This is a genomic window from Ensifer sp. Root31, assembly GCF_001424825.1.
Classification (GTDB): domain Bacteria; phylum Pseudomonadota; class Alphaproteobacteria; order Rhizobiales; family Rhizobiaceae; genus Ensifer; species Ensifer canadensis.
Window position 1 is genome coordinate 57236 of the sequence record NZ_LMCO01000023.1, and the last position, 114727, is coordinate 171962.

Consider the following 114727-nt stretch of genomic DNA (forward strand, 5'->3'; position numbering starts at 1 on the left):
TATCGTAGAACTCTTCGGGCAGATTGCCGCCCTTCCAGCGGATCTCGATTGGGCCGGAAGAGACCTTCTCGCCGTGAATGTCATAGGTCTTCTGGTAGTCGCCCTTGATGATCTCCAGCTCCCAACCCGGTTTCGGCTGCGGCTTGGCGAAGACGAAGCCTTCCGGCAGCTTCATCTGCACCTCGGTCGTTGCCTTGCCATCGCAACCGTGCGGAACCTGCAGCACCGCCTTGAAGCTCTTTTCGGATTGCGCGCTGTCGGTTTCGAACGTCGCATGGGCGTGGGCGACGCCAGCGGTTGAAAGCGCCAGGCCGAGGGAAAATATAGTCAGTGCGGTCTTGTTCATGTCGTACACTCCTGACCACGTGCTGGTCAGAGCCCGGTTCTGTCGTGGTCGATGCCGCCATCGCGGCGCATTGAAATTGAATGCGTGGGGAAGCGTTACGACTGGTGGGGAGGTCCGCGCGGCGGCGGCAGAAGGCGCAGATGCCGGACGGTAATTTCGTCTTGCGCGCGGTGCAAATCGGCAAGCCAGTTGCCGGTCTCGGCGCGTTCGCTATGTTGCGGCGGCGTCGGCAGCAGGGCAGCCACCGCAAGCCGGCAGGCCTCGCAGACCGGCGCCATCGATGGCGATTTGCCGTTGTCGATGCCATCCATGCCGAAGCAGATATCGGCGATGGTGCCATCGGGTAGCTGATAGGCTGCGATCTCTGCAGGCGTCAGGCTTTTTGCCATCGCCGGCTTGTGGGCGAAGGACAGGAAAACAAGCGCGAAAGCGGCGACGATGCGCACAGCGATCCGCAAATGTCCCTTACACCTAGTCATTGTCGTCCCCGGTATCGATCCTGAGTTATCCTCAAGCGGAGGAGAATGCAAAGACAGAATTGACGCACCCCCAGTCCGGCGATGGGAAGTGCTGCGACAAAAATGTGTTTGACCGCGACACCGCCCCCTTGCCAAGTTCACAGGTTCGCCGTTATTTGGAGGCGATCTTGTTGGGAGAAACCGGTTCGTTCCGGTGCCGAAGGAGCAACCGCCCCGGAAACTCTCAGGCCAAAGGACCAGCAAGGTGCCGGTAGGACTCTGGAGAGAAGCGTTTTTTTGCGCTCGCCGAAGGGATAACAATCTCAGGCAAAGGGACAGAGGGGGCTCGAATTTGACGGCGTTTGACGCCGGAAGTGTGAGCCGGCGCGCGTGCGCGCCAGACCTGGAGGCCGGAGTTGGAAGAGATTTCCCATTTGAAACATACGCCGCTGCATGCGTTGCATCTGTCGCTGGGTGCCCGCATGGTGCCCTTTGCCGGCTACGACATGCCGGTCCAGTACCCTGACGGCGTGATGAAGGAGCACCTGCATACGCGCACCGCGGCAGGTCTGTTCGACGTTTCTCACATGGGCCAGGTCATCGTTCGGCCAAAGTCCGGCAAGATTGAGGACGCAGCGCTGGCGCTGGAAAAGCTGGTGCCCGTCGATGTGCTCGGCCTTGGTGAAGGCCGGCAGCGCTATGCGATCTTCACCAATGCCGAAGGCGGCATTCTCGACGACCTGATGATCGCCAACCGCGGCGACCACCTCTTCCTGGTGGTCAACGCCGCTTGCAAGGATGCCGATTTCGAGCACCTGAAGAAGGGCCTCGCCGACACCTGTGAAGTCACGATGCTCGACGACCGTGCGTTGATCGCGCTGCAGGGCCCCCACGCAGAAGCAGTTCTTGGCGAATTGTGGGCCGATGTTTCGGCCATGCGCTTCATGGATGTCGCCGAAGCCGACCTGCACGATGTAGCCTGCATCATCTCCCGGTCCGGCTATACCGGCGAAGACGGTTTCGAGATTTCCATTCCCTCGGTATCGGCCGCCGACGTCACGCAGCGGTTGCTCGAACACCCTGATGTCAAGCCGATTGGCCTTGGCGCGCGCGATTCGCTGCGTCTCGAAGCCGGACTTTGTCTCTATGGCAACGATATCGATACTTCGACCACACCGGTCGAGGGCGCGATCGAGTGGGCGATGCAGAAGGCGCGGCGCGCCGGCGGTGCCCGCGAGGGCGGCTTTCCCGGTGCGGACCGGATTCTTGGCCAGTTCGCAGACGGCGCCAAGCGCCGTCGCGTCGGCCTGAAGCCAGAGGGCCGCGCGCCCGTGCGCGGTGGTGCCAATCTTTTTGCCGACACCGAGGGCAAGACGCTCGTCGGCAAGGTGACTTCGGGCGGCTTCGGCCCCACCGTCGATGGCCCGATTGCCATGGGCTATGTCGACGCCACCCATACCGACAACGGCACGACGGTTTATGCGGAGGTGCGCGGCAAATATCTGCCGGTCGTCGTCGCCGCCCTGCCCTTTGTCAAACAAACCTACAAACGCTGATCAGGAGAGAGCGCAAATGTTGAAGTTCACCGACGAACACGAGTGGCTGAAGGTCGAAGCTGGCGTAGCAACGGTCGGCATCACCGAACACGCGGCCGGCCAGCTCGGCGACCTCGTTTTTGTGGAACTGCCGGAAACTGGCTCCACCTTTGCCAAGGGCGACACGGCGGCAACGGTTGAATCCGTCAAGGCGGCATCCGACGTCTATTGTCCACTTGATGGCGAAATCGTCGAAGTCAACCAGGCGATCGTCGACGACCCGTCGCTGGTCAACAGCGATCCGCAGGGCGCTGCCTGGTTCTTCAAGCTGAAACTCGCCGATCCGAACGCAGCCGACGCCCTTCTCGACGAAGCGGCCTACAAGGAGCTCGTCGCCTGATGAGCATGCCCAAGGACTTCACCTTTACCGACTACAAGCCGTATGACTTTGCCAACCGGCGTCATATCGGCCCGTCGCCGGCGGAAATGGATGAGATGCTGAAGGTCGTCGGTTATCCGTCGCTCGACGCGCTCATCGATGACACCGTGCCGCCGTCGATCCGTCAGAAGACGCCTTTGGCCTGGGGCGCGCCGATGACCGAGCGTGAAGCGCTCGACAAGATGCGCGAAACGGCCAACCGCAACCAGAAGCTCGTGTCGCTGATCGGCCAGGGCTATTACGGCACGATCACGCCGCCGGTCATCCAGCGCAACATCCTGGAAAATCCGGCCTGGTACACGGCCTATACGCCCTATCAGCCGGAAATCAGCCAGGGTCGTCTCGAGGCGCTGCTCAACTACCAGACGATGGTCTGCGACCTGACCGGCCTCGACGTTGCCAACGCTTCGCTGCTTGACGAAGCGACGGCTGCCGCCGAAGCCATGGCGATGGCCGAACGTGTGTCGAAGTCCAAGGCGAAGGCCTTCTTCGTCGACGAGAGCTGCCACCCGCAGACGATTGCTCTGTTGAAGACCCGTGCCGAGCCGCTCGGCTGGCAGATCGTCATCGGCAATCCGTTCACCGATCTCGATCCGGTCGACGTCTTCGGCGCCATCTTCCAGTATCCGGGCACCTACGGCCACGTGCATGACTTTACCGGCCTGATCGCCCGCCTGCACCAGGCCGGCGCGATCGCGACGGTCGCGGCCGACCCGCTGGCGCTTGCCCTCTTGAAGTCGCCCGGCGAAATGGGTGCCGATATCGCCATCGGCTGCACCCAGCGCTTTGGCGTTCCGGTCGGCTACGGTGGTCCGCACGCTGCCTACATGGCCGTCAAGGACGCGCACAAGCGCTCGATGCCCGGCCGTCTCGTCGGCGTCTCGGTCGATGCACGCGGCAACCGCGCCTATCGCCTTTCGCTGCAGACCCGCGAACAGCATATCCGCCGCGAAAAGGCGACGTCGAACATCTGCACCGCGCAGGTGCTGCTGGCCGTCATGGCCTCGATGTACGCTGTTTTCCATGGACCGAAGGGCATCAAGGCGATCGCTCAGAGCGTTCACCAGAAGACCGTTCGCCTCGCCATGGGCCTCGAAAAGCTTGGCTACACTGTCGAACCGGACGTGTTTTTCGACACGATCACCGTCGATGTCGGCAAGCTGCAGGGCATCATCCTCAAGACTGCCGTCGCCGAGGAAGTGAACTTGCGTAAGATCGGCGAAACCAAGATCGGCATCAGCCTCGACGAGCGCTCGCGCCCCGTCACGCTCGAAGCCGTCTGGCGCGCCTTTGGTGGTGACTTCAAGGTAGAAGAGTTCGAGCCGGGCTATCGCCTGCCGCAGCCGCTGCTGCGCACCAGCGAATACCTGACGCATCCGATCTTCCACATGAACCGCGCCGAAAGCGAAATGACGCGTTACATCCGCCGTCTTTCGGACCGCGACCTGGCGCTCGACCGGGCGATGATTCCGCTCGGTTCCTGCACGATGAAGCTCAACGCTACGGCGGAAATGCTGCCGATCACCTGGCCCGAATTCGCCGAAATCCATCCTTTCGTTCCGAAGGATCAGGCGGCCGGCTACCAGCACATGATCGAAGACCTGTCGGATAAGCTCTGCGCCGTCACTGGCTATGACGCGATTTCCATGCAGCCGAACTCCGGCGCACAGGGCGAATATGCCGGTCTGTTGACGATCCGCGCATACCACCTGGCACAGGGCAACGACCATCGCGACGTCTGCCTGATCCCGACTTCGGCGCACGGCACGAACCCGGCGTCCGCCCAGATGGCCGGCATGAAGGTCGTCGTCATCAAGGTGAGCGACAACGGCGACATCGATATGGATGATTTCCGTGCAAAAGCCGAGCAGTACGCGGAAAACCTCTCGTGCTGCATGATCACCTATCCCTCGACGCACGGCGTGTTCGAAGAGAACGTCCGTGAGGTCTGCGAGATCGTGCACAAGCACGGCGGCCAGGTCTACATGGACGGTGCAAACATGAACGCCATGGTCGGCCTTGCCCGCCCCGGCGACATCGGCTCCGACGTCAGCCACCTGAACCTGCACAAGACCTTCTGCATCCCGCATGGCGGCGGCGGTCCTGGCATGGGCCCGATCGGCGTCAAGGCGCATCTGGCACCCTACCTGCCGGGTCACCCGGAAACGGATGGCAATGACGGTGCGGTTTCGGCTGCTCCTTTCGGCTCGGCCTCGATCCTGCCGATCTCCTGGAGCTACTGCCTGATGATGGGCGGAGAAGGCCTGACCCAGGCGACGAAGGTGGCGATCCTCAGCGCCAACTACATCGCTGCTCGGCTGAAGGGCGCCTACGAAGTGCTCTACAAGTCGTCCAAGGGTCGTGTCGCGCATGAGTGCATCATCGACACCCGCCCGCTGGTCGAAAGCGCCGGCGTGACCGTCGACGACGTGGCCAAGCGCCTGATCGACTGCGGTTTCCACGCTCCGACCATGAGCTGGCCGGTTGCCGGCACGCTGATGATCGAGCCGACGGAATCGGAGACCAAGGCTGAGATCGACCGCTTCTGCGAGGCAATGCTGGCAATCCGCGAGGAAGCCCGCGCCATCGAGGAAGGCCGGATGGACAAGGTCAACAACCCGCTGAAGAACGCTCCGCACACGGTCGAAGACCTGGTCGGCGATTGGGATCGTCCCTACTCGCGCGAACAGGCCTGCTACCCGCCAGGCGCTTTCCGGGTCGACAAGTACTGGTCGCCGGTCAACCGGGTCGACAACGTCTTCGGTGACCGAAACCTGGTCTGCACCTGCCCGCCGCTGGAAAGCTACGCGGAAGCAGCGGAATAAACCGATGACAAGCGGGGCGCGCCCGATGGTGCGCCCCGATCTTACCCTACTGATCAAGCACGACGCCGCGCGGCGGCAGGGTGTTTTCTATCCAGAAGCGGACGAAGGCCTCGGCGAATTGCCTGTAGCCCGAAAGCGACGACGGCTTGGCCGCATAGGCGTTTGCACCGGCCTTGTAGGACCGGAAAACGTCGCTCGGATTGGTGGACGACGTCAGCACGATGACCGGCACCACCGATGTGCCCTCATTGCTGCGAATGCGCTCCAAGAGTTCCATCCCGTCGACACCGGGCATCTTGATATCCAGAAGCACATAGTCGAAGTGCTCGTGCCCGAGGCGCGCCACGGCCTCGTCGGCGTGGGTGACATGGACGATGTCGAGCGTGTCGTCGGTCTGTGAAAGGGCACGCGTGACGAAACGCGCGTCGTGCACGTTGTCCTCCACCACAAGCAATCGCTTCGGTGACTTGGCCAATCTTGTCGCCTTACTTGGTCTTCCGCATGCGCTTGGGAAGCGTCACCACAAATCGTGCGCCTTCGGTGAAGCCCGTGTCAAGATGGATCGATCCGTTGTGGCTTTCGGCGATCCGCTTGGCAAGCGCAAGGCCGATGCCCGTGCCGCCATAGGTGCTTTCGTCGTGGTGCAAGCGCTGGAACACTTCGAAGATGCGCGTGGCGAATCGCGGGTCGATGCCGATGCCATTGTCCTCGACCGCAAGCTCCACCTGCTGGCCGACGGCGCGGCCGTTGACGCGCACGATAGGCCCGCGATCCGGATGTCGATACTTGATGGCATTGCCAACAAGGTTTTGCACCAGCCGGCGCAACAGTTCCGGATCGCCCTGGACCTTCGGCAGCGGACCGATCTCGAAGGCCACATTCGCCTCGCGCGCGTGACCGCCGAGAACGCCCAGAGTATCGGCGACGATGTCGCCGAGGTCGACATCGGACCATGTGCTGATCTGATAGGCAATCTGCGAATAATCGAGCAGGCTGTCGATCACCCGGTTCATCCGCCTTGCGCTGTCGCGCAGATGGCGGGCGCTGGCCGAAACCTCATCCTGATTGCCGGCGGCCAATTCATCCTCGATCATCTCGGAGAACATCGAAATGTGCCGCAAGGGTGCCTTCAGGTCATGGGAGACCGTTGCCGTGAACTGATCGAGGGCCTCGTTCTTGTGCTCGAGCTCCTGTCGCTGGCGCTCGAGCGTCAGTTCCGCGCGCTTCAGTTCGGTCACATCGACGCGCAGGACGACGGTGTTTCCGTCCTTGGTCTTGATATTTTCAACCCTCAGCCAGCGGTCGCCGGCGTAGCGGTAGATCTTCGCCCTGTTGTCCGGTTGACGAAAGTCCTGCAGCCGATGCGCCACCCAGGCGGGCCAATCCGGGTTACCGGGCAAGGCTTCGGGATAGTGCCCCTCCTTCTGCGCAAGCAGAAGGATCTCTTCGGCGGTCATGCCAGGGTGAAGCAAGGGGCCGGCTGGGCCGCAGATCGTCACATAGGCGCGATTGTAGACCAGCAACCTTTCCTCGGCATCGAAGATTGCGAAACCTTCCGGCATAACGTCGAATGCTGCGTCGAGCATGTCGGACGCCCGCTGTCTCTCAAGCACGGCCTTGGCGAGATCTGAGACGTCGCGGATGATGCCGATCAGGGCCAGTTCCCGTCCGGCGGCATCGATCAGCGGCGTGGTGCGCAGATGGCCCGAGAATGTCGAGCCGTCGCGCCGGATATAGCTGTAGGTCGAGGTGCGCGCGATCGTCTCGTCGACCCTTGCCGCGCGATTGCGCAGCCGCCTCAAGTATTCGTCGTCGTCAGCATAGATAAGGCGCGCCGGTTGGCCGATGAACGCGTCGGCCGCATAGCCGAATTGCGTGAGTGCAGCTGGGTTGGCGGAGCGAATGATGCGCTCAGCGTCGAGGATGATCACCGGATCCGGAAAGGTCTCATAGAGCGCATTGAAGACAAGTTCCTCGTCGAACGCCGTCACGCCCATCTCCCCCAGTTACGCGACCGCATATCAGCAGAAAAAAGGCCCGGCGAAAACCCGGGCCTGCCATCTCTCGAAACACAAGGAGCGTATCAGTTCGCGCGCACCACGGCGTCGCCGCGCTCCGCAAGCGCTGCCAGATCGGCCGGCTTCAGCTCGACCGATTCGCCGCATCCGCAAGCTGACGTCTGGTTGGGGTTGTGGAAGGTGAAGCCGGAGCGAAGCGTCGTCACCTCGAAATCCATCTGGGTGCCGAGCAGGTAAAGCACCGCCTCCGGCGCAACCCAGACCTTGGCACCAGCGTGCTCGATCAGATCGTCCTTTGGATTGGGCTCGGTGACGAGATCCACGGCATACTCCATGCCGGCACAGCCGCCCTTCTTGATGCCGACGCGGATGCCCAGGGCATCGCCACCTGCATTTTCAACGATCGACTTGACGCGCCCGGCGGCTGCATCGGTCAAGCTCATCACGGCAAAGCCCATCGGCCTTTTCTCCTTGTCGTCACCGGGGTAAAGGCCCGGCGCCTTCCAGAATCAAATGTAGTGTCCGCAGCTTAACGGATCAATATGGCGCCTTGCGGTCAGTACCAACCGATGGCCACCTGTGCCTCTTCCGACATGCGGTCAGGCGTCCACGGCGGATCGAAGGTCATAGAGACCTCGACTCCCGACACGCCTTCGACGGCGCCCACCGCATTTTCGACCCAGCCGGGCATCTCGCCGGCGACGGGGCAGCCCGGCGCGGTCAACGTCATGTCGATCTTGACCATGCGGTCATCTTCGATGTCGATCTTGTAGATCAGGCCGAGCTCGAAGATGTCGGCGGGGATTTCCGGGTCGTAGACGGTCTTCAGCGCGCTGATGATATCGTCGCTCAGACGTGCCAGTTCTTCGGACGGGATTTCCGAATGCACGATGCCCTCGCGCACGTCGATCTTGTCTTCCGTTGCATCCAGGCTCATGTCGGCCTCCTAGACTTTCTCTTTCAGTTCAGATGCTTGAGTTGAAACTCTGAACCATTTTCCAAACCCGATCAGGCGAAGAACTTGCGCGCGTACTCAAGCGCGTCAGCCAATGCGTCCACTTCAGCCCGCGTATTGTAGAGGCCGAAGGATGCGCGGCATGTGGAGGTGACGCCGAAGCGTTTCAAGAGCGGCTGCGCACAATGGGTGCCCGCGCGAACTGCGACGCCGGCGCGGTCGATCACCGTCGAGATGTCATGGGCGTGAACGCCTGCGATCTCGAAGGAAAAGATGCTGCCCTTATCAGGCGCATTGCCGAACACTTTCAGCGAGTTGATCCTCGACAGGCGCTCGCGCGCATAGGCGGTCAGGTCGGCTTCGTGCCTGGTGATCGCCGCCCGGCCGATCTTTTCCATGTAGTCGAGCGCGTAGCCAAGCCCGATCGCCTGGACGATCGGCGGCGTTCCGGCTTCGAAACGATGCGGCGGATCGTTGTAGGTGACGCGGTCTTCGGTCACTTCCTCGATCATTTCACCGCCACCCATGAACGGGCGCATTTCCTTCAGGCGGTCCATCTTGCCGTAAAGCACGCCGATCCCCGAGGGACCGTAGAGCTTGTGGCCGGTCATCACGTACCAGTCGCAGTCGATGTCCTGCACGTCGACAGGCATGTGGACTGCGCCCTGGCTGCCGTCGACCAGCACCGGAATGCCGCGCTCGCGGGCAATCCGGCAGATCTCCTTGACCGGTACAACGGTGCCCAGAGCATTCGACATGTGGGTAATGGCGATGAGCTTGGTGCGCTCCGTCAGGCACTTGACGAAATCTTCGATGTGGAACACGCCATCGTCGTCGATCGGCGCCCAGACCAGCTTGGCGCCCTGGCGTTCGCGGATGAAATGCCAAGGCACGATGTTAGAGTGGTGCTCCATGATCGACAGCACGATCTCGTCGCCCTCGCTAAGCTTCGGCATACCGTAGCCATAGGCGACTGTATTGATCGCCTCGGTGGAGGATTTTGTGAAGATGATGTTGTCGGCCGATGGCGCGTTCAGGAAGCGGCGCACTTTCTCGCGCGACGCTTCATAGGCCTCGGTGGCGGCATTCGAGAGGAAATGCAGGCCCCGATGCACGTTGGCGTATTCGTTGGCGTAGGCATGGCTCACCGCGTCGATGACTGACTGCGGCTTCTGCGCCGATGCGCCGTTGTCGAGATAGACAAGCGGTTTGCCATAGACAGTCCGGGACAGGATCGGAAAATCCTTGCGGATCGCTTCGACGTCATAGGCTGGCACCGGCACAGTGTGTTCCATGTCTTTCAATCCAATCAGTCGCGCCTGTCAGGCATGCTTCACGAGCCAGGCCGAGATTACGCCTTCCAGCGCCTCGACCAGCGGCTCGTCGTCGAGTTCCTCGACGATTTCGGCGACGAAGGCGTTGACGAGCATCGCCCGCGCCTTGTTTTCCGGAATACCGCGCGCAAGCAGATAGAAGAGCTGCGTGTGGTCGATGTCAGTAACCGTCGCGCCGTGACCGCACTGCACGTCGTCCGCAAAGATCTCCAACTCGGGCTTGGACGAAAGGTCGGCATCGTCCGAAAGAAGCAGCGTGTTGCACGCCATCCGCGCGTCAGTCTTCTGCGCGTCCTTGGCAACCAGGATCTTGCCCTGGAAGACGCCTTTGGCGCGATCGAAGACCACGTTGCGGATGATTTCCGTCGATGTGGTGTGCGGCACGTTATGGCCAAGCGTGAAGGTGACGTCCGTGTGGCTTTCGCCGCCGAGCAGGTTGATGCCGCGTAGCTTGAAATCAGCGCCTTCGCCGCTCGTCTTGCCGTGGATCTCCTGTCGCACCAGCTTGCCGCCGGCATTGATGACGAAAAGATACAGCTTGGCGTCCTTGGCGAGATCGAAGCGCATCTGCCCGAGATGGGTGTCTGCGGCTCCCTGCTGCTGCAGGATGATCCAGATGATGTCGGCACCCTCGCCAACCGCAACGTCGCTGACCGTTGAGACCAGGCTCTCGCCGGCATCGGTTGACAGGTGACGTTCGATCACAGTCGCCTTGGTGTTCGCACCGAAGGAAACCGGGAAGCGCGTGTGCGACTGGCCGATGCTCTGCACCAACTGAATTTCAAGCGGGTCTTCCAGCTCGGTTCCGTCTGCGATCGCAAGCTCGATACCACCGCGCACGAGGCCGCCGTTGATGCGGCCGATTGCGTCGTCCGAGCCGAGCACCGCAAGGCCGGCAGCAGCCGACCCGTCGAGCAGGCTGTCGGTGTAGGAGCGCATCGTCACGCCCTCGGGCGCATTGCCCTTGAGGTCGGCATGGCCGTTGCGCACCGCAAGTACTGTCGAGCCGGCGACAAGCGCCTCGACGCGATCAGCAAAAGCCGTCGGGTCGGCGGCAGGTACCGCACGCAGCAGCGTGCGAAGATCGGTATAGTGCCAGGACTCGACGCGGCGCGTCGGCAGGCCTGATGTCCGCAGTTCGTGCACCAAGGTGTCACGAACCGACAGCACCGAGCCGTCGCCGGGTAGATCGCCGATCTGCGCGGTATAGGCATCGACGAGCGCCGTTTCGGCTGCCGTCATCTTGATTGCCTGTTGCATATTCATTCGAACACTCCTTCAACAGGCCCTAGGCTGCAGCCTCGATGATATCAGCGTAGCCGTTGGCTTCGAGTTCGTGTGCAAGCGCCTTGTCGCCCGACTTGATGACCTGGCCCTTGTAGAGCACGTGCACCGTGTCCGGAACGATGTAGTCGAGCAGGCGCTGGTAGTGGGTGATGACGATGACGGCGCGGTCGGGCGAACGCAGTGCGTTGACGCCGTCGGCGACGATCTTCAGCGCATCGATGTCGAGGCCGGAGTCGGTTTCATCAAGCACGCACAGCTTCGGCTCGAGCAACGCCATCTGCAGGATCTCGGCGCGCTTCTTCTCACCGCCGGAGAAGCCGACGTTGAGCGGGCGACGCAGCATTTCCGGAGCGATCTTGAGCTCGGCAGCGGCTTCCTTGACACGGCGCATGAATTCCGGTGTCGTCAGCTCGTCTTCGCCGCGATACTTGCGCTGCTCGTTCATCGCCACCTTCAGGAACTGCATGGTGGCAACACCCGGGATTTCGACCGGGTACTGGAAGGCAAGGAAGATGCCCTTGGCGGCGCGCTCGGAAGCCTCCAGCTCAAGGATGTTCTCGCCGTTGTAAAGGATCTCGCCTTCGGTCACTTCGTAGTCTTCGCGGCCCGACAGGATGTAGGACAGCGTCGACTTGCCGGAGCCGTTCGGCCCCATGATGGCGGCGACTTCGCCGGCCTTCACCGTCAGGTTCAGGCCACGGATGATTTCAGTGCCGTCTTCGGCGATGCGGGCGTGCAGGTTCTTGATTTCAAGCATTATATCGTCCTCTTGGGAAACGAACGTCTGTTTGCGCGCAAAGCGGATGCGCGCCATTCAATAATCAGTTCAAGGCCTCAGCCGACCGAGCCTTCGAGCGAGATGCCGATCAGCTTCTGCGCTTCGACGGCAAACTCCATCGGCAGTTCCTGGATCACTTCCTTGACGAAGCCGTTGACGATCAGCGCGATCGCCGCTTCAGTCGGGATGCCGCGCTGCAGGCAGTAGAACAACTGGTCCTCGGAGATCTTCGAGGTCGTCGCTTCGTGCTCGAACTGTGCCGTCGAGTTCTTTGCCTCGATGTAGGGCACGGTGTGCGCGCCGCATTTGTCGCCGATCAAAAGCGAATCGCACTGGGTGAAGTTGCGGGCGTTCTCGGCCTTGCGGTGGGCCGAAACCTGGCCGCGATAGGTGTTTTCCGAAACGCCGGCAGCGATGCCCTTGGAGACGATGCGGCTCGACGTGTTCTTGCCGAGGTGGATCATCTTGGTGCCACTGTCGATCTGCTGATGGCCGTTCGATACGGCGATCGAATAGAACTCGCCGCGCGAACCGTCGCCGCGCAGGATGCAGGATGGATACTTCCAGGTGATCGCTGAGCCGGTTTCCACCTGGGTCCAGGAGATCTTGGAGTTCTTGCCGCGGCAATCGCCACGCTTGGTGACGAAGTTGTAGATACCGCCCTTGCCGTGCTTGTCGCCAGGGTACCAGTTCTGGACCGTCGAATACTTGATCTCGGCTTCATCGAGGGCCACGAGTTCGACGACAGCTGCGTGCAGCTGGTTTTCGTCGCGCTGCGGCGCCGTGCAGCCTTCGAGGTAGGAAACGTAGGCGCTTTCTTCGGCGATGATCAGCGTGCGCTCGAACTGGCCGGTGTTCTTCTCGTTGATGCGGAAGTAGGTCGACAGCTCCATCGGGCAGCGAACGCCCTTCGGCACGTAGACGAACGAACCATCGGTGAAGACGGCGGAGTTGAGCGTCGCATAGTAGTTGTCGGTCGGCGGAACGACAGTTCCGAGATACTTCTTGATCAGATCGGGATGCTCGCGGATCGCCTCGGAGATCGACATGAAGATCACGCCGGCCTTCTTCAGCTCTTCCTTGAAGGTCGTCACCACCGAAACGCTGTCAAAGACGGCGTCGACGGCGATCTTGGACTTCTGCACGCCGGCGAGGATTTCCTGTTCCTTCAGCGGGATGCCGAGCTTTTCGTAAACCTTCAGAATTTCCGGGTCGACTTCGTCGAGCGACTTCGGACCCGTCGTGCCCTTCGGCGCGGCGTAGTAATAGATGTCGTTGAAGTCGATTGTCGGATAGTTGACGCGCGCCCAAGTCGGCTCGTCCATCGTCAGCCAACGGCGATAGGCCTCAAGACGCCATTCCAGCATCCATTCCGGCTCGCTCTTCTTGGCAGAGATGAAACGGATGATATCTTCGGAAAGGCCCTTCGGCGCCTTTTCGACTTCGATGGTGGTTTCAAACCCGTATTTGTACTGGTCCACGTCGATCTGACGGACCTGATCAATGGTCTCCTGCACGGCAGGCATGTCGTTCTCCAATCTTGCCGGATCCAAGGTCCGGTAGCTTGTCAACACGATGCGAACTTGGCGCACCGCTTATGTAATGGCTAAAAGGCGCTTTTCACCCCGTTTGCCAAGCGGAAAATTGCTTTTCCGCAATTTCGTTCAACCGCGCGTTCTCACGCGGCCTGACCTGTCGTTCGGCGCCTTGCGGCGACCTTGGCGAACACCGCCGCGCAACGCTCGATCTCGGCCTCCGTGGTGGCCGGGCCGATCGAGATGCGCAGTGCCCCCTGACGGGGGTCGTAACCCATTGCAGTCAGCACGTGGCTCTGACCGACCTTGCCGGATGAGCAGGCGGAACCCGCCGAAAGTGCGACACCCTCGAGGTCGAAGGCGATCTGTCCGGTTTCCGCTTTCATGCCAGGAAGCGTGAAGAAGATGGTGTTGCCAACGCGCGAAACGTCGCGGCCATGGATCACCACATCCGGCGCCGAGGTCTGCATATCCTGTTCCAGCCGATCGCGAAGCGCTGCGACCGATGCCATGCGATCATCGAGGTTGTCGGCAGCCTTGCGCGCCGCTGCAGCAAAGCCTGCGATCGCAACCGCGTTCTCGGTACCTGAGCGATGGCCCTTTTCCTGGCCGCCGCCCCGGATCAACGGTGCCGGCATCATGATCTCACCCCGGGCGACAAGCGCGCCAGCGCCCTTGGGGCCGCCGATCTTGTGCGAGGAGATGATGAGAAAATCCGCACCCAGTTCTTCGATAGATAGCGGCAGCCGACCGGCCGCCTGTACGGCGTCGACGAGGAGAATACCGCCATGGGTGCGAACGATCGCGGCAATCTCGGAGATCGGCTGAATGATGCCGGTTTCGTTGTTGACCAGCATCACCGCGACCATCGGCAGGCCGCTTTCGCGGTCGTGGGTGTCGAGAAGCGCACGCAGGGCCTCGAGATCGACGACACCGGCGGTCGTCACCGGGATTTCCGAAACGTTCTCGCGCGCAAACCGCCCGCCTTCGCGCAATGCAGGATGCTCGATCGCCGAGGCATAGAGTCGGCCAATCTTCAGCGGCGTGCGGCCCATGCGGAAATCGGGCGTCAGCACCATGTTGGCCGCTTCGGTCGCGCCGCTGGTGAAGATCACGCTTGCCGCCTTGGCGCCGCAAAGCGCGCCCACGTCGCGGCGGGCATTTTCGATCAGCGTGCGGATCGTCCGGCCCTCGCCATGGACGGAGGAAGGATTGCCGACCAGATCGAGCGCAGACAGGCACGCGTCGCGCGCTTCGGCAAGAAGCGGCGCCGTGGCGTTCCAGTCCATATAGATGCGCGAGGTCGACATAATTTCCTTCGCTAGAACAATAGGCTCACCGCCGACAACCACCGACGATGCATTTTCCTTGAATTTTCCGCACCGCTTGCCTTATGAGACGAAGCACACGGCGGAATGCCCGCACAGAAGTTTTGAACGGTTCTAAACTAGGTTTTAGAAAAGCTGAGTGCTTTCGTCAAGACTCATCGCGATCCGAAACCAAGATTCGAACCAGGAACACCCCCGGAGAGCCAATGCCCGAAATTATCTTCAACGGACCTGCCGGCCGCCTCGAAGGCCGCTATCAGCCTTCGAAGCAGAAGAGCGCCCCGATCGCCATCATCCTGCACCCGCACCCACAGTTCGGCGGCACGATGAACAACCAGATCGTCTACCAGCTTTTCTACATGTTCCAGAAGCGCGGCTTTACGACGCTGCGTTTCAACTTCCGGGGCATCGGCCGTAGCCAGGGCGAGTTCGACCATGGCGCCGGCGAGCTTTCGGATGCCGCATCTGCGCTCGACTGGGTGCAGAGCCTGCATCCCGATTCGAAGAGCTGTTGGGTTGCCGGTTATTCCTTCGGCGCCTGGATCGGCATGCAGCTCCTGATGCGCCGTCCGGAAATCGAAGGCTTCATGGCCGTCGCCCCGCAGCCGAACACCTATGACTTCTCGTTCCTGGCGCCCTGCCCGTCCTCCGGCCTCATCATCAATGGTGATTCGGACAAGGTGGCACCCGAGAAGGACGTGAACGGACTTGTCGAAAAGCTGAAGGCGCAGAAGGGTATTCTCATCACCCACAAGACCGTGCCGGGAGCCAACCACTTCTTCAACGGCCAGGTCGAAGGCCTGATGGCGGAATGCGAGGATTATCTCGACCGCCGCCTCAACGGCGAACTGACGCCGGAGCCGGCTGCCAAGCGCATCCGCTGATACCGATGCGGGCGGCTCTTAAGGCCGCCCGATCCATTGTGGGGGCAATGGGTTGACCACATTTTGTAGCGCCTCGGCGCATTCCACACGATTGCGCCCGTTTTCTTTTGCCGCATAGAGAGCCTTGTCGGCCCGCTGCATCGCCTGTTCGAGCGGTTCACCCTTGGCAATCGCCGCAACGCCGAAGCTTGACGTCACTCTCGCCTGCTCCGCAAGACCGTCGATCTTTTGCGACATCATCGCAGCGCGCATTCCGTGCGCCACCACCCGCGCCTCCTCCAGATCTGTGGAGGGCAGGAAAACCACAAACTCCTCGCCGCCAAGACGACCGGCAACTGCGCGGTTGGGCATGACATCTTTCAGGACGCGCGCAAACTGGCGGATCACCTCGTCACCTGTGTGGTGTCCGTAGCTGTCATTCACCAGTTTGAAACGGTCGAGGTCGGCCAGAATCAAGGTGCCCGGCTGACGGCCCTCGCGCAGCTGGAGCATAGGGATGACGCGTTCGGTGAAGCCACGCCTGTTATAGAGCCCGGACAAGAGGTCTATTTCCGAGCGTGCGCGGGCATCATCGACGATCTCCTTGACCATGACGCCGAGCATCGCAAGACCGGTGCTGACGATCAGCACGGCGCCAAGCGCCTGGGAAATCAGCGCGAACGGGCTCGATACATAATCCTGCGCGGTTGCCCCGGAACCGGCCGCGACGGCCGCGTAGATTTTCAGGAGATAGTAGCCAGAGGTCAGTACCAGCAGCGAGAGCAGGATCCAGTCCGCCGCCGAGCGCCGTTTGGAGCGGATGACGACGGAGGCCGACCACGCCTGGATGACAAAGAATGGCAACTGGTAGGGGGCGGCATGCTGCAGCGTTCCCCTAGGAAGATCATAGATCGCGAGGTCGAGCGTCACCGAGGCCAGGAAGAAGGCGACAAGCACCTGCCAGTTGGCTGGCACGCGATAGAACAGACCAAGGCCGAAGCGCAGCAGACAGAAACCGGCAAGCACGCTCGCAAATGCACCGATGGCAAAAAAACGGGGAAAGGATGTGAAGGGCACGACGGTTTCGAATACCGCCGCGAGCGAGGCAACGGCAAAGCCGCCGGCGCAAAAGAGCGCGGCCCTTCTGGACCGGCTCTTGGCGGCAATGACAAGAAATGCTGCAGTGAATATCTGGGCGATAACGAAGTTCACAGCCAGCAGAGAAATCGCACCACCCATCGACGAACCCGAATTGTCTGTTGCCACGGCAGGGCCGCTTTGTGCCACCTCATGTGGCAGCACCGGACGATACTATCGGTGGCAGGCGAAAATTTGATTAATCGGGCAAAGGGAATCGCGGCAGGCGGTACCTGCCGTCAGCCTGCGGTGCGGGATGCGAATTTGCCGCCGGTGACCGGTTGGCGCACCCCGGTTGTGCCGGGATAGGTGAGCGGCAACCCCCGCTGCGCACGCACCGCGAGATAGGCCCAGGCCTCTGCCTCCATCGAATCACCGTTGAAGCCGACCGCTTCGGCCGCAAGCACGTTTGCACCATGGGCTGTCGCCTCCGATGCCAGATCCCGCATGATCACCGGATTGAGCCGGCCGCCGCCGCACACGATGTAGGTTCGGGGCGCTGCTGGCAGATGACTGGCCGATTTGATGATCGCAGCCGCCGTCACATAGGCGAGCGTTCGCGCTCCGTCTTCGAGATTGGCGTCCTTTCCCTTTGGCGGTGCGAAATCGTTGCGATCGAGCGAACGGCGCCTGTCCGAGGAGAAGAAGGGATTGAGCAGATAGCGTTCGGCAAGATCCGGCAGCACGCTGCCTTCGCTGGCAATCATGCCGCCCTGGTCAAAGGGAATGCCGGCATGTGCCTCCACCCATTGATCGATCAGCGTGTTGCCGGGCCCGCTGTCGTAGGCAACCAGTCCGACGTCGGCGCCGATGAATGTCAGATTGGAGATGCCGCCGATGTTGACGAAAACGACCGGCTGAACCAGTTCGCCATTCGCTGCGGCGTTCCGGGCGAGTGCTGCATGATAGGCCGGAATGAGCGGTGCGCCCTGGCCACCATGCTCCATGTCGTTGGCGCGCATGTCATAGACGACATCGATGCCCGTTTCGCGGGCAAGCAGCGCCCCGTCGCCGATCTGGACGGTCAGGGCATCGTCTGGCCGGTGAAGCACGGTCTGGCCGTGAAACCCGATAACATCAACACTTTCGCGCAAGATGTTGTTCTGCCGGAGAAATGCCTGAACCGCTTCGACATGCCTGAGCGTCAGTTCCCGCTCGAGATCGGCCAAAATTCCTGGCCGTTGCTCGCGGCTGGCGATCGACTTTGCGTCTTCGAGACCCTGTTTCAGCCGGTCGCGGAAGCGTGCCTCATAGGCGTATCCCGCCGAAGGTCCCTGCTCGACGATCGCATCGCCGTCGGTGCGCAGCAGCGCCACGTCGATCCCGTCCATGCTTGTCCCGCTCATCAAGCCGATCGCGGTCATGATCTTGCCCATGCATTCCTCCAAGGCGTTGCCCATCTACATAGCAAAAACATCGGCCAAGCAAAGACGTGCACTTTTGCCCAAACAGTGCTAAACGCCGCGCGCAGACGTTCTACCCAGCCGAAAGAGACAGGTCATGTCCGAGTTCAAGTCCGATTTCCTCCACACCCTCAGCGAGCGCGGTTTCATTCATCAGATTTCCGACGAATCTGGTTTGGACGAACTGCTGCGCAAGGAAACCGTGACTGCCTATATCGGCTACGATCCGACCGCTTCGAGCCTGCATGTTGGCCACCTGACACAGATCATGTTGCTGCACTGGTTCCAGGCAACCGGCCATCAGCCGATTTCGCTGATGGGCGGCGGTACAGGCATGGTTGGCGACCCTTCCTTTAAGGAAGAGGCGCGCAAGCTGATGACCGTTGAGATAATTGAGGACAATATTGCCTCTCTCAAGCATGTCTTCGCCAACTACCTCGACTACGACAAGTCCGAGACCCCGGCACTGATGATCAACAATGCTGAGTGGTTGCGCGGGCTTAACTACCTTGAATTCCTGCGTGACGTTGGCCGCCATTTCTCGGTCAACCGCATGCTGTCGTTCGACAGCGTCAAGACCCGGCTTGATCGCGAGCAGTCGCTGTCGTTTCTCGAGTTCAACTACATGATCCTGCAGGCCTACGACTTCGTCGAACTGCACAAGCGCACCGGCTGCCGATTGCAGATGGGCGGCTCGGATCAGTGGGGCAACATCATCAATGGTATCGACCTGGGCCACCGCATGGGAACGACCCAGCTTTACGCCCTCACCTCGCCGCTTCTGACGACGTCGTCCGGTGCGAAGATGGGCAAGTCGGTCAATGGCGCTGTTTGGCTCAACAAGGACCTGCTGCCGATCTATGACTTCTGGCAGTATTGGCGCAATACCGAGGATGCCGATGTCATCCGCTTCATGAAATTGTTCACCACTCTTCCCATGGCCGAAATAAATCGTCTCGCTGCCTTAGGCGGATCGGAGATCAACGATGCCAAGAAGATTCTGGCAACGGAAGTGACCGCAATCTTGCACGGACGGCAGGCAGCGGAGGAAGCTGCTGAGACCGCCCGCAAGACCTTCGAGGAAGGGGCAGTCTCCGAAAACCTGCCGTCGGTCGACGTGCCTGCGTCGGAACTCGAAGCCGGCATCGGCCTGCTGACGCTTGTCGTACGTGCGGGGCTTGCCTCGTCCAACGGCGAAGCCCGCCGTCACGTTCAGGGCGGCGCCGTGCGCATCAATGACGAGGCCGTCAGCGATGAGCGCCGCCTGATCGGCAGTGGCGATGTGACCTCGGATGGCATCGTCAAGCTGTCGCTCGGCAAGAAGAAGCATATCCTCGTTCGCCCCGCATAAGCCGGTGCACTCCTAGAGAATCTCGAAGGCCGGCCATTGTGCCGGCCTTATTATTGAAACTCGAAGATGCTGCGGAAGACGCCGGGCGCGATGATCGAAAGCGGGTTGATCGTCAGCTTCGGCTGGTTGAATGGGCCATTGAGTTTGAAGGTGATACCGAGCAGGCCACGGTCGCGGCCATTGCCGAGCAAGACGCCGATCAACGGCAGTTCGCCAAAAATTCGGTTCAAACCGTAGGCGGGCATGAAGGTACCCGTCATATCCATGATGCCGTTGCCGTCACGCACTGTTCCCTGGAAAGTCGCGCCGACATCGGTTCCCCTGAGGACGCCGCCATCGACCCGAATGGCGCTGCGGTCGAGGGCAAGCTGGGCAAAACCGCGCTCGAATCGCGCCGTGCTGACATCGATGTCGCGCTTTACCGCCTGGTTGAGGCTCCGTCCGTCCTGTCCAGCCGGCGTCGACACCATCGACTGCAGCCGTTGCTCGCCGACCAGCTGGAACTTGCGGATGTCGATCGAGCCGCGCCATGACCGGCCGCCACGATCACGCAACTTCATGTTCAACAGACCACCGCGCATGTTGCTATAGATGTCGGCGAACCGAGCAAGCGAGCCGGCGTCGCCGGTGGTCAGTTCAAGAATGTTGTCGGCACCGGATTTGGCGAGCCGCGCCACTACTGCCTGGCCGCTTCCGGTGACTGCCGACAGATTGATGTCTTCGATCTGTTGGCCACGCTCCGAATAGACCAGGTTCACATTCGAAAGCACTTCGCCGTTGAAGCCGGCGACGCGACCGAGCTGACCCTGGATGGTGATGTCGTCACCGGCGCCACCGTCGCCGTTCGAGCCGCTCTTCATCTGGGCAAGGATCGGACGAATGTCTGCCGCGGCACCGCTCAGCGTCACGACATGGATGCCTTTGCGGCGATCGATGGCAACGTTGAAATCGTCGCCCTGCGCCAGACGGACATTGCTGAGCTTTGCATTAACGATGCCGGCGCCATCGACCTGCAGATTACCGCGTGCGCCGAAACCGTCACCGGCGATTGCAAAGTCCTTGATGGTTGTAACGCTGTCGTTGATGTCGGATGTGAAGCGCACCTCGGCTGGTATGCCTGCACCTTTGTTCCAGCCGATCCAGGGAAGCGAGAGCCTGGCCTTGGTCAGATCGACGGTAACGTGCTGAACATCAGCCTCGTCGATCACCAGATCGACGTCCATCGGCCCGAAGACGATCTTCGACAGGCCGGGGGTCAGCTTCTCCCGGGCTGCCGCATCGAGTGTGCCGCTGATTTCGCGTTTGCGTTTGACCTTCGATTTGCTGTCGACCGGTTCGGTGAGCGCGATCTTGACCTTTGCGCCTTCAACAACCGCATCGGCATCGAGAACCGCTTGCTCGTTGTCGACCCGGAACGTGCCGGAAAGATTGGAGACGCCGCGTCCGGCGATCGGGCGCGTGACGGTGACGTCCTCAAGCTGCATCTCCACTTGCCAGAGCGGCGGTGGCGGGTGCTGGTCGGTGACAAGGCCAAACCGCGCTCCGACCTGTGCGGTTAGCGGGCCGGTAAAGTCGCCTGGGACAAACGGTGTCTTTTGCAGCGCCTGAATCGGCTTGTAGGTGACGAGCTCGGCGATCGCGTCTGCCTCGCCGCCAACTTCGATCTTCATTTCCGCGATCAACGGCTTGGTGTAGACATCGGGAATGATGAAATCGCCGCCATTGAGCGCGACGGACCGGCCGGAGGGAAAAAAGGCCGCCCCCTGCTTTACGCCCACTTCCATGCGCTGGCCGCTCAGCTTGAACGTGCCCGATGTGTCGCGCAACGGCGGTATCTCACCAGCAATGTTGATCCGCGTTTCGTCGATGTTGAACGTGATGTTCAGTTCTTTCTCGTCGAGCTTCAGCTCGCCTTCGTTCTGGGCGATCCGCCCCTCTGCCACCGAAACCTCGATGCGCGCATCAGTGACCGTGCCGCCGAAGAGATTGCGGATCGCCCAGCGGCGCGCGCCCTTGGCGATCCACCAGGGCCAAAGCTGCTTGACGGCCGTCGGTTGCATCTGGTCGCTGACGGCGGCAAAGCTGACCTGCGGCGAAGTCTTGCCGAAGGCGACCGAAAGCGAACCGAACATCGAGCCGAGCGGGCTGGAAACGGCGAGCTGATCGAAGATCAGGCGGTGGCGCGCATCCGAGGTGAAGCGGCCGCTTGCCTTCGCATCGAAGATCAAGGGACGTTCGGTAATGTCCTCCGGCGCGGAACTTGCATTCCTGAACAAAAGATCGATGGCAAAACCCTGATCGGTTGCGCCTGCTGTTCTGTCGAGGTCTTTCACTGCACCAGTAAACGGGAAGATCGAGCGACCGATATTGACCGTCGACGGCAGCACCTCGACGGCAGCCCGCTCAAAGTCATAGGCGATATCCATCTGGGAGGGATTGATCGTCGAAACCAGCCCACCGGCGTGGAATGCACCTTCCGACGTCCTGACGGCCACGCGAAGGTCGGGCTTGGCGCCTTCGGCGGCGCGTGTCGCCGTGAGGGTCAGCCCCGCGGTCGCATCGATGCCGAAGGCGGCCTCCTTGCCGAAGGGGCCGTGATAGAAGAAGGGCTTCAGCGGAATGTTCGAGATTGCCGCTTCGAAGCCGGACATATGACCCTTTGCACCAAGAGCGTTGGCGCTGAGATCGACATCGACTCCATCGACGGTCACGCTGCCTTTGACGTGCATGGAGCCATCGGCATCACGATTGAACTCCAGCTCCTTGGCATCGACCGGCACGACACGGTTACGTGCACCGGCGACTGTGAAAGAAAAGTTGGAAAGCAACACCGTCTGGTCGCCACGCCCTGCCGCCATCTTCGACATGCGGTCGACATGGGCAAAAAGCTGCTCCAGTGCGTCGCCGACATCGGCGATCTTGATCTTCGTCAGATCGACCGGCTCGCCGCGTGGCAGGAGGCCGGTGTCGAAGTCGCCACCTTCGGCTTCAAGACGTGAAACCGAAATCCTGCCCGTCAACAGCGCCAGAGGGTCGAGGGCAATGGATATCGAACTCAACTTTGCGACAGGTTGGCCGGACGTGGCTTCGCTCAGCGCCACTTCCCGCGCCTTGAGCGCCAGCGCGCCGTTCGAGGTCATGCGAACGACGGTGCTACCGACCTCAGCGCGATAGGCGCCGCCGAGTGCCGCGTTCAGCGCCGTGCGGGCGCGCGCGTTCAGTGTGCTGTCGATCGCCCCGCTCTCGACGACGGCGATGAGGCTGGCCGCAGTGATGAAGGCGAGCAGTAAGCCGCAAAGGGCAATCTTGCTGAGAAAGCGCAAGAGCCCGCGTTTGTGCGGGGCATGCACGATGACGGGTTCGTGTGCCTGCGCCGAGGGCAACGCATGCAACGCGACGATGTCTTTCTTGCGAAAGCCGACTTTTTCGCCGCGGATCTCACTCATCGGCGCGGACGCCCTCCAGTTCATACGGGAAAGCCCGCCTCTCCCGTCGACGCATCATGCGGCAGCGGGTCGACGGATCATTGCCGTCACGTAGACCACATCTGGCCGGACGGTGTCATCACGTCTGGCCGACCATGCTGTGGAAAGCATTCACACATCCGTGGGTTTCGTGTGCGCGAATGCCGGGCAAAGGGTCCTATCGACGCAACCCGTCCGGAACCTGTCAAATCTAGCACAGATCCGCTGGACTGCGGTCGCCGATTCTCGATATGCCCTAGCCGGCGATTGTTCACAAAACTTGGCGCAAGGAAGGTTTATTCATGGCAAGCCTCACCCCCGGAGATCTCGCTCCCGACTTCACGCTTCCCCGTGACGGCGGCGGCACGATTTCGCTTTCTGCCTTGCGCGGGCGTCCGGTCGTCTTGTTCTTCTACCCCAAGGACGACACGAAAAGTTGCACCTTGGAAGCGATTTCCTTCACCGAACTCGCCTCCGAGTTTGCCGCTGCAGGCGTTGAGTTGATCGGGCTCTCGCCCGATTCGGTGAAACGTCACGATCGCTTTGCGAAGAAATATGATCTGGCAGTCACGCTTGCTGCCGACGAGGAAAGATCCGTCGTCAACGCCTATGGTCTATGGGTGGAAAAGAGCCTCTACGGGCGCAAATATATGGGCGTCGAACGCACCACCTTCCTGATTGCCGCCGACGGCCGGATTGCGCGCGTTTGGGAGAAGGTCAAGGTCAATGGCCACGCCAATGAAGTGCTCGAGGCCGCCAAGGCGCTCTAAGTCAAAACGACGAGGCCGCAATGAAGACGCTTCCCAACTTTCACAGTCTACGCGGCGCTGCCGTTGAGGCGATCAGTGCTGCCGACCTGACCGTCAAGACGGAACTGGCCCAGGAAGCGGCACGGCGCTGGCAGCGCCGTGCGCTGTCGCTGCGTTCGCCGCTGGATCGCCCCGTTCCTCTGCGTCCGGGTCGGCCGGAAAGGCCTGTTCTGACGCCACCCACGCAGGTGAAGAAGCGCTCGCTCGGCTCGCTCAAGGGCCGGATCGCGCTCTTGCATTCGATCGCCCATATCGAACTCAACGCCGTCGATCTCGCGCTCGATATCGTCGCCCGCTTTGCGTCCGAATCGGTGCCGAATTCGTTTTTCGACGGCTGGATGAAGGTTGCATTCGAGGAGGCCAAGCATTTCCGCATGGTTCGGCAGCGCCTGAACGACCTTGGCGCCGACTATGGCGACCTGCCCGCGCATGACGGGCTCTGGCAGGCGGCGCACGACACCCGCAACGATCTGACCGCCAGGCTGGCCGTCGTCCCGCTTATCCTCGAGGCGCGCGGGCTCGACGTGACGCCGGCGCTGCAGGCGCGCATGCGCGAGACCGGAGACTTCGAGACTGCCGCGGTACTCGACGTCATCTACGAAGACGAGAAAGGCCATGTGGCCGTCGGTGCCAAATGGTTTCGTTTCCTGTGCGCGCGGGAGCGGAAAGATCCGGCAGCGACTTTCCAGCAGCTCGTTCGCGCCAATTTTCGAGGTCCCCTCAAGGCGCCATTCAACGATATCGCCCGCGCCGAAGCCGGGTTGACGCCATCGTTCTATCGCTCGATGACGGCTTCCACAACCTCTCGTAGCGCGAGCACTCAACCAAATATTAACCCTAACGAAGTGTAATGCCCGTCAAGCAATGCGAGACAATTCGCACATGGCGGGAGCGGTGGAGTGTCTGAACGTTCGGCAAATCGCACCTTCGGAAATCGCGCGCAGAATCACGTCCTGATCCTGGCGAGCGGCGACAAGGTTCGTCACATGACCGTGCGTCCTTGGATGGCGGCCCTTGCCGTTTCTGCAGCCGGTGTGTTCAGCATCGGTTACCTCGCCGCCACATCCTACCTTGTTCTTCGCGACGACCTCATCGGTGGCACGATCGCCCGCCAAGCGCGCATGCAGCACGAATACGAAGATCGAATCACCGCGTTGCGAGCGCAGGTCGATCGCGTTACGAGCCGGCAGTTACTCGATCAACAGGTGGTCGAAGAGAAAGTCGAAAAGCTGCTTCAGCAGCAGCAGGCGCTTTCTTCTCGAAACGGCAAACTCGGCGCGCTGATCGAACGGGCTGAAAATTCTGGTCTGTCGACCGATTTCACCCAACCTGCACCGGTCGAACCCCTCGCCTACGAAGAACGTGCCGATGCCACGGGCGGTGTGCAGGCAATCGAAAAACTGATGGGGCTGAGCGGCACACAGGGTGCCGCGCCCGCCCGAGTTGCGGCCCTCGCCTATGCCCGGCCTGCCACGGTTGAAAGCACCTCCGATCGCGCCGATCGGCTTTTTTCGAAAGTGACGCTCTCGCTGAAGGATGTTGAGCGCGACCAGATGTTGCGGCTTGAGCAACTGACCGACGGAGCCGCCAAAACGTCCGAGGCGATCCGCAAGATCGTCGGTCGCACAGGTGTTGCCCTACCAGAAAATGACGTCGCCGAATTGCCGCCCTCAGATGAAACCACCGGTTCCATAGATAGCGCGATCGGCGGACCTTTCGTAGAGCCCGTCAATGACGATGGCTTCGGTCGATCGCTTGCCGCGCTTGACTCGGCGCTTGTCGAGCTCGAGCGGACGCGCGCACAGGTCCGGGAGTTGCCATTCGGCAACCCGTCGCCCGCAAGTGATATCACCAGCGACTTCGGCAACAGGCTCGATCCCTTTCTCGGGCGGTTGGCGCTGCATGCGGGCATAGACTTTCGCGCCACCGTCGGCACCCGCATCCGCGCGACGGCTCCGGGCACCGTGACGACTGCCGGGCTGACGGGTGGCTATGGAAACATGGTCGAGATCGATCATGGCAATGGCGTTTCCAGTCGCTATGCCCATCTCTCGACGGTGCTCGTCAAGGTCGGCGACCGGATCAAGGCCGGTGATGTCGTTGCCAAGTCCGGCAACACCGGTCGTTCGACAGGCCCGCACCTGCACTATGAGGTCAGGCTGAACGGTCAGGCAGTCGACCCCATGCGGTTTCTGAACGCCAGCAGCAAGCTCGCGAGCTACATGAAATGAGCATCATGCCGACCCGCTCGGCCCGTGCTACTTGACAAGAAACGCAACAGATTCGTTGCCATCAACCTTTTCCAGCTTCAACGTGCTGGATTTCTTGACTTTCGACGGCATTCGGCTTAAGAGCCCGGCCACGCGGTGGTGTGTTTTCCACCGATCGAGCAGTGTTCTTCCCGAACCGGAACGGAAACAGATTTCCCTTTGACCAATTTTGCTGACCTTGGCCTTAGCCAAAAAGTTCTCTCCGCAGTTACCGATGCGGGCTACACAATCCCGACCCCGATCCAGGCTGGTGCCATTCCCCCGGCACTGCAGCGCCGTGATATCCTCGGCATCGCGCAGACGGGAACAGGCAAGACGGCATCCTTCGTGTTGCCGATGCTGACCCTGCTCGAAAAGGGTCGTGCACGTGCGCGCATGCCGCGCACGCTGATTCTGGAGCCGACGCGCGAACTGGCGGCCCAGGTTGCAGAGAACTTCGACAAGTACGGCAAGAACCACAAGCTCAACATCGCACTTCTGATCGGCGGCGTCTCGTTCGACGAACAGGACCGCAAGCTGGAGCGCGGCGCCGATGTGCTGATCTGCACGCCCGGCCGCCTGCTCGACCATTTCGAGCGTGGCAAGCTTTTGATGAGCGGCGTCGAAATCCTGGTCATCGACGAAGCTGACCGCATGCTCGACATGGGCTTCATTCCTGATATCGAGCGCATCGCCAAGATGATCCCGTTCACGCGCCAGACGCTGTTCTTCTCGGCAACCATGCCGCCGGAGATCCAGAAGCTTGCCGACCGCTTCCTGCAGAACCCGGAACGGGTCGAAGTTGCCCGTCCGGCATCGACGGCACAGACGGTGACGCAGCGCTTCGTCGCGACGCACGCGAAGGATTACGAGAAGCGCGCCGTGCTGCGCGATCTGATCCGCGCCCAGGACGAGCTGAAGAACGCCATCATCTTTTGCAATCGCAAGAAGGATGTCGCCGACCTCTTCCGGTCGCTCGAGCGTCATGGCTTCTCGGTTGGTGCTCTGCATGGCGACATGGACCAGCGCTCGCGCATGGCCATGCTTGCCGGCTTCAAGGACAACAACATCACATTGCTGGTCGCATCCGATGTTGCTGCCCGCGGCCTCGACATCCCCGATGTCAGCCATGTCTTCAATTTCGACGTGCCGATCCATGCGGAAGACTATGTTCACCGCATCGGCCGTACCGGCCGTGCTGGCCGCTCCGGCGCGTCCTTCACGCTGGTGACCAAGCGCGACACGAAGTTCTCCGACGCCATCGAGAAGCTGATCGGCCAGAAGGTCGAGTGGCTGAACGGTGATCTGTCGAACCTTCCCGAGCCGATGGAAAGCCACGACACCGGTCGCCGTGAACGCGGTCGTGACGGTCGCAGGGACCGTAATAAAAAAGATGGGGACCGGGCGCCACGTGGCCGTTCCGATCACAAAACCGATACGGTTCGTGCCGATAGTGAGGCCGAAATTGAAGCAGTCGTGGAAAGGGTAGAATCGGTGAAACCGGCACGCAACGCAGAGACGAAGCAGAGCAACGGCCACCGTCCGGAACGTCCGGTCCGCGCGGCAAACCCTGCCAATGACGACAACCGCGATCGCCGCAGCCGCCACCGTCGCGATCACGACGACGGCCCGACACCTGTCGGTTTCGGCGACGAAATCCCCGCATTCATGCTGATCGCCGGCAAGGCCTGATCCTATCAATGGGTCGGCCAGGCATCGACTTTCCGGGCTTCGGTTGCGGACTAGCGATCATGCGCGATGGCAAGCTGTTGTTGTGCAAGCGTTTGAAGGCGCCCGAGGCCGGCCACTGGAATATCGTGGGCGGCAAGGTCGATCACATGGAGCGCAGCGAGCTTGCTGCGCGCCGTGAGGCGGAAGAGGAAAGCGGCCTGTCTATCCGCTCGACCCGCTTTCTCTGCCTCAGCGAACAACTGATCGAAGCAGATCGTCAGCACTGGATCTCGATGATCTACGTGACCGACGACTTTTCGGGCGAACCGCAACTGACCGAACCGGACAAGCTTTCCGACATCGGCTGGTACGATCTCGATGCCCTGCCCCAGCCGCTTTCGCGGTTTGCCGCCGACGCCGTCCGTGCCATTCGCGTGCAGACGAAGGCGCTGGTTGACGCCAATTAAACTCCATCGTCGATTCTATTTTTTGGCCCGCAGCGACGCCTCATAGGCAAGCCTGACCCACCGCGCCATTTCGTCCGGATCGTCGTACGCTTCTTCCGGGATGCTCCAATAGGGCATCTTCACCGTTTTCCCCTTGCCGTCATAGGCCCATTGTCTGGATCCGGCCGCTTCGAAGGTCGGGCCTGTCCTGTCGTCGCCCTTCAGCAATATTTCGCCATCGACTTCAAGCGCGAAGATGATGCCTTCGAAATAGACGCCCTTGCCGCCGAACATGCGTTTGATGGTCACGGCCCCAAGCGTTTCGAACATCTCTTCGATTGCCGCATTGTCCATGCTGTCACTCCTCCAATATGCCGCCGGCAGCGATGATCTGCTCCGGTGTGTCGAGGTCGAGACGCGCAGCTGCTCCAAGCTCGACGTCGACCACCGGCAGGCCACATCTCTCGACGATATGCCTTGCGCCGACATCGCCAACCAGCTGGCTGATGGCAGCAAATGTCTGGCGCGGCAGGATAACCGGGTTGCCGCGCTGGCCATCGGCCGTTGCTCGAATCACTGCCCGCCCGCCTTCAGCGGTAAATGTATCGACGAGCCGGCGCAGATCGCCTGCCGTTATCCCGGGCATGTCGGCGAGCATCACCAGCATGCCGCCCGCTCCTTGATCGAGTGCCGAAAGCCCTGATGTCAGCGACGATGCCATACCGGACATGTAATCGGGATTGGAAACGAGCGTCACCGGCAAATCGCCGAGTGCAGCGCGGATTTCGGCCTCCCGATGGCCGGTGACAACGATCACCCGGCCGATATCGGCTGCAAGCGCGCTGACGACGGTGCGACGGATGAGGGGCACGCCACCGAAGGTCGCGAGCAGCTTGTGGCCGCCCTCCGGCCCCATGCGGCTTGCACGACCCGCTGCCAGCACGACGGTTTCCACCGGGCCCAGAGCTTTGGAGGCAACGGGCTCTCGCGGCTGCGGGCGGGTGGGTATCTCCTTCAGCAGGCCGCCGACGCCGAGCCCGGTAATGTCATGCGGGCTTGGCCATTCGCCGGCGAGGATGCGATCGAGCACCCAATCGAAGCCGTTTTCACGCGGGCTCCGCGCACAGCCGGGCGCTCCGACCACCGGCACCGTGCCGACGCGGCCGAGCACGATGAGATTGCCGGGATCAACGGGCATGCCGACATGATCGACAGTGCCGCCCGCAAGGCGGATGGCGGCCGGAATGACATCATCCGAATCGGCAACCGCCGACGCGCCGAAGACGACGATGAGGTCGTGGTCTGCCTTCAAATCGCCGATGGCTGCAGCCACGGCGTCTTCCGTATGGGCGACGCGCCGCTCGGTCGTTAGCCGGCTTGCGGATTGCCGCAGGCGCGCAGCCAGCACGGCATGGGTCTTGTCCATGACCTGGCGCTTCAGCGATGGCAACTCGGTTGCTATTAGTGCCGCGTCGCGCGGGGCGAAGGGTTTGACCTCGAAGGTTGTGTGTTGGCGTAGCAGCGTTTCCGCCTTCGCCACGAGCGAGCCTGCCACCGCAAGCGGGATGATCTTGATCGTCGCCACCATGTCGCCGGGCTGCACCGGCACATGATCTGCAAGACAGGCGAGCGTGATGGCCGGGTCGATGCGGTTCAACCGGTCGACGGTGTCGCGGGTGGCGACGAACAGTCCGTGTACGCGGGAATAGATGTTTACGCGGCCGGTTGCCGCTGCCGAGAACCGCAGATGGTCGGGCGCGATCGCCGCAGCGATCCGGGCCGCCGCTTCATCCTCCAGCAGATCGCCCCGATCCGGCTGGGCGACGATAACTTCGTCGGTGCCCGCCTGAACCAATGCAGCAATATCGGCTGAGGTCAGGACGTGCCCCTTCGGCAATCGAAGATCGCCAATCTTGACCGCGTGCGCAAGCACGGTGCCTTCGGCCGCTGAAACACTGAGGCTCCCAAATCTCATCGATGCTCCTCGCTGCCGGGCATGATATCCCGGCGCCTGAGCGCTTCGATGATTTCGGCAAGGATAGCAAGGGCGATCTCCGCTGGGCTCGCCGCGCCGATGTCGAGGCCGATTGGCGCCCTGATCCGCGCGATCGCATCGTCGGTTAGCCCCAGGCGACGCAGGCGTTCGACGCGGCCTGCATGGGTCTTTCTGCTGCCAAGCGCACCGACATAGAAACAGCCGGCATCAAGGGCCGCCCGGATCGGTTCGTCATCGATCTTCGGATCATGCGTGAGGGCGACCATGGCCGTGAACCGATCAAGCGGCCGGACGTTGAGAACATCTTCGGGCCACTCCGCTATCAGCTCTACGCCAGCAAAGCGCTCGGCCGTCGCAAAGGCCGTGCGTGGATCGATGATAGTAAGGTCGAAGCCTGCGATGGGCGCCATGCGCGCGAGCGCCTGGGAGATATGGACGGCGCCGACAACCAGGATGCGCGGTGGCGGCAGGTAGACATTGAGGAAAAAGGACCGCTCACCTACGACGATCATTCCGGGCTTGCCGGAGCGAAGTGCTGCCGCCATCGCCTCGGTCCATTCGGCCGGACAGCGCTCGCCTGCGACGCAGAGCACGCTTTGGCCGGTCTCGAGATCGCTGAAGACAACAGCCGCTTGCCGCCGCGTCCGGGCTGCATTCAATGCCTGAAGGGTTGTGAGGTCCATGGCTCAGCCGTCAACCCGCTCGACAAGCACCCGGATCCGGCCGCCACAGGAAAGACCGACACGCCATGCCGTCTCGTCGGCTACGCCGAATTCCAGGATCCTCGGATTTCCCGTCTCAATGATATCAGCGGCTTCGCTGATGACAGCACCTTCGACGCATCCGCCGGAAACGGAACCTTCGAAATTGCCGGCACCGTCAATCACCAGATGACTGCCGACCGGCCGCGGCGCAGACCCCCAGGTTTCGATCACCGTTGCAATCGCTACTTGGCGGCCCTCGCCAGCCCAGACTTCGGCGACGGCGAGCGGATCGAGGACGTCAGCTGATACCTGCATTTTACTTGCCTCCCAGCAAGGCGCGATGCTCGCTCATGAACCGTCGAGGGTCGGCCTCTCCGGACCTTTGACCCGACAGCGATCTGACCAGCTCGCCCACGGACTCAAGATTGTGCACGGCACGGAATTCGTCAACATGCGGCAGCATCGCCTTGACGCCGCGCGCCCGCGCCTCGAAGCCGTCGAACCGCAACAGCGGATTAAGCCAGATCAACCGACGGCAGGATCGATGCAGGCGATCGATCTCCTGCTCAAGCTCAGTTGTATCGTCCCGCTCGAGCCCGTCAGTAATCAAGAGCACGATGGCGCCCTGCCCCAGGACGCGCCGCGACCAGCGTCGGTTGAACTCATGCAGGGTTTCGCCGATGCGCGTGCCACCCGACCAGTCCTTGACCGCGGAGATGCATTCGTCGAGCGCGACATCCGGGTCGCGGTTTCGCATCGGTCGCGAAACATTGGTCAGCCGCGTGCCGAAGAGGAAGGTGTGAACGCGCTGGCGCTTTTCGCTCAGGGCATGGAGAAAGTGTAGGAAGATGCGGGTGTATTGGCTCATCGAGCCGGAAATATCGGCAAGCACGACCAGCGGCGGATGAACGAGACGCCGTTCGCGAAAGCGCGGCAAGATCAGTTCGCCGCCGAAGCGCATCGCATCGCGCATCGTCGCGCGCGGGTCGATCCGGATTTGCCGCGCCGAAGCGCGGTACCGACGCGTACGAACCCGATCGAGCGGCAGCACCAAAGACGATAGCGCCCGCCTTGCTTCGGTAATCTCGGCAGCCGTCATCTGGGCGAAATCGGCTTTGCGGAACAGCTCCCGCCCCGAAACCGTATAGCGCGCATCGACCTCGATCTCGGGTTCGTCACGTGGCGGCCGGGTGTCATCGTGGCCGGACATCAGTGCGTCGCTGACGCGCGTCTCGCCGGCCTGTCGGCGCTGGCGCTCGCTCTCGCGTTGCGGCGCGAGCGGAGACATCATCGCAATCATTTTCTCGACGAGGCCGCGCGAGCGCCAGAACAGGCGAAACGCCTCGTCGAACACGGGCTGGTCCTCGTGGCGCTTGACGAAGATGCACTGAAGGGCGGCGTAGAATTCCTCGCGGGCGCCGATGCCGATCAGGGTCACCGCGTCGATGGCGTCGGCCACCGCCCCGGGTCCGATCTTTATCCCGGCGCGTCGCAGGGCGCGGGCAAAGTACACGATGTTGTCGGCGAGCTTTCCGTCACCGGGCGGGATCGGCGGGAGAATGGCACCGTCAGGCGAATGTTCTCCCGGCTCCATCGTCAACCGGCCGCCAGCAATTCGGCCTTGACCTCGGCGAGCAGCTTGCGCCCCTCGGCTCCGTCGATCCTGGCGATGTCGTCCTGGTATTTGAGCAAGGTGCCGAGCGTATCGGCGATCGTTTCGGGGTCGAGCGCGAGCCGGTCGAGCTCGGTCAGGGCCGTTGCCCAGTCAATCGTCTCGGCGACACCCGGGTTCTTGAAGAGAGCGATGGTGCGAAGCCGCTGCACATAGGCGATGATTTCGCGCGACAGGGCGGCGTTGCAGCCCGGAACCTTGCGGCGGATGATTTCGAGTTCCTGTGTTGCCTTCGGATAGTCGACCCAATGATAGAGGCAGCGCCGCTTCAAGGCGTCGTGGATCTCGCGCGTGCGATTGGTGGTGATGATGACGATAGGCGGCTCAATGGCACGGATGGTGCCGAGTTCAGGAATGGTGACCTGGAAATCCGAGAGGACTTCGAGCAGGAACGCTTCGAAGGCTTCATCCGTGCGATCGAGTTCGTCGATCAGGAACACCGGCGCCCGCCCGTTCTCAGCGGAAATCGCCTGAAGTACCGGGCGTCGAATGAGAAATCGTTCGGAGAAGATGTCGCTTTCGACCCTGCGTCGGTCGACCGCTCCGGCCGCTTCCGACAACCGGATCTCCAGCATCTGCGCAGGGTAGTTCCACTCATAGACGGCGGAGGCGACGTCGAGCCCCTCGTAGCACTGCAGGCGGATCAAAGGCCGATCGAGGGCACGAGCCAGCACCTTGGCAATCTCGGTCTTGCCGACACCGGCCTCGCCCTCGAGAAAGAGCGGGCGTTTCATCCGCAACGCGAGAAACAGCACGGTCGCAAGCGCCGTGCCGGCGAGATAATCCTGTGCCTCCAGCATCGCCATCGTTTCATCGATGGATTGGGGCAATACGCCTGTCGCCGGTGCCGTCATGCATCCTCCGCCACGGCCAGTTTCAGTTGTAAGCTATTTCGGTTGAAGTAATGCCTTTATATCAGCAAGTTGCAGGCGTTTTCTCAATCAAGCGCAGAGAGTGAATTACGCCTCGTGAAAACCTACAGCGAGTGATATCCGCGGTCTACATAAATGAGCGGCGGGCGCGGCGGGCCAAGCGCGACGTCCACGACCTCGCCGAACAGCACCAGATGGGTCGCAATGGTCTTGACCTCGATCAGCCGGCAATCGAACGCGGCCGTCGCATTGACGAGGATCGGCGAACCGGTTGCCAGCTGCCTCCATTGGCCAAGCGCAAAGCGACGATCCATGTCGAGCTGGTCACGGCCGGAAAAGGCGTGGGCGAGCGCACGGTGTTCGTCACCGAGCAGGTTCAGCGCAAAGCTGTCGCCGCGCACGAAGATGTCGTTGCGCGGGTTGGCGCCGTTCAGGCAAACGAGAACGGTCGGCGGACTGTCGGAAACCGAGCAGGAAGCAGTGACCGTGACGCCGCGGCGCTCGCCGCCACTGGCAGCGGTGATGAGCTGCACGTGGCCGGCCAGGCGGCTCATGGCGTCGCGATAACTTATCGGGTCCAGTCGGGTTCTCTCCAACACATCTCTCTCCGGGCGAGGTCAGGCACATATAGACGCTGGCGTAAATTATGAAACCCGCCGGCTGGAGATTCTTGCAGATCCGCGACATGGCCATGGCGCGGATCGGATGCCCGTTGTTTCCACTCGCATCTTTTCCTTTGACGCCGGTGGCCACATCCTTAAAACATGCGGCCACTACAGCGCTGCGGGTGATTGAGTTCATGCCAAGGATTGCGGTAGCATTTTTGGACTCGCTGCATAATCTTTCCTTGAAACCAATCCGAGCTTGGGAATTATGCAGTAGCGGGGAATTGCATGCTTCGATCGATCGTTTTGAGCCTCATCGTAGCGGGAATGGCGCAAGCCGCACCTGCCGCCGCTGCCGGCGTCAAGGTCGCGGTCGTTGCCCCCGTTGAAGGGCCATTTGCCCTTCTCGGCAAACAGATCATCGATGGCGCCTCTTTCCAGGCCGGCGATCGCGGCAGCGAAATCGTCGTCATCCCGGAAACATGCGACGCGGCCGGTGCAGAAGCGCTGACCAAGGCGCTTGTGGCAGCAGCTGCAGAGGCGGCCATCGGCTTCCTCTGCGTCGAGAGCCTCGACGCGACACTGCCCGCCCTCGCCGAGGCCAATATACCGGCGGTGACGTTGAGCGTACGGTCCGACATCCTGATGGAAGACGTACTCAAGAAGCATTGGCCGCTGTTCCGCCTGGCGCCGAGTGGCAAGGCCGAATCGGCAGCCGTCGTTGCTGCGATCACCGCGCGTTGGAAGGACAAGCCGATCGCCTTGATCGACGACGGCACGATCCATAGCCGCGAACTGGTCGAGAGCGTGCGCGCAGCGCTCGGCGAAATCGGATTGACCCCGGTCTTTACCGACACCTATCGGCCGGCCCAGGAACAGCAGATCAATCTTGTACGGCGGCTCGTCAAGAGCGGCGCCACCCACGTTTTCACCGGCGGCGACCGGCAGGATACTGCCGTGATCGCGCGCGACGCGCAGGAGGAAGGCGCGAACCTCACCTTGCTCGGCGGTGACACGCTGAATGCAGCCGACGTGGCCGAGCCGCTCACCGATGGTGTCCTGGCGCTGACGTTGCCCGATGCGGCGCGGTCGCCCGAAGGAAAGCCCATAGCCGAGGCGATGCGTGCCGCCGGCATCGAGCCCGATGGCTATGTGCTTCAGGCCTTCGGCGCCATGTCTGTTCTCGAGCAGGCCAAGGACCAGGCCGAGAAGGATGAAAAGCCGTTGACAGAGGCCCTGCTCAAGGGGCCATACCAGACGGTTCTTGGGCCGATTGCTTTCAATGCGGGGCATGAACGCGCCGACAACCCCTATCGCTTGATGCAATGGCAGAGCGGCCGCTTCGTGCCGGTTGCCGACGCCGCCGGAGTGCAATGATGCTGCCTGGTCCACGCAACCTTATCACCGACGTCGCCGGCCTTTCCGTCGGCAATGCCGAAGATCATCGCTTGAAATCGGGCGTGACTGCCATCGTCTGCGATCCGCCGGCAACGGCCGCCGTCCAGGTGCTCGGCGGCGCGCCCGGCACGCGCGAAACGGATCTTCTCCAACCGCACAACACCGTGCAGACAGTCGATGGTATCATTCTGTCCGGCGGGTCAGCGTTTGGGCTGGATGCCGCCTCCGGGGCGCAGGCGGCGCTCAGGGAAATGGGACGTGGGTTTGTGATCGGCCCGCACCGTGTGCCGATCGTCCCGACCGCCATCCTGTTCGACCTGATCAATGGCGGCGACAAGGATTGGGGGCAGTTTCCGCCCTACCGCGAACTTGGGTATGAGGCTGTACAAAAGGCTGACGCTGATTTTGCCACCGGCTCGGTCGGTGCCGGCACTGGCGCCTTGACCGCGACCTTCAAGGGTGGCCTTGGCTCCGCCTCAATCGTGCTGCCGAACGGCATTACCGTCGGCGCGCTCGTGGCCGTCAATGCTTTGGGTTCTGCGACTGTCGGCAGCACCCGGCACTTCTGGGCCGCCCCTCACGAGAAACAGGACGAGTTCGGTGGGCTCGGCCTTCCCCACCCCATGCCGGCGAATGCATCCGAGGTCCGCACGAAAATGGGCGCAAACTTGTCGGCCGCCGCCAACACCACGATTGCGGTCATCGCCACAGATGCGGTGTTGACCAAGGCCGAGGCCAAGCGCCTGGCGATCGCCGCGCATGATGGCTTCTCGCGGGCAATATGGCCGGCGCACACGCCGCTCGACGGCGACCTCATTTTCGCCCTTGCCACCGGCGCAAGCGGCCGGACGCTGGAGCTCGCAGACTTCCTCGAGCTGGGTGCTGCCGCCGCCGCGACGATGGCGCGCGCGATCGCCCGCGGCGTCCACGACGCCACACCTGCCGAAAACGATCCCGTGCCGTCATGGTCGAGCCGCGACTAAAGCGCGATTAGCACCGCGCATGTTGTTTGCGCGGCTGCGGAGTGCTATTGCGCGGGAAACAGCCGGAGCCTCTCATGACCCATCCCATCCGCATTGCCCCGTCGATCCTGGCGGCCGATTTCTCGAAGCTCGGACAGGAAGTCCGCGATGTCGTCGATGCCGGCGCGGATTGGATCCATCTCGATGTCATGGACGGCCATTTCGTCCCGAACATCACGTTTGGGCCCGACGTGATCAAGTCGCTGCGCCCCTACACCGAAGCGACCTTCGACTGCCATCTGATGATCTCGCCCGCCGACGGCTTTCTCGAAGCCTTCGCAAAGGCCGGCTGCGATATCCTGACGGTTCACGCCGAAGCCGGGCCGCACCTGCACCGCTCGCTGCAGACTGTCCGGTCGCTCGGCAAGAAGGCCGGCGTCTCGCTCAACCCGGCAACACCCGAAAGCGCCATCGAATATGTGCTCGACACCGTCGATCTGGTGCTGGTGATGACGGTCAACCCGGGCTTCGGCGGCCAGAAGTTCATCGACGCGACCGCGGAAAAGATCCGCCGGATCAAGGCGATGATCGGCGACCGGCCGATCGAGATCGAAGTCGACGGCGGCATTGCGCCTGAAACGGCGGCGATTGCAGCCGGCGCCGGCGCAAACGTGCTGGTCGCCGGTTCGGCGATCTTCAAGGGTGGTTGGGTCGATGCCTATCGCTCCGCCATCCAGGCGATCCGAGCGCCTGCCGAACAGGCCCGCTGATGATCTCGCGCCCGGCAGCGCCAGGGCTCCTCCTCCTGGCGGTGACATTTGTCGCCTCGCAGGCATCGGCGGGTGACTATGCCGCATTCCAGCCGATCGGCTTTTCCTCCGATGGATATGTCTTTGCGTTCGAGGAATACGGTGTCCAGGACGGCTCGGGTTTTCCCTATTCCACGATCTACGTCATCGATACCCGCAACGACACTTTTCTGCCGGGTGCGCCGGTGCGCGCAGTCGGTCGCGAAGATGGCGCCCCCCTGCACCGGATGAGACATGAGGCGCATCGGCGCGCCGCTCCGCTGATCGACGCCTACAGGCTTGCCGAGGCGCCGGGATTGCTGGCGGCCTACAATCCGATTACCGAAGCCAATGCAACGCCATTGGCCCTCACTTACGATGCCTTTGCCGCCGACGATGCCTTCCGCCAGACCTACGGCCTGACGCTCGAAGAAAAGAGCTTCGAACCAGGTGGGCTCTGCAAGGACTTCCTGAAGGAGGTCAAAGGCTTCCGCCTGTCGATGACGATGAAGGCGGGCAAGCCTGCAAGCGACGTGCTGCAGGACGATACCCGTGTGCCGGAAAGCCGCCGTTGCCCGACGGGCTATCGCATCGGCGGTGCGGTAACGCACATGAATGACGACGGCACGCAAACCCACGTTGTGATGGTGCTCGTCAAATCGCTCGGGTTCGAGGGCACGACTGACGGACGATGGATTGCGGTTCCGACGCGGATCGCAAAATGAACGAAACGGGCGCCGGGGCGGAAGTGAAATCAGCATATGCTTCCGCGCCCTCCCTCAAGCGCTCGCGATTCCTGCGGGCGTTTCCGTCCGCGGCGGAACTTGTCTTCGGCACGCCAGCCTGGGGGCTGGTGATGGTCGCTTCCGCCTGGGTCGCGCTCTGGCTGCGCGAGGGCGCCCTGACCTTCCACCTGGTGGAACTGCTGGTGATGTATGGTCTGGGCGGCATGCTGGCCTGGCCAGCTGCCCTGTTCCTCGCACGGTTTTCTACGCTTGGCCGCCCTGCCGAGACGCGGTTTGCGGCCTATCTGCTCTGCCTTTCGCTCGGCACGATCGCCGTGACGGCAATGCTCTTCGCACTCGACTATCGCGTCTTTTACGCCCGCTGGCATGCCAATACCGGTACCCGGACCTGGTTCTACCAGTTCGCCTTTACCTCGCTTGTCGCCTTCTACCAGTTCCTTGTGCTGGGCGTTCGGCTCTATCTTCCGGTTGGCGGCGCCGCACTTCTGGCCGCCAGCCTGTGGCTTGCAGGTTCGCGAGGCCGTCAATAACGTTGAGCTTGTCGGGCATCTTTGCTAGAGGCACAGCCATCCTCCACTGATGACGAAAGCTGAGAGCCCATGATCCCCCGTTATTCCCGACCGGAAATGGTGGCCATCTGGTCGCCGGAAACCAAGTTCCGCATCTGGTTCGAGATCGAGGCCCATGCCTGCGATGCGCTGGCCGAAATCGGCGTGATCCCGAAGGATGCCGCAAAGACGATCTGGGAAAAAGGCGGCGCCGCCAAATTCGACGTCGACCGGATCGACGAAATCGAGGCCGTCACAAAGCATGACGTCATCGCGTTCCTGACGCATCTGGCAGAGTTCGTCGGCCCCGACAGCCGCTTCATCCACCAGGGCATGACATCCTCCGACGTGCTCGACACCTGCTTCAACGTACAGCTCGTGCGCGCAACCGACCTTTTGCTTGCTGATATCGACAAGCTGCTCGAAGCACTGAAGCGCCGCGCCTTTGAGCACAAGGATACGGTGACGATCGGCCGCTCGCACGGCATTCATGCCGAACCGACGACCTTCGGCGTCAAGCTGGCGCTTGCCTATGCCGAGTTCGATCGCTGCAAGCAGCGCCTTATCGCGGCCCGTGAAGAAGTCGCGACCTGCGCCATCTCCGGCGCCGTCGGCACCTTCGCCAATATCGACCCGCGCGTCGAGGAACACGTCGCCAAGGCGCTTGGCCTGAAGCCGGAGCCGGTTTCCACCCAGGTCATTCCGCGCGACCGCCATGCGATGTATTTCGCCACTCTTGGCGTCGTCGCCTCGTCGATCGAGCGGCTGGCAACCGAAATCCGCCACCTACAGCGCACCGAAGTCCTGGAAGCGGAAGAATACTTCTCGCCGGGACAGAAGGGCTCGTCGGCCATGCCGCACAAGCGCAACCCGGTGCTGACGGAGAACCTCACGGGTCTTGCCCGCATGGTTCGCGCCTTCGCCATTCCGGCGATGGAGAACGTAGCCCTCTGGCACGAGCGCGATATCTCGCATTCCTCGGTCGAGCGCATGATCGGCCCTGATGCGACGGTGACGCTCGACTTCGCGCTTGCCCGCCTGACCAACGTGATCGACAAGTTGCTCGTCTATCCCGACAACATGACCAAAAACATGAACAAGTTCCGCGGTCTCGTTCACTCGCAGCGTGTCCTGCTCGCTCTGACGCAGGCCGGTGTTTCGCGTGAGGACGCCTATCGCCTCGTTCAGCGCAATGCGATGAAGGTCTGGGAAGAGGGCAAGGACTTCCTTGAGGAGTTGCTTGCCGACACGGAGGTTCGCGCGGCCCTGTCGGAAGCCGACATCCGCGAAAAGTTCGATCTCGGCTACCACACCAAGCACGTCGACACGATTTTCGGCCGGGTCTTTGGCTGACGCCGCCGCGCAAAAGTGCGTAGCGCTTTTGCGATAACGACATGCGCAAGCAATAAGGGCCGGGCGCGATAGCCGCCCGGTTCGTGTCAGAGCGAAGCACGTTTCTGTGGTATTGCGCTATTATGCCCGCATTTGATGCAGTTTGCTCGAATGCGGGCATTTTTGTTAGCGAGGAATTCAATCTTTGCGTGAGATGATCGAGGCTGATCAATTCAGATCGAGGGTTCACATGGCCTACAAGGACAGTGTTCAGCGCACGGCAGCGCGCACGCAGACGAAGATTACCGGAACGGTGACCTGCAAGACGGGTGCGAGCAACGGCATCGTTACGGATCTTTCCGCAGAAGGCATCTGCTTTCAGCTCTATTTCGACATCAATGCACGCACCGGACAGGAAGTGACGATCCGCAGCGAAGAACTCGGATTTCTGACCGGCATGGTCCGCTGGTATCGCGGTGACAAGATCGGCATCAAGCTCAATCTTTCGTCCAACACCGCCGCCCAGATTTCGTCCTACTACAAATTTTTCAAGTAGGTCGGACGATCCTCACAGGAGGAAGCGGCCAGCCTCCGGGAGGCTGGCCGTTTTGTCGTTATCGCATACGGCTGCTGCGAGCACCGGGCTCAACCATCTTGCGATACATGTGCCATGTCGCGTGACCGAGGATCGGCATGATGACGGCAAGGCCGACGAAGACCGGGATCGACCCGATCAGCAGGCCGGCGGCAACGATCAGCCCCCAGAAGGCAACCGGGATGGGATTGACGAGAGTTGCGCGTATCGAGGTTTCGACGGCAGCCACAGCACCGACGTCACGATCGATCAGCAACGGGAACGACACTACGCTGATCGACAGCACGATCGCGGCGAAGACGAACCCGACGGCGTTGCCGACCAGGATCAGGTTCCAGCCCTGCTCCGTGTTGACGATGCCGTTCCAGAAGGCGGCGATCGATGCCGGCGGTTCGGCGCCGAAGATCCTGATATAGAGCGCCTGTGCCACCAGGAGCCAGGCAATGAAGATGACGAATAGCATCGCTGCGACAGCCACGATCGAGGGCAGTGCCGGAGATCGATGCAGGCGGAAGGCGTGAGGCCAGGACGTGTCCATGCCAAGTTCGCGGCGCCTGCTGATTTCATAGAGTCCGATGGCGGCGACCGGCCCGATAAGGGCAAAGCCGGACGCGAGCGGATAGAGCAGCGGCAGCATGTTGGCGCCCGCGCTCCACGTCATGAGCACGGCACCGGCGATGGGGTAGATCAAGCAGAGAAAAACATAGTGAGACGGCTTTTCGCGAAAGTCGTTGAACCCGAGGCGCAACGCGTCCATCACGTCAGCCAGGCCGATCTTTTTTATTCCGGGATGGGCGACGCTGGCGTCCGGTCCCGACAGAACATGGAATGTTGTCATGGCTCACACTCCTCAACCACTACAGAGCGGTCCCGGACCAGCGACAACGGCAAAACTCGAGCCGCATCGACCGCGACCTGCAGTGTCGATTATACATAAAATGATGCCTCTGTCGCCTACGCCTTGACTTCGACGATTTTCGACGCCACATCGCGGCCATTATGAAACTTTCCGACGCCCATATCCTCATCGTTCCCGGCTACACCAACTCCGGCCCTGACCATTGGCAGTCACGCTGGGAGAGAAAAATGTCCACCGCCCGCCGCGTGGAGCAGGCCGAATGGGCCAAGCCCGTGCGCGAGGATTGGGTGGCGCGCATGGTCGAGGAGGTCAATGCCGCTGAAAAGCCGGTGGTCATCGTCGCCCACTCCCTCGGCGTCGCGACCGCGGTCCATGCCCTGCCCCACATCGAAAAGAAGATCGCCGGCGCCTTCCTGGTGGCTCCGCCTGACGTGGCCAATGCCGCGATCCGTCCGAAGCATCTCATGACATTCGGCCCCTATCCCCGCGATCCGCTGCCGTTCCCGTCGCTGTTGATCGCAAGCCGCAACGATCCGTTCGGCTCCTATGAGCATGCCGACGAAATCGCCAAGTCCTGGGGCTCGCTGTTGGTGGATGCGGGGGAATCCGGCCACCTCAACACCGAGTCCGGGCATGGCCCCTGGCCGGAAGGCACGATGGTCTTTGCGCAGTTCCTCAGCCGCCTCCAACCCTGATCGCACTGCGAATAAGACGACTCGGCATTAATCCGAAGTTCATGGTCCGCGATCATCATCTGCCGGCAACAAATGCTGGATCGTGGGATACGTGACCGGACCGAAAGATCCCATCAGGAGCGAACGCCGCGCGCCGGCGAAGCTGAATATCGTGACGCAAGCGGCGCTGGACCAGCTGCCGGTGGCGGCGCTCGTTTTCAATGAACAAGCGTCAATCGTTTCGGTAAACCCCTATGCCAGCGAGCTTCTGCGTCTTCCGCCGGCAGAGTTGCTCAACCGTTCTCTTCGTGACCTTGTTCACCCCGACGACCATCACCTGCTGAGGCCGACCGGGACGGTGCGATCTTCCGCGTCCGCCCAGACGATCCGCTTGCATGGAGCAGCCGATATCGTTTCGGTGGTCTGCACTTCCTATGCAATGGCGGACGGTCGCATGCTGCTGATGCTGCCGGTCGACCACTTGATCGCCGAGATCGCGGGGCTTCGCAACGACGAGACGCGGTGGAAGTATGCGCTGGAAAGCGCACTTGAAGGCGTCTGGGATCACGATTTTTCGACCGGAAACCTCTTCTATTCCGCCACCTGGAAGCGCCTGCGTGGTCTGGCTGATGACGCCGAGGTCGATGGCGCGCTCGATCGCTGGATCGAGAATGTGCATCCGGACGACCGCGCGCATGTCATGGCCTCGATCGGACGCCAGGATTCTGGAGAGGTCACGTACAACACCTTCCAGTACCGCGAACGCCATGCGGACGGACACTGGGTCTGGATCGAAAGCCGCGGCGCATCCGTCGCCTATGGGCCGGACGGCAAGCCCACTCGCATCATCGGCACCGACACCGACATTACGCCGCGCAAGGAGGCCGAGGCGCGGCTGGAGGAAATCTCGCGGCGCCTGAGACTTGCCCTCGACGTATCGAAGATCGGGGTCTTCGACCATAACCTTGAAACCCAGGAGACGCTTTGGGACGAACGTATCCTCGGTATTTATGGGCTTGACCCCAAAGCCGGCGCGCCCAGCGGCCGCAGTTGGGAAGATATGCTCCACCCCGACGACCGCGAAAAGGCGATCGCCCGCGTCAATGACGGCGTCGCCGCGGGTGCACCCTTCACCAATGCGTTCCGCATCGTCCTGGCGAATGGAGAAATCCGGCACATTCGCGCCAACACGGCGTTCTATGTCGACCGCGATGGCACCCGCAAACTGATCGGCGCGAACTGGGACGTAACCGAAGACATCGCGCTGCAGGAGGAACTGCGCAAGGCCAAGGCCGCAACCGAGGCCCGCAACCGCGAGCTTGAGGAAGCGCGCATCCGTATCGAATACAACGCGTTGCACGACTACCTGACGGACCTGCCGAACAGGCGCTATCTCGACCAGATACTGGCGGACGATCCGACGCTCAACGCTATCCTCCACCTCGATCTTGATCGCTTCAAGCAGATCAACGACACGCTCGGGCATCAGGCCGGCGATGCGATGCTGACCCATGCAGCCGCAATCCTGCGGTCTCATGCCGACCAGGACGATTTCATCGCCCGCATCGGCGGCGACGAATTCGTGATCCTCTGTCGGCGCGGCCGCGGGATGGACGAGCTTGGAGATCTGGCCGCCCGCATCGTCCATGCCTTCCGCCGGCCCATTCCCTATGACGGCCAGCTTTGCCGGCTCGGGGCCAGCATCGGCATTGCCTGGAGGGGCGAGGTCGAGACGGATCCCAAGCAACTGCTGATGAATGCAGATATCGCGCTCTACCGGGCCAAGAGCCTCGGCCGCGATCGCTTCGAGGTGTTTTCCGAGCAGATCCAGAACCAGATCCTCAGCGCCAAACGCACCGGCGACGATATCCGTCAGGCGATCGAAGAAGGCCAGTTCGTGCCCTACTATCAGCCGCAGTTCGACGCCCACTCGCTGGAGCTCACCGGCGTCGAAACTCTGGTGCGATGGGACCACCCGGAACGCGGAATTCTTCCTCCGAGCCACTTTCTGAAGGTAGCTGAAGAGATCAACGCCCTGCCCGCGATCGACAGGAACATCGTCGAGATGGCCTATGCCGATTTTGCGGCCTGGGGGCGTGCCGGTCTGACCGTCCCCAAGATCTCGGTCAATGTCTCCTCGCGCAGACTGCGGGACCCGAGCCTGATTTCAGACCTTCGCGCCATGAACATCCCGCCTGGTGTCATGTCTTTCGAGCTCTTGGAATCCATCTTTCTTGACGATCTCGAAGACGAGATTGCCGCGACGATCGCCGCGCTCAACACGCTCGGTATCGAGATCGAAATTGACGACTTCGGCACCGGCCATGCCTCGATTATCGGCCTGCTCAACCTGAACCCGGCCCGCCTGAAGATCGACCGGGCGCTGGTGGGGCCGATCAACGAAAGCGCCAAGCAGGCAAAGCTCGTTCGTGCCATCATCGACATCGGGCATTCGCTCAATATCAAGGTGGTGGCCGAAGGTGTGGAAACGTGGGAGCACGCGGCGATACTGAGGGAGCTTGGCTGTGATATTCTGCAGGGCTACGCCCTGGCAAAGCCGATGAGCCGCCTCGATTTCGAACAGCGCATCAAGAGCGGCTGGAAACTGTCACCGAACGCGGATGCGCCGCCGGAAAAAGGGCGTCGCTACAAGGCGGTCAAATAAAAACCGCCCGACCTGAGGCCGAGCGGCGATATCATGGGCGTATGATAGCCTCGAAGATCAGCTGCTCTGGACTTGCTCGATGGCGACGCCGAGAAGCTCGAGCATGCGCACACGGATCTGCTCTTCGCTCTGGGCAACGCCGGCAGCGTCGAAATCGGCCTTGATCTTGCGCACAACGTCCTCGTGGCCGGCCTCTTCGAAATCGGCCACAACGACTTCCTTCGCATAGGCCTCTGGGTCGCTCTTGCCGAGCAAGCCGGCAGCCCAGAGACCAAGAAGCTTGTTGCGGCGCGCCTCAGACTTGAACCTCAGTTCCTCGTCCAGCGCAAACTTTGCTTCGAAGGCCTTTTCGCGATCCTGCATCGTCGTCATCAATTGATCTCCCGTGAGAATTCCATGCCGGAAATAGTTATGGCCATAAACCAAAACAGTGGTCAAAGTGCAATGCGAAGTTTTCTCGTTTCGTGACTTTCGTGGTACCGTAAGCATGTCGCGCAAAAGTGCGCAGCGGTTTTGCGACAACGGCATGCGAAAAACCAAAGAACGGATGCGCAAGGAGCGAATCTGAAAGGTTGCGACACGCTTTAGGTAAATCAGGGGAAGGGAAGATACGCCGATTGTGAAACGCGTTCTTTTCAGCTATGGACGCCGTGAGAAGACTCCACTAGCGCGACCCAAGTGCGCCAACAACCACAGAGACAATATCCATGAATCGTCGCCGCCGTATCTACGAGGGCAAGGCAAAGATCCTCTATGAGGGTCCCGAGCCGGGCACGCTGATCCAGTTTTTCAAGGACGACGCGACCGCCTTCAACAAGAAAAAGCATGACGTCATCGACGGCAAGGGTGTGCTGAACAACCGGATTTCCGAGTATATCTTCACGCATCTGAACCGTATCGGCATTCCGACGCACTTCATTCGCCGCCTGAACATGCGCGAGCAGTTGATCAAGGAAGTCGAGATCATCCCCCTTGAGATCGTCGTGCGCAACGTTGCTGCCGGCTCGCTGGCAAAGCGCCTCGGCATCGAGGAAGGCACCGTCCTCCCCCGCTCGATCATCGAATTCTACTACAAGGCCGATGCTCTTGATGACCCGATGGTCTCCGAAGAGCACATCACCGCATTCGGTTGGGCAAGCCCGCAGGAACTCGATGACGTCATGGCGCTTGCCATCCGCATCAACGACTTCCTGACCGGCCTGTTCCTCGGCGTCGGCATCCAGCTCGTCGATTTCAAGATCGAGTGTGGCCGCCTGTTCGAAGGCGACATGATGCGCATCATCCTGGCGGACGAGATTTCGCCGGATAGCTGCCGTCTGTGGGACATCGAGACCAAGGAAAAGCTCGACAAGGACCGCTTCCGCCGTGATTTGGGCGGGCTGGTCGAGGCCTATCAGGAAGTGGCTCGCCGTCTCGGCATCATGAACGAGAACGAGCCTGTGCGCGGCACCGGCCCCGTTCTGGTCAAGTAATTTCTGGTCAAGTTAGTTCGGGGAAAGTGAAAGTGATCAAGGCACGTGTAACCGTGACGCTGAAGAATGGCGTTCTCGATCCGCAGGGCAAGGCAATTGAAGGTGCGCTCGGCGCACTCGGCTTCGACGGCATCGGCCAGGTCCGCCAGGGCAAGGTCTTCGATCTACAGATCGAAACCGGCGACAAAGCCAAGGCCGAGGCCGACCTCAAGGCGATGTGCGAAAAGCTGCTCGCCAACACAGTGATTGAAAACTACACCATCTCCCTCGCCTGATGGCGGCGGAGTGCCGCGGATGGCCTGACGTGAAGGCCGGCGTGATCTGGAAATAATGAGGAGGCCCATCTGACATGGGCCATCCTCACGCAGATCAGCCGAAACGACATCGAAGGGGCATACTGTCCGCGGCTCGATGGTTTCGAAATAGCAGGATGCGCAGTGCATCCAATATCGGCCCGAGCGCGTCAAATTGCGCTTCGGCCGCATCGGAAACCGCCTCGAATTGCATGAGCTTCAAGAGGCGCAGGCAGGGTTTGAACCGCACCATGAAGTCAGCCGTCGTCCAGCTTCCAGGCCTCAACCGCGATCGCGACATGATCGCTGCCCTCACCAAGATCTCCGGCAAGGCGCCCGTAACCGTCTGGCAGACCGAAACGGAGATCCCTGATGTCGACCTGATCGTCATCCCCGGCGGTTTCTCCTACGGTGACTATCTGCGCTGCGGCGCGATTGCCGCGCGCATGCCGGTCATGCAGGCGATCAAGGCGAAGGCCGAAAAGGGCGTGAAGGTCCTCGGCGTCTGCAACGGTTTCCAGATCCTGGTCGAGGCCGGTCTGCTCCCGGGCGCGCTGATGCGCAACGCATCGCTCAAGTTCGTCTGCCGCGAGGTCAAGCTCGAAGTCGTCAACGCCGACACCGACTTTACCCGCGCCTATTCCAAGGGACAGATCATCCGCAGCCCGGTTGCGCACCACGACGGCAACTACTTCGCCGACGCGGAGACCCTGAAGACGATCGAAGGCAACGGCCAGGTCGTGTTCCGCTACGCCGAAGGCACCAATCCGAATGGCTCGATGGGCGATATTGCCGGCGTGATGAACACGGCCGGCAACGTGCTCGGCATGATGCCGCATCCGGAAAACCTGATCGAGGCGGCTCATGGCGGCGCCGATGGTCGCGGCATCTTCGCTTCGGCTCTCGAAGTAATCGCCGCTTAACCGTCGCGCTGATAGAAGGCATCCGACCATCCCCGTAACGCAAGCGAGACCGTCGATGCCTTCCATGTTTTCTAGACGCCTGACCGGCCCTGCTTGCGCGGCGTTCGCCCTGACGCTTCTGGCGTCCTGCCAAACATCGCGCCCGCCGGCGCCGACGGCAAGCTCGGCAGCCCTGCCGACAATGGAACGCGTGGCGCTCGGCGCCAACAGCTGCTGGTTCAAATCGGGCGATGCTGCCTTCAAGAACTACCGGCTTGCCCCTGAACTCAATTCCTTCTCCGGACGTCCCCGCATCCTGATCGTGCCGCGCAAGTCGCCGGAAGCACGGCCGCTTGCCGTCATCCAGGCGGAAGGCCAGCCGGCGCGGTTGCAGGCGTTCGGACCGCTCATGAGCGAACCGGTCGCCACCCGCATGAGTGCAGATATCCGGCGTTGGGCCGCTGGCGGCCAGGGCTGCAATTAATCCAGGCACCGGTTGAGAGTTCGGACGCTGTTGGCTGGTGCCCTCAGCGTTCGCTGATGCGCGTCGCAATCTCTAGGGCATACGGCGCTTTGTTCGCATGCCGCTATCGCAAAACCACCGCACGCTTTGTGTGATGCCCGTTAACGCCAGAACGCCACGGACGATTCCCGCCGGGCATCCTTCTCGCAGACCCCGATATCGATCAGTTGCCAATCGCTCATCTCTTCGAGAGCTAACCGGCTGCGTCTCTTGGCGGCCAGGAAACAATAGAGCCGCCAGAGACGTTGAAGCGCGTTCTTAGCACTCCCCGAGATTTCGACATCAAACCCGATCTTGCGACGCGCGCGAGGGGCCTTTTTCACGACTGCCGAGCAAATTGTATCAATTGTACTCATTGTAGGCTCCAATGCATCGATTGCTATCATTGCATTGGTGATAATTGACATATTTCGCTGTGTAATCTAGGTAATTGTCACTATGACAAATTGGCTCCCGGACATTCAGCAGGGTCATGGTCCGCTTTATGCGCGGATCGCCGACCAGATCGAACAGGCAATTGGCGAAGGCGCCCTGCCCGTCGGCGCAAAATTGCCGCCGCAGCGCAATCTCGCCTATGACATTGGTGTCACCATTGGTACCATTGGACGCGCCTACAATATCGTGCGCGAACGCGGCCTCGTCAGCGGCGAGGTCGGGCGCGGAACCTATGTTCTCGATCACCAGGAAAGCCGCCCGCCCGAGCAGGCCGATCCGCTGACCACATCCTTGGCCGGCACCCGGCCGCTGATTGCACCCGCCGGCAAATTGCGCTTCGACAGCACCGCGGCGCCGGACATCGGCCAGGGCTTTGTCCTGAGTGAGCTCTTGAGCGAGATCAGCCGCGATCACCACGCCGACATTGCCAGCTACGCGCGCAATTTCCCGGATCACTGGTTTGAGGCCGGATGCCAATGGCTGGCGCGCGGCGGCTTTCGTCCCTCGCCTGAAACGATCGTGCCGACGCTCGGAGCGCACGCGGCTGTCATTGCCGTGATCGCGGCAGTCACCTCGCCCGGCGATCGTATCGCCTTCGAGACCTTGACCTATTCCCAGGTCAGCCGCAGCGCCGGCTTGATCGGGCGCCGCACGACCCTGATGGAATCGGATGAATTCGGCCTGATTCCCGAGGATTTCGAGCGGGTCTGCGCGCAGCAGCATCCCAAGCTCGCCTTCCTTATGCCAAGCGCGCAGAATCCGACCGTTGCCGTCATGCCGCTCGCCCGGCGTCAGGCGATTGCCGATATCGCCCGCAAGTACGGTGTCTGGCTGGTGGAGGACGATCTCTACGGCGCCATGACCGGCGATCCGACGCCGCCTTTAGCGGAGCTTGCACCTGAGCGGACCTTCCTGGTTGGTGGTCTTTCAAAGTCTGTTGCTGCCGGTGTGCGCGGCGGCTGGGTTGCCTGCCCTCCCCATTTCAGCCAGCGCATTCGCATTGCCCACAAGATGGTCAGTGGCGGCCTGCCGTTCATCCTGGCGGAGCTGTGTTCGCGGCTGGTGCTTTCCGGAGCGGCCACTATTCTGCGCGGCAAGGGTATCGAAGAGATCCGGGCGCGCGAGGCGATTGCCCGCGAAGTGTTCGATGGCATCGAGTTCAGCTCGCATCCGTGCGTTCCCTTCCTCTGGATGAAGCTGCCGGAACCGTGGCTTTCCGGCACATTCAAGCAGGCTGCACTGCAGGAAGGCGTGCTCGTCGACGACGAGGACGAATTCAAGGCCGGCCGGGCGGACCGCGTCTTTCACCGTATCCGTATCGGCTTTTCCTCACCGGCCGACCGTGCCGAAGTGCGCAACGGCTTCCAGACTTTGCGGCGGTTGCTCGACAGCGGACGAGTGGGTTACGACAGTTTCGACTGATAACCCGGTGTCCCGTATGTTTTAGCAGTCTTGTGTAGATCGATTCGCCTCAACAATTCGGCATGCCAGCATTGCTTTTTCTTCGTTCATCCCACCGCCTCGCGACATCGTCGCTTGTTCTCGTCAGTTTGCTTTCGACAGCGCCTGCGAATATGCCGCAGCCGGATTCAGATTAAACGAGCATTGGAACCTGTCGGCAACGGTGGCGCATGCCTCGCATGCCGAACTTTGCGGCGGCCCCAACGATGGCTCGACCCGTGCCGATCTCGCACTCGGCTACAAGTTCTGACAGGTCGGCACCACCTGAGGCGCGTGAGGGCATCAAAAAGGGCGGCAACCGTTGTTGATCGCCCGTATTTTTCTGTCGCGCCGCGCCGCAGCATACGCTAAAGAAGCGGCAAAGCGCCCCCTGTGTCTGTTGCGGTTCGCACGCGCCATATCCCGTGGAAGGATTGCGCGCCGCCCGAAGGATTTGACGGTCGACGATGACGATTTCCAACACCCGCCCCATCACCCCGGAACTCATCGCCTCGCACGGGCTCAAGCCCGACGAATACGAGCGCATTCTCGGCCTGATCGGACGCGAGCCGACCTTTACCGAGCTCGGCATTTTTTCGGCGATGTGGAACGAGCACTGCTCCTACAAGTCTTCCAAGAAGTGGCTTCGCACGCTGCCGACCAAGGGCCCGCGCGTCATCCAGGGTCCGGGTGAAAACGCCGGCGTCGTCGACATCGATGATGGCGACTGCGTCGTCTTCAAGATGGAGAGCCACAACCATCCGTCCTATATCGAGCCCTACCAGGGTGCTGCGACCGGCGTCGGCGGCATCCTGCGCGACGTCTTCACCATGGGCGCCCGTCCGGTTGCGGCGATGAACGCCCTGCGCTTCGGCTCGCCGGATCACCCGAAGACCCGCCACCTCGTTTCCGGCGTCGTTGCCGGCGTCGGCGGCTACGGCAATTCCTTCGGTGTTCCGACCGTCGGCGGCGAAGTCGAGTTCGATGCCCGCTATAACGGCAACATCCTCGTCAACGCCTTTGCCGCCGGTCTCGCCAAAAGCGATGCGATCTTCTACTCCAAGGCCGAAGGCGTCGGCCTCCCGGTCGTCTATCTCGGCGCCAAGACCGGCCGTGACGGCGTCGGCGGCGCGACCATGGCCTCGGCCGAGTTCGACGAATCGATCGAGGAAAAGCGCCCGACCGTGCAGGTCGGCGACCCCTTCACCGAAAAGTGCCTGCTCGAAGCCTGCCTCGAGCTGATGCAGACGGGTGCCGTCATCGCCATCCAGGACATGGGTGCAGCCGGCCTCACCTGCTCGGCCGTCGAAATGGGCGCCAAGGGCGACCTCGGCATCGAGCTTAACCTCGACACCGTGCCGGTGCGCGAAGAGCGCATGACCGCTTACGAAATGATGCTTTCGGAAAGCCAGGAGCGCATGCTCATGGTGCTTGAGCCGGCCAAGGAAGAAGTCGCCAAGGCGATCTTCGTCAAGTGGGGCCTCGATTTCGCGATCGTCGGCAAGACCACGGACGACCTGCGTTTCCGCATTCTGCATCAGGGCGAAGAAGTGGCGAACCTGCCGATCAAGGAACTGGGCGACGAAGCGCCGGAATACGACCGTCCCTGGACCCCGGCCAAGGTCCCGACCGCGCTTGCGACCAACGACATCCCGCAGACGGACGTTGCTGATGCGCTCGTGCAATTGGTCGGTTCGGCCAACAATTCCTCGCGCCGCTGGGTCTACGAACAATACGACACGCTGATCCAGGGCAACTCGCTGCAGCTGCCGGGCGGCGACGCCGGCGTTGTGCGCGTCGAGGGTCACCAGAGCAAGGCGCTGGCCTTCTCCTCCGACGTGACGCCGCGTTATGTCGAGGCGGATCCGTTCGAAGGCGGCAAACAGGCGGTTGCCGAATGCTGGCGCAACCTGACGGCAACCGGCGCGCTGCCGCTGGCAGCAACCGACAATCTCAATTTCGGCAACCCGGAACGTCCTGAGATCATGAGCCAGCTGGTCCATGCCATCAAGGGCATCGGTGAGGCCTGCACCGCGCTTGATTTCCCGATCGTTTCCGGCAACGTCTCGCTCTACAACGAGACCAACGGCCAGGGAATCCTGCCGACCCCCACCATCGGCGGCGTCGGCCTGATCAAGGACTGGTCGAAGATGGCGCGCATCCGGTTTGCCGCTGCCGGCGAAACGATCCTGCTTGCCGGCGCGCCGGAAGGCCTCGGTTCGCACATCGCCCAGTCGGTCTACATGCGCGACGTCCATGGCCGCACTGACGGTCCGGCGCCGCATGTCGACCTCGCACATGAGCGCAAGGTCGGTGACTTCGTCCGTGGGCTGATCGTCGACGGTCTGGCGACATCAGTTCATGACTGCTCGTCCGGCGGCCTGGCTCTCGCCGTTGCCGAAATGGCGATGGCTTCGGATATCGGCGCGACCGTGGATGTGGTCGAAGGTCATGATCCGATTGCTGTTTTCTATGGCGAAGACCAGGGACGCTACGTGCTGACGGTTGCGGCCGGTAACGTCGCTGCCGTTCGCGCCCGTGCGGAAAAGGCAGGCGTTGCCCTGCCGGAAATCGGCAAGACCGGCGGCGATGCCGTCAAGCTCGGTGCAGCGCGCGCCGTCGCAATTCAGCAATTGCGCTCGGCCCATGAATCGTGGTTCCCTGACTTTATGGACGGCTCCAGCAACGCTGCTGCTGCCGCAGAATAATAAAGGGAGTTGGCATATCATGCCCATGGCACCAGGCGACATCGAAGACATGATCAAGGCAGGAATTCCCGGCGCCAAGGTCACGATCCGCGATTTGGCCGGTGACGGCGACCACTATGCCGCCGAAGTCGTGGCCGAAGTCTTTCGCGGAAAGACCCGCGTGCAGCAGCACCAGATGGTCTACAACGCATTGAAGGGCAACATGGGCGGCGTTCTGCACGCCCTTGCCCTTCAGACCAGCGCGCCGGAGTAAGGCTGGAATGGCCGACCTGATCAAGGAACTGGTCAGTGGCGTTGTCGACAGCGCGCTGAAGGAAATCCTGAAGAAGACCGGCGTCAAGCGGACCGCGACGAAGCGGACCAAGCGCCGGACGCGCAAGGCGGCGACGGGTGGCATTCTAGGGGATATCCTGGAAGCCGCCATCGGAAAGCCGGCCAAGAAACAGGTGAGCCGGCGGCGAACCGCCAGCGCACGCAGCAAGACCCGTCGCCGTTCGGCCTGAGCAGTTGTATTAAAACCACATCTTGAGGCCCATCAATATTTGTTGCACTTGGGTGATGAAAATCACCGATATGCATGCTATCTAAGGCCCAATCGATATCCGGTCCTTGAAACCGGGCGCAGGAAGGATGAAAAGATGAGCGGAATTCACGAATTCATCGCGAACGAAGTCAAGACCAACGACGTGGTGCTCTTCATGAAGGGTACGCCGCAGTTCCCACAGTGTGGGTTCTCCGGCCAGGTGGTCCAGATTCTCGATTACATCGGCGTCGACTACAAGGGCATCAATGTCCTTGCCGACGCGGACCTGCGTCAGGGCATCAAGGACTATTCGAGCTGGCCGACCATCCCACAGCTTTACGTGAAGGGTGAATTCGTCGGCGGTTGCGACATCGTCCGCGAAATGTTCCAGGCTGGCGAGCTCCAGTCGCACCTGCAGGAACAGGGAATCTCGGTCAAGGGCGCCGCTGCCTAAGTCAGGCCGCCAACTCCGATCTGGTCGGAAAAGGCGGGTGACCGCCTTTTTTGATTCCGGAATTAAATCCGGATCGTCTAATTTTCGTTGTTCTTTACTAGGCGGAGCACACTCACGCTCTGTCATGAAGTGGTCGCGATAAAGCGGCATAAGCAGCCTGAAAGGGCGTTCGCCCGTTCCCATGCTCCGGCTTGGCCCGGCTGCCCATCGCCGATAGTCCCTTTCGCTTCACATCGGATGCCGCCTGCACCGCTGCGCCGGACCAGGCCCGTCCCCTCAACTGTTCTCGACATGCCGACCGGCATTTTGCCAGCCGACGTCGCCTCTTTCCGGAACAAACTCCGGTCTTGACCTATTTCGGTTGCGTCCGGCGCGCCGCAAGGATTTTGCCTATGACGAGCATGACAGACGAAGCGGCCGCTCCCGGCCTCAGCAAATTTCAGTTCATCGCCTTGATGGCGATGCTGATGGCGGTCAATGCCGTGTCGATCGATATCATGTTGCCCGGCCTGCAGGAGATCGGCGCCAGCCTTGGTGTAACCGACGAAAACCATCGGCAATATGTCATCACCGCCTATCTTATCGGTATGGGCGTGGCGCAGCTTTTCTTCGGCCCGTTGTCTGATCGATTCGGCCGCAAGGCGCCGCTGCTCGTCGGCCTCGGCATTTATGGTGTCTGCGCGATCGCAATCGTCATCGTGCCGACCTTCGGCGCGCTGCTGGCGTTGCGCTTCGTCCAGGGCATCGGTGCAGCCGCGACCCGTGTTATTACCGTGTCGATCGTTCGCGACGTCTATGGCGGCCGTCGCATGGCTGAAGTGATGTCGCTGATCATGATGGTGTTCATGATCGTGCCGGTCATAGCGCCGAGCGTCGGCCAGTTGATCATGATCTTTGCCGAATGGCACATGATCTTCGTCGTCATCGCGCTCTTTGCCTTCACGATCGCAACGCTTGTGGTGTTCCGGCTTCAGGAAACGCTGAACCCGGATCATCGCCGCGCCTTTACCCCTTCGGTCATCCTCAGCGGCTTCAAGATCGTCCTGACGAACCGGCTGTCGCTGTTCTATACGCTGGCGACATCCGTTATCCTCGGGGCGCTCTTCGGCTTCATCAACTCTGCCCAGCAGATCCTGGTCGGGGTCTATGGGCTGGGCCTGTGGTTTCCGGTCGTGTTTGCGGCATTTGCCGGGATGATGGCGGTCGCGTCCTTCACTAATTCGCAGCTCGTTCGGCGCTTCGGCATGCGGGCGCTGTCGCATGCTGCCCTACTCGGCTTCACGCTGGCGAGCTTCCTCTGGATGGCGGCGTCGCTTTATGGTCCGGTGCCCTTCCCGCTGTTCGTGGTGCTCTATGGCGCCGCCATGTTCCAGTTCGGGCTGATCGCGTCGAACTTCAATGCGATGGCGATGGAGCCGCTCGGCCACGTCGCCGGCACGGCCTCCTCGGTGCTCGGCTTCACCCAGACCATCGGCGGCGGCGTCATCGGCGCCTTCATCGGCCAGGCTTTCGATGGGACGGCGACACCGCTCGCGATCGGCTACTTCACCGTCGCGGCGATCGGCGTCGTCTTCGTCCTCATCGCCGAACGCGGAAAGCTGTTCAAGGCACACAATCCGGCAGGCTGACGATAGCCTGCCGGCCGATTATTCCTCCCAGATCTGCTCTTCACGGGTTCGCACAATGACCACGATCACCACACAATCCGAACATGTCGACGGGGTTTCGGGCGCGGCCCGCCTCAATATGGGCCTCGTCGAATTCATCATCACCATTGCCGTCATGACGGCGAGCGTGGCAATCGCCATCGACAGCATGCTGCCGGCATTACCGAGCATCGGCCAGTCGCTGAGCGTCGCCAACTCCAACGACACCCAGCTCGTCATCGGCGTGTTCTTCCTTGGCTTCGGGCTTTCGCAGATCTTCTTCGGCTGCCTTTCCGATACGTTCGGACGTCGCGCCGTGCTGCTCGGCGGCCTTGCCTTCTTCACCGTGTCGATGTTTGCCGCCGCCCTGACCCAGAGTTTCGAAATGCTGCTGGTCCTGCGCTTCGTCCAGGGCATCGGCGCTGCCGCCGTGCGCATCACCACCATGGCGATCGTGCGTGACTGCTTCGGTGGTCGCGAGATGGCGCGGGTGATGTCCTACGTCATGATCGTTTTCATGATCGTTCCGATCGTCGCACCGTCGATCGGTCAGCTCGTCATCCTCTACGCCAACTGGCACTGGATCTTCATCCTGATCGGCATCGTCGGCGCTGTCCTCTTCGTCTGGGCACTGGCCCGCATGAAGGAATCGCTGCCGAAGGAAGAGCGCCTGCCGCTTTCCGTCTCATCGGTCGCATCCGGCTTCAAGACGGTGCTGACCAACCGCATCACCTGCGGCTACATGATCGGCATGACGATGTTCACCGCGGTCATCTGCGCCTACATCGTCACCGTCCAGCAGATCTTCGGCGAGGTCTATGGCCTCGGCGAGTGGCTGCCGATCGCCTTTGCCGGCACTGCCGGCGGCATCGCCGTTGCCAATTTCGCCAACGGCTTCTTCGTGCGCAGCTTCGGCATGCGCCGCATCTCGCACGTGTCGATGATCCTGTTCACGCTGATTTCCGTGATCGGCTTTGCCATGTCGCTCTGGGGCACGCCGGCATTCGTCATCAGCTACCTGATGTTCTCGGTTCTTCTGATGTTCTTCGCTGTCATCGCCACCAACTTCACCGCGATCAGCCTGGAGCCGATGGGTCACCTTGCCGGAACGGCGACCGCGATCACCGGTTTCGTCTCGACGACCGGCGGCGCACTGCTCGGTGGCGCCGTCGGCCAGTTGTTCAATGGCACGCTGCAGCCGTTGCTCGGGGGCTTTGCCCTCTTCGGGCTCGTGACGATCCTGGCCACCCTTTGGGCCGAAAAGGGCAAGCTCTTCACCCATCCCGGCGACAAGGATGTCTCGCTCGACCACGGCGGCGGCCATATGTGATATCGACCTCACCAACAAAAAGCCCGCCTGGATCGCTCCAGGCGGGCTTTTCTGTTTCGACGATGTCGGTGTTTAGATGGTGAAGACTTCGCGACGCAGCGTTTCCCAGCTGTCCTTGTCGGTCGTCAGCAGCAGGCCGCCATTGAGGTGGGCAGGCAGATAGGGCGCGCCGTCGAAGCGTGCGGCATAGGCACCCGCCTCCTGCGCGATCAGTGTGCCGGCCAGATGATCCCAGGGCATCAGCTTCTGGTACATCAAGAAGTGGATGTAGCCGCCGGCAAGGATGCGATACTCGTGCGCGGCGCACCGGTAGCTGGTCGCAATACGGACCTTGGCCAAGTTGGCCATGACTTCGCGCCGCGCCTCTTGGCTGTAGAAGCCCGTCGAGGCGCCGCCGACCATGCTTTCAAGCGGAACGCCTGCAGTCACCGACATGCGCTCCTGCGAGCCGTCAGGACGGCACATCCAGGCGCCGGAGCCCTTCTCGGCGATTACCCAGTCGTTGCCAAGCGGGTCGTAGATGATGCCGGCAACGGTCTCGCCCTTGGACACGACGCTCGCCATGACGCCGAACAGCGGCAGGCCGGCTGCGAAGTTAAAGGTGCCGTCGATCGGATCGACGACGACGGCGAGATCGGCGTCTGCCAGCTTGTCGAGCAGCGCCGGATCGGCAGCAACGGATTCTTCGCCGATGAACACGGCGCCTGGCGCAATCTCATCCATGCGTGCCTTGATCAGGCGCTCGGCTGCCTCGTCGCCCTCGGTGACGAGATCGATCGCTTCCGACTTCATCCGGACATCGCCCGCGCCGAGATTACGAAACCGCGGCAGGATTTCTTTGACCGCAGCCTCCTGCAGCAGATTGGCAAGGGCGGCGATGTCGACGGAATGGCTCATTCTTTGGGCTCCGGTGAGAGGGACTGGAAGTCGAAAAGCTTGGGGTCGAGCAGATGCGAGGGGTTCACATGGCCGAGCGCCCGCAGCATCGTGTCCTTGCGGCCCGGCATGCGTCGTTCGAGGTCGGCAAGCATTGCCTTCATGGCATTGCGCTCAAGGCCGTCCTGCGAGCCGCAGAGGTCGCAGGGAATGATCGGAAATTCCATGGCAGTGGCAAATTTCGCCAAGTCGTCCTCTGCCGCATAGGCCAGCGGCCGCAGCAGCATCAGGTCGCCTTCGTCGTTCAGAAGCTTCGCCGGCATCGAGGCGAGCCTGCCGCCGTGGAAGAAATTCATGAAGAACGTCTCCAGAATATCCTCGCGGTGATGGCCGAGCACCAGCGCATCGCAGCCCTCTTCGCGCGCGATCCGGTAAAGATTGCCGCGGCGCAGCCGCGAACAGAGCGAGCAATAGGTGGCGCCTGTCGGCACCTTTTCCTTCACGATCGAATAGGTGTCGCGATACTCGATACGGTGCTTAACGCCGATCGAGGCCAGGTATTCCGGCAGGATATGCTTCGGAAAATTCGGCTGCCCCTGATCGAGGTTGCAGGCGACAAGCTCGACGGGCAGCAGCCCGCGCCATTGCAGGTCCATCAGCAGTGCCAGCAGGCTATAGCTGTCCTTGCCGCCTGAAATCCCGACCAGCCAGCGCATGGCGCCCTTCAGCATGCCGAAATCGTCGAGCGCCTGGCGCGTCTGCCGCAAGAGCCGCTTGCGCAGCTTGTTGAAGGAGACCGACGACGGCATGCGTTCGAAGATCGGATGAAGACCCGTCTCGATATCGCCGTCTTCAACGGCATTGTCGATTGCGTCAGGCGAAAGGGCTGGCGAATGATCCATGGCAACGATCCTGGAATGGCCGGCTCGGGAAGGAGAGCGCACGGCACGTCACGGCCAGCACTTGCCCCGTTCCATCCGCAAGATCAAGGGAAAACGGCCCTTCGTCCGAAATCAGGAGCCAAACACCGACCAACCGGTGCGGGCGGCCAACATCTCCAGCGCCAGCGATCCCAACAGCGAATTGCCGTTCTCGTTCAGGCCCGGCGACCAGACGGCGACGGAGGCCTTGCCGGGTGCGACCGCGAGAATGCCGCCGCCAACACCGCTCTTGCCGGGCAGACCGACGCGATAGGCGAAATCGCCCGAGCCGTCATAGTGGCCGCAGGTCAGCATCAGCGCGTTGATACGTCGGGCCCGCTGGCGCGATACGACGGAATGGCCGGTCAGCGGGTTGGTGCCGCCGGCTGCCAGAAACAGGCCCGCCTTGGCGAGCTGGCTGCAGGTCATTGCCAGAGCGCAATGGTGGAAATAGACGCCGAGCACATGCTCGACCGGGTGATCGAGCCGGCCGAAGGAGCGCATGAAGTTGGCAAGCGCGAAATTACGGAAGCCGGTCGCCGTCTCGGAGCGCGCGACCTCGTGGTCTATGACGATGGCATCGTCATCTGCGAGATAACGAACGAACTGGACGATCTCGCCGATCAGTTCGCGCGGCGTGTGGCCGGCAAGGATCAGGTCGCTGATGGTGATCGCGCCGGCATTGATGAACGGGTTGCGCGGCTTGCCGCCTTCCTGCTCGAGCTGGACGATCGAGTTGAAGGCCGAGCCTGAAGGTTCGCGGCCGACGCGGTGCCAGATGGTCTCACCGTGCTTGCCGAGCGCCAGCGTCAGGGTGAATACCTTGGAGACGCTCTGGATGGAGAACGGCACCTCGGCGTCGCCGACCCGGTGCACCTGCCCGTCGGTGGTGACGATTGCCATTCCGAAGTGTTTCGGAGAAACGCGCGCAAGCTGTGGGATGTAGTCGGCGACCTTGCCCTCGCCGAGCCGTGGCGTCAGCTCGCGGTAAATGTCCTCGATGATCGCCTGCAGGTCCTGCGGCGTCTTCTGCTCCGGCATGCGATTTCCCCTTCGTCGCGCGAGCCATTGTCCCGCCGAGGCGACCAAGTCCCCGTCGCGGAACAAGACGCGCGGCAGATCAAACAGCCACGTATCTGAAGAGACAAAAAAACCGCCCGTTTCCGGGCGGTTTCGATCGTTCACAAGGCCAGAGCCTCGGATTAACGCGAATAGAATTCGACGACGAGGTGCGGTTCCATGACGACGGCGTAAGGCACGTCGGAGAGAACCGGAACGCGGACGAAGGTTGCAACCATCTTGTTGTGGTCGACTTCGATGTAATCCGGAACGTCGCGCTCAGCGAGCTGAACGGCTTCGAGAACCGTAACGAGCTGCTTGGACTTTTCCTTGACTTCGATGACGTCGCCCGGCTTGCAACGGTAGGAACCGATGTTGACGCGAACGCCGTTAACCTTGACGTGGCCATGGTTGACGAACTGACGTGCGGCGAAAACGGTCGGAACGAACTTTGCGCGGTAGACGATCGCGTCGAGACGCGATTCGAGCAGGCCGATCAGGTTCTCCGGGGTGTCGCCCTTGCGGCGGTCAGCTTCGGCGAAGATCGCACGGAACTGCTTTTCGCGGATGTCGCCGTAGTAGCCCTTGAGCTTCTGCTTGGCGCGCAGCTGCACACCGAAGTCCGAAAGCTTGGACTTGCGACGCTGGCCGTGCTGGCCCGGGCCGTATTCGCGGCGGTTAACCGGCGACTTCGGACGGCCCCAGATGTTTTCGCCCATACGGCGGTCAATTTTGTACTTGGACGATTCGCGCTTGCTCATCGCATTTCCTTTCAGTCGGTTACACCGGTCTGTTGCCAAACCGGATCAAGGAAACACGCCCTCCTCTGAACCCATTTTGAGAGTTCTGACAGGATTCTCACGATCACGCTGCCGGAGAAACCACGGGACATGTCAAATGAAACACCGGACATTTCTGCCCGGCGTTGGGGCGGCTTTAGGGCTTCCAGCCGCCATTGTCAAACGAAATCACCGTATTCGGCACCATTTCAGGCAGGGTCGCCAGCCTGTTGGTTTTCCAAGGAAACAAGCAGCGTTTTCAATAGCGCTGCCAGTGCTGCGCGTTCCTCCGGCTTCAGACCTGCGATATAGCGCGCCTCGCTCGCCATGTCAGCCCGAAACGCGGCTTCGGCAAGCGCTATGCCCTTCTCCGTCAACCCAACCACGCTGCTGCGTCCATCCGATACCGAGCGCTCGCGCAGGATCAGCCCCGCCTTTTGTAATCGATCGAGTCGATGTGTCAGTCCGCCTGACGAAATCATCAGCAATGTATAAAGGTCGGTCGGCGTGAGGCGATACGGTGGGCCGGAGCGCCGGAGTGTTGAGATCACGTCGAATTCGCCGCGGTCGAGACCGAAGGAGGCAAAGGTTTCCTCGATCGACGGACGCAGGAGATTAGAAAGCCGATAGGCCCGCCCGAGGATGGTCATTGGCTCCGTATCGAGATCCGGCAATTCGCGATCCCATTGCGCGCGCAACCGGTCGACGTGGTCCCTCTCCTCTTGCTCATGCTGCATTATCAACTCCGCGGTGTTTGGCAATATATCTTGACGAGAAGATATTTTTACATAATATCTTCTCGTCAAGATAATTCATTCGAACCGGTAAACCAACCCCGATGGAGGCCAGCATGTTTCATGTCATTCCCCGTGCAGAGCAGAAACAGAGCCCCAACCGGACGATCCTCTTTGAAGGGGGGCAGTACGGCACGCCGGTTTCGCTTTTCCTGATGGATGCGGAGCCTGGCCAAGGGCCGGCGCTTCACGTTCACCCCTATCCGGAGACCTGGCTCATTCATTCGGGCGAGGCGGAGTTCACGGTCGGTGAGCAGACGCTCATCGGCAAGGCCGGCGACATCATCATCGTCGATCCCAGCACGCCGCACCGTTTCGTCAACAGCGGCAACACCCGGCTTGAGATGACCTGCATCCACGCGTCCGACCGCGTGATTCAGGAGTGGGTTTGACGCCCCGCAAGCGACGGGTGGCGTTGTGCATCGGTACCGTCTCGTCTTCAAATACTTGGAATTGAAGCCTCGGGCGGAGGACGTGCCTATTCAGCTGCAGCGGCGGACGGATCCATTGCATCCGGCCCGTTGGCGTCGCCCGGCGCCGTTTCGTGGCCGAGGTCCGGAAAGGCGACTATACGCTTGCCGGTGAAATCGGCATGGACGACAACGAGCCCATTCTCCTCGAAATAGCCGAGCAGGCGTCTGGCGCGTCGTGCGGAATGGGTGCCGTAGGCGCGCGCGATCATCGCGTCCGACGGACAGGCAAGGCCGCGCACGGCCGCCTGCGCCATCATCAGGAACACGCCCTGCAGGTCCTCGGTGACGCGATCGGCAAGCCGGAGCGCCGACGCCCAGGCCTCTGTCGCCGCAGTCTCAGTGTCGACGCCGGAGCGGGCAATTGCCATCTTGCGCCGAAATGCGCTCAAGGACAGGGCTGCTCCCGGCACGCGGCGAATCCGGCAGCGCACGAGGAAATCCTGGAACAGTTCGGCATCCGGCCGGAACGCGGCATCGGGATTGGCGAGAATCTCGGTAAACAGACCGTCCAGCAGCGCACCGCGCTCCTCCGCCGACATTTCCGGCTGGGCTGGCCTGGTTTCCACCGGGGCGACCGGTTCGGGGCGCGGCCGGGAAAGCTCCGCGAGAATATCGGTTGCCGGGCGCGGCGGCGGTACGGCACGGCGCATGATCGGCCGCGTCAGTTCGTCGGCGTCAGGCGTGAAGATCAGGTCTTCCACGTCCTGCGGCGCTTCCGGCAGCGGCATCAGCTTCGGGCTCGTCGAGCGTGCTGAAGTCTCGACGGCACCGATCGTCACCTTCAGCGGCCGGCGCGACAGCGCCGGGCCAAGGGCGACGAAGGAGCCGCGCTTCAGATCGCGGAACATTTCGGCCGTGCGGCGATCCATGCCGAGCAGGTCGGCAGCGCGCAGCATGTCGATATCAAGGAATGTGCGGCCCATCAGGAAGTTGGACGCCTCCGCCGCCACGTTCTTGGCAAGTTTTGCCAGGCGCTGCGTGGCGATGACGCCGGCAAGTCCACGCTTTCGGCCACGGCACATGAGGTTGGTCATCGCGCCGAGCGAGATCTTGCGGACTTCTTCGGTGACGTCACCAGCGACCGACGGCGCAAACATCTGCGCTTCGTCGACCACCACGAGTACGGGATACCAGTATTCCCGATCCGCATCGAACATGGCGTTCAAGAAGACGCCGGCGCTGCGCATCTGCTGTTCGATGTCGAGACCTTCGAGCGAAAGCACGCAGGAAACTCGGTGCTGACGAATGCGCGTGGCAATGCCGATCAGCTCAGCGTCCGTGCGCTCACCCTCGACGACCACATGGCCGAACTTGTCGGCAAGTGTGACGAAATCGCCCTCGGGGTCGATGATGCATTGCTGCACCCATGGCGCAGACTGCTCCAGCAACCTTCTTAGAAGGTGCGATTTTCCCGAACCGGAATTGCCCTGCACCAGAAGACGGGTGGCCAGAAGCTCTTCGATATCGAGCGAGGCCGAGGTCCCTTCGGACGTCGCTCCCATGTCGATGCCGACCTTCATTTCCACCTCTTCATTTTGGATTGATTCGCGACCATGCTGAGTTCGCCAAACGAGCGACACCTAGCACGGTTTTGCCGGCGGTCATGCAACCGCTGCAGAAAACCCACAGGGAATACCGCGTTGTGGACCATGGAAAGATCGGCCAGTTCACCCGGTTGTTTGCGCGGAAACGTTGAATAAACCTATTGATACATCTTTAACAAGCGCCTGCCCCGGCCCATACGTCTTTGAGCGACCGGGATTTCCGGGCCACGAATGGATCAGAACGAGACCGAAAACCACTTCCAGATGAACTACGAGGATGGTCAACGCATCGTCTCGAAAAAGGAATCCGCGCAATCAGGCCGCGCGAACTTCCTGATTGCGATTGCGCTCGCCGCGTCGATTGGCGTCCTGCTGGCGATCTTCTTCTAGCCGATCGTTTCGCTGGCGGCCGTCTGTTCGGGGGTAGTGACGTTCGACATGACGGTCAGGCCGAAGCCCTGCATCAGCCGGCGTGTGGAAAAATCGGGATTTCCCGAAGTGAAGATCGCCGGGTCCTCGCCGTTCAACGGCTCAAAGCCGTCGGGCAGCGGCACGAGCGAGCGGGCCCGCCGGGCGATGGCCTCGGCTGGATCCAACCAGTCGACCGGCCAGGGCGCCAGCTTGCGGAACAGATTGGCCAGAAAGGGATAATGCGTGCAGGCGAGAACGACGATATCGGTCTTGCGGCCATCCATCTCGATGAAGCACGGGGTGATCTCGGCCAATACCTCCGCATCATCGAGCTTTTCGCCGCGAATATAGGCCTCGGCCATCTTGGCGAGGTTCTCCGATCCGACCAGGCGGACATGGCATTGGCTGGCGAAGGACTGGATGAGGTCGCGCGTATAGGCGCGCTTGACCGTGCCTGGTGTCGCAAGCACGGAAACCAGCCCCGAGCGCGTGCGCTCGGCCGCCGGCTTGATCGCCGGCACGGTGCCAACGAAGGTCATCTGCGGAAAGGCGGCGCGCAGATCGGCACCGACGAGGGTGAATGCGGTGTTGCAGGCAATCACGCAGATTTCGGGATCGTGCTCGGCCAGCAGCCGGCCAAAGAGCGCGATGACATGGGCGCGCAAGGCCTCTTCCTCCCAGCCGCCATAGGGGAAGCCGGCATCGTCGGCGATATAGATGAAATGCCGCTCCGGCATCAGCACCCTCGCCTCGCGCAGCACCGTGAGCCCGCCGATGCCGCTGTCGAAGACGAGAATGGGTTTCAGTTCAGTCGCTGTCACCGCTGTCTGATACTTTCTTGTTGTGCTCGGCCCTGCTGTGATCAACGGGAGCGCCGGAACCTCGGGGATGTTCACGCGAAAACCGATCGAGCGACGAAATCACGCCGCGCAGTACCCGGATTTCCGTTTCGGTAAAGGCTGGTCTGGTCAGAACTGTGCGCAGATTTTCGACCAATTTCGGCTTTTTGTCGGCGGAGCGGAAATAGTTGCGCGCTTCCAGCGCATCCTCGAGGTGATCGAACAGGCCCTGCAGATCGTCTTTCTTCGCCGGACGCTGCTCCAGTGCCTGGAACGACGTCTGGTCTTCGCTTTCCATGCCCGTCTTCAGCCACTCGTAGGACATTAGCAGCACCGCCTGGGCGAGATTGAGCGAAGCGAAAGCCGGATTGACGGGGAACGTCACAATCTCGTCGGCAAGCGCCACTTCCTCGTTCGTCAATCCGGTGCGCTCGCGGCCGAAGATGATGCCGGTCGCCTCGCCGGCTACGAAGCGCTGTCTCAGCGTGCGCGCCGCCACTATCGGCGAGCGAACCGGCTTGTAGCCGTAACGGTCGCGCGCCGTTGTCGCATAGACGAAGTTGAGGTCGGCGATCGCCTCTTCCAGCGTGTCGTAGAGCTTGGCGCCTTCGATGACGTGGTCGGCGCGGCTGGCGGCAGACTGCGCCTTTTCGTTCGGCCAGCCATCGCGCGGGTTGACGAGGCGCAGTTCAGACAGGCCGAAATTGGCCATGGCGCGGGCAACCATGCCGATATTCTCGCCGAGCTGCGGATAGGCGAGAATGATCGCCGGTCCTTCGGTCAGGAGTTCTCGTTCGCTGTTGGTGCCTGCCATGTCTTTCGCCTTCGCCTTCTGTTCGGCGCTTCCCTCGCACAAAAGACCGGAAAATTAAAGTCCGGCCGACATGCTGAGGACTGCGGGCATCACGGTGTTGCCGGATGCAGACGGCTGAGGGAGATGCCGATCATCTCCAGCCCCAGTTCCGCATCGTCCTTCGATATCGGCAGATGTCGGCTGACTGGCCCGGCGACGCGGCCGCCGTCGTAGAAATAGCCGGCCCCTTTCTCCGCGATCGAGCGAACCAATGTCAGATTTTCGTCGATGTCGGTGTGGAACGTGGAGCCGACGGCGTCGGCCTCGTCGGCAACGCGACGGGCAAACACGCGCGCCCAATAGGTGCACCCCATGAAGATCGCCAGCGTCTGCCTGACGTGGCCGGGGCGCGTGACAAGCTGCCAGGAAACGCCAAGGGGCTTGGCCGCCGCGGCAAGCTCGCGGTAGGCGCGGTCGACGGACTGCGACCGCGCAATCAGCGCCATGCCGGAGGCGCCCTCCTTCGCCGCTTGCAGCAGTCCTGTCAGTTCGCCACACCAGGCCTTGATCGCGAGATCAAGCGATGTTCGCGTACGGGTCGGGAAAACCACGAAGGCAACCACAGTACCGGCGATGGAGCCGATCAGGGTTTCCTCCAGCCGCAGCTGCAGCAGCTGTGGGGTCAGCACGCCCATCAGGCTGTAGAGCAGCGACAGCACGATAGAGACGAAGAAGGTCATCGACGCATAGGAAACTGCGAGGAAATAGAACGCGAGAAAGATGCAGAGCGCACTCAGCGGCAGCACCAAATAGATGTTTCCGGCAACCAGCGTGCCGGCGACGATGCCGACCACGATGCCAAATAGCGTACCGGCCGAGCGCTGTAGCGCCTTGACCGCCGTATCGCCGCGCGAGCGGGTGTTGGTAAAAACGAGAAAGGCAGCCAGCACCGCCCAGAACCATCGGTCGCGCGACAGCATCAGCCCGAACACCATGGCGATGCCGGCGGCGAGCGTGATCTGGATGGCCGTTTTGAGCGCCGGATTAGACACTGTCAGCTTTGGACGCGTGGACGCCGGGGCAACGGCTCGCTCCACCGGATCCTCGAGATCATGCGCGTCGAGTTTTTCCAGGCTATGGGCGAGGCGCTGGCGAACATTGCGCAGCCACGAGAGCGCCTTGACGGTCTCGACAAGCCGCTCGTTCGTGCGGTCGATGCGCGCCGTCTCCGCTTCGATCTCGGCGGAGTTGCGCGTAAGCATCGCTTCGACCAATGCGACCGGAGGCATGGCCTGAAGGCTCAGCACGATGACGCTTTCTGCCGCCAGATGCAGGTCGAAAAGGTTGATCACCACATCCGACGAGGCAAGGCCGGGCTCGGGTTCCGGGCGTCGGTTCTCGGTCGGAATGAAACTTTCCGCCATCAGCACCGCCTCCTTGAGGCGCTCTTCCCTCCGGTGCAGCCGGGTGCGATCCGTCTCGATCAGGGTCGGTTTGCGTGCGACATCGACCAGCTCCTCCAGCATCTGGTCGACGCGCTGCTGGACGCTGGCCGCAGCGCGCATGAGGTCGCGATAGCGGTGGTCGGGCAGAAGCACGGTGCGGACCAGGTGGGCGACCATGGCCGAAACCGCTGCACCGAAGACCAGTGCGGGCAACTGGTCAATCGTCGGACGCAGATAAGCTCCGATGAAATAGGACATGAAGGCGAACATGCCGACGGCAAACCATCTCGGCCCGAAGGAGCGACAATAGACCGCCAGGAAGATGATCGACAGGAAAACGACATCGGAGACGTAGCGGTGGCTCTCCAGCACCGAGGCCAGCGCGACCATCGAGACGCCAACGATGACGGCGATTATACGGGTCACGAGCTGTTCGCCGTGCGTGCGGTCGCGGACGGCAAGGCCGCCTTCGATCGAGAGCGAAACGGCAAGGCCGTAGGCTGCCGGCGGCAATGGCGCCACGAGATAGTGGAAGGCCATCAGCAGGCAAACCGACGAAACGATCGTCGCGGTGATGCGCGTCGCCTGGCGCAGCCGGGAAAAGGCAGGATCATTGGCGAGAAGCCAGTCGCGCACGCGGGAGCGAATTTCCATCGGATGCCTTTTGCCTGCTACGGTGACCATCGACGCGTCACCGCTTCTTCTTGATTAACGCTGCCTCCGATCTTTTCAAGGCGCAGGCCGGCTTAAACCAGTCCAAAACCCATCCTCGGCCCCTGCCCGCCGGTCGATCGAGTCTCCACCCAAAGTTTCAGCCAAGCATGCTTTGCCTTGCCGTTTCACAATGCTATAGGGCTCTGGATTTTTCTAAAGAGGAAGGGACATCGCTCCCGTTGTCCCGCTAAGCTACGAGGCATATTCATGGCAAAGATCAAGGTCGCCAATCCGGTCGTCGAACTCGACGGCGATGAGATGACCCGCATCATCTGGCAGTTCATCAAGGACAAGCTGATCCATCCCTACCTCGACGTCGATCTTGAGTATTATGACCTCGGCATGGAAAACCGCGACGCCACCGACGACCAGGTGACGATCGATGCAGCCAACGCCATCAAGAAGCACGGCGTCGGCGTCAAGTGCGCCACGATCACCCCGGACGAAGCCCGCGTCGAAGAATTCAAGCTCAAGAAGATGTGGAAGTCGCCGAACGGCACCATCCGCAACATCCTCGGCGGAGTCATTTTCCGCGAGCCGATCATCTGCAAGAACGTGCCTCGTCTGGTTCCGGGCTGGACCAAGCCGATCATCGTCGGCCGTCACGCCTTCGGCGACCAGTACCGCGCCACCGACTTCAAGTTCCCCGGCAAGGGCAAGCTGACGATGAAGTTCGTCGGCGAAGACGGCAAGGAAATCGAATACGACGTCTTCGACGCACCGTCGGCCGGTGTTGCCATGGGCATGTACAACCTCGACGATTCGATCACCGAATTCGCCCGCGCTTCGTTCAACTACGGCATCCAGCGTAAGGTTCCGGTCTACCTCTCGACCAAGAACACCATCCTCAAGGTCTATGACGGCCGCTTCAAGGACATCTTCCAGAAGGTCTTCGAGGAAGAATTCGCCGAGAAGTTCAAGGAACTGAAGATCTGGTACGAACACCGCCTGATCGACGACATGGTCGCTTCGGCGCTGAAGTGGTCCGGCGGCTACGTCTGGGCGTGCAAGAACTACGACGGCGACGTCCAGTCCGACATCGTGGCTCAGGGCTTCGGCTCGCTCGGCCTGATGACCTCGGTTCTGATGACGCCGGACGGCAAGACGGTCGAAGCAGAAGCGGCCCACGGCACCGTGACCCGTCACTACCGCCAGCACGAGAAGGGCGAAGAGACCTCGACCAACTCGATCGCTTCGATCTTCGCCTGGACCCGTGGCCTTGCCCATCGTGCCAAGCTCGACGGCAATGCCGAACTCGCCCGCTTCTCCGAAACACTGGAAAAGGTCTGCGTCGATACCGTCGAAGCCGGCTTCATGACCAAGGACCTGGCGCTCCTGATCGGCCCCGACCAGCCGTGGCTCTCGACCACCGGCTTCCTCGACAAGATCGACGAGAACCTGAAGAAGGCAATGGCTGCCTGATCGGCACACGCCATCGACCCGAATGCGAAACCCGGCCTTGTGCCGGGTTTCTTTTTGGTTGGATAGCCGCAGTTCCAAGAACCTCTGGCGACCCATTCCCTCTGTCATGCTCGGGCTTGACCCGAGCATCCAGGCCAAGCCTCTTGAGCCCAAGGACATCTGTGCGTTGGCGACGGCTCAGGTGGATCCTCGGGGCAAGCCCGAGGATGACGAGAGAAGTCGAGCGGGTCATTTCAGCGGCAGATAGATCTCGCTCAAGAGCTCGGTCGGCGGCACGTCGCGCGGATTGTTGAGATACTTCTCGAACATCAGGCTGTCGCGCACCTCGCGGCCGGATTGCGGCAGCCACGTGCCGTAAAGCCATTGATAGGCCAAGGGCATGTCCGCATAGGGGCCTTTGTGGCGCAGAACGGCATAGCGTCCGCCCTCGAGCGTCTGGGGTGTCAGCGGTGCATCGGCAGGCAGGGTCTCCTTGGCGGTGACGCAGGCAAAGGAGCGCAGCCTGTCCGCCGGCACCAGTTCCGGATCATCCAGATAGATGCCGATCATCTCCATGTCCGGACGATAAAGATTGCGCGAAATCAGTGTGCCGTAGAGCGTCTCGAATGCCTTGCCGATGCCCATATAAGAGCCGGAGTGGGCGACGCCGACGAGATCGAAGCCGTCGATCTCCTTGAGGGTGACTTCATACATATCCGCAATTCCTTCCGATGAAGCGGTTTCGAAGGTTTTGTGGCTGCCCTCCCTCCGATACCGCGCCGGCGGCAGTCCATAGACGGCCTTGAAGGTGCGGTTGAAGGATTGAATATTGGGGTAGCCAGAGCGCTGCGCGATCGCTTCGACAGGAAGATCGGACTGCACGAGATCGGCGGCGGCCTTCTGCAGCCGTAGCCGCTTGACCGTTGCCGCCAACGTCTCGCCGTGGACGGCCCTGTAGATTCGGTGCCAGTGGTGTGGCGACAGGCAGGCGATTTCAGCGAGACGGTCGAGATCGAGCTCCTCGTTGAGATGGCCGTAAATGTAGTCGCTCACCCTGTGCAGCCGTCTTTCGTAGCTTGCCCAGGTCGCCCGCTCGTCCATGTCTAGCCCTTCGCGCTTTGCTCACGGATCGGTAGACCATAGACGACTTTGACAAATCCTGCGGAGTTTTGCGGCGAGCATGCAGAGGGGGCAATCGCAATCACAAAAAAGGACGCCCGAAACCGGCGCCCTTTTCAATTTCACGTTTCTGCGCCTACAGCGCCGCGCATCAAGTATGACGCGCAAATGGCACTGTAACACCTTAAACTTGCTGCATAATTTTATCCTCCAATCGCATCCGATTTGAGGAATTATGCAGTGTCCTTAGCCGGCCAATGCAACGGCAACGGCCTCGATCGCGTCGGCTGCCTTCTCGCCGTCAGGGCCGCCGGCCTGCGCCATATCAGGGCGGCCGCCGCCGCCCTTGCCGCCAAGGGCGGCCGAGGCGATACGCACGAGATCGACTGCGCTGACCTTGGAAGTCAGATCGTCGGTGACAGCCACGACTGCGCTTGCCTTGCCATCGCCGGAAACGCCGACGAAGGCGACGACGCCGGAGCCGAGGCTCTTCTTGCCGTCATCGGCCAGGCTCTTCAGATCCTTTGGTTCGACACCGGAAACGACCTTGCCGAGGAAACGCATGCCGGCGATGTCGCGCGCGGCATCGGTCGATCCGGCCTGACCGCCGCCACCGAGCGCCAGCTTCTTCTTGGCTTCCGTCAGTTCGCGCTCCAGCTTGCGGCGCTCGTCGAGCAGTGCCTCGACGCGGCCGAGCACGTCGCCCGGCTGAACCTTGAGCGTGTTGGCAAGCGTCTTCACCCGCTCGTCCTGCTCGTTGAGATAGGCACGGGCTGCCTCGCCCGTCAGCGCCTCGACGCGGCGCACGCCGGCGCCAACGGCACTTTCGGAAACGACGCGCACCAGACCGATGTCGCCGGTTGCCGAAACGTGGGTGCCGCCGCAGAGTTCGACCGAATAGGCACGGTTGGCCTTGGAGCCGTGAATGCCCTGCCCCATGGACACGACCCGCACTTCGTCACCGTATTTCTCGCCAAAGAGCGCCATGGCGCCTTCGGCAATCGCATCGTCGACGCTCATCAGGCGCGTGGTGACCGGCGTATTCTGAACGATGATCTCGTTTGCCATCTCCTCGACGATCTTCAGCTCCTCGGCCGTCATCGGCTTCGGATGCGATACGTCGAAGCGCAGGCGCTCGGGCGCAACCAGCGAGCCCTTCTGCGCCACATGGGTGCCGAGCACCTCGCGAAGCGCCTCATGCAGCAGATGGGTGGCCGAATGGTTGGCGCGAAGGCGCGAACGGCGGGCATGATCGACTTCGAGCTGGGCCGCGTCGCCGGTCTTGATCGTGCCTTCGGCAACGACGCCGAAATGAACGAACAGGCCCTCGCCGCGCTTCTGCGTGTCGGTCACAACAAGCTTGCCGCCGTCGGTGGTGATCGTCCCCGTATCGCCCATCTGTCCACCCGATTCGCCGTAGAACGGCGTCTGGTTGAGGACGATCTGGACGGTTTCACCCTTGGTGGCCGACTGAGCGACAGCGCCATCGCGCAAGATCGCCTGGACGACGCCTTCGGCAACTTCCGTATCGTAACCGAGGAACTCGGTCGCGCCGTGCTTTTCGCGCAGCTCGAACCAGATGGTTTCGGTTGCCGCTTCGCCGGAGCCTGCCCAATTGGCGCGGGCTTCGGCCTTCTGCCGCTCCATGGCGGTCGTAAAGGCGTCGGTGTCGACGCTGATGCCCTTGGCGCGCAGCGCATCCTGGGTCAGGTCGAGGGGGAAGCCGTAGGTATCGTAGAGCTTGAAGGCGGTTTCGCCATTGAACTGATCGCCTTCGGAAAGGTCGGCCGAGGCTTCGGACAGGAGGTTCAAGCCACGCTCCAGCGTCTTGCGGAAGCGGGTTTCCTCGAGCTTCAGCGTCTCCGAGATCAGCGCCTCGGCGCGCATCAGTTCCGGATAGGCGCGGCCCATCTGGCCGACGAGCGCCGGCAGCAGCTTCCACATCAAGGGATCGCGGGCACCGAGCAGCTGCGCGTGGCGCATGGCGCGGCGCATGATACGGCGCAGCACATAACCACGGCCCTCGTTCGACGGCAGCACGCCATCGGCGATCAGGAAGGCGGACGAACGCAGGTGGTCGGCAATGACGCGATGGCTGGCGCGCTGGTCGCCTTCGGCCTTGACGCCGGTTGCTTCTTCAGACGCGGCAATCAATGCGCGGAAGAGATCGATTTCGTAGTTGTCGTGCTGGCCCTGCAGCACGGCTGCCAGGCGCTCGAGGCCCATGCCGGTGTCGATCGACGGACGCGGCAGGTTGACGCGCTCTTCCTTGGTGATCTGCTCGTACTGCATGAAGACGAGGTTCCAGATCTCGATGAAGCGGTCGCCGTCCTCATCGGCAGAACCAGGAGGCCCGCCCCAGATCTTGTCGCCGTGGTCGTAAAAGATTTCCGAGCAAGGACCGCAAGGGCCGGTATCGCCCATGGCCCAGAAATTGTCGCTGGTCGGGATGCGGATGATGCGGTCGTCGGAAAGGCCGGCGATCTTTTTCCAAAGGCCAAAGGCTTCGTCGTCGGTGTGATAGACCGTGACCAGCAGGCGCTTGGCGTCGAGGCCATATTCCCTGGTGATCAGGTTCCAGGCAAGCTCGATAGCGTTTTCCTTGAAGTAATCGCCAAAGGAGAAATTGCCGAGCATCTCGAAGAAGGTGTGGTGGCGCGCGGTGTAGCCGACATTGTCGAGGTCGTTGTGCTTGCCGCCGGCGCGCACGCATTTCTGCGCCGTCACGGCCGTCGAATAGGGACGCTGCTCAAGCCCGGTGAAGACGTTCTTGAACTGGACCATGCCGGCATTGGTGAACATCAGCGTCGGGTCGTTGCGCGGTACCAACGGGCTCGACGACACCACCTCATGACCATTCCTGCGGAAATAGTCGAGAAACGTCGACCGGATTTCATTCACGCCGCTCATCTTGCGTCCTATCTGTGCACCAATTCAGGCCCAGGCCCCGGCATCTGCCGCGCCACTCGCCGTTATCCTTCGACCCCGCGGCCATCGCTGACGGCTGCGCCCTCCAACGCCCTCGGTCGCCGGAACCACAGGCTTTTATCGTTCGCGTATCATGCTGTCCAGACGGCAGCAAAAAACCGGCCGCCGATGAAGGCGACCGGTTTTGAAAGCTTGAAGCTCGGCTCGCTGCTTATGCTTCGGCAGCGTCGTCGCCGTCGTCGGGTTCCGGACCACCATTCTCGAGGAACCGGTCGGCGATCAGGCCGGCGTTCTGACGCAGAGCCGTCTCGATCTCGCGCGACAGGTCCGGATTGTCCCTGAGGAACGACTTGGCGTTCTCGCGACCCTGGCCGAGGCGCTGGCTGTTATAGGAGAACCAGGCACCGGACTTCTCGACGATACCAGCCTTGACGCCGAGATCGACGAGTTCGCCGGTCTTCGAGACGCCTTCGCCATACATGATGTCGAATTCGACCTGCTTGAAGGGAGGCGCCATCTTGTTCTTGACGACCTTGACGCGCGTCTGGTTGCCGACGACTTCTTCGCGCTCCTTGACGGAACCGATACGGCGGATGTCGAGGCGAACGGAGGCGTAGAACTTCAGCGCATTGCCGCCCGTCGTCGTTTCCGGCGAACCGAACATGACGCCGATCTTCATGCGGATCTGGTTGATGAAGACCACCATGCAGTTCGACTTCGAGATCGAGGCGGTCAACTTGCGCAGCGCCTGGCTCATCAGACGGGCCTGCATGCCCGGCAGGCTGTCGCCCATTTCGCCTTCGATTTCGGCGCGCGGCACGAGCGCTGCGACGGAGTCGATGACGAGAACGTCGATCGCCCCGGAGCGTACCAGCGTATCGGTGATTTCGAGCGCCTGTTCGCCGGTATCGGGCTGCGAGATCAGCAGGTTTTCGAGATCGACGCCCAGCTTGCGCGCATAAACCGGGTCGAGTGCGTGTTCGGCGTCGACGAAGGCGCAGATGCCGCCCTTCTTCTGTGCTTCTGCGATGGTCTGCAGCGCCAGCGTCGTCTTGCCCGAGCTTTCCGGACCATAGATTTCGACGATGCGGCCCTTCGGCAAGCCACCAATGCCGAGTGCGATGTCCAGGCTGAGAGAGCCGGTCGAAACCGTCTCGATCTCGATGATGCTGTCCTTCCCACCGAGCTTCATGATCGATCCCTTGCCGAACGACCGTTCGATCTGGGAAAGTGCCGCTTCAAGTGCCTTGCTTTTATCCACCGATTTGTCCTCTACGAGCCGCAAAGAGTTTTGTGCCATTTGGTCCACCTTTAGGTTATTGAAGCTACCGAGGCAATGAAGCCGCCGCACGAGTTTTTGTACATGTTTTGTTCCGTTTTTGCAAGAGCAGGACAAGACATTGAAAAATAGGAATTATTCGGATTGTGTTCGATTCATGTTCACGCTTTGCTGCGTAATTTTTTTGGCAGCGCCAGGCGCACCCTGAGACGATGAACCCTCCCGATCCGATTCGGCCGATAGACAGCACAGGAACATTCATGAAGGAAGGCGAAATCGCCGTCTTCGGCGGCGCTCATATCGATCGGCGCGGCCGCATCTCGGGCACGACCGCACCCGGTTCGAGCAACCCCGGCACCTGGTTCGAAGAGGCAGGTGGCGGCGGCTTCAACGCTGCGCGCAACCTGGCACGACTGGGTCATAGCGTCCGGATGATCAGCACGCGCGGTGGTGACGCTGCTGGCGACATCGTGACGGCGGCCGCAGCGGCTGCCGGCGTCATCGACAATCCCCTCACCTTTCTCGACCGCCAGACGCCGAGCTACACTGCGATCATTGAAAATGACGGCAACCTGGTGATCGCCCTTGCCGACATGGATCTCTACCGGATGTTCTCGCCGCGCCAGTTGCAGCGGCGCGCATTGCGCGATGCCATCGCCGACAGCCGGCTGGTGCTGACCGATGCGAACCTGCCCGAAGAAACCATCGCCGCCCTCGTAGCGGCGGCGTCGACGGATGGGCGCATTGTCGCCGGTATCGCCGTATCGCCGGCAAAGGTGATCCGATTCCAGCCGAGCCTGGTCAGGCTCAGCTTCCTGTTCATGAACGAGGCCGAGGCGCGGGCGCTCACCGGCAAGGATGCGGCGGATGCTGAGGGTTGGCCGCCGCTTTTGCGCGCCGCCGGGCTCAATGGCGGCGTCGTTACCCGAGGCGGCAGAGCGGTCGTCGCCTTCGATCGCGAAACCGTCTGCGTCGCGACGCCGCCGGCCCTGCCGGAGCTCGCCGATGTTACCGGCGCCGGCGATGCCCTGGCATCAGGCTTCCTCACCGCCCGTCTTGCCGGCCATGATCTGTCGGAATGCCTGCGGCGCGGCATTGCCGCCGCCGGCATTACGCTTCGCTCTCCCTTGGCCGCCTCGGAACAAATGTCGCAGGCCAACCTCGAACAGGCACTGGCCCTTGTGCCGGCACCTCAAATGCTGGCATGAACGCCGCCAGCCGAACTCCCAAGGAAAAACCATGACCAAACCCGCTTCCCCCTTCCTGCCGATGGAATATTCCGACGAGGTTGCAGCCGCCAAGGCACGCGGCGCGCCGATCGTGGCACTGGAATCGACGATCATCACCCATGGCATGCCCTATCCGGGCAACCTCAACATGGCCCGCAGCGTCGAAGCGATCATCCGCGACCAGGGTGCCGTTCCGGCGACGATCGCCGTCATTCACGGCGTTCTGCATATCGGCCTTGACGATGCGAAGCTGGAAGAGCTGGCCAAGACCGAAGGCGCGATGAAGGTATCGCGCGCCGATCTCGCCTTTGCCATCGCCGAGCGCCGCACCGGCGCGACGACCGTTGCCGCCACCATGATCGCCGCTGCCCGCGCCGGCATCCGCGTCTTTGCGACCGGCGGCATCGGCGGCGTGCACCGCGGCGCCGAGCTGAGCTTCGACATCTCCGCCGACCTCGACGAACTGGCACGCACGGCCGTCATCGTCGTTTGCGCCGGCGCGAAAGCCATCCTCGACATTCCGAAGACGCTCGAGGTCCTCGAAACCCGCGGCGTGCCTGTTGTGACCTATGACAGCGACGTGTTCCCGGCCTTCTGGTCGCGCGATTCGGGCCTCAAGAGCCCGCTGATGCTCAACAGCCCAGCGGCAATCGCCAACTTCCAGAACATGCGCGAACTGCTCGGCGTCGATGGCGGCATGCTGATCGCGAACCCGGTTCCGGCCGAAAGCGAGATCGCGCGCGAGGAGATGGAAATCTACATCGGCCGCGCGCTCGACAACGCCGAACGCGATGAGATTTCCGGCAAGGAGGTCACCCCGTACCTGCTCGACAACCTCTTCCACATGACCGAGGGCCGCAGCCTCGAAACCAACATAGCGCTGGTCGAGAACAATGCCCGCCTCGCCGGCGAAATCGCTGTGGCGCTGACCGCGAAGTAGTCGACTGACATTAAGATCATAAGAGAAAAGCCCGGCGCGAAAGCGTCGGGCTTTTTGTTGGACTGCAATTCTTGGCGAGCGCCGAAATGCGCGCCGCGATTTCTCAGATTCGCTCAATGCACTGCGCAGTTTCGCGCACGCCTCAGGAGTCCAGCATCTCGCGCACGGCCACGGCCAGTTGCTTCAGCGAGAACGGTTTCGGAAGGAAGCCGAATTTGGCGTCGGCAGGAAGATTGCGGGCGAAGGCATCTTCCGCGTAACCCGAGACGAAGATGAACTTCAGGTCCGGGTACTTCTTGCGCAGCTCCGTCAAGAGTGTCGGCCCGTCCATTTCCGGCATCACCACGTCCGAAACGACGATATCGACGGCGCCATCGAGCTCCTCCATGATCTCGAGTGCTTCGACGCCAGAGCCTGCCTCGTGCACGGTATAGCCGCGGGTCTCGAGCATGCGCTTGCCGCCGCGGCGGACCGCTTCTTCGTCCTCTACCAGGAGGACGACGGCTGAATCACCGGTGAGATCGGTCGGTTCCTCGGTCTTGGCGACTGGCTTGGCGACAGCTTCAGCCGGCGGCAGCGTCACCGCCCCATTGGATGCGCCCTGCGTCGGTTCACCCGCGGCTTCCGGAATGTCGATATGGCGCGGCAGCAGGATGCGGAAGGTGGTTCCCTTGCCGACTTCGGATTCCGGATAGATGTAGCCGCCGGATTGCTTGACGATGCCGTAGACCATCGAAAGACCAAGGCCCGTGCCCTTGCCGACTTCCTTGGTGGTGAAGAAGGGCTCGAAGATCTTGTCGAGAATTTCTGGCGGAATACCGGTTCCCTGGTCGGAAACCTCCACCATGACGAAATCTTCCTCCGGCAGTTCGCGCCGGCCAATGGCCGCGATTTCCGTTGCCGGCAGATTGCGCGTGCGAAGCGTGATGATGCCGCCTGACGGCATGGCATCGCGCGCATTGACGGCAAGGTTGAGCAGCACCTGCTCGAACTGGCCGAGATCCGTGCGCACCGGCCAGAGATCGCGCCCGTAGTCGACTTCGACCTTGACGTTGGTCCCGGTCATGCGATCGACGAGCATGCGCAGGTCGCCGATCACGTCGGTCATGCTCAGCACTGTCGGCCGCATGGTCTGCTTGCGCGAGAAGGCGAGCAACTGCCTGACGAGCACCGCCGCACGATTGGCGTTGCGCTTGATCTCCATCAGATCGGCAAAGCTCGCATCGGCCGGTCGCGCCGACAAAAGCAGGTGGTCGGAGGACAGCAGGATCGCCGTCAGCACGTTGTTGAAATCGTGCGCGATGCCGCCCGCAAGCGTGCCGACCGCATTCATCTTCTGCGTCTGCGCCATCTGGTTTTCGAGCGCCTTCTGCTCGGTAATCTCCAGCGCGTAGATGATCGCTGCCTCTTCCGGAGCCTGATCGCTCTGGTCGATGACGGCATTGATATAGAAGCGGAAATGCCGCTCGCCATCGGCCGGGTGCAAGGCGTCGATCGGCGCGATATCGCCCTGGCGATCCTTGGCGGCGGCAAGCGCCTCATGCAGACGGCCCTTTTCCGTCGGATGCACCACCGTTTCGATCAGCGCGCCACGCTCGACATCGTCCTGGGAGACAAGGCCGGAAAACAGCTTGAGGAACGGCGCATTGGTGCGAAGGATGCGACCGTTGCCGTCGACCGAGGCGATGGCCATCGGCGTATTGTTGAAGAAGCGGGTGAAGCGCATCGCAGCGCTCGACGCCGACTGATCCTCGTCCTCGCCGCCGTCGCGCGACATGACGATGGTCCGGCTTTCGCCGGGCGCGCCATCGCGTGCCGACGACACGCGGTGCACCATGCGCACCGGCAGGCTCTGGCCGTTGGACTTGCGCAGATCGAGATCCAGCACCTTGGTCTTCTTCAGGCCTGGCTCCGCCTGCACCGATTGCACCAGCGTCAACCCCTCGCCGGCGACAAGATCGCCGATGCTCATGGAGCCCGGCTGGAATTTTGTCAGGTCGATGCCCAGCCAATCCGCAAGGGTAGCGTTGATGTAGAAGATCTCGCCCTTGCGCCCGGCGGAGAAGAAGCCGGCCGGAGCATGGTCGAGATAATCGATGGCGTTCTGCAGTTCCTTGAAGAACCGCTCCTGGTCGTCACGTTCGGCGGTGATGTCGGCAATCTGCCAGAGATAGAGCGGGTTGCGGTCACTATCTTCGAGCGGCAACACCCGGGCCTTCAAGCGAAACCAGTGGGCACCAGAGCCGCTGGACGCAGCACCGGTCGCCAGCGGCTTCAACAGCCGAAACTCCTCGTGCCCCTGCTTGCCTTCGTGCAGACCGTTGGTGAGGCGGTAGATCGCTTCGGTCGCCTCGCGGTTTCGCGACAGGATCGTTTCGAGCGACTGGATGCCGGCAGAATTCTTCGCGCCGGTCAGCGCGCCGTAGGCGGCGTTGGCGTAAATGATGCGGCCCTTGCGGTCGGTGACGATCGTGCCGTCTTCATGGGCGTCGAGAAAGGCGCGCGCCAGTTCGTCCGGCCGCGATTGCGGCATCACCTCGATGAAGCCGATGACCGACGAGACGAGGAAGAAGATGCCGACCATGGCAAGAACGCCAAGGATGCCGAGCACGATCTCGTTGTCCAACTCGTTCTTGAAGATCACGAAGGCGATCGCAGAGACGGTCAGAACGATCGCAAGCAGGACGATCCGCATGACGGTTCCCGGCCTGACGCCACGGTCAACAACCGGCATCTGGTAGTCACCTGACTGCCGCATTTTCGTCATCGGGTCCTCATCTGCCGCCAATACCGCCCGGCACATAGCCGATACGGTCCGGCGCTCCGGCCGGCATCCGCGCAATCCGCCAGGTGAAATCGGCCAATCCCGACACGCCCTCGATCATTCGGATAGGAATCATCTTTAACGATCAGAGATAACAGCAAAAAGCACCTGTGCGGAAGCGCAGCGGTCAATTCACAGGGAATGTCGGCGAAGTGCTTGTCCAAGCCCGAAAAAAGCCGTCAAATACTGCCACTCGAAAGGCTTTAAGGAGTTCAGCCTATGATGGAAACGATCGTCGGAGACAACGGTAGCCGATTCATTATCGCCGCCGGCGCCGTTGCGATCGGGCTTCTGTGCCTCGTGGCCGTGCTCTGGATCATGCGCAACAGGCCGTCGTCGCCCTTCATTCGCGGCGGCAAGAACAGGCAGCCTCGCCTCGCTGTGCTCGATGCGGCCGCTGTCGACACACGCCGTCGCCTGGTGCTCGTGCGTCGCGACGACGTCGAACACCTGATCATGATCGGCGGACCTACGGATATCGTCATCGAAAGCCGGATTGCACCGATCGATGAGAGCGCCTCAGCGAACGACGGTCCGGCAGTCATCGAGCGCAAGCCGATCGAGCAGCCGGTTGCCAGCGGCAATGGAACAGAGACAAGGGCAGCAGCGCCGGTGCAGTTGCGCCCTGTCGTACAGCCGGAGATGGCCGTCGCCGCGCCAGTGCGTCCGGCGGCGATACCGCAGGAGCAGCCGGTTGCGCGTGTCGAGCCGGCCCCGGCGGTTCGCCCGATTGTCGAACAGCGCCCGGCTCCTGTGATGGCCCCCGTGATGGCCATTGAGCCGCGTCCGGTCGAAAGGGTTGCGCCACAGGCGCCCGAGATCGTTGCCCCTGTCAATACGGCCGAGAAGGTCGAGGGCATCTTCGATGCCGCCCGCAGCCGCGTGCTGCCGACCCAGCCGCCAGTGCAGGAACAGCGTCCTGCAGCCGTTGCCCAATCGCAGCCCGTTGCCCAAAGCGCGCTTTCGGACTTCGAACGTATCCTCGACGCCGAAATCAGCGGTGACCTGCAGCGGCTGACGCCGGCTGCGGCGGCCGCACGTCCGGAAAATCGCGCGCCTGTGGCCGCTGCCGCCCGCCATGAGCCGATGCTCGGCGCACCGATCGACGATGTCCGCAAGGAGCCGACGATCGAGGAAGAGATGAACCGCATGCTCGCCGACATCTCCGCCGGCCGTAAGCCTTGACACATTCGGCGTCATTTCACCACGGAACAAACATTCAGCAAAAAGAAAAAGGCGCGGTCAACCCGCGCCTTTTTCTCAAGACTGATCCGGAAATCGGACCCTTATTCGTCCCTATAGACCTTTTCCCGACGCTCGTGGCGCTCCTGCGCCTCGATCGAGAGCGTTGCGATCGGTCGGGCGTCCAGACGCTTCAAGCCGATCGGCTCTCCCGTTTCCTCGCAATAGCCGTAGGTCCCTTCATCGAGCCGCTGTAGCGCCGCATCGATTTTCGAGATCAACTTCCGCTGACGGTCGCGGGCTCTCAGTTCAATCGCCCGGTCTGTTTCGGAAGAGGCCCTGTCGGCGAGATCGGGATGATTGGCGCTCTCCTCGGCCAAGTGATCCAGTGTCTCGCGTGCCTCGCGAAGGATGTCGTTTCTCCAAGCATTCAGCTTGGCCCGGAAATAGGCCCGGTGGGTGGCATTCATGAATTCCTCGTCCTCCGAGAGGACAAAGGTACTAAGATCGATCTTCTCACTCAACGCGATTCTCCTGAAGAACATCTCATTGCGGCGGTGTATAGCCCCATGGAAGCCGCGATTCAAGCCTCGGATTAGACACTCAACCGTATTTTAACAATGCTTGCAATTCAGGCTAACTGGCGAATATTTCATCAAAATTACAGATGAGATCTTAGTCGTAGAGATGATCACCTACCCGGCGCCAAGAAGACCGGTCGTAACTTGGATGTTCTGCCGCCAGCGCGACGCCGCCCTTTTGCCGGGATTGGTGCGCCCGGCGGCAACCGGGCAATCCCCTGAAAAAAGCGGTTCACAGCTTGATCTTTGCATCATCGACGGGAAAAGGTGGTGATCCGCCGCGAGACGCGCAAGACCCCGATCCGGCGATACTTTATCCCGTCGCGACCCGCGGCCGGCAGCTACCGGAATTCAATATATGCAAGACAGTGCCGCCAGGCCCTTCCGTCTCTTCCTTCTGCGTCATGCCCGCTCCGGTTGGGCCTTGCCCGGTCAACGTGATTTCGATCGCGCGCTCGACGACGTAGGATATGCCGAGGCGGAACTGATCGCGCAGATGGCTGCCGATCGCGGCATCCGGCCGGAGCTGATCTTGTGCTCGACGGCGGTCCGCTGTCGCCAGACCGCGGAACCCTTCTTCCGATCCGTCAGCGAAGACATCCAGATCCGCTATGTCGATGCGCTCTATACCGGCCCGGCAAGCGTCTATACCGATATCATCGATGCAAACAGGCATCTGAATTCGTTGATGATCGTCGGACACAATCCGATGATTGACGAACTCTTCCGCCGCTTTGCCGGGAACGAGGCGGCGACCGACGCCCTTCCGCATGGTTATCCGCCGGCAGCCCTTGCGATCCTTGACTTACAGGGAGGCCCAGGCGGCGCCGCAACGGCCACGCTGGTGTCGCTGATCCTGCCAACCAGGGAACCGAAATGACATGCCATTGTTGCGGTGCGGGAAATATTTCCTATATCGCCAAGGCAAACAGGACCTGCCGCACGTCTGGCAGACATTCGCATGAACGAAAGCGGCAAGGTCCGCGAGGGATAGCACGACTTGGCGCCAAATCTGACCAGCTTCAAAGACGACGCCCTGATTGCATTCGACAATCTCACCGATCGTGCATCGGGCCTCGTCAATCCCTCTATCCGGCTGGGCGTCACCGGGCTTTCGAGAGCCGGAAAGACCGTCTTCATCTCGTCGCTGGTCCACAATCTCCTCAACGGCGGACGGCTGCCGGTGTTCGAGCCGGTGCGCTCCGGCCGCGTCTCGAAGATAAGGCTTGAACCCCAGCCGGACGACGCCGTGCCGCGCTTTCAGTACGAGGATCACATTGCCGCCCTGGTGCGCGATCGTATCTGGCCGGATTCGACCCGCGCGATCTCGCAGCTTCGCATTACCCTCGATTTCGAGAGCGCCAGCGGCTGGAACAGGCTGTTCTCGGCCGGCCGGCTGTCGCTCGATATCGTCGATTATCCCGGTGAATGGTTACTTGATCTGCCGCTACTCGCACAGGATTTCAAGCAGTTCAGCGACAATTCGGTTGCCCGCGCCCGTGCTCCGGGCCGCGCCAACCGGTCGGCGGATTGGCTGACGCTTGCCTCATCTGCGGGACCAACGGCGATCGCCGATGAAAGCAGCGCGCGCCGGCTCGCCGAAAGCTTCACCGCCTACCTCAAAGCCTGCAAGGCGGACGCGAGCTCGCCCTCGACCCTGCCGCCCGGTCGCTTCCTGATGCCGGGCGATCTCGAGGGCTCACCTGCCCTGACCTTCTCGCCACTGCCCGACCTGCCCGAGGGCCGTGCGCCGAAAGGTTCGCTCTGGGCGATGATGGAGCGCCGCTACGAAGCCTACAAGAAGCACGTCGTCGGCCCGTTCTTCCGCGAGCATTTTGCTCGGCTCGACCGTCAGATCGTGTTGGTGGATGCGCTACAGGCGATCAATGGCGGGCCGGAAGCGCTGCTCGATCTGGAGCAGGCGCTGGCCGACGTGCTCGCCTGCTTCCGTCCCGGCACGAACAGCTGGCTCTCGTCTTTCCTGACCCGACGGATCGACAAGGTGCTGATCGCCGCGACGAAGGCGGACCATCTGCACCACGAAAGCCACGATCGGTTGGAGCGCATCACGGCGCGTCTCGTCAGCCGGGCAGCCGCCCGCATCGGCATGAGCGGTGCGGGGCTCGAGGTCATGGCGATCGCCTCGGTCCGGGCGACACGCGAGGCCACGGTCGACCATGGAGGGCATACGCTTCCGGTTATCGTCGGAACACCGATCGCTGGCGAGAAGATCAACGGCGAGACCTTCGACGGTGAAGGGAAAACAGCGATATTTCCCGGTGACTTGCCGGATGATCCTGAAGTTTTTTTTAGGGCGCTTGATGCCGATGCGTCGGCGAAAAAATTCGGCGACGTGCACCCGATGCCCGAGCTCAGTTTCGTGCGCTTCCGGCCGCCGCATCTTGAAGAGACGGGCGGCGGATTGAAGCTGTCGGTGCCGCATATCCGGCTCGATCGGGCGATGCAGTTCCTGTTCGGAGACCGGTTGGCATGAGTGACGATTTCAACAGCCGTGGCCGAAAGCCCGGTGCTTTTTCGGTGAACCCGGATCCGGAGCAGAAGCCGGCGGAAAGCGACCGCCCCCGCCGCGCCCCGGCGAGCTTCGACGACAAGGTGGTGATGACCCCCGACACGGAGGATCCCTTCCGGGAAACGACGCTTGGCGTCGAAAGCCTCGCTTTGCCGGAGGCAAACCCGCGCAGGCGTCGCCTGTCCGTCGGCAAGATCGCCATGGGGGCATTCGGCATTCTCCTCTCGCTGGCGACGGGTCTTTGGGTCGACCGCCTCATCCGCGACCTGTTTTCCCGCGCCGACTGGCTCGGCTATGCCGCAATGGGTATCGTTGCCATCGGGCTCCTGGCACTGCTGGTAGTCATTGGCCGCGAGCTTTCAGGCATGATGCAACTGACTGCCGTCCAGAGCTTGAAGACGGAAACGGAGAATGCCGCCGCTTCCGGCAATACCAAGCTGGCACGGTCCGCTTCGGAAAAACTCGTCCATCTTCTCGCCACCAATCCGCGCACGGCACGCGGTCGTACGCGCCTTAAGGAAACCGAAGGCGAAATCATCGATGGCCCGCATCTGCTTGACCTGACGGAGCGCGAATTGTTGACGCCGCTCGATCGCGAGGCCCGGCGCATCATTCTCGCCGCTTCCAAGCGCGTGTCGATCGTCACCGCCGTCAGCCCCCGCGCGCTCGTCGATCTCGGCTATGTGCTTTATGAATCCGCTCGCATGATCCGCGCGATGGCCGAGCTTTATGGCGGCCGCCCCGGTACGCTCGGCATGATCAGGCTGATGCGCGACGTTATCGCCCATCTCGCTGTCACCGGCTCGATCGCCGCCGGTGACAGCCTCATCCAGCAGGTGCTTGGCCACGGCTTGGCGTCAAAACTCTCGGCCCGGCTCGGCGAAGGCGTAATCAATGGACTGATGACCGCCCGCATCGGCATCGCTGCCATGGACCTTTGCCGACCGATGCCTTTCAGAGCACTGAAACGTCCCGGGATCGGCGACTTTCTTTCGGACCTCGCGCCCGGTGCCGGTCGCGCGGCTAGTCAGAACGGCGACGTCTAGAAACGACTGCATGTTTCCTAAAACCTACCCGACTTAAGGATGAAAACATGCAGAAATTCAAAGTGCTTCAGCGACCTTTGCGCGTCTGAAAAGACGCGCGGCCTGTAGAACTAGATGCCCGCATACCACTCATAGCCCAAGTCTTCCCAGAAGCCGCCGCGTCCACGACCGAACGTCGAAAGATCCGCAACGACCTCGATGGCACTGATGTACTTCGCCATCTTGTAGCCGAGCTGCCGCTCGATGCGCACTCGAAGCGGCGCGCCATTGGCGACCGGAAGTGACCGTCCGTTCAATCCATAGGCAAGGATCGTCTGCGGATGGCGCGCATCGATGAGGTCGATCGATTCGTAGTAGGCCGTCGGTCCGGAAAGCCCGAGACCCATGCGATCGAAGCAATGGAAGACGACATAACGCGCTTCCGGTCTGATCTTGGCTTCATCAAGTACCTTGGCAAGCGGAACGCCCGACCATTTGGCGATGCAACTCCAGCCCTCGACACAGTCGTGGCGGGTGATCTGTGTCCGCGACGGCATGTTGCGCAATTCGGCCAATGTCAGGCTGAGCGGCTTTTCGACCAAACCGGTGACGCCGAGGCGGTATCCGGAAAAATCCTGCTGGAGGGCGATATACTCCGGGTCGGTCGGATCGGTCGAGCCGTTCGGCCGTTGTCCCTGGCGGATTTCGCTTTCGGCGAACTCAGGCGCCAGCCGGTCCGCGTCCATCAATAGCCGCTGTACCCGATAAGTCAGGCTGTTCGCCGATGCCAGGACATCACGGACCGGGCTTCTGTTTTGCAGGATTCCATCGAATGCATCACAACCTGCAAGAGGCAACGTCGAGGCGGCAATGCCGGCGGCGGTCAAAAAGCGCCTGCGATTGATCAGAAGCCGCGTCATTGCCCTGCCTCCTTGCGCTGCGCCTCGCTATCGATGCGGTAACGCCCTGTTATCATCGAGCGCAATTCGTTGATCGGCCCGGCGGCAAAAACCATGAAGATGTGTATGGCGAAGAAGCCCACGAGCAAAAGCATGACGACGAAGTGGATCGTGCGTGCCGTCTGTCGACCGGCAAAGACGTCGATCAACCATGGCCAGGCCGCGTCCATGCCCGGCGACATCGTCAGCCCCGTCAGGATCATCAACGGAAAAAAGACGAGCAAAACAGCGGCATAGGAGAGTTTCTGCAAGCCATTGTAGCTGCGGCCGTGATCGAATCGGAACCGCACGTGGTTGACGAAACTTCGTGGCAGGCCGCTGATATCGGAGGCCGATGGCAGGATGTCGCGCCACAGGTGCCCGTTGATCAGGCTCGCAACCAACCAGACAAGAAAGACGGTCGCAAAAAGCCACGCGAAGAAGAAATGTATCACCCGGCCCGTCGCCAGGTCTTGATAAGAAGGCACCGTTAGCCAGGCTGGAAATGCCCTGTAGTCACGCCGGTCTGCGGCGCCGCTGACCCCGAGAACACCCGTCGTGTCGACCCCCAGGCCGAGCAGCGTCGTCACGCCCCTGACCTCTCCATCTTGCGTCCGGGCGGCGCTGATGGACAGCACGCCGTTGTCGAAGGCAAAGCCCGATTGCTGCCCAAGATAAAGCGTCGGGTGGGCGTTGAAGATCTGCAGGCCACTCAGGAGCAGGAAGAACAATGCCAGTGCCCACAGCCAATGGGTCAGCCGCGTGGCAAGTCCGTGGCGGCGGATTATGAGTGCCTGCGAGATGTCCGTTTCCGGGGTGGTGCTGTTGATCGCCGCTGCCATCATGAAACCTCCGCGTTTCAAGTGGATACGTACGCCGTTGCGATAGAGTTTCATAAACACGTCTGCGCGCATCGTAGCACATGACGGTGAGGCCGCCGTGACTGCCTTGCAGCCATCCGATCTGCGGCGCACAGAGCGCATCACCGACACAAAGAAGCCTTGATATCAGCCCGAAAGAAACCGTCCATTAACCATTTGCGCGCAAATGTGGCTCCTAGTTTCGGACGTTGACCCATCAAGGATCGTTTATGTTCTCGCGCCCTTCTTTGATCGCTCGCGGCGCTGCCGCCTTCGCGCTCGCAGCAACCGTCGGCGTTGCTACGCCAGCCATTTCCGGTGGCAAGGACAAGGCTTTCTTCGAGAAAGTCTCCGGCCAGTGGAAGGGCCCCGGCGAGATCGTCGCCGGGAAATACAAGGGCACCAAGTTCACCTGCGATCTCGCCGGCGAACCGGTTGCCGGCAATGATGCCGGCATCAAGCTCGACGGCTTCTGCCGCGTCGGCGTGTTCAAGCAACCGATGTCGGCGCTGATCACCCAGAAGGGCGGCAGCTACACCGGAAAATTTCTCGACGGCGCTGATGGCAAGGGTCTCGACGTAGTCTCCGGCAACGTCGCCAAGGACAAGGTCGTCGTCGGCATCAACCGCAAGAAGCTGAACGGCGCGATGATCGCCCGGCTCCAGAACGACTCGACCATGAACATCACCATCTCGGTGAAGGTCGAGGATACAATGGTGCCGGTGATCGGCGTCAGTCTCAACCGCCAGCTCGACAACATCGCCGTCGGCTCGATCAAGTAGACGACAGTCCAGATTGCGGAGAAAAGCCCCGGCCAAACGCTGGGGCTTTTCTTTTTGTGCTACTCGAACTCAGGCCCCTGCCCGCCACCAGCCCCTGTCTTCGTCCACCACCTCGATGCCGGTGACGTCGGCATCCGCCAGCCAGTCTTCGACCCGCCGTCCGTTCACACGCATGCCGGAGGCAAAGTCCGCAAGCGGCATCAGGACGAAACCGCGCGCAGTCATGCGCGGATGTGGTAGCTCCAGCTTGGTCTCGGTCTGGGACAGGTCGCCGAAGGTGAGGACATCGATGTCGATCGTGCGCGGGCCCCAGCGTTCGTCGCGCACCCGCTTCATCTGCCGCTCGATATCAAGGCAGGCGTCCAGCAATGCCTCCGGGCCGAGCAACGTTTCGACTTCGGCGCAGGCGTTGAAGAACCAGTCCTGATCGGTCTTGCCCCAGGGTGGTGTCCGATACAGACGCGAAACGGCCCGAACCGCGCAATCCGGCCTGGCATCGAGCATCTGCAATGCATCTGCCATGGCCCTTCTCGGCTCGCCCAGGTTTCCGCCAAGTCCCAAAGTTGCGATATGCCCGCTCATCTCAGGCGACGTGCTCGACCGTGACTTCGACATAATCGAGAATTCCGGGAACCGGTGCATTCGGCTTGCGGACGGAGACCTTGGCACGCCGGACCTGCGGAAAACGCACGCACAGGGTCTTTGCGACCTCGAGCGCCAGCGCCTCGATCAGATAGCGCCGCCGACCGGTGACGATGCGCTCGATTTCGGTAAAGGCGATGCCGTAATGCACGGTGTCGTCGATCGAATCATCGACCAGCGCCGAGCCTTGCTCCACTTCAAGCTCCGCATCGACGAAAAACCGTTGCCCGAGGAATTCTTCCTCGTCGAGAACGCCATGGCGCGCAAAGAAGGCACAGTTTTTCAGGGTGATCGTATAGGTCGCGCTCATGGTTTTCCGTCCCGTCAGCTCTTCTTTGCACCCAGCATAGCATCCGCCACCATCAGCGCATCCCTGCTGTTTGCGACATCATGTACGCGGAAAATGGCCGCACCCGCCATGCGTAGCAGGGCCGTGGTCGCCGCGGTGGCGGCATCGCGGTCCGCCGGCTCTCGTTCGGTGACAGCACCAAGGAACCGCTTGCGTGACGTGCCGACCAGAAAAGGCAGCTCGAAACGGTGCAATTCGGTAAACCGCGCCATCAGTTCGAGGTTCTCTTCCGTGTCCTTGGCAAAGCCGAAGCCCGGATCAAGCACGATCCGTTCGCGTTCGATGCCGGCTTCTGCCGCGATCTGCAGCGAGCGGTCTAGGAAATGGAACTGGTCGTCCACCACATCGGCAAGCTTCTGGCGATCGCGGCCTGTGTGCATGATGCAGAGCCCGGCGCCCGTCTGCGCAGCAACCCGCGCGATATCCGGTTCGCGCTGAAGGCCGTGCACGTCGTTGATGATGTGGGCGCCAGCGTCGACGGCAAGCCGTGCGGTCTCTGCCCTATAGGTATCGACTGAAATGAGCGCATCGGTGTCGCGCGCCAATGCCGCGATGACCGGAAAGATCCGGTTCTGTTCCTCTTTGGCACTCACGGGCGCTGCGTCCGGTCTGGTCGATTCACCGCCAACATCGAGGATCAGGGCGCCGTCGTCGATGCAGCGCTTGCCCTGGACAACGGCTGCTGCCGTATCCGTGAAACGACCGCCATCGGAGAAAGAGTCGGGGGTAACATTGATGATCGCCATCAAAACGCCACGCGGCCCCAGTTCGAGACTACGGCCATGCGCCAGCTTCCAATGAAAATTTTGAAATGGATTGTAAGTCATTTCCCCTCACGATGCGCCGCAGACAACCATTTCGATTTGCTGTTGCACCCACGCTGGCTATGCCCCAAGCTTGATTGAAGTTCAACTAAAGAGAACTACGCATTGATGTCTCGAGTACGCGTTCCGTTCAAAGCCGCCCTTCTTGCCCTTCTGGTTGCCATGCCCTTGGGCTCTGCGTCCGGCGAAACGGTGATAAACAAGAGCTTTTCCTATTTCTCGATCGGCGGCCGCACGGCGGCGGACCTCGACAAAGCTCTGTCCAAAGCCGGGCCGATGATGAAATCGACGGGCGCGCGCCATCCGGGCGCGACGCGGATCAAGTTTGGCGGCACGATCACCTACGTCAATCGCGGCGGACGCTGCGCGGTCGGCGTCGCCCGCGTCACGCTCAGCACGCGCATCATCCTGCCGCGCTGGAAATATCGCAAGCAGGCCAGCCGCGACCTCGCTCTGGTCTGGGATACGTTGTCGAGCGATATCAAGCGGCACGAGGAACGCCACGCCGAGATCGCCCGCAACCACGCCCGCGAGATGGAGAAGATGTTTCTGGCCCTGAGGCCGCAGGCGGACTGCGAACAGATGCAAGAAAGCGTCACACGCGCCAGTACCGAAGCGATCGCCGCTCACGACAAGGACCAGGCCCGGTTCGACCGGACGGAGGCGGCCAATTTCGACAAGCGCATAATCCGATTGCTGCAATACCGGCTGGATGCGCTGAAGAAAACGCAGCGCTAGACAGGTCGCTGTTCAACGGTCACGACCGACATAAGCATAGCCGGAATATACTTTGAGGCGACCTGTTCAACGAGTGCGCACCCACAGTATTTTATTGGTGAAATCTAGCGATAGCTACAGCTGAGCGACTCGCTTATATTCAGAATATGGAACGTGGGGGCGAATTGAAATCCAACCCTCCGTTGTCGAAAGGAATTTGGCGGACCATCATGGTCTTGCACGACGTATAAATATTGCCGTTACTTGAGTTCAGCAGTGTCGTTTCGTTTCTTTAAGCGCAAAGCTCGACGACGCAGCAAATACAGGTTCTCCTGGCGTGTCTTCATGCAGCAGATGTTCCCTCCCTCATCTGCGTGCGATGCGCCCTCCTAGCCTCGCTCGTCACACGACCAGCGAGGCGCTTTTTTGGCAAACATGACATCAATAGATCGATAGACTGAAGATGGGCGCCAACGGCCAGCGATCAGGCCTGGCGTTCGGGCACGTGCACGACGAGCCCGTCCAGCGCATCGCTGACCTTGATCTGACAGGAAAGCCGCGAGGTCGGACGGACATCATAGGCGAAATCCAGCATGTCCTCTTCCATCGCTTCCGGAGCGCCGACGACAGCCGTCCAGGCATCGTCGACATAGACATGACAGGTGGCACAGGCACAGGCCCCGCCACACTCCGCTTCGACACCCGGAACCGAATTGCGAACGGCGTTCTCCATGACGGTCGAGCCGTTCTCGACATCGAGTTCGTGGCGCGTGCCATCAAAGGCAACGATCGTAAGTTTTGTCATGTCACTTTCCGGAATAAGCTGATGGGACTGGCCGATTGCGCAAAGCCGCGCGGGGCGGCGGGCGCGAATTCAGGGAAAGTTCTTCCAACAATTCGGCCATCCAGTCAACAACAGCCGGCAGTTGCATCGCGGACGCAGCGTTTCAGCGCGGGCCGCGATGCACCTTTGTGGCTCGCTGCAATCAGCGGCAGAGCTTCAGGATAAACAGTTCAGCCTCAAGCACGCTCTCTGCAAGAACGTCGGGCAAAGCCGCATCGGTCGGACGCTGTTCGATCGCGCCGGCCGCAGCAGCGACGTCGACGGCGCCGACAGCGAGTGCGGCCCCCTTCAACTGATGGGCCGCCTGGGCACGTCCATTCACGTCGCCATCGGTGATTTCCTTCATCACCTTGCGTGCCTGACGGGCGAACAATTGCAGCACTTCGATTTCGAGCGCCTTGTCTCCCATTGTCTGCGCGGCAAGGTGGGCAAAATCGATGGGCTTCTTGCCGGAAAGAGAAGAGCTACCCGGAGTGTCGGGAGCTTCGAAGGCAATTCTGAGGGCCGCCATGAGCCAATTTCCCTATTGTTTGTATGCTGTTGGTCTTTATCCGACGCCGTCCCGCGACATTCGCGGTCCAATTGCCATGGGCGGCACGGACACCGTGACCGACGACGCCTGTTCACCAAGCTTCGTCGCCGGACGATCGCTACGGTTTGCGAGCTATCATCCTCCACGGGCGGGCGCTGCTATCGGCTTAAAACGGGGCGCAATATAGGCAGGAATCTGGGAAAATGGTTAACGCTCGTTAAACCTCCTGATTTCCTTGCCTTTTCCGACCTAAACCCCTTTGCCACATTAAGAATTCATTAGGATTTTAATGAAGCTGGAGTGCTCTTAATTGTAACAACCGGGCTAATGTGTCACTACGATACGGTTAGGAACGGGCTTGCGTACGAAAATGGCAACCGTTCCGGTGGATAAGCTGTGCGAGTGGTGCCCTCGAGGGTCAATTCCGACTATCCATCGAGGAAATGCAGTGGTGTTCAGTAGGGTATTGCGTAGATGTGATGCGCGTATCTTGCCGTCACCGCCCCGGTGAAGTCAGTGCCTGGCCGCAATCGCGGATCAAATGGACACGCTTCATCGCAGGCAAAAGGTAATGAGGCGTATCCCTATGGCGACGAAGAAGAGCAACGAGTCAATTGATGAAAAGGCCTTCCAGGCTCTGGAAGCGGCCCTTAAGATCGATTTTGACGAGCTTAAGTCGAGCCCTAACGACAAGACTTCCTTGGATAATCCGGAGGAAAATGTGTCTGACTCCACTAATCAGGCTGCTCAGCCCGATCACAGCCGAAATGCCAAGCCTCAGCAGGAAGCCCCCCGCGCCGCGCGAGCAAATGACGCCGCACGCGGGCTCGCTCCTGAACCTGCGCCAAAGTCGCCTCCCCTTTCTCCGGCAAACGACGATGGGCGCCGCTCTCCGGCTGCCATGTTGCGCGCCCTCGACGTTCGCTCGAACCGCGCCGCCATCCGTGTCGCAGCCCTCGTTTCGGTGATCTGGGCCGTGGCCGGCATCGGTGTCGCCAACCTGCTCTATGGCCCACAGATCTGGCAGATCCGCTCGCTGAGCGATCTCGCTGCCACCCCGGGTGCCGTCGGCGTCGCCATTGGCATCGCGCTGCCGATCATGCTCTTCTTCTCCTTCGCCATCATGATCGCCCGCGCGCAGGAACTGCGCAACGCCGCGCGCTCCATGGCCGAAGTGGCATTGCGCCTGGCCGAACCGGAAACTGCGGCCGCCGACCGGGTCATGACCGTCGGTCAGGCCGTTCGCCGCGAAGTCTCGGCGATGAACGAAGGCATCGAGCGCACGATTGCGCGCGCCACCGAACTCGAAACGCTGGTTCACTCCGAGGTGAATGCGCTCGAGCGCAGCTACAGCGAAAACGAACTGCGCGTGCGTACGCTGGTTCAGGAGCTGGGCCTTGAGCGCGAAGCCATCATCGGCCACTCCGAGCGCATCCGCTCGACCATCGCCGGTGCGCATGGCAAGCTGAAGGACGATCTCGACCAGGCCGGCGAAGACATCGCCTCGCGCATCGCCATCTCCGGCGAGGCTTTTGCCTCGCTGATCGACACGCGGGCAGCGGCACTCAGCGAAAAGTCCGACACGGCGCTGCAGAACATCAGCACCATGCTGTCGAACCGCACGGACTCGCTCCTTTCCGGCCTGACGGCAGCCGGCCTCGGCCTCAGCAGCGAATTCGACACCCGCCTCGACCAGCTGAGCGATACGCTGACAAAGCGCGGCGAGCAGCTGCTCGGCCAGTTCGAGACCCGCGCCTCCTCGCTCGATGCTAACACTGAAAAGCTGAATGCCGCGCTGAACGAGCGCGCCCGCCAGCTCAATGAAACGCTGATTGCCCGCACCCGCGACCTCAACGAAAGCCTGAGCGTCGGCCAGCAGGCAATTGCCGGCGGCCTCGAAGACGTGCTCGCGACGCTCAACGCCACCCTCGACGAAAAGGGTGCGCATTTCCGCCAGAGCCTGCGCTCCAGCGCCGACGATGCCATCATGGATCTCGATCTGCGCGGCGGATTCTTCGAAGAAAAGCTGCAGACGACAGTCGGCCACCTTGCCACCGCCTTCGACGAACGCTTCCACGAGTTCGCATCGGCCTTCGACAAGCGCGCCAGCTTGCTCGACACCAAGCTGATGGAAAGCCTGCACCGCATCAACGAGACCGTCAGTGGCGGTTCGGATGCCATCGGTGGCGCGCTCGACAGCAGCATCGAGAAGATCGGCTCGGCGCTTTCGGATCAGTCGCTCACACTCGCGACAGCACTCGGCGCCACCCACGACTTCATCGAGGAGACGATCGGCAGCCGCACGTCCGATCTCAGCAACCTGATCGGCGGAGCCCATAGCCGCATCGACAGCGTTCTTTCCGAAAAGACCAGCAGCCTGATGGGCGCCTTGTCCGAGGCTCAGGATCGCATCGAGAACGGCTTTGGCCAGCGCGCAGATGCGCTTGCAAATGCACTGACATCAAGCGAACAGCGCCTGACCGAGGGCCTCGACACCCGCACGGCACAGTTCGTCGATGGCCTGCACGCGGCCCATGCCCGCATCGAGCAGACGCTGACCGGCTCGACCGACGAGATCACCAGCGCCATCGCGGCAAGCCAGCACCGCCTCGACAACACCCTGTCCGAGCGCACCCTTGCCCTTTCGACCGTGCTTTCGACCGGAACGGACGCGATCGAAGGTGCCGTCGGCGAAACGGCCGACCGGCTGGAGCGTGTTCTTTCGGAACGCAGCCAGGCGATTGCAGAAACCCTTTCGACCCAGACATCGGCACTCGACGGCGTTCTCGCCGATCGCTCCGCCCACATCACCTCGACGATGACGGCCCGCGCCAACGAAATGGCAGATTCCCTGAGCCGTCATGCCGAAGACGTCGCCGACAACCTCACCTTCCGCGCCACGGCCGTTGCCGAGACGATGACCGACCGTGTCGGTGAAATCGAACAGAAGCTTTCGGACAGCGTATCCCTCGTTGCCGAAAACCTCGGTGGCCGCGTCAGCCAGATCTCCGACACTCTTACCAACACCAGCGCTCGCATTGCCGAAGACCTCAGCGGCCGCGTGGGCAAGATCTCGGACGTCCTGACGGCCACCAGCGCCCAGATCGCCGAGGCGCTGACCGCGCGCACCACCGAGGCGACAGCCTCGCTCGCCGGCAAGGCGACGGAAATCGAACAGACGCTGACCGGCCGCGCCGAGCACCTGCGCGAAACACTCTCCTCGACCCACGAGCAGATTCGAGCCACGCTCGACGACCGGATCAACGCAATCAACCTCGCCGTCGACCAGGGCCGCGACCAGCTGGAAGGCATGTTGTCCGACCAGTCCGTGTCGATCGCCACCAGCCTTGCCACCAGCGCCAGCATGCTCGAAATGTCGCTCGAAGAGCGCCAAGCGGCACTTGCCGGCATCATCGACCGCAGCGGCGAAACGCTGGAAGCCCGCATGCGCTCGACGACCGGCAACATTGCCGAGCGCCTGGCGGAAACGGCCGGCCAGATCAGCCTCGCCGCCGACACGCTGACCAACCGCGTCGACATGTCGATCAACGGCCTCAACGACCGCCTTGACGACACCGGTCTGCGCATCGAGACAAGCCTTGGCGCGCTTGAAGAGCGCATGCGCGACAGTGCCGAAAATGTCGGTTCGATTGCCGATGCGGCGGGTGTTCGTGTCGAGACCCGTCTTGGCTCGCTCGAAGACCGTATGCGCGGCAGCGTCGATAATGTCAGCACGATCGTCGATGACACGGCCGCCCGCATCGAGACCCGTCTGGGTTCGCTCGAGGGGCGGATGCACGGGAGCGTCGATAAGGTCAGCGTCATCGTCGATGAAACCAGCAGCCTCATCGAATCTCGCCTCGGAACTTTGGAAGACCGCATCCGCGGCAGCGTCGGCAATGTCAACGCAATCGTCGACGACACCGGTATCCGCATCGAGGCCAGCATTGGCACCCTGGAGGATCGTATCCGCGACAGCGTCGGAAGCGTCAATGCCATCGTCGACGATACCGGCGCCAAGATCGAGACAAGTCTCGGTTCTCTGGAAAGCCGTATTCGAGGCAGTGTCGGCAGCGTCAATGCCTTGGTCGATGACACCGGTCTGCGCCTGGAAACGAGCCTCGGCTCGCTGGAGGATCGCGTCCGCGACAGCGTCGACAGTGTCAACGCTATCGTTGACAACGCCGGCCAGCGCATCGCCGACAGCCTCGGTGAGCGTTCCGGCGAGATCGACCGCGTCAGCGAGGAAGCCGCAAGCCGCATCTCCAGCGCCATCAATGCCGGTACGGACCGCATTGAAGAGCGCCTCGGCACCATGGACCGCGCCCTCAACATCGGCCTCGAAAACGTCAACCGCACGATCGAAGGCAAGGCTGCGGTGCTTGTCACCAGCCTGCGCGGCGCCGTCAGCGAAGCGACGCAGGAGATCGACGCCGAGGCCGGCCGGATCGAAGGCAAGACCGCGGACCTCATCAGCAACCTTCGCGGCGCAGTCGGCGATGTGGTCCAGGAACTCGACACCGAAGCCGCCCGCATCGGAGGCAAGGCTGCCGGTCTCGTCACCAGCCTTCGCGGTGCAGTCGGCGATGTTGCCCAGGAACTCGACACCGAAGCCGCCCGCATCGAAGGCAAGGCTGCCGGTCTCGTCACCAGCCTTCGCGGTGCAGTCGGCGATGTTGCCCAGGAACTTGACACTGAAGCCGCCCGCATCGGAGGCAAGGCTGCCGGTCTCGTCACCAGCCTTCGCGGCGCAGTCGGCGATGTTGCCCAGGAACTCGACACCGAAGCCGCCCGCATCGAGGGCAAGGCTGCCGGTCTCGTCACCAGCCTTCGCAGCGCGGTTAGCGAAGCAGCGCAGGACCTCGACGCGGAAGCGGCCCGTTCCGCCGGCCTTCTTTCCAAGGCTGGTCAGGACTTCGCCAATGTGCTGGCGGCCCGCAACGCCGACTTCGCAAATGCCATTGAGCAGACCGCCTCGACAACGGCCGCACGCCATGCCGAACTCGCCCGCTCGGTCGCCGATGCCTCTGACACCGCCACTGCACGCCTTGCCGCCACGCATGGCCAGGTTGCCAGCCACGCCCAGAACATCCAGCAGGGCTTGGCAGATGCCGAAAAGGCACTGGAAGCCCGTGGTGAGGCGATCCGCAGCACGCTCGACGATCGGACCCGCGAACTCAACTCGATGCTCGCCGGCCGCTCTATGGAACTGTCGCGCATCATCGACGAGCAGGCACGCCCGGTCATCGATCAATATGCCGCAACCGGCCGTGAGGCTGCCGAGCGCATCGCCAGCCTGACGAAGGACAGCACCGATCGCCTGCGCGCGGAAAATGCCGCATTGGTCAATGCCATTACCGAACGCACCGGCGAGACGCTCAACGCCATCTCGCTGCGCGCCGAGGAAACGGCAAAGGCGATGAAGATGGTCGAGAACCGTCTGCAGTCGACGGCCCTCGGCCTGATCGACCAGCTCGCCGCCAACAACACGGCGATCGCAACTGTCATCGACCAGGCAAGCGACAATCTCGGCGACATGGACCAGCGGCTGGAGGCTACGGCCACCCGATTCTCCGAAACCACGCGCCAGGCTTCCGACATGCTGTCGACCTCTACGCGCCTCATCGAAGGCAAGGTCGACAAGCTCTCGGACATCTCGGCCTCTACCCTGTCGCAGATCGGCGGCATCGTCGGCCGCTTCGAGGATCACTCCAAGGTGCTCGGCCAGGCCTCGGACCTGTTGGGCGCCGCCCAGTCGAACCTCGTCAGCACACTCGAGGAACGCCAGGATGCCTTGCGCACCCTGTCGGTCGGCCTCGTCCAGCGCTCGGAAGAAATCGAACGCACCATGCGTGCACTCGAAGGCTTCGTCGATGGTGCCTTCCAGCGTGCCGAAGAGCGCTCAGGTCTGGTTGCTGGTAATCTGCGTAGCGGCATCCAGCAATCCTTCTCGGATGTCGGCCGCCTGCTGTCGAGCACCGAACAGCGTGCAGCCGAAGCCGCCGAATCCATGCGCAATGCGCTGGCCCAGGCCGGCGACGAGGCTGGTGCCTCGGTCGAGGCAGTCTTCTCCCGCGCCGAAGAACGGTCGCGCCAGATTGCCGATACGCTGCGCTCCGGCGTCGAGACCTCGTTCGCCGACGTCAACAAGACGCTCTCGGCGGTCGAGGGCCGCGCGCTCGGCGCCTCCGAGGCGCTCCGCCAGGCGATCGCCAAGGTGGGCGAAGATGCGGGTTCCTCAATCGAGGGTGCATTCGCAACCGCCGAGGAACGCTCCAAGGAAGTGGCGTCCCGCCTGCGCGGCAGCGTCGCGTCGTCTGTCTCCGACGTCGAGCGCATGCTTAGCGAAAGTGGCAAGAAGTCCGACGGCGTCGCAATCCAGCTGCGCGACGCCGTTCGCGTGGCGATCGACGACGCCATCGGCCGCTTCAGCGGTGCGACCGACGATATCCGCCGCTCGGCCGGCGAGATCCGCAAGGAACTCGATATGACCCGCGAAGAGCTGAAGCGCAGCGCCTTCGACCTGCCCGAGGAAGCCAAGGAAAACGCCGCCGTCATGCGTCGTGCCGTGGCCGAGCAGATCAAGGCCCTGCAGGAGCTGTCGGAAATCATCGGCAAGTCCTCGACGCAGCTCGAAGTCGCCCAGCCGCTGCGCCAGCAGCCGGTTGCTGCCGCTGCTGTGGCTGCAGCGCCTGTCGCCCGTCCGGTCCAGCAGCCGGTCGCAGAGCCGCGTCGCCAGGATCCGGCGCCTGCCCTGCGCGGCAGCCTCGGCATCGAACAGGCGACCGTCCAGCAGCCTGCCCCGGCCCAGCCGGAAACGCAGGCCGTCACCAGCGAAGTCGCAGAAGGCGGTGGCTGGATGCGAGACCTGCTGCGTGCCGCGTCGCGGGAAGAAGCGCCGGCAGCCGCACCGCAGCGCCCGGCAGAAAGCCAGCCGGTTGCCCGCAGCGGCGATAACCGCAACCCGCGCCACGTGGTGGAATCGCTGAACTCGCTTTCGGTCGATATCGCCCGGGCCATCGACCACGACGCATCGGTCGACCTGTGGCGCCGCTACCAGCGCGGCGAGCGCGACGTCTTCACCCGCCGGCTCTATACGCTGAAGGGCCAGCAGACCTTCGACGAGATCAAGCGCAAGTACGACCGCGAGCCGGAATTCCGCACCGCCGTCGATCGCTACATCGCCGACTTCGAAAAGCTGCTCGCCGATGTCGCACGCAACGATCCGGACAAGCGCATCACCCAGACCTACCTTACATCCGACACGGGCAAGGTCTACACGATGCTCGCCCACGCCGCCGGCCGCTTCAACTAAGAGGCAGCCCGACCGGCAAGATTTGACGGCCCCATCGCAAGGTGGGGCCGTTTTCACATGTGTCGTCCACAGCGGAAGCGCGCAACAGGTTCGCGTCCGCATCGAGGGCTTCGAGATGTTCTGCATCGACCCAGTGTGACCCACGGCGCGATGACGGTCGTTGTGTGCCTTACCCAGATACCGCATTGTATCCGGATACCACACTGTCGAACCCAAAATCCCTGCCGCATCATCACCGCCGATCTTCCCCAACCACCCGGTGCCGTCGGGCGCCGAGGATCGACATTGAAAAGTGGCGCGTCGGTGCCAGCACAGTGCCGTTGGCGGCGGCACAGTGCCCTAAGTTCAAGGATGCGCGGCATCGCCAATGTTACGGCGCAAGCACGCCCCAGGAGCGGAAGCCGCTTCACTAGTCCCATTTGAATGGCAGAGTTACTCCACGCGCGTTGCGCGCCAACGTGGGCAGCTTACCGGCGGCTACCTACGGCAAACTGCCGTACTACATCACCGCCGATGCTGCCGAGGTGGCGGAGTACCAAGCACCCAACGGATGACCCTTTCATAGCGTCGGCTGGCCGACGCCATTGTCCACAAGAGTATCCCGCAGCCAATCTTGGCGGTGTGGGCCGGAGTGCAGGAGAACGGCGTTTGCCGCACCGTCGACCACAATCGAGAAAGGCGCGGTTCGAGCTTGGAAAAGCCCGGGCATGTTCGTCGCATGATCAGCAAACGCTGACCAGAAGACAGCAGACATGCCTAGCATTCTAAAATTCTGCCCAGGCCCAGGCGGACGCCCTGCCAGGTTCCGCAGCGGTATGTATCCACACCTTAACTATCTCCTGCGGAAGCTGCCGCGAGCATCTCATGCATCTGGCATTAGCCCGACGCGACAGATGTCGCGGTTCACTCCTCATGACGAGAACGACCTGGCGGCCACCACCATAGTAGCTACGCGGCATTGCGTTGCATCAGCGCGTTTGAGTGCATTCCGGCGGCAGCCGGCACATACCCCCAAAGGCGCTTATTTCGGGAAGTAGCAGCGATCCGACCCACTGGTCCGACGCAACCAATCGCGCCACGGTTCGACAACACGAGACAAGGCTCGGATACCCCATCACCGCATTGACACCAGGTTGCTCTTTCCCGTCCAGGCAGAGCCACCTCATGCGCATTTCGCACCGTCGAACGAAAACAACACCGCGCAAAACAAAAGGCCCCGGACAAACCGGGGCCTTTCTAAGGTTTCGATCAAGCTGGCGAAGCCAGTCTGCGATCAATGTTCCTTGTTGGCGTAAACCGACTTCTTGGTCAGGTAGACGAGACCGGTGAAGATCAGCAGGAACACCATGACCATGAAGCCGGTGCGCTTGCGGTCTTCCAGGTGCGGCTCGGCTGCCCACATCAGGAAGGCCGAAACGTCCTTGGCATACTGGTCCACCGTCTGCGGCGTGCCATCCTCGTAGGTAACCTGATCGTTGGAGATCGGCTGGGCCATCGCCAGCGCAGAAGCGTTGGCGAAGTAAGGGTTGTAGTGCGTGCCTTCGGCGACCTGAACGCCTTCCGGCGGCTCATGGTAACCGGTCAGCAGCGCGTGGATATAATCCGGGCCACCTTCCTGGTAAGGCCAGAACATATCGAAGACGAACTGCGGGAAGCCGCGTTCGATGCCGCGCGCCTTGGCGATCAGCGAGAAGTCCGGCGGTGCAGCCCCGTTGTTGGAAGCAGCAGCTGCTTCCTTGTTCGGGTACGGCGACGGGAAGTGATCCGCAGGCACGGCCTTGCGGGTGTACATTTCGCCGTCAGCGTTCGGGCCGTCCTGAACTTCGTAGTTCGCGGCGAAGGCCTTCACCTGTGCGTCGGAATAGCCGAGGCCTTCGAGCGTACGGAATGCCACCAGATTCATCGAGTGGCAGGCCGAACAGACTTCGGTGTAGATCTTCAGGCCACGCTGCAGCTGACCCTTGTCGTAGTTGCCGAACGGGCCGGCAAACGACCAGTCCTGCTGCTCAGGCTTGTGGATCGGATAGTGGGGCGTGCCGCCGCCATGCTCCGCGCCACCTGCCGCCTCTTCAGCGACAGCAGCTCCGAGACCGAGGCCAGCGACGACAGCAAGTGACAGAATGCCTGTTACAAGCTTTTTCATTGTTGTGGGTTCCTTATCAATCGCTGTTCTGATCAGGCACGTGCGGTGGCCGGCTGTGCCTTCGCATTCTTCTTCTCAAGCACCGCCTCGGTGATGGAATTCGGAATGCGCTTCGGCGTTTCGATCAGGCCGAGGACCGGCATGATGACGAGGAAGAAACCGAAGTAGTACAGAGTGCCGATCTGCGACATGACAACGTACAGGCCTTCCGCAGGGCGCGAACCCAGCCAGCCGAGCAGGATGGCGTTGACCACGAAGATCCAGAAGAACAGCTTGTACCAGGGACGGTAGACAGCCGAACGCACCTTCGAGGTATCCAGCCATGGCAGGAAGAACAGGATGATGATCGAGCCGAACATCACCAGAACGCCACCGAGCTTGGAGTCGATCGGGCCGACATTGAAGGTGATGGCGCGCAGCATCGCGTAGAACGGCAAGTAGTACCATTCAGGAACGATGTGGGCAGGCGTCTTCAGAGCGTCAGCCGGAATGTAGTTGTCCGGATGGCCGAGGAAGTTTGGCTGGTAGAATACGAACCATGCATAGACCAGCAGGAACACGGAGACGCCGAGTGCGTCCTTCAAGGTCGCGTAGGGCGTGAAGGGAACGGTATCGGTCTTCGACTTCACTTCGACGCCGGTCGGGTTGGTCTGGCCGGTGACGTGCAGGGCCCAGACGTGAAGCACGACAACGCCGGCGATCATGAAGGGCAGCAGGTAGTGCAGCGAGAAGAAGCGGTTCAGGGTCGGCTGGTCAACGGCAAAGCCGCCAAGCAGGAACTGCTGGATCCACTCACCCACCAAGGGGAAGGCCGAGAAGAAGCCGGTGATAACGGTCGCGCCCCAGAAGGACATCTGACCCCAGGGCAGAACGTAGCCCATGAAGCCGGCAGCCATCATCAGGAGGTAGATGACCACGCCGAGGATCCAGAGGATTTCGCGCGGTGCCTTGTACGAGCCGTAATAGAGGCCACGGGCGATGTGTAGGTAGACGGCGATGAAGAAGAATGATGCGCCGTTGGCGTGCATGTAGCGCAGCAGCCAACCGTGGTTGACGTCGCGCATGATCTTTTCGACCGAGTTGAACGCAACGGTCGTGTCGGAGGCATAGTGCATGGCCAGCACAATACCGGTCAGGATCTGCACGATCAGCATCACGGAAAGCATGGCGCCAAAGGTATATGCGTAGTTCAGGTTCCGGGGAACCGGATAGCTGATGAAGCTGTCGTGAATCATACGCGGCAGCGGAAGACGGGAATCAACCCATTTCTCAATGCCAGTCGTTGGCGTGTAGGTTGAATGTTCAGCACTCATTATCAGTAGTCCCCTCAACCGATCTTGATAACTGTGTCGGAAACGAACGAGAAGGTCGGCACGGCGAGGTTCTCCGGCGCCGGACCTTTACGGATTCGGCCGGCCGTATCGTAGTGGGAACCATGGCAGGGACAGAACCAGCCACCGAAATCACCGGCCTGACCAAGCGGCACGCAGCCGAGATGGGTACAGGAGCCGATCATCACGATCCAGTTTTCCTTGCCTTCGCCGGCGGAGCGATCGAGATCGTTCGCCTCGGCGTCGGTCGGAAGGTTGGCGTTGCGCGCAACCGGATCCTTGAGGTCGGCAAGAGCGACCGCCTTGGCCTCTTCCACTTCCTTCTCAGTGCGGTTGCGGATGAAGATCGGCTTGCCGCGCCATTTGGCCGTCAGCGACATGCCGGCCTGCAGGCTCGACACATCGACCTCGATCGAGGCGAGAGCAAGCGTCGAAGCATCCGGACGCATCTGGTCGATGAATGGCCAAGCGACCGCGCCGGCGCCGACGACGCCCGCCATGCCGGTGGCCAGGTAAAGGAAATCGCGGCGAGTGGGCTCGCCCGAGGTCTCGCTTGAAATGTCGTGTTCGCTCACGGCTAAACCATCCTCTCACGCAATGTTGCGGAAACCGCATCCGCCCAGCGAGATCCCTGCCCTTGCGGTTTCACCTAGGTCAAGGAAGCACGCCCAATCAATGTGCTGACACCTTAGCCGGTTTGCTGTTGCAAACACGTTATCGGGCGTCAGAATCCGAAAAGTGCTGCGCGCACACGGCTCGCAGATTCCCCGTCAATCCGGCGCGTTCTATGCTTGATCGCAAATTATGTCCAGCCTTGACAAGGGTGGGTGGGCAGATTGTCGCGGGGAAAAGCGCGGCCAATTGGCACAAGGACTTGACGGTCGTCATTGCAGTTGGCCGGCGGCCGTTCGAAGGGTGGAGAAAAGGCGACGAGGCCGCCCTACTCTGCCGCTTCTTCGCGTGCCAGAAAGCCGCCGGATTGCCGCGACCAGAGGTCAGCGTAAAGACCGCCCCGAGCGATCAGTTCGGCGTGGGTTCCGTCCTCGACGATCCGGCCCTTATCCATGACGACGAGCCGATCGAGAGCGGCGATCGTCGACAATCGGTGTGCGATAGCAAGCACCGTTTTTCCTTGCATCAGCCGGTCGAGATTGGACTGGATTGCCGCCTCGACTTCGGAATCGAGCGCCGACGTCGCCTCGTCGAGAACGAGGATCGGCGCATCCTTGAGCATGACGCGGGCAATCGCGATACGCTGCCTCTGCCCGCCAGAAAGCTTGACGCCGCGTTCACCGACATGGGCATCGAAACTCCTGCGGCCGCGCTGGTCCTGGAGATCGAGAATGAACTCGTAGGCCTCGGCCCTCTCGGCTGCGATGATCAATTGCTTGTCGGTTGCATCCGGGTGGCCGAAAAGGATGTTGTCCCGGATGGAGCGGTGCAGCAGCGAGGTGTCCTGGCTGACCATGCCGACCTGTGCGCGCAGCGATTCCTGCTTCACCGTCGAAATGTCCTGCCCATCGATCAGGATGCGCCCGCCCTCGAGGTCGTAGAAGCGCAACAGCAGGTTAACGAGCGTTGACTTACCGGCGCCCGAACGGCCGACGATCCCGACCTTTTCGCCTGGACGGATCACGAGCGAGAAGTCGTCGATGACGCCGGCACTCTTGCCGTAATGGAACTTCACATGCTCGAAACGGATTTCCGGCTCGCTGACCGACAACTCCTTGGCATCCGGTTTGTCCACAAGACCGATCGCCTGGGAGACGAGCTCGGCCGAATTCTGGATCGTGCCGATGTTGCGCATGATCGAGTTGAACTGCGTCATCATCCGGCCGAGCAGCATGTTGAGTCGCAGCACCAGCGCCAGCGTGAAGGCAACCGCACCCGAACTGATCGCACCGCCAAGCCAGAGGTGGATGGCATAGACGGCGATGGCCGCGATCATCATGCCCGAAAGCAGCGCAAGCGAGGCACGCACGGCCGTCAGTAGCCGCGTGAAGGGGATCACCGCCCGCTGGAAGCGATCGAAGCCGGCGCGGATATAGCGGTCGTTCTCGTCGTCGCGACCGAACAGTTTCAATGTCTGGATGTTCGAATAGGCATCAACCATCCGCCCGTTCAGCATCGAGGCCATTTCAGCCGTATCGCGCGCGTGCTTGCGGATGCGCGGAACGAAGTAGCGCGCCAGCGCCAGGAAGAGGACGATCCAGAACGCGACCATTGCCGCCAGCCGCCAGTCGAGCTGGGCGATGAGCGCCATGGTCGAGGCGGTATAGATGACGATGAACCAGACGACCTGCAGCAGCGAGACGATCAGATCGCTGGTCGCCTGCGCGCCGGACCAGACTTTCGTCACGATCCGGCCGGAAAAATCGTTCTGGAAGAAGGAAAGCGATTGCCGAGCGACGTGGGTGTAGGTTTGCCAGCGCACGAGATTGAGGAAGCCGGTGATGATCGACTGCTCCTCGACGAGCGCTGCCAGCGACACCGCGACGAAGCGGAACACCAGCACCGTCAGCAACATGAACAGAAGCTCTGGCCCGTTGGCGGAAATTAGCCCGCTCCAGCCCGCTTCGGGCTTCACAGTGTCGAGCAGATCGACCAGCCGTCCGACGAAGTAGAAGAGCCCCGCCTCCAGCATGGCGACAAGGCCCCCGAGGATAGCCATCGCCAGAAACGGCCCTTTGGCCTGGCGGGCGTAGAACCAGGCAAAACCCCACAGCGATTTCGGCGGCTGCAATCGCTCGCGCGGCGCAAACGGCTTGATCCAGTTCTCAAAGATGCTGACGATGGCGCTGAGCATGTTTCCGATATAGGCGGTTCGGCGGCAACAGCAATCGGTTTCCACCATCGGGCGCATTACAAATGCGTTAGGTGACGTGGCAAAACCCCGCCGCCCGCATGGGCGGCAGGGTCACAGCGGATCACTCCGCCGCTTCTTCCTTCTCGGTATCGTCGGCGATGAAGCCGCCCGACTGGCGTGACCAGAGGTCGGCGTAAAGGCCGCCCTTGGCCACGAGTTCGGCATGCGAACCGGTTTCGACGATCCGCCCGGCCTCGAGGATGACCAGGCGGTCCATTTCCGTCAGCGTCGACAGGCGGTGGGCGATCGCGATCACCGTCTTGCCAGCCATCAGCGCGAACAGGTTCTCCTGGATCGCCTGCTCGACTTCGGAATCGAGCGCTGATGTCGCTTCGTCGAGGACGAGGATCGGCGCGTCCTTGAGGAAGACGCGGGCGATCGCGATACGCTGGCGCTGGCCGCCGGAGAGCTTGACGCCCCGTTCGCCGACCTGGGCGTCGAGCCCCTTGCGCCCCTGGTTGTCCTCGAGCGCCTGGATGAACTCCCAGGCATTCGCCCGCTTCGCAGCCGCGGTGATCGCCTCGTCGTCGGCTTCCGGGTGTCCATAGGCGATGTTGTCGCGAATGGAGCGGTGCAGCAGCGAGGTATCCTGCGTGACGACGCCAATCTGGGCGCGCAGGCTATCCTGGGTGACGGTGGCGATATCCTTGCCGTCGATCCGGATTGCGCCTGACTCCACGTCGTAGAACCGCAATAGCAGGTTCATCAGCGTCGTCTTGCCGGCACCCGAGCGTCCGACCAGGCCGATCTTCTCGCCCGGCTTGATGTCGAGCGACAGGTGATCGATGACGCCCTTTGCCTTGCCGTAGTGGAAGCGGACGTTGTCGTAGGTGATCGCACCCTTTTCCGCCTTCAGCGCCTTGGCATCCGGTTCGTCGACGATGTCGTGCGCCTTGGTCATCATGCCGATACCGTCATAGACAGTGCCAATGTTCTCGAACAGCGCCGAGACTTCCCACATGATCCATTGCGACATGCCGTTGATGCGCATGGCCAGACCAACGGCGATCGCGATCGCGCCGACCGAGATGGCACTTGTCAGCCACAGGTGAATGCCGAGCGCGCTGATTGCAAACAGCGCGATGCTGTTGTTGGCGTAGACCAGCACGTGGAACAGCGTCACCTTGCGCATCTGGCGATGCACCGTGTCGAGGAAGCCGTCCATGCCGGCGCGCGCATACGTTTCCTCGCGGCCTGCATGCGAGAACAGCTTGACCGTGCCGATGTTGGTGTAGCTGTCGACGATACGGCCCGTCATCATCGATCGCGCGTCCGCCTGCTCCTTGGAAATCTTCTGCAACCGCGGCACGAAATAGGTAACGATGCAGATGTAGATCACCAGCCAGACGGCGAGCGGCGTCACCAGCCGCCAGTCGGCAGCGGCAACGACGATCAGCATCGTGACGAAATAGCTGACGACATAGACGAAGACGTCGAGGATCTTCATCACCGTTTCGCGAACCGCAAGCGAGGTCTGCATGACCTTGGTCGCCACGCGGCCGGCGAACTCGTTGGCGAAGAACGTCATGCTCTGGCGCAGCAGATAGCGGTGCATCTGCCAGCGGGCGATCATCGGGTAATTGCCGAGCAGCACCTGGTGCATGATGAACGAATCGATCGCCACCAGCAGCGGCAGGCCGATCAGAACCAGGCCGCCCATCCAGATCAGCCGGTGACCTTCCGCCTGCAGGAAGGTGTCGCGATTGGCACTCGACAGCCAGTCGACCATGTTTCCGAGAAACTGGAACAGCGCCACTTCGCCGATGGCGATGAGCATGGTGCAGACCGACATGATGAGCAACCACGGAACTGCGGGCTTGGAATAGTGCCAGCAGAAGCCGAAAAGGCTCTTCGGCGGAAGCACGGGCTCTTCCGTCGGATAGGGATTGAGGCGGGATTCAAACCAGCCAAACATAGACTTGCTCCTTCAGAGTATTTTGAAGGAAGGCGGGAATTTGCCCCGCATTCTTTATCGTGAAAATTTCAGTCCGGAAATGCTGCCCGCCATAGCGGTTTGTCTTCCGGAGTTCCGGAAGCGCGCATCGATCTCTTGAAAGATAAGTCGCGGAACCGGTCAGGCCAAACGGTGGCCCATCACTCCTGGAAGGCGTGTCAACATCAATACAGTCATCATTGCCTCCGTCGGTTCGCGTTGAAGAGAGGTTCTCTCTACCCCTAATCGCGTCGACATGCCAGATTGTCGCAGGCACTTTCCTGCCTGTTTTTTCATCGTTCGGTCGGATGTTGCTCATTCGGCACAGATTAGACACCGCGAAATCAAACGGAAACGACACATGGCAGGCGCGTCCGGCATTGGTAGGAGACGCATATGAACGCATCATCGACGCCCCCTCCCGAATTGAAAGGACAAGGTTTCCATCTGAGGCGGCCGGAAGGGGGCGACGTCGAGGCGCGACTGGCGCTCGGGCGGGATCCCGAGATCCACCGCATGTTCGGTGGCAGCGCCACCTTCGCCCGCGCTTTCGGACAAGCGGATGCAGAAGCGTGGGTGCAACACCTCGTCGAGCATCCAGCTGCCTGGATCATCGATCGCAACGGGCCAATTGGCGAAGTCAGGCTCGACAATATCAACCGGGTCGACCGGCGCGCCTCCTTTGCCATCGGCATCTTCAATCCGAAATTGCTCGGCCAAGGGCTTGGCACTGCCGTCACCAAGCTTGTATTGGCGCATGCGTTCGGCGCGCTCGGCCTGCACCGTGTTTCGCTGCGCGTGCTTGCCTTCAACGAGCGCGCCATCGCCAGCTACCGCAAATGCGGCTTCTCGGTCGAGGGACGAGAGCGAGAGACGGCGCTGATCGACGACGCCTGGCACGACGACATCATGATGGGGATTCTGGCGCATGAATTCTCCGCCGCAAAAGACAAGTCGCAAGAAAAGTGAACAGACGTGAGTGACCTCCGCATTGCCCTCTACCAGCCCGACATTCCCGGCAATACCGGCACGATCCTGCGCCTTGCTGCCTGCCTCGGCCTTGCCGTCGATGTCATCGAGCCGGCGGGCTTCGACCTTTCCGACCGCAATCTCAAGCGCGCCGGTATGGACTATATCGCCTCGGTCACCCTCACCCGCCACATCAACTGGGAACGGTTCGAGGCGTGGCGGGTGCCGACCGGCCGAAGGCTTGTGCTCGCCTCCACCAAGGCCGCCGAGCCCTATACCCGCTTTGAATTCAGGCCCGACGATATCCTGCTGTTCGGTCGGGAAAGCGCCGGTGTGCCAGACCATGTGCATGATCGCGCGGAAGGCCGCATCCTCATCCCGATGGCCGAGGGGCAACGGTCGCTCAACGTCGCCATGTCTGCTGCGATGATCGCCGGCGAGGCGATCCGGCAAGTGCAACTGCTCTGAAAAACATCGCATGGTAATGCCCTGCCTTTCCCGATGGGGGGTGACGATGGGCGCGGCCAACGGCAGCGCCCCAAAATTCAGGCGGCAACCTCGTTGTAGGGCGTCGCCTTGCGGGCCTGCTTCAATGTCCGCGCCCACCAGATGAGCCGATCCATCATCAGGAACAGCGGCGCACGCAGCTCCTCGGGCTTGTAGAGGTTGCCGGCCGCATCGAACTTCGACCAGGCTTTGGCAAACTGGACGCCGTCGCGCAGCGTCACCGCATGCAGCTCGGCAAAGACTTGGCGCAACTGCTCGACGGCGCGGATGCCGCCGGAAGCGCCGCCATAGGAGACGAAGGCGACGGGCTTGGCATGCCACGGCTCGTAGACCGAATCGATCAGTTCCTTCAGCGCGGCCGGGTAGCCGTGATTGTATTCCGGCGTCACCACCAGGAAGGCATCCGCTTCGGCCACCTTGCGCTCCAGCCACTCGCCGGGATTGACCGTGGCGCCGACGCCGCGCGATGCCCTCAGCCGTGCCGGATCGATGACCGTGAGATTGAAGACGTTCGAATCCGAGATCTCACGGATCAGCCAGTTGGCGACCGTGTCGCAGAAGCGCCCCTGCCGGGCGCTGCCGTAGATCACCGCAAGCGTCATTTTCTCTGTCATGGGGATCAGCTCCTTGTTGTGAATTCCATGGAGCTCATGCTATAAAACCTCAACATTAGTTGAGGTCAATAGCCCGCCATGACGATTGTAAGAAACAGCGAAATGCGACGCGAACTGACCGTCGGCGAAGTCGCCGAACGCAGCGGCGTCGCCGTTTCCACCTTGCATTTCTATGAGGCCAAGGGTCTGATCCGCAGCAACCGCAGCCGCGGCAACCAGCGCCGCTATCCCCGAAGCGTGCTGAGGCGCGTGGCGGTGATCAAGGTGGCGCAACGGACCGGAATTCCGCTTTCGGAAATCCAGGCGGCGCTGACGGTGCTGCCCGACGACCGGCCCCTGACGGTGCAGGATTGGGCTCGGCTGTCGGAAAGCTGGCACGAGCAACTGAATGCGCGCATCGCCAGCCTGATGGCGCTACGCGACCACCTGACGAGCTGTATCGGCTGCGGATGTCTGTCGCTCAGGGAATGTCCGCTGCGCAACCCCTACGATGTGCTCTCGATGGAAGGCGCCGGCCCTCGGCTGATGGATGCGACGGAAGAGGACGGCCAGCCCTAGGAGGCCTCAGTCTGCAGTCGGCAGGCGGCGCATGGTGAACTCGATCTCGTCGCCGTCGAGCTGGCGCCAGCTTTCCACTTCGGTCCAATAGGCGGCTTTTGGCCAGGTATCGAACCATTCGCGCGCCTTGGCGCGGGCCGCACTTCGATCGAGCCGAAAGGTTTCACGCACGAAAAGGCCATCGCCTCGTGTCGGATTGTCCCGGCGATGCCGGGCGATCTGGCGCCGCAAACCATCGAGCGGCGGACCTGCGGGTATTCTTGCCATGGGCCATACCTCTGGAGGTAAAGATAGTGTGAGTATCGGGCCATTGCGAGTCCGTTTTACACCGCCCATACGATGCGGCAGACTGCAGCGCGGCGCGCCAAATATGACGCGCAAAGGACGCTGCAGCGCTTTAGACTTGCTGCATAATTTTCTCCTTAAATCGAATCTGATTTAAGGAATTATGCAGTAGCCCGATGGCCCCTCCGCCGTTGCCAATCCGGCGGAAATATGAACTGTGGCCCATATCAACGAATCGGCGGCTTTCCGGCGCGCAAAGCCGCGAACAGGACAAATTTTCATGGAACGACCGCAACTACCCCAGGGGCTGCCTGCCGATATCGAAGACAAGAAGGCAGCAGCCAGAGCCTGGTTCGAAAGCCTGCGCGATACGATCTGCGCCGCTTTCGAGGCTGTCGAAGACGACCTGACCGGCCCGCTGTCCGACCGTGAACCGGGCCGCTTTGTCGGCAAGGAATGGAGCCGGGACGGCGGCGAAGGCGGCGGCGGTCGCATGTCGATGATGGAAGGTCGCGTCTTCGAGAAGGTCGGCGTACACACCTCGACCGTCTTCGGCGAATTCTCACCGGAATTCCGTGAGCAGATCCCCGGCGCCAGCGAAGACCCACGCTTCTGGGCATCGGGTATCTCGCTGATCGCGCATCCCGTGAACCCCAATGTGCCGGCCGTTCACATGAACACCCGCATGGTCGTCACCACCAGCAACTGGTTCGGCGGTGGCGCAGACCTGACGCCGGTGCTCGACCGCCGCCGCGTCATGACCGACCCTGACACGCAGCTGTTCCACCGCGCGATGGAGATCACCTGCAACCGTCACTCGGTGGCTGATCACGCCAGGTACAAGCAGTGGTGCGACGAGTACTTCTTCCTGAAGCACCGCAACGAGCCGCGCGGGACCGGTGGCATCTTCTACGATTGGCTTCAGTCTCCGGCCGAGCAAGGCGGTTGGGACGCGGACTTCGCCTTCACGCGTGATGTCGGCAAGGCGTTCGCGCTTGTCTACCCCAAGATCGTGCGCACCAATTTCAATACGCCCTGGACCGAGGAAGATCGCGACGAGCAGCTCGTGCGTCGCGGCCGCTATGTCGAGTTTAACCTGCTCTACGACCGCGGCACCATCTTCGGCCTGAAGACCGGCGGCAATGTCGAGTCGATCCTCTCGTCCCTGCCCCCGGTCGTGCGCTGGCCCTAAAAAATTTCTACTGCATGTTTCCTTAAATCCTATTCGATTTAAGGATAAAAACACGCAGCAACTCAAGGTGCTACAGCGACCTTTGCGCGTCTCATAAGACGCGCGGCGCTGTAGGAAAAGTGCGAAGCGGTTTCCGTCAGGAAATACTTGGAAATGAAGAGATAGAGCGTTTCTGAGGCTCCTTTTGAACGAAACCGAAGGTGCGCGGACGTCATTTGCAGATGCGCACCTTCTTGATCACCACCCGGCCATAGGCGCCATAGGTCTGCACCGTCTTGACCACGCAGGTCTGTCGATAACCGTAGCTGTAGTTGCCGGCTTTTGCCGGAATGGCGAGAGCAATGACAGTCGTCATCGCGAGCGCGACGGCGAAGAGAGAATGGCGCATGAATGGTTCCCCGTTCGAATTCTGCGGCCAGGAATGACGTGCGATCCGCATGTCCGAGCCATCGCACGAAAGCCTGGATTGCGCTGTTTCGATTGGAACAGCTGAACAAATCGTCGAGCGCCGCGTTGTCCTTCCATCGAGGAAGGGGGCCGGACCATGATCTTCAAGAAGCGCACATTTCACGGCAGCGAACCGGATCGCAGCACCGGGGATCACCCCGCCGAGCTGGAACGTCGCGTGGCGCATGGCCTTGCGGTGACGCCCGGGCTCGATGCATCCGACGTCACGGTTGTCTGCCAGGGAAATACGATCGTGCTTGCGGGGCATGTCGCCACGAAGGCCGAATCCGCCCGCGCCGAAGAAGCCGCAAGACTGACGAAGGGGGTGGCAGAAGTGGTCAACCGCATCGAGGCGGCAGAGGGAAGATAGGACTGGCTCAGATAGAACCGAGCGTCCAGCCGACGATCTCGGATGCGACCGTCGCGAACGCCTGATCGAGGGCCCTGACGAAGGCCGGGTTGCCGGTGCCCTTGACGCCGGCCGTGGCGCGGAATGCCTTCTGCGCCCGCACAGTGCCGTTCCGGTCATTGACGATCTTTGCAAAGATCTCGACGACCGCCGTATCGGCGCCTTCGGTCGAGATCTCGAAGGAGCGGATCTCGCTGATCACCTGATAGTCGATCGCCAGCCCCTCGCCGGGCTTGCCGACGCCCGCCACCTTGCCGGTATTCTCGAACGCCTGAACCAGCTTTGCCTGCACCATGCGCGGCAGGCGGTCGCTCCATTGTGCCTTGGACAGATACTGCAGCTCCGAACCGGAAAGACGGATGACGACCTGGTCGCTGTCGAGCGCTTTCAGCGCCGTCGGTTCCGGCACGAGTATCTGCTTGCTGGTCGCAGCCCGTCCTTCGACGACCGGCGACGCGGAAAGGCTGAATGTATCGTTGACGGCAGCACCGGCGCCGCACCCGGCCAACAAGACAGCCAGCGTGAAAACCAGGGCAGAGCGTTTCGCTCCCGTCTCACGCATACACACCAGCCCCGGAAAATTCATACTGCCCAAACCCTTGTCCAATTCGCAGCACCTTAGAGCGCTCTTTAATGAAAGCAACCCGCCGGCCCCACCCGGCTTTGTCTTACCTGATTCAGCGTCGGGTGCGACCATCGTATTGCTTGACTGTTTCGCCGCCGAACAGCAGGCGTTGCGGATTCTTGTCGAATGTCGAAATCGTATTCTCGAGGCTCTGCACGGTGCGACGTGTATCGGTCACCAGTGCCTCGACATCGCGAAGGCCGGAGCCGGAGAACCGCTTCAGATTGTCTGCAATCGGGCCGATCTGGGCGTTGAGGTTGTCGGCCATCTTGCGGAACGATTCGAGCGTGGTGCGCGCCTCGGCCGAAAGCGACGGTGCGTCGGCATCGCCGAGGAACCCATCGACCTTGACGAGGATGCTGTCGACGCGGCTGGAGGCAGCATTCAGCTTGCTGGCCATCTGGGTCACGTCGGTGATCGTGCGATCGATGTCCTGCTGGCGCGCCGTGATCTTCTCGGCAAACTGCGTGATGTTGGCGACCGTCCTGCGGGCGTCGGCACTTGCTGCCGAAATGTCGTTGACAACAAGTTCGACCTTCTGCTTGTCGACGGCAGCCACCAGCGTATCGACGCGCTCGAGCGTCTTCTGCGCATTCTTGCCGAACTGGTCATAAGTCTCGACCGTGCGCTTGAACGCTGCAATGGTTTCGGAAACGCCGCCTGAGGCGGCCTTCAGGTCATTGCTAAGCTGCTCAACGTTGCTGACGATATGATCGATCTTTTTCGGATCGACCGACTTCACCAGCACGTCGGCCGAGGCAAGGGTCGAATCAAGCTTCTTCGACGCGGCATTGATCGATGCCGAAAGCTCGGTCACGCTTTTCAGGAAGTCGTCGATTGCGCCGGAATTGTCGGCAAGCGCCTTGGAGAATTTCTCGGCATTGCCGATCGTGCTGGTCAGGGGGCCGCGCACGTCCTTGACGAAGCCCTGGATGTCGCTGATCGCATCGTCGGCGCGGTCCATGATCTTGTCCGCTGTCGCGAGCAAGCTGGTGACGCTCGACTGGTCGGCAAGAATGCGCGCCTGCGTACCATTTTCAACGGCGCTGCGCAGGATGTTCTCATCGCCCTTGTTGCCACCGCTCAGCTCGATATAGGCAGAACCCGTCAAACCTTGCACTTCGAGCGTCGCCTTGGTCGATTTCAGCACGGGCGCATCGATGGAGACTTCCGTGACAGCAATCGAGTAACGCGGATCGTTGGCGTCGATCGCCAGATTGCGCACCGAGCCGACGGGAATGCCGTTGAAGCGAACAGGCGAGCCGACGGAGAGCCCGTTGGCGGAACCCGGAATGTTGACGACCAGCTCGACCATCTCGCCGCTGCGGCCGTATTGCGACATCCAGTAGACGAAGCCGAAGGCAGCCGCGATCACGAACACCGTGAAGAAGCCGACAATGGCGTAGTTCGCTTTAGTTTCCATTCGTCCCGACTACCTCAGTGGCCATCCTATCGGCCGTTCTTCTGCTTCAGACACCCCGGAAGATGTCCAAGACACCCGGGATCGCCCGCCGGCTTCCTGACGCTATTCGTCGTGCCGCACGATCGACCGCGCCCGTTTGCCCCGGAAATAGGACTGCACCCAAGGATCGTCACAGGCCAACATGTCCTCGACGGTCCCCTCGACCAGAACCTTCTTGTTTCCGAGCACCGCAATGCGATCGCAAACCGAAAACAGGCTGTCGAGGTCGTGAGTCACCATATACACGGTCAATCCGAGCGTGTCGCGCAGCTTGGCGATCAACTCATCGAACTCGGCCGCGCCGATCGGGTCGAGGCCTGATGTCGGCTCGTCGAGAAAGACGAGATCGGGGTCGAGCGCGAGCGCGCGGGCAAGTGCGGCTCGCTTGATCATGCCGCCCGAAAGCTCGGATGGGTATTTGTCGGCCGCCTCCGGCGCCAGACCTACCAGCTCGATCTTCACGCGCGCCAGTTCGTCCATCAGGCTCTGCGGCAGGTCGAGATATTCGCGCATCGGCACCTGGATGTTTTCACGCACCGTGAGGGCCGAAAAGAGTGCGCCGTGCTGAAAAAGCACGCCGAGACGCATGTCGAGCGCGATCCGGTCAACCTCGGACATCCTGTCGTATTCCGCGCCAAGGATCTTGATCGTGCCGGAGCGCTTGGCCAGAAGCCGCAGCACCGTGCGCATCAACACCGACTTTCCGGTACCCGAGGCACCGACGAAGCCGAGGATTTCGCCGCGAAAAATCTCGAGGTTGAGCTTGTCGAGCACGATGTGGGAGCCGAAGCCGACCGTCAGGTCGCGCACGGACAGAACCGCTTCGTGTTCGTAGGCCGGATCCTGCTGTCTTTCCGTGGCTGCTGTGCTCATCGTTCCATCCGCCTCAGAAATCGATCGCTGCGTAGAACATGGCAAACAGGCCGTCGATCAGGATCACCACGAAGATCGATTTGACCACCGAAGAGGTCACGTGGCGGCCAAGCGATTCGGCGCTGCCGCCAACCTTCAGGCCTTCGACTGCCGCCACCACGCCGATGATCAGCGCCATGAACGGCGCCTTGATCATGCCTGCCGCAACCGATGAGAAATCCACGGCCTCCTGCAGGCGCGACAGGAAGGTCGCAACGGTGATGCCCGAATAGGTCCAAGCGACCAGCGCCGCACCGGTCAGTGCTGCGAAGTTGGCAATGATGGTCAGGAGCGGCAACGCGATCGTCAGCGCCACGAGGCGCGGAAACACCAAGACGCCGACGGGGCTGAGGCCCATGACCTTCAGCGCGTCCACCTCCTCGCGCATCTTCATCGAACCGATCTCGGCCGTGATCGCGCTGCCCGAACGCCCGGCGATCATGATGGCGGTCAGCAGCACGCCGATTTCGCGCAGTTGCAGGATGCCGACCAGATCGACGACGAAGACTTCGGCGCCGAAATAACGCAGCTGGAATGCGCCTTGCTGCGCAATGATCGCACCGATCAGGAAGGACATCAGCATGATGATCGGCACGGCCTTGACGCCCATGCG

The 114727-nt window shown here is 61.6% G+C and carries 105 protein-coding genes, 1 pseudogene and 1 riboswitch (2 of these 107 cut by a window edge); of the genes and pseudogenes, 48 read left to right on the top strand and 58 right to left on the bottom strand.

What is annotated here, in order from left to right; translation table 11 throughout:
• Together ASD00_RS20375 and ASD00_RS20380 are read right to left on the bottom strand one after the other, a co-directional pair.
• Positions 1–346 carry the beginning of a copper chaperone PCu(A)C gene (locus ASD00_RS20375; protein WP_057208625.1) on the bottom strand. 641 nt of this gene lie to the left of the window's left edge, so the window shows 346 of its 987 coding nt (coding positions 1–346); it begins with the start codon at positions 344–346; its stop codon lies beyond the left edge, outside the window.
• Between the two features lie 95 nt (positions 347–441).
• Positions 442–825 (bottom strand): hypothetical protein, encoded by a 384-nt coding sequence (locus ASD00_RS20380; protein ID WP_057208627.1) that lies wholly within the window; start codon positions 823–825, stop codon positions 442–444.
• A 161-nt stretch (positions 826–986) separates the two neighbouring features.
• Positions 987–1074: riboswitch (glycine riboswitch) on the top strand.
• Positions 1075–1220: 146 nt separating this feature from the next.
• Between ASD00_RS20380 and gcvT the strand changes: the two genes are divergently transcribed.
• Genes gcvT through gcvP form a run of 3 tightly spaced genes read left to right on the top strand, consistent with a single transcriptional unit; the run spans position 1221 to position 5603 of the window.
• Positions 1221–2360 (top strand): glycine cleavage system aminomethyltransferase GcvT, encoded by a 1140-nt coding sequence (gcvT, locus tag ASD00_RS20385; protein ID WP_025427111.1) that lies wholly within the window; start codon positions 1221–1223, stop codon positions 2358–2360.
• Positions 2361–2376: 16 nt separating this feature from the next.
• Complete coding sequence (gene gcvH, locus ASD00_RS20390) at positions 2377–2739, top strand: glycine cleavage system protein GcvH (protein WP_025427112.1); 363 nt, start codon at positions 2377–2379, stop codon at positions 2737–2739.
• Complete coding sequence (gcvP, locus tag ASD00_RS20395; RefSeq protein ID WP_025427113.1) at positions 2739–5603, top strand: aminomethyl-transferring glycine dehydrogenase; 2865 nt, start codon at positions 2739–2741, stop codon at positions 5601–5603. Before gcvH ends, gcvP begins: the two co-directional genes overlap by 1 nt.
• 46 nt (positions 5604–5649) lie before the next feature.
• On the opposite strand, the gene ASD00_RS20400 is transcribed toward gcvP, so the two are convergent.
• The 9 genes from ASD00_RS20400 to ASD00_RS20440 form a co-directional block, all read right to left on the bottom strand.
• Complete coding sequence (locus ASD00_RS20400) at positions 5650–6078, bottom strand: response regulator (protein ID WP_025427114.1); 429 nt, start codon at positions 6076–6078, stop codon at positions 5650–5652.
• A 10-nt stretch (positions 6079–6088) separates the two neighbouring features.
• Positions 6089–7594, bottom strand: coding sequence for an ATP-binding protein (locus ASD00_RS20405; RefSeq protein WP_162249742.1), 1506 nt, complete (start codon positions 7592–7594; stop codon positions 6089–6091).
• 92 nt (positions 7595–7686) lie between these two features.
• Positions 7687–8079 (bottom strand): Fe-S cluster assembly scaffold SufA, encoded by a 393-nt coding sequence (sufA, locus tag ASD00_RS20410; RefSeq protein ID WP_025427116.1) that lies wholly within the window; start codon positions 8077–8079, stop codon positions 7687–7689.
• Positions 8080–8177: 98 nt separating this feature from the next.
• On the bottom strand, positions 8178–8558 hold the full coding sequence (locus ASD00_RS20415) for an SUF system Fe-S cluster assembly protein (protein WP_025427117.1): 381 nt from the start codon (positions 8556–8558) through the stop codon (positions 8178–8180).
• Positions 8559–8629: 71 nt separating this feature from the next.
• Positions 8630–9871 carry a cysteine desulfurase gene (locus tag ASD00_RS20420; RefSeq protein WP_057208634.1) on the bottom strand — a complete coding sequence of 414 codons (1242 nt, stop codon included), beginning with the start codon at positions 9869–9871 and terminating at the stop codon, positions 8630–8632.
• Positions 9872–9898: 27 nt separating this feature from the next.
• The gene (gene sufD, locus ASD00_RS20425) at positions 9899–11176 is read right to left on the bottom strand and encodes a Fe-S cluster assembly protein SufD (protein ID WP_025427119.1); all 1278 of its coding nucleotides are present in this window, start codon (positions 11174–11176) and stop codon (positions 9899–9901) included.
• A 22-nt stretch (positions 11177–11198) separates the two neighbouring features.
• On the bottom strand, positions 11199–11954 hold the full coding sequence (sufC, locus tag ASD00_RS20430) for a Fe-S cluster assembly ATPase SufC (RefSeq protein ID WP_025427120.1): 756 nt from the start codon (positions 11952–11954) through the stop codon (positions 11199–11201).
• Between the two features lie 77 nt (positions 11955–12031).
• The gene (gene sufB, locus ASD00_RS20435) at positions 12032–13501 is read right to left on the bottom strand and encodes a Fe-S cluster assembly protein SufB (RefSeq protein WP_057208636.1); all 1470 of its coding nucleotides are present in this window, start codon (positions 13499–13501) and stop codon (positions 12032–12034) included.
• A 152-nt stretch (positions 13502–13653) separates the two neighbouring features.
• Positions 13654–14820, bottom strand: coding sequence for a cysteine desulfurase family protein (locus ASD00_RS20440; protein ID WP_025427122.1), 1167 nt, complete (start codon positions 14818–14820; stop codon positions 13654–13656).
• A 224-nt stretch (positions 14821–15044) separates the two neighbouring features.
• Between ASD00_RS20440 and ASD00_RS20445 the strand changes: the two genes are divergently transcribed.
• On the top strand, positions 15045–15722 hold the full coding sequence (locus ASD00_RS20445) for an alpha/beta hydrolase (RefSeq protein ID WP_025427123.1): 678 nt from the start codon (positions 15045–15047) through the stop codon (positions 15720–15722).
• An 18-nt stretch (positions 15723–15740) separates the two neighbouring features.
• Here ASD00_RS20445 and ASD00_RS20450 read toward each other — a convergent pair whose 3' ends face one another.
• Both ASD00_RS20450 and ASD00_RS20455 read right to left on the bottom strand, forming a co-directional pair.
• Positions 15741–16940, bottom strand: a complete 1200-nt coding sequence (locus ASD00_RS20450; protein ID WP_057208642.1) for a GGDEF domain-containing protein — start codon at positions 16938–16940, stop codon at positions 15741–15743.
• 137 nt (positions 16941–17077) lie between these two features.
• Entirely contained in the window at positions 17078–18214 is a 1137-nt protein-coding gene (locus tag ASD00_RS20455; RefSeq protein WP_057208644.1) for an anhydro-N-acetylmuramic acid kinase, read from the bottom strand.
• 124 nt (positions 18215–18338) lie between these two features.
• Here ASD00_RS20455 and tyrS point away from each other — a divergent pair, with 124 nt between their 5' ends.
• Positions 18339–19592, top strand: coding sequence for a tyrosine--tRNA ligase (gene tyrS, locus ASD00_RS20460; protein ID WP_057208646.1), 1254 nt, complete (start codon positions 18339–18341; stop codon positions 19590–19592).
• Positions 19593–19642: 50 nt separating this feature from the next.
• Here tyrS and ASD00_RS20465 read toward each other — a convergent pair whose 3' ends face one another.
• Positions 19643–23038 (bottom strand): DUF3971 domain-containing protein, encoded by a 3396-nt coding sequence (locus ASD00_RS20465; protein WP_057208750.1) that lies wholly within the window; start codon positions 23036–23038, stop codon positions 19643–19645.
• A gap of 320 nt (positions 23039–23358) precedes the next feature.
• On the opposite strand from ASD00_RS20465, the gene ASD00_RS20470 reads away from it, so the two are divergent.
• From ASD00_RS20470 to ASD00_RS20490, 5 genes are all read left to right on the top strand, one after another.
• Positions 23359–23826: a peroxiredoxin gene (locus ASD00_RS20470; protein WP_025427128.1), complete on the top strand. Its 468-nt coding sequence runs from the start codon at positions 23359–23361 to the stop codon at positions 23824–23826.
• Positions 23827–23846: 20 nt separating this feature from the next.
• On the top strand, positions 23847–24716 hold the full coding sequence (locus tag ASD00_RS20475) for a ferritin-like domain-containing protein (RefSeq protein ID WP_057208648.1): 870 nt from the start codon (positions 23847–23849) through the stop codon (positions 24714–24716).
• Between the two features lie 48 nt (positions 24717–24764).
• Positions 24765–26096: a M23 family metallopeptidase gene (locus tag ASD00_RS20480; RefSeq protein ID WP_025427130.1), complete on the top strand. Its 1332-nt coding sequence runs from the start codon at positions 24765–24767 to the stop codon at positions 26094–26096.
• Positions 26097–26294: 198 nt separating this feature from the next.
• Positions 26295–27806: a DEAD/DEAH box helicase gene (locus ASD00_RS20485; protein WP_025427131.1), complete on the top strand. Its 1512-nt coding sequence runs from the start codon at positions 26295–26297 to the stop codon at positions 27804–27806.
• Between the two features lie 8 nt (positions 27807–27814).
• On the top strand, positions 27815–28252 hold the full coding sequence (locus ASD00_RS20490) for an NUDIX domain-containing protein (protein ID WP_025427132.1): 438 nt from the start codon (positions 27815–27817) through the stop codon (positions 28250–28252).
• Between the two features lie 15 nt (positions 28253–28267).
• Here ASD00_RS20490 and ASD00_RS20495 read toward each other — a convergent pair whose 3' ends face one another.
• From ASD00_RS20495 to ASD00_RS20525, 7 genes are all read right to left on the bottom strand, one after another.
• Entirely contained in the window at positions 28268–28585 is a 318-nt protein-coding gene (locus ASD00_RS20495) for a TfoX/Sxy family protein (protein ID WP_025427133.1), read from the bottom strand.
• 4 nt (positions 28586–28589) lie between these two features.
• Entirely contained in the window at positions 28590–30206 is a 1617-nt protein-coding gene (locus tag ASD00_RS20500) for an NTP transferase domain-containing protein (RefSeq protein ID WP_057208650.1), read from the bottom strand.
• Entirely contained in the window at positions 30203–30910 is a 708-nt protein-coding gene (locus ASD00_RS20505; RefSeq protein WP_057208654.1) for an XdhC family protein, read from the bottom strand. The genes ASD00_RS20500 and ASD00_RS20505 overlap by 4 nt, the downstream gene beginning before the upstream one ends.
• Before the next feature lie 3 nt (positions 30911–30913).
• Positions 30914–31246 (bottom strand): XdhC family protein, encoded by a 333-nt coding sequence (locus ASD00_RS20510; RefSeq protein ID WP_057208657.1) that lies wholly within the window; start codon positions 31244–31246, stop codon positions 30914–30916.
• A gap of 1 nt (position 31247) precedes the next feature.
• The gene (locus tag ASD00_RS20515; protein ID WP_057208659.1) at positions 31248–32525 is read right to left on the bottom strand and encodes a VWA domain-containing protein; all 1278 of its coding nucleotides are present in this window, start codon (positions 32523–32525) and stop codon (positions 31248–31250) included.
• A gap of 2 nt (positions 32526–32527) precedes the next feature.
• The gene (locus ASD00_RS20520; RefSeq protein WP_057208662.1) at positions 32528–33457 is read right to left on the bottom strand and encodes a MoxR family ATPase; all 930 of its coding nucleotides are present in this window, start codon (positions 33455–33457) and stop codon (positions 32528–32530) included.
• 122 nt (positions 33458–33579) lie between these two features.
• Positions 33580–34029, bottom strand: coding sequence for a flavin reductase family protein (locus ASD00_RS20525; protein ID WP_082523666.1), 450 nt, complete (start codon positions 34027–34029; stop codon positions 33580–33582).
• Positions 34030–34368: 339 nt separating this feature from the next.
• Here ASD00_RS20525 and ASD00_RS20530 point away from each other — a divergent pair, with 339 nt between their 5' ends.
• The 7 genes from ASD00_RS20530 to ASD00_RS20560 all read left to right on the top strand — a co-directional run bounded on the left by ASD00_RS20530 (position 34369) and on the right by ASD00_RS20560 (position 40410).
• On the top strand, positions 34369–35457 hold the full coding sequence (locus ASD00_RS20530) for a branched-chain amino acid ABC transporter substrate-binding protein (RefSeq protein WP_057208667.1): 1089 nt from the start codon (positions 34369–34371) through the stop codon (positions 35455–35457).
• Entirely contained in the window at positions 35454–36461 is a 1008-nt protein-coding gene (locus tag ASD00_RS20535) for a P1 family peptidase (RefSeq protein WP_057208668.1), read from the top strand. Before ASD00_RS20530 ends, ASD00_RS20535 begins: the two co-directional genes overlap by 4 nt.
• Before the next feature lie 74 nt (positions 36462–36535).
• Complete coding sequence (gene rpe, locus ASD00_RS20540) at positions 36536–37210, top strand: ribulose-phosphate 3-epimerase (RefSeq protein ID WP_025427142.1); 675 nt, start codon at positions 36536–36538, stop codon at positions 37208–37210.
• Entirely contained in the window at positions 37210–37953 is a 744-nt protein-coding gene (locus ASD00_RS20545; protein ID WP_025427143.1) for a DUF2259 domain-containing protein, read from the top strand. The genes rpe and ASD00_RS20545 overlap by 1 nt, the downstream gene beginning before the upstream one ends.
• Positions 37950–38504, top strand: coding sequence for a hypothetical protein (locus ASD00_RS20550; RefSeq protein ID WP_051509166.1), 555 nt, complete (start codon positions 37950–37952; stop codon positions 38502–38504). The genes ASD00_RS20545 and ASD00_RS20550 overlap by 4 nt, the downstream gene beginning before the upstream one ends.
• Before the next feature lie 69 nt (positions 38505–38573).
• Complete coding sequence (purB, locus tag ASD00_RS20555; protein WP_025427145.1) at positions 38574–39875, top strand: adenylosuccinate lyase; 1302 nt, start codon at positions 38574–38576, stop codon at positions 39873–39875.
• Positions 39876–40104: 229 nt separating this feature from the next.
• Positions 40105–40410, top strand: coding sequence for a PilZ domain-containing protein (locus ASD00_RS20560; protein WP_025427146.1), 306 nt, complete (start codon positions 40105–40107; stop codon positions 40408–40410).
• 58 nt (positions 40411–40468) lie between these two features.
• On the opposite strand, the gene ASD00_RS20565 is transcribed toward ASD00_RS20560, so the two are convergent.
• Complete coding sequence (locus tag ASD00_RS20565) at positions 40469–41287, bottom strand: DUF2189 domain-containing protein (protein ID WP_057208670.1); 819 nt, start codon at positions 41285–41287, stop codon at positions 40469–40471.
• A 161-nt stretch (positions 41288–41448) separates the two neighbouring features.
• Here ASD00_RS20565 and ASD00_RS20570 point away from each other — a divergent pair, with 161 nt between their 5' ends.
• A complete protein-coding gene (locus ASD00_RS20570; RefSeq protein WP_025427148.1) occupies positions 41449–42003 on the top strand; it encodes an alpha/beta hydrolase in 555 nt (184 codons plus the stop codon).
• Positions 42004–42094: 91 nt separating this feature from the next.
• The gene (locus ASD00_RS20575; protein ID WP_051509167.1) at positions 42095–44647 is read left to right on the top strand and encodes an EAL domain-containing protein; all 2553 of its coding nucleotides are present in this window, start codon (positions 42095–42097) and stop codon (positions 44645–44647) included.
• Positions 44648–44704: 57 nt separating this feature from the next.
• Here ASD00_RS20575 and ASD00_RS20580 read toward each other — a convergent pair whose 3' ends face one another.
• Complete coding sequence (locus tag ASD00_RS20580) at positions 44705–45019, bottom strand: ATPase inhibitor subunit zeta (protein WP_025427150.1); 315 nt, start codon at positions 45017–45019, stop codon at positions 44705–44707.
• Between the two features lie 335 nt (positions 45020–45354).
• On the opposite strand from ASD00_RS20580, the gene purC reads away from it, so the two are divergent.
• From purC to ASD00_RS20600, 4 genes are all read left to right on the top strand, one after another.
• Positions 45355–46119: a phosphoribosylaminoimidazolesuccinocarboxamide synthase gene (gene purC / locus ASD00_RS20585; protein WP_025427151.1), complete on the top strand. Its 765-nt coding sequence runs from the start codon at positions 45355–45357 to the stop codon at positions 46117–46119.
• Positions 46120–46151: 32 nt separating this feature from the next.
• Positions 46152–46394, top strand: coding sequence for a phosphoribosylformylglycinamidine synthase subunit PurS (gene purS, locus ASD00_RS20590; protein WP_025427152.1), 243 nt, complete (start codon positions 46152–46154; stop codon positions 46392–46394).
• A 269-nt stretch (positions 46395–46663) separates the two neighbouring features.
• A complete protein-coding gene (purQ, locus tag ASD00_RS20595) occupies positions 46664–47335 on the top strand; it encodes a phosphoribosylformylglycinamidine synthase subunit PurQ (protein ID WP_025427153.1) in 672 nt (223 codons plus the stop codon).
• 55 nt (positions 47336–47390) lie between these two features.
• Positions 47391–47798 carry a hypothetical protein gene (locus tag ASD00_RS20600; protein WP_025427154.1) on the top strand — a complete coding sequence of 136 codons (408 nt, stop codon included), beginning with the start codon at positions 47391–47393 and terminating at the stop codon, positions 47796–47798.
• A 140-nt stretch (positions 47799–47938) separates the two neighbouring features.
• Here ASD00_RS20600 and ASD00_RS20605 read toward each other — a convergent pair whose 3' ends face one another.
• Positions 47939–48244 carry a DUF1127 domain-containing protein gene (locus tag ASD00_RS20605; protein ID WP_038576122.1) on the bottom strand — a complete coding sequence of 102 codons (306 nt, stop codon included), beginning with the start codon at positions 48242–48244 and terminating at the stop codon, positions 47939–47941.
• A 31-nt stretch (positions 48245–48275) separates the two neighbouring features.
• Here ASD00_RS20605 and ASD00_RS20610 point away from each other — a divergent pair, with 31 nt between their 5' ends.
• The 8 genes and pseudogenes from ASD00_RS20610 to ASD00_RS20640 all read left to right on the top strand — a co-directional run bounded on the left by ASD00_RS20610 (position 48276) and on the right by ASD00_RS20640 (position 56373).
• Positions 48276–49694 (top strand): PLP-dependent aminotransferase family protein, encoded by a 1419-nt coding sequence (locus ASD00_RS20610; RefSeq protein ID WP_025427156.1) that lies wholly within the window; start codon positions 48276–48278, stop codon positions 49692–49694.
• A gap of 148 nt (positions 49695–49842) precedes the next feature.
• A pseudogene (locus ASD00_RS41840) lies at positions 49843–49983 on the top strand (acyloxyacyl hydrolase); the annotation flags it as partial.
• A 196-nt stretch (positions 49984–50179) separates the two neighbouring features.
• A complete protein-coding gene (gene purL, locus ASD00_RS20615; protein ID WP_025427157.1) occupies positions 50180–52420 on the top strand; it encodes a phosphoribosylformylglycinamidine synthase subunit PurL in 2241 nt (746 codons plus the stop codon).
• 19 nt (positions 52421–52439) lie between these two features.
• Entirely contained in the window at positions 52440–52673 is a 234-nt protein-coding gene (locus ASD00_RS20620; RefSeq protein ID WP_025427158.1) for a BolA family transcriptional regulator, read from the top strand.
• A gap of 7 nt (positions 52674–52680) precedes the next feature.
• A complete protein-coding gene (locus tag ASD00_RS20625) occupies positions 52681–52923 on the top strand; it encodes a hypothetical protein (RefSeq protein WP_025427159.1) in 243 nt (80 codons plus the stop codon).
• Between the two features lie 135 nt (positions 52924–53058).
• Positions 53059–53397 carry a Grx4 family monothiol glutaredoxin gene (grxD, locus tag ASD00_RS20630; protein WP_025427160.1) on the top strand — a complete coding sequence of 113 codons (339 nt, stop codon included), beginning with the start codon at positions 53059–53061 and terminating at the stop codon, positions 53395–53397.
• A gap of 392 nt (positions 53398–53789) precedes the next feature.
• A complete protein-coding gene (locus ASD00_RS20635; protein WP_025427161.1) occupies positions 53790–55025 on the top strand; it encodes a multidrug effflux MFS transporter in 1236 nt (411 codons plus the stop codon).
• Between the two features lie 55 nt (positions 55026–55080).
• Positions 55081–56373, top strand: coding sequence for a multidrug effflux MFS transporter (locus tag ASD00_RS20640; protein WP_057208672.1), 1293 nt, complete (start codon positions 55081–55083; stop codon positions 56371–56373).
• A 72-nt stretch (positions 56374–56445) separates the two neighbouring features.
• Here the strand turns inward: ASD00_RS20640 and ASD00_RS20645 are convergent, their stop codons facing one another.
• The 5 genes from ASD00_RS20645 to ASD00_RS20665 all read right to left on the bottom strand — a co-directional run bounded on the left by ASD00_RS20645 (position 56446) and on the right by ASD00_RS20665 (position 60744).
• A complete protein-coding gene (locus tag ASD00_RS20645) occupies positions 56446–57270 on the bottom strand; it encodes an inositol monophosphatase family protein (protein ID WP_025427163.1) in 825 nt (274 codons plus the stop codon).
• Positions 57267–58151 (bottom strand): tRNA 2-thiocytidine(32) synthetase TtcA, encoded by an 885-nt coding sequence (ttcA, locus tag ASD00_RS20650; RefSeq protein ID WP_057208674.1) that lies wholly within the window; start codon positions 58149–58151, stop codon positions 57267–57269. Before ttcA ends, ASD00_RS20645 begins: the two co-directional genes overlap by 4 nt.
• Positions 58152–58262: 111 nt before the next feature.
• Positions 58263–59210 (bottom strand): glutaminase, encoded by a 948-nt coding sequence (locus ASD00_RS20655; RefSeq protein WP_025427165.1) that lies wholly within the window; start codon positions 59208–59210, stop codon positions 58263–58265.
• A 161-nt stretch (positions 59211–59371) separates the two neighbouring features.
• Positions 59372–59989, bottom strand: a complete 618-nt coding sequence (rpsD, locus tag ASD00_RS20660; RefSeq protein WP_025427166.1) for a 30S ribosomal protein S4 — start codon at positions 59987–59989, stop codon at positions 59372–59374.
• A 227-nt stretch (positions 59990–60216) separates the two neighbouring features.
• Positions 60217–60744, bottom strand: a complete 528-nt coding sequence (locus ASD00_RS20665; protein ID WP_057208677.1) for a MarR family transcriptional regulator — start codon at positions 60742–60744, stop codon at positions 60217–60219.
• A gap of 113 nt (positions 60745–60857) precedes the next feature.
• Between ASD00_RS20665 and ASD00_RS20670 the strand changes: the two genes are divergently transcribed.
• Positions 60858–61193: a cupin domain-containing protein gene (locus ASD00_RS20670; protein WP_025427168.1), complete on the top strand. Its 336-nt coding sequence runs from the start codon at positions 60858–60860 to the stop codon at positions 61191–61193.
• 86 nt (positions 61194–61279) lie between these two features.
• Here ASD00_RS20670 and ASD00_RS20675 read toward each other — a convergent pair whose 3' ends face one another.
• On the bottom strand, positions 61280–62794 hold the full coding sequence (locus tag ASD00_RS20675; protein WP_025427169.1) for an ATP-binding protein: 1515 nt from the start codon (positions 62792–62794) through the stop codon (positions 61280–61282).
• 255 nt (positions 62795–63049) lie between these two features.
• Here ASD00_RS20675 and ASD00_RS40240 point away from each other — a divergent pair, with 255 nt between their 5' ends.
• Entirely contained in the window at positions 63050–63208 is a 159-nt protein-coding gene (locus ASD00_RS40240) for a hypothetical protein (protein WP_156407977.1), read from the top strand.
• On the opposite strand, the gene murI is transcribed toward ASD00_RS40240, so the two are convergent.
• From murI to ASD00_RS20690, 3 genes are all read right to left on the bottom strand, one after another.
• Complete coding sequence (murI, locus tag ASD00_RS20680; RefSeq protein ID WP_025427170.1) at positions 63205–64050, bottom strand: glutamate racemase; 846 nt, start codon at positions 64048–64050, stop codon at positions 63205–63207. The genes ASD00_RS40240 and murI overlap by 4 nt on opposite strands.
• Positions 64037–64882, bottom strand: a complete 846-nt coding sequence (locus ASD00_RS20685; protein ID WP_025427171.1) for an RNA methyltransferase — start codon at positions 64880–64882, stop codon at positions 64037–64039. Before ASD00_RS20685 ends, murI begins: the two co-directional genes overlap by 14 nt.
• An 89-nt stretch (positions 64883–64971) precedes the next feature.
• The gene (locus ASD00_RS20690; RefSeq protein WP_057208679.1) at positions 64972–66960 is read right to left on the bottom strand and encodes an FUSC family protein; all 1989 of its coding nucleotides are present in this window, start codon (positions 66958–66960) and stop codon (positions 64972–64974) included.
• 267 nt (positions 66961–67227) lie between these two features.
• Here ASD00_RS20690 and ASD00_RS20695 point away from each other — a divergent pair, with 267 nt between their 5' ends.
• Positions 67228–68442, top strand: a complete 1215-nt coding sequence (locus tag ASD00_RS20695; RefSeq protein WP_025427173.1) for an NADP-dependent isocitrate dehydrogenase — start codon at positions 67228–67230, stop codon at positions 68440–68442.
• A 228-nt stretch (positions 68443–68670) separates the two neighbouring features.
• On the opposite strand, the gene ASD00_RS20700 is transcribed toward ASD00_RS20695, so the two are convergent.
• The 3 genes from ASD00_RS20700 to recA all read right to left on the bottom strand — a co-directional run bounded on the left by ASD00_RS20700 (position 68671) and on the right by recA (position 73768).
• Positions 68671–69522, bottom strand: a complete 852-nt coding sequence (locus ASD00_RS20700; protein ID WP_025427174.1) for an AraC family transcriptional regulator — start codon at positions 69520–69522, stop codon at positions 68671–68673.
• A gap of 264 nt (positions 69523–69786) precedes the next feature.
• Complete coding sequence (gene alaS, locus ASD00_RS20705; RefSeq protein ID WP_025427175.1) at positions 69787–72450, bottom strand: alanine--tRNA ligase; 2664 nt, start codon at positions 72448–72450, stop codon at positions 69787–69789.
• Positions 72451–72679: 229 nt separating this feature from the next.
• Positions 72680–73768: a recombinase RecA gene (recA, locus tag ASD00_RS20710; RefSeq protein ID WP_025427176.1), complete on the bottom strand. Its 1089-nt coding sequence runs from the start codon at positions 73766–73768 to the stop codon at positions 72680–72682.
• Between the two features lie 239 nt (positions 73769–74007).
• On the opposite strand from recA, the gene ASD00_RS20715 reads away from it, so the two are divergent.
• On the top strand, positions 74008–74955 hold the full coding sequence (locus ASD00_RS20715) for a carbohydrate kinase family protein (RefSeq protein ID WP_057208681.1): 948 nt from the start codon (positions 74008–74010) through the stop codon (positions 74953–74955).
• A gap of 31 nt (positions 74956–74986) precedes the next feature.
• Complete coding sequence (locus ASD00_RS20720) at positions 74987–75916, top strand: pseudouridine-5'-phosphate glycosidase (protein ID WP_025427178.1); 930 nt, start codon at positions 74987–74989, stop codon at positions 75914–75916.
• A 142-nt stretch (positions 75917–76058) separates the two neighbouring features.
• Here the strand turns inward: ASD00_RS20720 and ASD00_RS20725 are convergent, their stop codons facing one another.
• Positions 76059–78683 (bottom strand): PAS domain-containing sensor histidine kinase, encoded by a 2625-nt coding sequence (locus ASD00_RS20725; protein ID WP_025427179.1) that lies wholly within the window; start codon positions 78681–78683, stop codon positions 76059–76061.
• Between the two features lie 276 nt (positions 78684–78959).
• Here ASD00_RS20725 and ASD00_RS20730 point away from each other — a divergent pair, with 276 nt between their 5' ends.
• Positions 78960–79925: a flagellar biosynthetic protein FliO gene (locus ASD00_RS20730; protein WP_057208683.1), complete on the top strand. Its 966-nt coding sequence runs from the start codon at positions 78960–78962 to the stop codon at positions 79923–79925.
• A 101-nt stretch (positions 79926–80026) separates the two neighbouring features.
• Here the strand turns inward: ASD00_RS20730 and dksA are convergent, their stop codons facing one another.
• Positions 80027–80446, bottom strand: coding sequence for an RNA polymerase-binding protein DksA (gene dksA, locus ASD00_RS20735; protein WP_025427181.1), 420 nt, complete (start codon positions 80444–80446; stop codon positions 80027–80029).
• Positions 80447–80861: 415 nt separating this feature from the next.
• Here dksA and ASD00_RS20740 point away from each other — a divergent pair, with 415 nt between their 5' ends.
• The 3 genes from ASD00_RS20740 (at position 80862) to ASD00_RS20750 (ending at position 84079) form a co-directional block, all read left to right on the top strand.
• Complete coding sequence (locus ASD00_RS20740) at positions 80862–81383, top strand: histidine phosphatase family protein (protein ID WP_057208685.1); 522 nt, start codon at positions 80862–80864, stop codon at positions 81381–81383.
• Between the two features lie 120 nt (positions 81384–81503).
• Positions 81504–82997: a YcjX family protein gene (locus ASD00_RS20745; RefSeq protein WP_025427183.1), complete on the top strand. Its 1494-nt coding sequence runs from the start codon at positions 81504–81506 to the stop codon at positions 82995–82997.
• Entirely contained in the window at positions 82994–84079 is a 1086-nt protein-coding gene (locus ASD00_RS20750) for a TIGR01620 family protein (protein ID WP_025427184.1), read from the top strand. Before ASD00_RS20745 ends, ASD00_RS20750 begins: the two co-directional genes overlap by 4 nt.
• A 110-nt stretch (positions 84080–84189) precedes the next feature.
• Here ASD00_RS20750 and ASD00_RS20755 read toward each other — a convergent pair whose 3' ends face one another.
• Both ASD00_RS20755 and ASD00_RS20760 read right to left on the bottom strand, forming a co-directional pair.
• Positions 84190–84978: a molybdopterin-binding protein gene (locus tag ASD00_RS20755; protein ID WP_025427185.1), complete on the bottom strand. Its 789-nt coding sequence runs from the start codon at positions 84976–84978 to the stop codon at positions 84190–84192.
• Positions 84975–85838, bottom strand: coding sequence for a cytochrome b/b6 domain-containing protein (locus tag ASD00_RS20760; RefSeq protein ID WP_162249743.1), 864 nt, complete (start codon positions 85836–85838; stop codon positions 84975–84977). The genes ASD00_RS20755 and ASD00_RS20760 overlap by 4 nt, the downstream gene beginning before the upstream one ends.
• A gap of 248 nt (positions 85839–86086) precedes the next feature.
• Here ASD00_RS20760 and ASD00_RS20765 point away from each other — a divergent pair, with 248 nt between their 5' ends.
• On the top strand, positions 86087–86638 hold the full coding sequence (locus ASD00_RS20765) for a hypothetical protein (protein ID WP_025427187.1): 552 nt from the start codon (positions 86087–86089) through the stop codon (positions 86636–86638).
• Between the two features lie 69 nt (positions 86639–86707).
• On the opposite strand, the gene folK is transcribed toward ASD00_RS20765, so the two are convergent.
• The 3 genes from folK to folP are packed head-to-tail and all read right to left on the bottom strand — an operon-like array spanning position 86708 to position 88456.
• Positions 86708–87220: a 2-amino-4-hydroxy-6-hydroxymethyldihydropteridine diphosphokinase gene (gene folK / locus ASD00_RS20770; RefSeq protein ID WP_025427188.1), complete on the bottom strand. Its 513-nt coding sequence runs from the start codon at positions 87218–87220 to the stop codon at positions 86708–86710.
• A gap of 1 nt (position 87221) precedes the next feature.
• Positions 87222–87590: a dihydroneopterin aldolase gene (gene folB, locus ASD00_RS20775; RefSeq protein ID WP_025427189.1), complete on the bottom strand. Its 369-nt coding sequence runs from the start codon at positions 87588–87590 to the stop codon at positions 87222–87224.
• Between the two features lie 14 nt (positions 87591–87604).
• Positions 87605–88456 carry a dihydropteroate synthase gene (gene folP / locus ASD00_RS20780; protein ID WP_025427190.1) on the bottom strand — a complete coding sequence of 284 codons (852 nt, stop codon included), beginning with the start codon at positions 88454–88456 and terminating at the stop codon, positions 87605–87607.
• Between the two features lie 105 nt (positions 88457–88561).
• On the opposite strand from folP, the gene ASD00_RS20785 reads away from it, so the two are divergent.
• The gene (locus ASD00_RS20785) at positions 88562–89191 is read left to right on the top strand and encodes a DUF922 domain-containing protein (protein ID WP_025427191.1); all 630 of its coding nucleotides are present in this window, start codon (positions 88562–88564) and stop codon (positions 89189–89191) included.
• A 463-nt stretch (positions 89192–89654) separates the two neighbouring features.
• On the opposite strand, the gene ASD00_RS20790 is transcribed toward ASD00_RS20785, so the two are convergent.
• Together ASD00_RS20790 and ASD00_RS20795 are read right to left on the bottom strand one after the other, a co-directional pair.
• Complete coding sequence (locus ASD00_RS20790) at positions 89655–89975, bottom strand: 2Fe-2S iron-sulfur cluster-binding protein (protein ID WP_025427192.1); 321 nt, start codon at positions 89973–89975, stop codon at positions 89655–89657.
• Positions 89976–90156: 181 nt separating this feature from the next.
• Positions 90157–90525, bottom strand: a complete 369-nt coding sequence (locus tag ASD00_RS20795; RefSeq protein ID WP_025427193.1) for an Hpt domain-containing protein — start codon at positions 90523–90525, stop codon at positions 90157–90159.
• 607 nt (positions 90526–91132) lie between these two features.
• Between ASD00_RS20795 and ASD00_RS20800 the strand changes: the two genes are divergently transcribed.
• Positions 91133–97861: a kinesin gene (locus tag ASD00_RS20800; RefSeq protein WP_057208687.1), complete on the top strand. Its 6729-nt coding sequence runs from the start codon at positions 91133–91135 to the stop codon at positions 97859–97861.
• Positions 97862–99134: 1273 nt separating this feature from the next.
• On the opposite strand, the gene ASD00_RS20810 is transcribed toward ASD00_RS20800, so the two are convergent.
• The 6 genes from ASD00_RS20810 to ASD00_RS40245 form a co-directional block, all read right to left on the bottom strand.
• Entirely contained in the window at positions 99135–100004 is an 870-nt protein-coding gene (locus ASD00_RS20810) for a cytochrome c1 (RefSeq protein WP_025427195.1), read from the bottom strand.
• 32 nt (positions 100005–100036) lie between these two features.
• Positions 100037–101317, bottom strand: a complete 1281-nt coding sequence (locus tag ASD00_RS20815; RefSeq protein ID WP_025427196.1) for a cytochrome b/b6 — start codon at positions 101315–101317, stop codon at positions 100037–100039.
• Between the two features lie 14 nt (positions 101318–101331).
• The gene (gene petA, locus ASD00_RS20820; protein ID WP_025427197.1) at positions 101332–101910 is read right to left on the bottom strand and encodes a ubiquinol-cytochrome c reductase iron-sulfur subunit; all 579 of its coding nucleotides are present in this window, start codon (positions 101908–101910) and stop codon (positions 101332–101334) included.
• Positions 101911–102275: 365 nt separating this feature from the next.
• On the bottom strand, positions 102276–104141 hold the full coding sequence (locus ASD00_RS20825; RefSeq protein ID WP_038576142.1) for an ABC transporter ATP-binding protein: 1866 nt from the start codon (positions 104139–104141) through the stop codon (positions 102276–102278).
• Between the two features lie 121 nt (positions 104142–104262).
• Positions 104263–106116 carry an ABC transporter ATP-binding protein gene (locus ASD00_RS20830; protein WP_025427199.1) on the bottom strand — a complete coding sequence of 618 codons (1854 nt, stop codon included), beginning with the start codon at positions 106114–106116 and terminating at the stop codon, positions 104263–104265.
• Complete coding sequence (locus ASD00_RS40245) at positions 106100–106543, bottom strand: hypothetical protein (protein WP_144239149.1); 444 nt, start codon at positions 106541–106543, stop codon at positions 106100–106102. The genes ASD00_RS20830 and ASD00_RS40245 overlap by 17 nt, the downstream gene beginning before the upstream one ends.
• On the opposite strand from ASD00_RS40245, the gene ASD00_RS20835 reads away from it, so the two are divergent.
• Together ASD00_RS20835 and ASD00_RS20840 are read left to right on the top strand one after the other, a co-directional pair.
• Complete coding sequence (locus ASD00_RS20835) at positions 106531–107103, top strand: GNAT family protein (RefSeq protein WP_057208689.1); 573 nt, start codon at positions 106531–106533, stop codon at positions 107101–107103. The genes ASD00_RS40245 and ASD00_RS20835 overlap by 13 nt on opposite strands.
• A 6-nt stretch (positions 107104–107109) precedes the next feature.
• Positions 107110–107571: a tRNA (cytidine(34)-2'-O)-methyltransferase gene (locus tag ASD00_RS20840; protein ID WP_057208691.1), complete on the top strand. Its 462-nt coding sequence runs from the start codon at positions 107110–107112 to the stop codon at positions 107569–107571.
• A 77-nt stretch (positions 107572–107648) separates the two neighbouring features.
• Here the strand turns inward: ASD00_RS20840 and ASD00_RS20845 are convergent, their stop codons facing one another.
• Entirely contained in the window at positions 107649–108224 is a 576-nt protein-coding gene (locus ASD00_RS20845; RefSeq protein WP_025427202.1) for an NADPH-dependent FMN reductase, read from the bottom strand.
• A gap of 78 nt (positions 108225–108302) precedes the next feature.
• Between ASD00_RS20845 and soxR the strand changes: the two genes are divergently transcribed.
• Positions 108303–108782, top strand: coding sequence for a redox-sensitive transcriptional activator SoxR (gene soxR, locus ASD00_RS20850; RefSeq protein WP_025427203.1), 480 nt, complete (start codon positions 108303–108305; stop codon positions 108780–108782).
• Between the two features lie 6 nt (positions 108783–108788).
• Here soxR and ASD00_RS20855 read toward each other — a convergent pair whose 3' ends face one another.
• Complete coding sequence (locus tag ASD00_RS20855) at positions 108789–109049, bottom strand: hypothetical protein (protein ID WP_025427204.1); 261 nt, start codon at positions 109047–109049, stop codon at positions 108789–108791.
• Positions 109050–109347: 298 nt separating this feature from the next.
• Between ASD00_RS20855 and hemF the strand changes: the two genes are divergently transcribed.
• Complete coding sequence (gene hemF, locus ASD00_RS20860; protein WP_025427205.1) at positions 109348–110259, top strand: oxygen-dependent coproporphyrinogen oxidase; 912 nt, start codon at positions 109348–109350, stop codon at positions 110257–110259.
• Between the two features lie 211 nt (positions 110260–110470).
• On the opposite strand, the gene ASD00_RS20865 is transcribed toward hemF, so the two are convergent.
• Positions 110471–110647: a hypothetical protein gene (locus ASD00_RS20865; protein ID WP_156407975.1), complete on the bottom strand. Its 177-nt coding sequence runs from the start codon at positions 110645–110647 to the stop codon at positions 110471–110473.
• Between the two features lie 156 nt (positions 110648–110803).
• Between ASD00_RS20865 and ASD00_RS20870 the strand changes: the two genes are divergently transcribed.
• Entirely contained in the window at positions 110804–111076 is a 273-nt protein-coding gene (locus tag ASD00_RS20870) for a BON domain-containing protein (protein WP_025427207.1), read from the top strand.
• Between the two features lie 7 nt (positions 111077–111083).
• On the opposite strand, the gene ASD00_RS20875 is transcribed toward ASD00_RS20870, so the two are convergent.
• The 4 genes from ASD00_RS20875 to ASD00_RS20890 form a co-directional block, all read right to left on the bottom strand.
• Positions 111084–111701, bottom strand: a complete 618-nt coding sequence (locus ASD00_RS20875) for an ABC-type transport auxiliary lipoprotein family protein (RefSeq protein WP_025427208.1) — start codon at positions 111699–111701, stop codon at positions 111084–111086.
• 91 nt (positions 111702–111792) lie between these two features.
• Positions 111793–113163, bottom strand: coding sequence for an MlaD family protein (locus ASD00_RS20880; RefSeq protein WP_025427209.1), 1371 nt, complete (start codon positions 113161–113163; stop codon positions 111793–111795).
• Positions 113164–113265: 102 nt separating this feature from the next.
• Positions 113266–114075: an ABC transporter ATP-binding protein gene (locus ASD00_RS20885; protein ID WP_057208693.1), complete on the bottom strand. Its 810-nt coding sequence runs from the start codon at positions 114073–114075 to the stop codon at positions 113266–113268.
• Positions 114076–114088: 13 nt separating this feature from the next.
• On the bottom strand, positions 114089–114727 hold the 3' portion of the coding sequence (locus ASD00_RS20890; protein WP_025427211.1) for an MlaE family lipid ABC transporter permease subunit. It continues 516 nt past the right edge of the window; the window shows 639 of its 1155 coding nt (coding positions 517–1155); the start codon falls outside the window, past its right edge — the gene reads right to left on this strand; it ends in the stop codon at positions 114089–114091.

Coding starts and splice junctions, on each gene's coding strand:
- ASD00_RS20380 (WP_057208627.1), bottom strand. CDS start 825: ATGACTAGGTGTAAGGGACATTTGCGGATCGCTGTGCGCATCGTCGCC.
- gcvH (WP_025427112.1), top strand. CDS start 2,377: ATGTTGAAGTTCACCGACGAACACGAGTGGCTGAAGGTCGAAGCTGGC.
- gcvP (WP_025427113.1), top strand. CDS start 2,739: ATGAGCATGCCCAAGGACTTCACCTTTACCGACTACAAGCCGTATGAC.
- sufA (WP_025427116.1), bottom strand. CDS start 8,079: ATGGGCTTTGCCGTGATGAGCTTGACCGATGCAGCCGCCGGGCGCGTC.
- ASD00_RS20415 (WP_025427117.1), bottom strand. CDS start 8,558: ATGAGCCTGGATGCAACGGAAGACAAGATCGACGTGCGCGAGGGCATC.
- ASD00_RS20420 (WP_057208634.1), bottom strand. CDS start 9,871: ATGGAACACACTGTGCCGGTGCCAGCCTATGACGTCGAAGCGATCCGC.
- sufD (WP_025427119.1), bottom strand. CDS start 11,176: ATGAATATGCAACAGGCAATCAAGATGACGGCAGCCGAAACGGCGCTC.
- sufC (WP_025427120.1), bottom strand. CDS start 11,954: ATGCTTGAAATCAAGAACCTGCACGCCCGCATCGCCGAAGACGGCACT.
- sufB (WP_057208636.1), bottom strand. CDS start 13,501: ATGCCTGCCGTGCAGGAGACCATTGATCAGGTCCGTCAGATCGACGTG.
- ASD00_RS20440 (WP_025427122.1), bottom strand. CDS start 14,820: ATGTCGACCTCGCGCATCTATATGGACTGGAACGCCACGGCGCCGCTT.
- ASD00_RS20445 (WP_025427123.1), top strand. CDS start 15,045: ATGCCCGAAATTATCTTCAACGGACCTGCCGGCCGCCTCGAAGGCCGC.
- ASD00_RS20450 (WP_057208642.1), bottom strand. CDS start 16,940: ATGGGTGGTGCGATTTCTCTGCTGGCTGTGAACTTCGTTATCGCCCAG.
- ASD00_RS20455 (WP_057208644.1), bottom strand. CDS start 18,214: ATGGGCAAGATCATGACCGCGATCGGCTTGATGAGCGGGACAAGCATG.
- tyrS (WP_057208646.1), top strand. CDS start 18,339: ATGTCCGAGTTCAAGTCCGATTTCCTCCACACCCTCAGCGAGCGCGGT.
- ASD00_RS20465 (WP_057208750.1), bottom strand. CDS start 23,038: ATGAGTGAGATCCGCGGCGAAAAAGTCGGCTTTCGCAAGAAAGACATC.
- ASD00_RS20470 (WP_025427128.1), top strand. CDS start 23,359: ATGGCAAGCCTCACCCCCGGAGATCTCGCTCCCGACTTCACGCTTCCC.
- ASD00_RS20475 (WP_057208648.1), top strand. CDS start 23,847: ATGAAGACGCTTCCCAACTTTCACAGTCTACGCGGCGCTGCCGTTGAG.
- ASD00_RS20490 (WP_025427132.1), top strand. CDS start 27,815: ATGGGTCGGCCAGGCATCGACTTTCCGGGCTTCGGTTGCGGACTAGCG.
- ASD00_RS20495 (WP_025427133.1), bottom strand. CDS start 28,585: ATGGACAATGCGGCAATCGAAGAGATGTTCGAAACGCTTGGGGCCGTG.
- ASD00_RS20500 (WP_057208650.1), bottom strand. CDS start 30,206: ATGAGATTTGGGAGCCTCAGTGTTTCAGCGGCCGAAGGCACCGTGCTT.
- ASD00_RS20505 (WP_057208654.1), bottom strand. CDS start 30,910: ATGGACCTCACAACCCTTCAGGCATTGAATGCAGCCCGGACGCGGCGG.
- ASD00_RS20510 (WP_057208657.1), bottom strand. CDS start 31,246: ATGCAGGTATCAGCTGACGTCCTCGATCCGCTCGCCGTCGCCGAAGTC.
- ASD00_RS20515 (WP_057208659.1), bottom strand. CDS start 32,525: ATGGAGCCGGGAGAACATTCGCCTGACGGTGCCATTCTCCCGCCGATC.
- ASD00_RS20520 (WP_057208662.1), bottom strand. CDS start 33,457: ATGACGGCACCGGCGACAGGCGTATTGCCCCAATCCATCGATGAAACG.
- ASD00_RS20525 (WP_082523666.1), bottom strand. CDS start 34,029: ATGAGCCGCCTGGCCGGCCACGTGCAGCTCATCACCGCTGCCAGTGGC.
- ASD00_RS20530 (WP_057208667.1), top strand. CDS start 34,369: ATGCTTCGATCGATCGTTTTGAGCCTCATCGTAGCGGGAATGGCGCAA.
- ASD00_RS20535 (WP_057208668.1), top strand. CDS start 35,454: ATGATGCTGCCTGGTCCACGCAACCTTATCACCGACGTCGCCGGCCTT.
- rpe (WP_025427142.1), top strand. CDS start 36,536: ATGACCCATCCCATCCGCATTGCCCCGTCGATCCTGGCGGCCGATTTC.
- ASD00_RS20545 (WP_025427143.1), top strand. CDS start 37,210: ATGATCTCGCGCCCGGCAGCGCCAGGGCTCCTCCTCCTGGCGGTGACA.
- ASD00_RS20550 (WP_051509166.1), top strand. CDS start 37,950: ATGAACGAAACGGGCGCCGGGGCGGAAGTGAAATCAGCATATGCTTCC.
- purB (WP_025427145.1), top strand. CDS start 38,574: ATGATCCCCCGTTATTCCCGACCGGAAATGGTGGCCATCTGGTCGCCG.
- ASD00_RS20560 (WP_025427146.1), top strand. CDS start 40,105: ATGGCCTACAAGGACAGTGTTCAGCGCACGGCAGCGCGCACGCAGACG.
- ASD00_RS20565 (WP_057208670.1), bottom strand. CDS start 41,287: ATGACAACATTCCATGTTCTGTCGGGACCGGACGCCAGCGTCGCCCAT.
- ASD00_RS20570 (WP_025427148.1), top strand. CDS start 41,449: ATGAAACTTTCCGACGCCCATATCCTCATCGTTCCCGGCTACACCAAC.
- ASD00_RS20580 (WP_025427150.1), bottom strand. CDS start 45,019: ATGACGACGATGCAGGATCGCGAAAAGGCCTTCGAAGCAAAGTTTGCG.
- purC (WP_025427151.1), top strand. CDS start 45,355: ATGAATCGTCGCCGCCGTATCTACGAGGGCAAGGCAAAGATCCTCTAT.
- purQ (WP_025427153.1), top strand. CDS start 46,664: ATGAAGTCAGCCGTCGTCCAGCTTCCAGGCCTCAACCGCGATCGCGAC.
- ASD00_RS20600 (WP_025427154.1), top strand. CDS start 47,391: ATGCCTTCCATGTTTTCTAGACGCCTGACCGGCCCTGCTTGCGCGGCG.
- ASD00_RS20605 (WP_038576122.1), bottom strand. CDS start 48,244: ATGTCAATTATCACCAATGCAATGATAGCAATCGATGCATTGGAGCCT.
- ASD00_RS20610 (WP_025427156.1), top strand. CDS start 48,276: ATGACAAATTGGCTCCCGGACATTCAGCAGGGTCATGGTCCGCTTTAT.
- purL (WP_025427157.1), top strand. CDS start 50,180: ATGACGATTTCCAACACCCGCCCCATCACCCCGGAACTCATCGCCTCG.
- ASD00_RS20620 (WP_025427158.1), top strand. CDS start 52,440: ATGCCCATGGCACCAGGCGACATCGAAGACATGATCAAGGCAGGAATT.
- ASD00_RS20625 (WP_025427159.1), top strand. CDS start 52,681: ATGGCCGACCTGATCAAGGAACTGGTCAGTGGCGTTGTCGACAGCGCG.
- grxD (WP_025427160.1), top strand. CDS start 53,059: ATGAGCGGAATTCACGAATTCATCGCGAACGAAGTCAAGACCAACGAC.
- ASD00_RS20635 (WP_025427161.1), top strand. CDS start 53,790: ATGACGAGCATGACAGACGAAGCGGCCGCTCCCGGCCTCAGCAAATTT.
- ASD00_RS20640 (WP_057208672.1), top strand. CDS start 55,081: ATGACCACGATCACCACACAATCCGAACATGTCGACGGGGTTTCGGGC.
- ASD00_RS20645 (WP_025427163.1), bottom strand. CDS start 57,270: ATGAGCCATTCCGTCGACATCGCCGCCCTTGCCAATCTGCTGCAGGAG.
- ttcA (WP_057208674.1), bottom strand. CDS start 58,151: ATGGATCATTCGCCAGCCCTTTCGCCTGACGCAATCGACAATGCCGTT.
- ASD00_RS20655 (WP_025427165.1), bottom strand. CDS start 59,210: ATGCCGGAGCAGAAGACGCCGCAGGACCTGCAGGCGATCATCGAGGAC.
- rpsD (WP_025427166.1), bottom strand. CDS start 59,989: ATGAGCAAGCGCGAATCGTCCAAGTACAAAATTGACCGCCGTATGGGC.
- ASD00_RS20665 (WP_057208677.1), bottom strand. CDS start 60,744: ATGCAGCATGAGCAAGAGGAGAGGGACCACGTCGACCGGTTGCGCGCG.
- ASD00_RS20670 (WP_025427168.1), top strand. CDS start 60,858: ATGTTTCATGTCATTCCCCGTGCAGAGCAGAAACAGAGCCCCAACCGG.
- ASD00_RS20675 (WP_025427169.1), bottom strand. CDS start 62,794: ATGAAGGTCGGCATCGACATGGGAGCGACGTCCGAAGGGACCTCGGCC.
- ASD00_RS40240 (WP_156407977.1), top strand. CDS start 63,050: ATGGATCAGAACGAGACCGAAAACCACTTCCAGATGAACTACGAGGAT.
- ASD00_RS20685 (WP_025427171.1), bottom strand. CDS start 64,882: ATGGCAGGCACCAACAGCGAACGAGAACTCCTGACCGAAGGACCGGCG.
- ASD00_RS20690 (WP_057208679.1), bottom strand. CDS start 66,960: ATGGAAATTCGCTCCCGCGTGCGCGACTGGCTTCTCGCCAATGATCCT.
- ASD00_RS20695 (WP_025427173.1), top strand. CDS start 67,228: ATGGCAAAGATCAAGGTCGCCAATCCGGTCGTCGAACTCGACGGCGAT.
- ASD00_RS20700 (WP_025427174.1), bottom strand. CDS start 69,522: ATGGACGAGCGGGCGACCTGGGCAAGCTACGAAAGACGGCTGCACAGG.
- alaS (WP_025427175.1), bottom strand. CDS start 72,450: ATGAGCGGCGTGAATGAAATCCGGTCGACGTTTCTCGACTATTTCCGC.
- recA (WP_025427176.1), bottom strand. CDS start 73,768: ATGGCACAAAACTCTTTGCGGCTCGTAGAGGACAAATCGGTGGATAAA.
- ASD00_RS20715 (WP_057208681.1), top strand. CDS start 74,008: ATGAAGGAAGGCGAAATCGCCGTCTTCGGCGGCGCTCATATCGATCGG.
- ASD00_RS20720 (WP_025427178.1), top strand. CDS start 74,987: ATGACCAAACCCGCTTCCCCCTTCCTGCCGATGGAATATTCCGACGAG.
- ASD00_RS20725 (WP_025427179.1), bottom strand. CDS start 78,683: ATGACGAAAATGCGGCAGTCAGGTGACTACCAGATGCCGGTTGTTGAC.
- ASD00_RS20730 (WP_057208683.1), top strand. CDS start 78,960: ATGATGGAAACGATCGTCGGAGACAACGGTAGCCGATTCATTATCGCC.
- ASD00_RS20740 (WP_057208685.1), top strand. CDS start 80,862: ATGCAAGACAGTGCCGCCAGGCCCTTCCGTCTCTTCCTTCTGCGTCAT.
- ASD00_RS20750 (WP_025427184.1), top strand. CDS start 82,994: ATGAGTGACGATTTCAACAGCCGTGGCCGAAAGCCCGGTGCTTTTTCG.
- ASD00_RS20755 (WP_025427185.1), bottom strand. CDS start 84,978: ATGACGCGGCTTCTGATCAATCGCAGGCGCTTTTTGACCGCCGCCGGC.
- ASD00_RS20760 (WP_162249743.1), bottom strand. CDS start 85,838: ATGGCAGCGGCGATCAACAGCACCACCCCGGAAACGGACATCTCGCAG.
- ASD00_RS20765 (WP_025427187.1), top strand. CDS start 86,087: ATGTTCTCGCGCCCTTCTTTGATCGCTCGCGGCGCTGCCGCCTTCGCG.
- folK (WP_025427188.1), bottom strand. CDS start 87,220: ATGAGCGGGCATATCGCAACTTTGGGACTTGGCGGAAACCTGGGCGAG.
- folB (WP_025427189.1), bottom strand. CDS start 87,590: ATGAGCGCGACCTATACGATCACCCTGAAAAACTGTGCCTTCTTTGCG.
- folP (WP_025427190.1), bottom strand. CDS start 88,456: ATGACTTACAATCCATTTCAAAATTTTCATTGGAAGCTGGCGCATGGC.
- ASD00_RS20785 (WP_025427191.1), top strand. CDS start 88,562: ATGTCTCGAGTACGCGTTCCGTTCAAAGCCGCCCTTCTTGCCCTTCTG.
- ASD00_RS20790 (WP_025427192.1), bottom strand. CDS start 89,975: ATGACAAAACTTACGATCGTTGCCTTTGATGGCACGCGCCACGAACTC.
- ASD00_RS20795 (WP_025427193.1), bottom strand. CDS start 90,525: ATGGCGGCCCTCAGAATTGCCTTCGAAGCTCCCGACACTCCGGGTAGC.
- ASD00_RS20800 (WP_057208687.1), top strand. CDS start 91,133: ATGGCGACGAAGAAGAGCAACGAGTCAATTGATGAAAAGGCCTTCCAG.
- ASD00_RS20810 (WP_025427195.1), bottom strand. CDS start 100,004: ATGAAAAAGCTTGTAACAGGCATTCTGTCACTTGCTGTCGTCGCTGGC.
- ASD00_RS20815 (WP_025427196.1), bottom strand. CDS start 101,317: ATGAGTGCTGAACATTCAACCTACACGCCAACGACTGGCATTGAGAAA.
- ASD00_RS20825 (WP_038576142.1), bottom strand. CDS start 104,141: ATGCTCAGCGCCATCGTCAGCATCTTTGAGAACTGGATCAAGCCGTTT.
- ASD00_RS20830 (WP_025427199.1), bottom strand. CDS start 106,116: ATGTTTGGCTGGTTTGAATCCCGCCTCAATCCCTATCCGACGGAAGAG.
- ASD00_RS20835 (WP_057208689.1), top strand. CDS start 106,531: ATGAACGCATCATCGACGCCCCCTCCCGAATTGAAAGGACAAGGTTTC.
- ASD00_RS40245 (WP_144239149.1), bottom strand. CDS start 106,543: ATGATGCGTTCATATGCGTCTCCTACCAATGCCGGACGCGCCTGCCAT.
- ASD00_RS20845 (WP_025427202.1), bottom strand. CDS start 108,224: ATGACAGAGAAAATGACGCTTGCGGTGATCTACGGCAGCGCCCGGCAG.
- soxR (WP_025427203.1), top strand. CDS start 108,303: ATGACGATTGTAAGAAACAGCGAAATGCGACGCGAACTGACCGTCGGC.
- ASD00_RS20855 (WP_025427204.1), bottom strand. CDS start 109,049: ATGGCAAGAATACCCGCAGGTCCGCCGCTCGATGGTTTGCGGCGCCAG.
- hemF (WP_025427205.1), top strand. CDS start 109,348: ATGGAACGACCGCAACTACCCCAGGGGCTGCCTGCCGATATCGAAGAC.
- ASD00_RS20865 (WP_156407975.1), bottom strand. CDS start 110,647: ATGCGCCATTCTCTCTTCGCCGTCGCGCTCGCGATGACGACTGTCATT.
- ASD00_RS20870 (WP_025427207.1), top strand. CDS start 110,804: ATGATCTTCAAGAAGCGCACATTTCACGGCAGCGAACCGGATCGCAGC.
- ASD00_RS20875 (WP_025427208.1), bottom strand. CDS start 111,701: ATGAATTTTCCGGGGCTGGTGTGTATGCGTGAGACGGGAGCGAAACGC.
- ASD00_RS20880 (WP_025427209.1), bottom strand. CDS start 113,163: ATGGAAACTAAAGCGAACTACGCCATTGTCGGCTTCTTCACGGTGTTC.
- ASD00_RS20885 (WP_057208693.1), bottom strand. CDS start 114,075: ATGAGCACAGCAGCCACGGAAAGACAGCAGGATCCGGCCTACGAACAC.